The following is a 115,343-nucleotide window of genomic DNA, read 5'->3' as shown; positions in this document are numbered from 1 at the left end:
AGCAATTTGAAGCTTTTCTTCAAAATTCAAATTCACACCAGGAGATTGTTCTCCGTCACGAAGCGTCGTGTCAAAAACGTTAATTTTTCGCACTACCCACCACTCCTTTTGATTTGCCTTTAACAAACGGCATCATTTCACGCAATTCACGGCCGACTTCTTCAATCAAGTGATTATTTTCACGGTCATTTGTAGCATTAAATTCTGGACGGTTTGCTTGGTTTTCAAGAATCCAGCCTTTTGCAAAACGACCTGTTTGAATATCAGTAAGAATATCACGCATAGCATCTTTTGTATCCTCAGTAATCACACGAGGACCAGCTTGGAAGTCACCCCATTGCGCTGTATCAGAAATGGAGTAGCGCATACCTTCAAGACCGCCTTCATACATTAAGTCAACGATCAGTTTCATTTCGTGCAAGCACTCAAAGTAAGCAACTTCTGGCTGATATCCTGCTTCAACTAATGTTTCGAAGCCAGCTTTAACGAGTGCAGAAGTTCCGCCGCAAAGGACAGCCTGCTCACCAAACAAGTCTGTTTCTGTTTCTTCTTGGAAAGTCGTTTCCATAATTCCTGCACGGCCAGCTCCAATTTGTTTTGCATATGCAAGAGCAACATCTTTTGTTTGACCGCTTGCATCTTGGTAAACTGCGATAAGTGCAGGTACTCCAGCGCCTTCTTCAAAAGTGCGTCGAACGATATGTCCCGGCCCTTTTGGAGCTACCATGAATACATCCACATCGGATGGAGGAACGATTTGATTAAAATGAATGTTAAATCCGTGAGCGAAAACTAACGCTTTTCCTTCAGTTAATTCTGGTTCAATCTCATTTTTATAAGTAGTCGGCTGAAGTTCATCCGGAAGCAAAATCATGATAACGTCTGCTTTTGCAGAAGCTTCTCTTACAGTTAAAACTTCAAAGCCGTCTTCTTCTGCTTTTGTCCAAGATTTACCTTTACGCAAACCAATTACTACTTCCACTCCGCTTTCTCTTAGGTTTTGCGCGTGTGCGTGTCCCTGGGAACCATAACCTACAACAGCTACTGTTTTCCCTTGTAAGATTCCTTCATTTACATCTCCGTTATAAAATACTTGTGCCATAATTCTTCTCTCTCCTTTAAAATAATTTTTTAGTTGATAATAGAATATTTGGGGCTCTCAAAAACACTTTTCTTGGTTCCCCGTTTAAAGGCGGTAATGCCTGTACGGGCTAGTTCTTTTATCCCGTATGGTTTCAGTAGGTCAATCAATGCTTCAACCTTTTGCTGATCACCAGTGACCTGCAGAGTCACACTTTCTCTGCCGACATCAACGATAGATGCTCGGAAAGGTTCTGCAAGAGCGGATATTTCTCCGCGATGCTGCGGAGCAGCCACCACTTTAATAAGGGCAAGCTCTCTTGCAACAATCGCATCATCGGTAATATCCCGAACTTTTAATACATCTACTTGCTTATTTAACTGCTTAATAACTTGATCTAAGCCGCGCTGATCATCGACATTAACTACAAAAGTCATACGTGAAACAGCTGGGTTTTCCGTCATTCCAACCGTAATACTCTCAATGTTAAAGTGCCTGCGGGCAAACAGGCCGGTTATTCTGTTCATCACTCCGGATGTGTTGTTTACTGTCGCTATTATTGTTCGTTTCACGGCTTAATTCCCTCCATTTCATGGTGACCTTTTCCAGGAGCAATCATCGGATAAACATTCTCATCTTTATGAACACGACAGTCCATCAAAACAGGCCCTTCGTAGTTTAATGCTTCCTTTAATGCTCCTTGCATTTCATTTGGATCTTCAACCTTCCAACCCTTAATATTATAAGCTTCGGCCATTTTCACGAAATCCGGCTGAACCGGGAAGAGAGAGTTGGAATAGCGTTCTTCATAGAACAGCTGCTGCCATTGCCGCACCATGCCAAGAGAGGCGTTATTGACAAGAATAATTTTTACAGGAAGATTTAATTCTTGCAAAATCGACATTTCTTGTGCTGTCATTTGAAATCCTGCATCTCCAAGAACGGCTACGACTTGTTTATCCGGCTCAGCAAATTGTGCCCCAATCGCAGAAGGAAATCCAAATCCCATTGTGCCGAGACCTCCGGAAGTCACCCAGCAGTTCGGTTTGTCAAACTTGTAGTATTGAGCTGCCCACATTTGATGCTGCCCTACATCGGTAGTGACTACTGCTTCTCCCTTGGTTTCTTCGTAAATCATTTCGATAAGCCGCTGCGGCTTTAAAGAATTGTCTTCTTCTTTATACCAAAGCGGATATTCTTGTTTCCATTCATTAAGCTGCTCTTTCCATTGTGTACATTCACATGGCGTTCCCTTTGCTTCGAAAAGCATCCGGAGAGCTTCTTTTGCATCCCCTACTACTGGAATAGATGTTTCGATATTTTTTCCAATCTCTGCCGGGTCAATATCAATATGAGCTACTTTAGCCCCAGGTGCAAAATGTTTGAGGTTTCCTGTTACACGGTCATCAAACCTTGCTCCTATGCTGATTAATAGATCTGTCTCATGCAGGGCCATGTTTGATGTGTAGGTTCCATGCATTCCAGCCATCCCTAAAGAGAGCTTATGGTTTCCAGGGAACGCTCCTAGTCCAAGCAAAGTGCTTGAAACCGGAATTTGCTGCTGTTCTACATAGTCAAGCAATTCTTTGGCAGCGCCAGAATGAAGCACACCTGCTCCGGCTAATATTACAGGCTTTTCAGCTTTAGTGACAGCTTCAACTAATTTTTTAATTTGATGTTTATTCGGCGTTACTGTCGGTTGATAACCTGGGAGATCTACATCTTGGTCATAGTTAAAAAAGCCGCTTGCCGTAGAAACATCCTTAGGTAAATCAATCAAAACCGGACCCGGCCGCCCTGTCGTTGCAATATGAAAAGCTTCTTTTATAATCCTAGGAAGCTCTTCTACATCACGGACTTGGAAATTATGTTTTGTAATCGGCATCGTAACACCAACTACATCGGCTTCCTGAAAGGCATCGGTGCCAATCACTGAAGTTGCAACCTGGCCAGTAATGACGACCATTGGCAAGGAATCAATCATAGCATCAGCAATACCTGTTACTACGTTGGTTGCCCCAGGCCCAGAAGTAACTACACAAACTCCTGGTTTACCTGATACTCTGGCATACCCTTCCGCTGCATGAATGGCGCCTTGTTCATGACGCGCGAGAATATGGCGGATTCCGGTTCGATAAATTTCATCGTAGGTAGGAAGAATGGCTCCTCCTGGATAACCAAAGATGACATCCACTTTTTCCCTTGCCAATGCTTGTATGAGCATACTTGATCCTGTCATTTCTTGATTTTCGGTTTTCAATTCGCGTCCATCCGCCTCTTTTAATTTTGGACTCATCTCTGCTTCCTCCTTATTACCGGTTAAGGCTTTTCTATTTCTTGATCGTTAGAAAAACTCGACTTTGCCAGTACGTCCTGTACGTTGAATGCCGTAGCTTTTACTTATACTGTTAACCATCTCATTATTTAAATGCTTAACAGTGTAAAAAAAAAATCTTCCCACCCATTTCGACCAGGTATCACCTGACCGAAGGGGTGAAAAGATTTGCTTTTCACGGTACCACCCTTCTTCACGGCTAAACAGCCGCCTCGCAACAGAGTTCATTCTCTGTCTGTTTTGATAACGGGTGGGGAATGTACATCGACACCCGGCTTCTGCTAGTTGAAAGTTCGTTCACAAAAGCACTCCGAGGTGAGTTCATTTCCGGTAGTATCACCGCATCTCAGCTTTCACGGCTCTCTGTTGATACCTGAAACCGAAAATTACTTTTCCTCTTCTTCGTGTTTCTTATCATAACAAATAATTTTAAAAATTTCACGATTTTTTATGAATTTTCACCCGACTTCAACCTCCGAAGATGAAGGGTAAACTTTCACACCGTCTTCTACCACTTTCTGACGAAAAGCGTCAAGCAGACGTTGTGTTTCTTGTCCTGGCTTCCCATCACCAATGAGACGGCCATCTACCTTCACAACTGCAATGACTTCTGCCGCTGTTCCTGTTAAGAAGACTTCATCCGCTGTATAAACATCATGGCGGGTGAATGGTTCTTCTTTTAATGCATATCCCAAGTCTTCAGCAAGTTCAATAATAGCCTGCCGGGTAATACCTTCTAAAGCTCCGATATATCCAGGCGGTGTATAGAGAACTCCTTCACGAAGGATAAAAATATTGTCAGCTGATCCTTCAGCTACATAGCCTTCGTTATTCAGCATAAGAGCTTCACTAACACCCGCGAGGCTTGCTTCTAGCTTTACTAATATATTATTAAGATAATTTAATGATTTCACTTTTGGACTCAATACATCAGGCCTGTTTCGTCTTGTGGCCACCGTAACAATTTCAAGTCCGTGTTCATATAACTCCTTAGGATAAATGGCTAATTCCTCTGCTATTACGATTAGCTGGGGTGCTTTACAGGAAGCAGGGTCAAGTCCGAGATTGCCTACTCCGCGAGAAACAACTAAACGAATATATGCATCATTTAATTCGTTTTTTCTTAGCGTTTCAATAATGATCTCGGTTATTGCGTCCATAGTGTAAGGTATTTCAAGCATGATGGACTTGGCTGAATTGTAAAGACGTACAAGATGCTCTTCTAACTTATAAACATTTCCGTTATAGACACGAATGCCTTCAAAAACACCGTCTCCATATAAAAAACCGTGGTCATATACGGAAATTTTTGCATCTTCTTTCTTTACAAATTCCCCATTTAAATATATCCATTGCTCACCCACTTCTAATCACCCCTGATGTGCTCGGTAAAATAAATTACTATTTTGAATGCCCCACTATAAACTGTATTTTGTCAGGGAGGCAAATGTGTTTTTGTTAGCGACAAAAAACGTATTTGACGATTATAATACGCCGTTTGTCTTTTCTGGTCAACCACTTTTTAAAAATTATTAGACGATTCAAATTAATAAATGTATAATGTATGCGTTTACACTCAAATGCAATCGGGTATAGAGGAGTTTAAAAATTTTTTAAAAATATTTAGATAAAGAGCTCCGTTTACAGGTAATATTTGTGCAAGCTGGTTGAAAAAAGTATATTGAGGATGGAAAGAATTACTATTAAGGAGGACGTTCCTATGTGTGGAAGATTTACGCTGGTCGTTAACTTACATAATATACAACATCATTTCCAGGTGAATCATGCGGCAATAAAGGAACATGAGCCAGACTATAATATAGCACCTTCTCAAAACATTTTAGCCATCGTTAACGATGGACAGTTTAATCGTCTTGGTCCATTAAGATGGGGATTGATCCCATTTTGGGCCAAAAATGAAAAAATTGGATATAAAATGATTAACGCAAGAAAAGAAACACTGCATGAGAAAAGTAGTTTTAAACATGCACTTAAAAAGCGGCGCTGCATTGTACCAGCAGATGGTTTTTACGAATGGAAAACAGAGAACGGAAACAAACAGCCCTATCGTATTTATTTAAAAAACGAAGAAGTATTTGGATTTGCTGGTTTATGGGAAAAATGGAAAAATAAAAAGGGGGAGAATGTTTTTTCGTGCACCATTATCACTACAAAAGCAAATGATTTTATGAGAGATATACATGAACGTATGCCCGTCATCCTTACTAAAAGCAATGAAAAAGAATGGCTCAACCCTGATAATCAAGATCCATATGTTGCAGCTCAGCTGTTAAAACCCGTCGACTCCTCCTTCATGGCAGCATATAAAGTATCAACCGAAGTAAACAATCCTAAAAACAACTATGCAGGATTAGTCTGTCCTTTATAATTTGCTAACTCTGCTTCATATCATGTAGTGTTGGTCAATACGCTTAAAAAGAAAATTCGAATTTGGCTGATCCTTTCATAAAATTAAACATTCTTAAAGTAAAAATAAGAAAAGCGCAAGCGCCTTGCTCACGAGCGACAAGTCCTGGAGGATCTGCATATGGAAAGCTGATCTTTGCTTTCCAACCGAAGGAATCTCGAGCGAGTAGGCGCTTGCGCTAGACATGTGAAACGCCAAATATTTATGATTTCTTACCATTTAAAAAAGGACACCCCTAAGGTGAAATACTCTTAGAGACATCCTTTGCTTATGTAAGGTATGGCGTCCCAGGAGAGATTCGAACTCCCGACCAACGGCTTAGCTTACCACTTTAGCTTTCACTACCAACATGTGTTGTTTGTGGTCTGGACTATATCTTCACCATTTCAGGTGCGACACGTATAGTCTCTACGGAACCTCACGATAATCAGCTAGCTGCCTGATTATTCTTTGGGGATTTTACCATCAAGAAGCTTTTTTCTTTAAAAGTCGACTTGATCCTTCAAAACCCCTAAATCTCTTTTTAGAGATCGTAAGTTTCCTCGGTATTGCCATCAGCATGACCTGTTAAGGTTTCACCGATACAGTGTCGTCCACTCTATAAGTTGTTTTTTCCTTATAGAGGCTCCTATTGTTGAAGGCCGTTGCTCTATCCTACTGAGCTACTGGGACATATTTAATATTATGCTGTTTTCAGCGACACATATTATAATATTACATTATTGCACTTAAGTCAACCACTTATTTTAAATAAAATCATGTTTCCGCTTGACCATATCCAGCTAGGAATATCCTAGCTAGTAAGGTCTTCTCTCATAGGCTGAGAAGGTTTTGCGAAGCTCATTTATTTCCTCACCGCTTGACCGTTCAAAAAATTGTATTTCTGCTGCCCCTTTTATATCAAAAGCAGCCATCGCGTATGTTTGTTCCGGACGAACTCTAGGAAGTAATAAGCTGCCTGGATTTACAAATATAACGCCGTTTTCTTCAAACGCTGCAGCTATGTGGCTGTGTCCAAAACAAGCAAGCCGAGCAGCTTTTTCTTCTGCTCGATAAGAAAGAGGGACGTGCGTCATTTTCACATTGTACAGATGACCATGTGTAACATAGACGCGGACACCTTTTATATCTTCGGCTCGATCTTCAGGAAATTCACCGGGAATGTCACAATTCCCTTCGACGACATACGTATTCTGCAGCAGCGGAGAAGACTGTTGTAATTCCGAATCACCACAATGGATGACAGCGTCCACTTCTTCTTGGTGCCTTGAAATAACTTCTTCTAATTCTTTTTCACTTCCATGGCTGTCACTAATAATCAAGCATTTCATTATAGAAAGACTCTCCTTATCCTTTAACTAAAAATATGGCTCCATTCATTTTGAAGCTGCTGCAGAGCATGAAAGCGGTGGCTTATTTTATTTTTTTCCTCAAGAGAAAGTTCGGCCATCGTTGCACGTTTTTCCGGTACATAAAAAATAGGATCATATCCAAAACCCGCTTGACCTGTTTTTGAAAAAGCTATCCGGCCTTCACACGTGCCCCGGAATATATGCGTTTTTTCAGGCATTGCTACTGCAATCACACATACAAACCTTGCTGATCTTTTTTCTTCTGGGATGCCTGTAAGCTCTTCTAACACCTTTTCGATGTTTTTATCATCATCTTTATCAGGACCTGCGTAACGGGCTGAGTATATTCCAGGCCGGCCTTGTAAGGCATCTATTTCAAGTCCAGAATCATCTGCAATGGCTGCTGTATCAAGCTCTTTATAAACCGCTTCTGCTTTTAAGGCAGCATTTTCTTCAAACGTTGTGCCGGTTTCCGCAATATCTTGAAAAGGGATGTCTAACAGAGACTTTATTTTGATTTCAGGCCCTAATATATTCCGAAATTCTTTAACTTTTCCCTGGTTCTTTGAAGCAACAATCATTGTCTGCATCATTTAGCTTCCTTTTCTTCCGTAGTTGTTCCTATTTTTTCTGCTGTATCGCCTAGCACAGCTTTCTGAATGAGAAAAAGCTCCTTCATCCCTTTTTCTCCGATATCTAACAGGCGATTCAGCTGTTCTCTGGAATAGGATGCTTCTTCTCCAGTGCCTTGCAGCTCTACAAAATTTCCGTTTCCAGTCATCACAATGTTCATGTCCACTTCTGCCGAAGCATCTTCTGTATAGCATAAGTCTAGCAATTCTTTTTGCTCAGGGTCAACTCCGACCGACACGGCTGCAAGAAAATCAGTAATCGGCAGCGTTTTTATTTTTTCATCATTCTTATATTGCTGCAAAGCCATTGTCATAGCAACAAATGCTCCAGTTATAGAAGCTGTCCGCGTCCCTCCATCTGCTTGAATAACGTCACAGTCAAGCCAGATCGTCCGCTCTCCAATTTTCGTTAAATCTACGACCGATCGCAGTGAACGGCCGATAAGACGTTGTATTTCCATTGTTCGTCCGCTAAGTTTTCCTTTCGCTGCTTCTCTAATATTTCGTTGTTCTGTTGCTCTTGGAAGCATGGAATACTCAGCAGCTATCCAGCCCTTTTTACTCCCGCGCATAAAAGGCGGCACTCGGTCTTCTATGCTTGCTGTACATATTACTTTTGTTTCTCCAACAGTAATAAGCACTGATCCTTCGGGATGCTTTAAAAATTCCGTATCGATTGTTACCGGGCGTAATTCATCCAATTCTCTTCCATCTGCTCGTGTCATTTATATGTCCTCCTATTAGAAAAACTTGGCCTATCGCCAGATCAGTATGGCGGACTGCCTTAGTTTTAACAATTTAAGTAATATACATGGCCAAGATAAGCCGTGTAAAGGCAGGGGGCATTTTATGAGCCCATACAAGTAATTATTATATACCTATCGACCAACAATAAAAAGAAGGCAGCGGAGCCGCCTTAGGGAAGCGATATTGATTATAGCAAACTTTTCATTTCTCTGCTAAGAATGATTTGCGTTTACCGATGCAGGCCGGCTCACGGGTCCATTCAGCGATTCGCCTGAGACTTGAATAACTTCTTCTGCCCCTTCTACGTCTAACTCCACCTTCTCTACACCTGCTACTTCTGTAGCCGAAAGAGTTATAGCATGAAGAGCTTCATCGGATATAGCGGTACCTTCTTGTTCGGTTAAAAGACCTTCATTAAAGAAAAGAGAGGCTGTATCTCCATCAATAGAAGGAGTATCTTCTAGAGAAGCCCCTTCTCTAATAACTCCATGAAGTGAACTGGCCGAAGAAGGCCCTTTTATTAATTCTTCAATTGTTACATCTAACGTTTCAGCCTCATCAAAGCTTTCTACTCTTCGTGTGACAGGAACATAATAGGAACTATCCCCTGTTTGTGAAAGAAAATACACCGTAACACTATCACTATTTGTCATATCTGCCACACTTCCGCTGTCAAGATTAATGCCGTTCTCCCTGCTGTATGCATCGCCGATAGGAGTATTTTCTGCTGGCATTGTGTCCTGCTCATATCCATTGATTTGAAATTTCACCTGGTCTACGTTTTCAAACTGAGTTAAAGTCCAAGTGACAGCCTGCAATATAGCTTGTTCATTTTTTGGATCATAATCTCTGAACTCAGGAGAAAAGTCAGCTATTGCCGTTCCATCTTCTTTTAAATTTACATCCACTTCGGTACCTGGAGGAAGAACAGCTTGAAACCCATTTGGAATCATCGATGTTAAAGGTCCGTCCTGTACTAGATATTCTAGTGATTGTTTTAATGTTCCTTCTTGAACCGGAAGTTCAAAGGTATGCGGAACAACCATTCCTTCTTCATCAATCAAATACAGCTCCCGCTCCGCCGTTTCACCATTACCTTCTTCTTCATCAGCTTCCTTTTGCTCTTCGCTGCCTTCAGCTTCCTCTTCTTCATTTGCTTCCGTTTCATCTCCTGGTTCCATCTCGTCAAATTCTTGCCATTCTATTTCTTCTGTTTCTTCAGGAGGCTCATCCATATTTGTGGCCTCATTATTGCCAAAACCGCATCCTTGTAAAATAAAGGGTACGGTCAGGAATACCGCTGTCCCTATAAACCATTTTGTCTTCATCTTAGATTCCCTCCCAGAGCAGTTTGTACTATCATTTATACGAGCCATGGAAAGAAATAGACCTTCGATTATATCAAAAATGTTTATAGGGCACTATTTTTTCATTTTTAGTTTATGTTACTCGCTTTCACAGCAGTATATTATATCACTTGCCCCAAATGAATCGATTGTACATTAGCTGCTTTTCCATCAAGCCAGCGGTTTGCGACATTTCTAAACCGCTGTGCTGATCCTGTCGTGTAAAACGTGTGGTTTGGTATATTTTTTGTGGACAGCATCTCTTTATAATGGAGAATAGTACTAACTTCTCTTGCTGTCTCATCCCCTGAAGAGATTAACGAAATATGCTTCCCTACTGCTTTTTGAATGACTTCATGTAACAAAGGATAGTGTGTGCAGCCTAAAATTAAAGTATCAAAAGATTTTTTATGAAGCGGCTTTAATGTCTGTGTCACAATATTAAGTGCTTCTTCTCCCTCACAAAGTCCTTGTTCCACTAACGGGACAAATGGAGGGCATGCTAGACAGTCTACCGTTACATTTTCGTTGATAGTGTGCAGTGCTTTTACGTAAGCACCGCTTGCGATAGTACCTTCAGTTCCAATAACTGCTACATGGTCATTGGTAGTTATCTTTAATGCAGTGATAGCCCCCGGCTGTACAACTCCCACTACCGGAATGGAAAGCCATTCTCTTACTTCCTCTAACACAACAGCTGTGGCAGTATTACAAGCTATCACCAGCATTTTTATGTTTTCTTCTAAAAGGCGGTCAATCATTTCCCATGTGAACTGTTTTACCTCTGCCACCGGTCTCGGTCCATATGGACAGCGCGCCGTATCGCCTATATAAATCATTTCTTCTTTTGGAAGCTGGCGTGCAATTTCTCTTGCTACCGTTAATCCACCTACACCTGAGTCAATAATACCTATTGGTCGATTCACAAAGTGTCCCTCAATTTCATCTATGATTTCTTGGTGTTAAATGTTTTGTTCTTCTTTAGTCATTTTATTGTGCAGCACCATCATACTTTGTTCAATTGTTTTTATTTCTGCTTCGGAGAAACTATTTAAAACTTTTTCTAAATAATTCTGCCTTTCTTTTACTACTTCCCGTATGATACTTTCTCCTTTTTCAAGGAGATGAATTTGCACCACTCTCCGGTCTTTTTCATCTTTTATTCTTTCAACTAATTCATTTTTTTCCATTCGGTCAACTAAATCTGTTGTTGTACTGCAGGCAAGATACAGTTTATTAGACAATTCACCAATCGTCATATCTCCATCCTCCTGCAGCCATTGTAGTGCTACAAACTGAGGCGGGGTAATCGGAAATTTGTTTAAAATTTCCCGTCCTTTTTGTTTCACTATATAAGAAACATGCCTTAAAGATTTTTCAATCCCCGCTACCTGAGTTTGATCCGTCATGATTTTCCTCCCTGTCGTCCTTCATGCATCTATTTTCTCTTTTTTCCCGTCCCATTGCAAGGTACCTGCGAAGAAACGTCACAAGTTCTTCAAATGTCTTTTGTAATTATTTTATGGGTTTACATAATCGTCCGCTACCACCTATCCCAATTTTAGGCGCTTACATTAACCATCTTTGCATAATGTTAAAAAACTCGACTTACTGCCAAGTACAAATGGCGGAAGCCGGAGTTTAACTTACACATTAATCCTTTAATAAAATGAAACATTCTTATAGTAAGAAAAGCGCAAGCGCCTTGCTCACGAGCGACAAGTCCTGGAGGGTCGGCATATGGAAAGCTGATCTTTGCTTTCCATTGACGAACCGAAGGAATCTCGAGCGAGTAGGCGCGGAGCTAGACATGTAAAACGCCTAATATTTGTAATTTCTTACCTTTTAAAAAAACTGCCGGCCAAGATTATCTCAGCACGGCAGAACACATTTTGATTATGTTAAGAAACGATAAAGCCTTTTTTATTTACCAATGCAGCTACTTCATCGGCAGTTGATAGTTGAATGGCTTCTTCTGCTAACGTTTCAGCTTGTTTTTTAGACAATTGACGGATTTGACTTCTAGCTGGCAGTACAGATGTGGCGCTCATACTGAACTCGTCGAGCCCCAGCCCGAGAAGAAGCGGTACAGCCGTTTCTTCCCCTGCCATTTCTCCGCACATGCCGGCCCACTTTCCTTCTTTATGGGCTGCATCAATAACATTTTTAATGAGTCTTAAAATGGCTGGATGATATGGCTGATAAAGATGAGCCACTTTTTCACTCATACGGTCTGCAGCTAAAGTATATTGGATTAAATCATTAGTCCCGATGCTGAAAAAGTCTACTTCTTTTGCAAAAATATCAGCTGCCACAGCAGTAGAAGGAATTTCCACCATAATACCGACTTCCACTTCCTCAGAAACAACATGTCCTTCTTTAATAAGCTCTTGTTTTACATCTCCTAAAATAGCTTTTGCTTCTCTGACTTCTTCTACCGTCGCTACCATCGGGAACATAATTTTTAACGTACCGAAGGCGCTTGCGCGAAGCAGTGCACGAAGCTGCGTACGAAACATGTCCGTTTCTTCTAAACAGAGACGGATAGCGCGAAACCCGAGAAATGGATTAAGTTCTTTTGGAAGGTCTAAATACGGGAGTTCTTTGTCACCGCCGATATCAAGTGTTCGAATAACGACAGGCTTTCCTTCCATGCGCTCTAATACTTCTTTATAAGCTTCGAACTGCTCCTCTTCTTTTGGAAGCTCATTTCGTCCCATATAAAGAAACTCTGTACGGTACAGCCCGATGCCTTCTGCTCCATTTGAGAGCACACCATCCATGTCTTCAGGTGTTCCAATATTGGCAGCAAGCTCTACTCTATGATCATCTGTGGAAACGGACGGTTCATTTACAAGCTTAGCCCACTCTTCTTTTTGGCGGAGATAGTCATTTAACTTTTCCTTGTATGTTTCGATGACACTTTCCTCAGGATTGATAAGTACATTACCTTCCATGCCATCAACGATAATTGTATCTCCCGTAGAAATGGAAGCAGTGGCTTCTTTAGTACCAACAACCGCTGGGATCTCCATGGAACGAGCCATGATCGCTGAATGAGAAGTGCGTCCTCCGATATCAGCAGCAAAACCAAGCACGTAATCTAAATTCAATTGAGCTGTGTCTGATGGAGTCAGATCCTCGGCAATTACAACGGTTTCATCTTGAATCGAAGCCAAGCTTGTGTTTTCAATTCCTAGAAGATGCAATAACACCCGCTGTGAAACGTCACGAATATCTGCCGCACGTTCTTTCATGTACTCATTATCCATGCCTTCAAACATCGTAACGTACATGTCAGCCATTTCTTTCATGGCGTATTCAGCATTCAACTGCTCTTCTTTAATTTTTGCTGTAACACCGTCTAATATTTCCGGGTCGTCTAATACGAGAAGATGAGCAGAAAAAATCTCTGCTTGTTCTTCTCCCATTTCCTTCAGTGTTTTTTCTTTAATCAATTGCAGTTCATTTTTTGCTTTTTTTACCGCTTCATTAAAACGATTGATTTCTGCCTCAACATCATCTACTGCATTTTTTTCAATATCCATATCGGGCTGTTCAAGAACAAAAGCTTTTGCGATCGCAATTCCCTTTGAAGCGGCGATCCCCTTCAAAATGTTTGTCATTACTCTCCAAGCCCTTCTTTTACTACTTCTTCTACAGCTTGCATCGCTTCTTCTTCGTCGCCGCCTTCCGCTGTAATAGTAACTTCTGCACCTTTTCCTACACCAAGGGACATAACACCCATAATGGATTTCAAATTAACTGATTTTCCATTGTATTCCAGTGTGAGTTCGGAAGAAAATTGACCTGCTTTATTTACCAATTGTGTGGCTGGACGAGCGTGAATCCCTGTATCATTTGTGATTGTAAAAGTTTTTTGCTGCATGTTCATTACCCCTTTTCCAATATTTATATCGCTTTCATAAAGATACTAAGTAATGATACGCTAGGTCAAGCAAACGATTATTCTTACGTTTCCACTTTCCCTTATGTTTTAACCTTAAAAAATAAATTAGAAAAGCACCAGTACACGGGCAGCCGCGACAGAGTCTGCAAAGCATAGACCATATCGGCGGCAACTAGACTTCTGCCGGCGATGGCCGTCCGTTGTTGCCTTACTGTTTACAGCGTTTTAAACAGTATAAAAAAAGCATGAGCAAATGCAAAAAAGCAAGAAAAAACACTAAAAAGAAGGTAGTTTTTCCTCTTTATGCACTTACTCATGCCTGATCGTGTCAGTAACACGTAAATGTTCATTATCTTCATTTTTTAGTTAAAACAAAACCGCGTACATATTTACAAAAATCATTATAGCATTTACTAGTTGAAGCAGCAAGCTTATTTTTATTAACCTTTAATGCGAAAAAAAACCGGCCTTCCTGAAAATGAAAAGCCGGGTAAAACATTAAATAGTAAGTTCCCCCATCCTGATTAATTCAATCACGGCTTGAGAACGCCCCTTCACTCCCAGCTTTTGCATAGTATTTGATATATGGTTACGAACTGTTTTTTCACTAATAAATAACTGGGCAGCTATTTCTTTCGTGGTTTTATCTTGGACAAGCAATTCAAAGACTTCCCGTTCCCGTTTAGTAAGCAAGGTACGGTGGCCTCTGTCCATCTCCCTCAATGGCTTCACCCTTTCTTGACAAGGCTGTCCCCGTCCTTTACCTTCCGGCGAAAGGGGCGGAGTATGGAAAGAATATAGTCAGCATATTTTATGCTATCTTAAGACACTCTGTTACGGGCATCTGTTGCTGTATTAGGAAAAATATCCATAATAATTTGTTATTCGAATGAATTTCATCATTTTTTCATTTCATTATAAACAAACGTTATATAAAATTTCATCGTTATTGTTCGATTTTCGCTTCAGGCAGACGCTTTCACCCTCTCAGGGCACTAGCGCGCCATCTACTCCAACTCCCTTTGTTCGTTCTCGTAGTGTCTTCTTTGCCGCGGGTTCCGCTTAAACCTCCTCAGCAGCAAGCTGCCTGCGGGGTCTTCAGCTCAAGCTTATCCCACAGGAGTCGACGCCTTCCGCTATAATCAATCGAATGTTCGTTTTTGATATTAAAATAGTACTTATGAAATGGATTCAATTTAATTTTATATGAAAAACTGCCCCGCAAAAGTTACATTTTTGCGGGGCAGTGTAAGAGTTGTTTACATTTTGTCGCTTCCAAAGAAATTCTTGAATGATTGCAAAGCAGTGTCACGGTTTAAAGCTGCAATCGAAGTCGTAAGCGGAATCCCTTTCGGACAGGATTGCACACAGTTCTGCGAATTACCGCAGTTAGCAAGTCCTCCGTCGCCCATTAAACTTTCCAGACGTTCTGCTTTATTCATTTCGCCTGTTGGATGAGAGTTAAAGAGACGCACTTGCGACAATGGAGCTGGACCGATAAAGTCGGAATTATCGTTAACATTAGGGCAGGCTTCTAAACAAACACCACAGGTCATGCACTTAGATAGTTCATAAGCCCATTGACGTTTGTTTTCTGCCATCCGAGGTCCAGGTCCAAGATCATATGTCCCATCAATTGGAATCCATGCTTTTACTTTTTTCAACGAATCAAACATTCTGCTCCGATCCACCATGAGGTCTCTGATAACAGGGAATGTCTTCATTGGTTCGAGACGGATAGGATGTTCTAGCTGGTCTACTAGCGCCGTACAAGATTGGCGCGGCTTTCCGTTAATTACCATAGAACAGGCCCCGCAAACTTCTTCAAGACAGTTCATGTCCCAAATAACTGGAGCTGTTTCTTTTCCATTAGCGTCAACCGGATTACGGCGGATTTCCATTAAGGCAGAAATGACATTCATATTCGGACGATGAGAAAGCTCAAATTCCTGAACATAAGGTTCACTATCTGGACTTTCCTGACGTGTAATTATAAAACGGATTTTTTTATCTTCGCTCATTTGTTACCAGCTCCTTGCTTGGACCCTTCTTTACCTTTTGAGTAATCACGTTTACGAGGTTTAATCAATGATACGTCAACATCCTCATATTCGAAGTCAGGTCCATTTTTTGCAGGATTATATTTCGCTTTGGTTGTTTTCAAAAATTCTTCGTCATTACGCTCTGGAAATTCCGGTTTATAATGAGCACCGCGGCTCTCATTACGATGGTAAGCACCAAGTGTAATTACTCGAGCGAGATTAAGCATGCCTTTGAGCTGACGGGTGAAAGAAGCAGCCTGGTTGCTCCATTTTGATGTATCGGTCATATTAATATTTTCCCAGCGTTCCATAAGTTCTTGAATCTTTTCATCTGTTTTCAAAAGTTTTTCGTTATCACGAACCACTGTTACGTTATCGGTCATCCATTCGCCGAGTTCTCTATGAAGGGCATAAGCATTCTCAGTGCCTTCCATTTTCATTATATTATCGAACGTTTCTTGTTCTTTCTTCTTCTCATCATCATACAGGGAAGAAGGAAGATCTTCAGCTGACTTTTCTAAACCGCTCATATATTCCACAGCTTTCGGACCGGCAACCATACCGCCGTAAATAGCAGAAACGAGCGAGTTAGCCCCGAGTCTGTTACCACCGTGCTGGGAGTAATCACATTCTCCAGCTGCAAACAGACCAGGAATATTTGTCATTTGATCGTAGTCTATCCACATACCGCCCATAGAATAGTGAACAGCAGGAAAAATCTTCATTGGCACTTTTCGAGGATCATCGCCCATAAACTTCTCATAAATCTCCATAATTCCGCCGAGCTTAACGTCAAGCTCTTTTGGATCTTTATGGGATAAATCCAAGTACACCATATTTTCACCGTTGATACCAAGCTTTTGCTCTACGCATACATCAAAGATTTCACGTGTAGCAATATCACGCGGCACTAAGTTACCATAAGCCGGATATTTCTCTTCAAGGAAGTACCAAGGTTTACCATCTTTGTACGTCCACACTCGGCCGCCTTCCCCGCGTGCTGATTCACTCATGAGACGAAGTTTGTCATCTCCAGGGATAGCAGTCGGGTGAATTTGAATAAATTCCCCATTTGCATAATAAACGCCTTGTTCATAAAGTTTAGAAGCAGCAAACCCTGTATTAATAACGGAATTTGTTGATTTTCCAAAAATAATTCCAGGCCCGCCTGTTGCCATAATAACAGCATCACCACGGAACGTATCAATCTCCATGGAACGGAGGTTTTGTGCAGAAATTCCGCGGCAGCGGCCTTCTTCATCAATAACAGCTGATGTAAATTCCCAGCCTTCATATTTACTTACAAGTCCTGCCACTTCATACCGGCGTACTTGTTCATCTAGTGCATATAGAAGCTGCTGACCTGTTGTTGCTCCCGCAAATGCTGTCCGGTGATGCTGCGTGCCGCCGAAACGACGGAAGTCTAGCAGTCCTTCAGCTGTACGGTTGAACATAACTCCCATACGGTCCATCAAATGGATGATACCAGGAGCAGCTTCTGTCATAGCTTTAACTGGCGGCTGATTAGCCAGGAAGTCACCGCCATACACAGTATCATCAAAGTGTTCCCAAGGAGAGTCGCCTTCCCCTTTTGTATTTACCGCTCCGTTAATGCCGCCCTGGGCACAAACAGAGTGAGATCGTTTTACCGGGACGACAGAGAAAAGGTCTACCTGCTTGCCCGCCTCTGCTGCTTTTATCGTCGCCATAAGCCCCGCGAGGCCTCCGCCGACTACGATAATTTTACCATTGCTCATGTAAGACCCACTCCTTAAATATTGGCTAAATCAGGATTGATGAAAGCAAGCAATGCTCCCATCCCTACTAAAGACAGTGCTATAAAAATAGCGACCGTTGCGTAAGTGGCAATTTGCTGTGACCGCGGACTAACAGTAATACCCCACGACACAAGAAAAGACCAAAGACCGTTAGAAAAGTGGAAGGTTGCAGATAATACCCCAATAATATAAAAGATCAACATAAAATTACTGCTTAGTATATCTGCCATCATATCATAATTTACTGTTGCACCCATAGCAGCCTGTACACGCGTTTCCCAAACGTGCCACGCTATGAAAATAACTAAGTATACTCCTGTAATCCTTTGAACCAAAAACATCCAGTTACGAAAGTATCCGTACCTTTTTGTATTGCTTTTCCCTTGAAAAACAATATACAGTCCATAAATAGCATGAAACAAAATAGGAAGATAGATTACAACTATTTCTAGAAAAAGCCGAAACGGCAAAGTTTCCATAAAGTGAGCAGCTTCATTAAATGCTTCTGCTCCGCGAGTTGCAAAAAAGTTTACCGTTAAGTGCTGGACCAGATAAATCCCAATAGGAATAACACCCAGCAGGGAATGGAGCCTGCGATTCATAAATTCACGGTTTTCAGCCATGCTAATGTTCCTCCCAAAAGTTTTTTTCCTCATTTTTCTGCGCTGTAGTTATTTGTCTAACCCTCGTCCGATGAAACGACCTCCCGTTTTCCAAAGGTTTGGTTTTCGTTCCCGAAAATCATTCCATTATAAAAACCCGGCTTGCCCCCAAGTTTAAATGGCGGAAGCCTAAGTCTCTGCTTATACATTTCTTAACGTACAAGCAAAAACTTCTGTTTAAACAATAGACTGTTTTTTTAAATGTTCACATATGTATGGGAAACATACCGTGCCTTTGGAATTAATCCTAGTCTTTGTTTCTTCGCTCTTTCTGTATACAGAAAGAATATGAAAAAAAGAAAAGTGAATGAGACTGATTAGTCTGACGAATCAGCACTGTTCCCCTTTCTTTTCATAAATCCGACAAATTTATTGTACTCCCAGTTTCATGGCTAGTCAAGAAAACGGATACAGCTTTTTCAGTCCAAAAAGCCGGTCTCCTATGCATAAATCATAAGAAACCGGTTTTTTCCTTATTTTTGTATTATTAACCTATAATCATACGCTCCGTCGGATATTTATAATGAGATTTGGTTTCTTTTTTCTTAACAGAAAACAAGAAAACTAAAATGCCAACACGGCCGATAAACATTAATACCATTAACAATATGTGACTGCTGTGTGATAGATCAGGAGTCACACCAGTCGACAGCCCGCACGTACCAAAAGCAGAGCTCGCTTCAAATATAATGTCAATTAATTCTACATTTCTATTCCCTTGTTCAAATGCACTTATCAGCGTAACGGCTGCAAATAGTCCAAACAGAAAGAAAGATAGGACCATAAACGCTTTTTGCTTATCCTCTGGATGAATTTCACGTCCAAAAACTTTCACATCACTTTTCCCTAGCGCAAAACTTCGAATGGCAAGAAACATCACAGCAAGCGTCGTAGTTCGAATCCCTCCGCCTACACTTGAAGGGCTCGCCCCGATAATCATTAACGAGGAAATAAACAACATTGTCGGCATGGTATAATCTGCAATATCCATCGTTGATAAACCGGCACTTCTTGCAGTTGCCGAGTTAAAAATAGTATAAAAAAACTGCTGATGCCAAGCCATGTCTTCATAAAACATATCTTTTTCTAATATCCATATCCCTAGTGCACCAAAAATAAATACTAAAAAATAAGTCGTAACGGTTACTTTTGTAAATAAGCTGAATTTAAAATGATTCCCTTTTGTCATAAAATACTCTCTTACTTCCATCAATACTGGAAAGCCAATAGCACCAGCGAAAATAAGGAGCAGAACGATAAATTGAACGTAATAATCGTTGGCAAATGGAATTAATGACTCCCCTGTAACATCAAAACCAGCGTTAGTAAAGGCGCTTAATGCGCCAAAAGCACCTTGATAATAAGCTTGTGCCGGCGTATCAAAATACTGGAGGTAGTAAGTCCCCAATACAAGAGCACCTATCGTTTCTATAGCCAATGCAAGTAGTATTATCCCTCGCATCAGTTTAACCATGCCAGAAAACTGATACTGATTTTGGTCTACCATAATTAAAAGACGCTTAGATAAATTAATCTTTCTTCCAAACAACATCCACACAAAGGTACCAAGAGACATAATTCCAATTCCGCCCAGCTGCATAGCAAGAGCCAGGAAAAACACACCTGTATAGCTTAATGTTTCAGATACATTGATTACCGTTAGACCGGTAACGCTCACTGCTGATACAGATGTAAATAACGCTTCCATATAGTTCAAGTTTACTCCGCTCTGCTGTGAGAACGGAAGCCATAGAAGGAAGCTGATCAAAAACATAGATAGAATATAAGAAACAATGATCATCCTAAAAGGAGTCATAAAATGTTCTAAGCCCTTTTTCATATCGCTTACCTCCGAAAGAATTCGGGCTTTAGTATATCATTTCTAATATGCGGAAGCTATAGAGATTTTTAATTTTAAGCGGTATAATACTAGTGGGGAAAGGACGGTTAGAATGGAAGAAAACGAAAACAACTATGCGAGTTTCAGCTATACCCTGCTTCGAAATACGCTGATTCCTGAACTGTTAGGAAAAGAAGAAGCGGATATAATGTATTGGGGCGGTAAAACAATTGCAAGAAAATACCCTGCCGAAGACTTACAGGATATTGTGTCTTTTTTTAATCAAGCTGGATGGGGAGAGCTTAAAATAACAAAAGAAAAAAGAAGAGAATATCATTTTGATTTCATACTGCCTCCAACAACAGAACACCAATCCATAGACCGGCACCTTGAGGCAGGATTTCTTGCAGAACAAATCGAGAATTTAAAAGGAAAAACAGCAGAAACATACATAATAGAAAAACGTAAACATATTACCTTTGAAGTACATTGGGACCGTTAATAACCAAAACTTGCTCTGCGGCCGAGTACCATCGGCTAAAAAAGTAAAGAAAACTTGGCTGGCGTTAATCCTTTGGGCGAAGACGATTACCTCGTTGCACTTATACTGATTTCCGCAAAATGTTGACGACGTCGATCATTCATCCACGCTAAATTTTTATACATTTCTAGAGTGCAAAAAAGCATCCGCTTTGCGTATTCCATCTCAAAACGGATGCTTTATTCGGTTTCATGCAGCCTTCGTATAAGTTCTCTTGATACTTGGTCAGGCAGAGAAACCTTTCGAAAATCTTCTAATGATGCTTCTTTTATTTTTTTCATTGACCCAAAATGTTTAAGCAGCTGCCGTTTTCTTTTTTCGCCTATTCCTGGTACGTCATCAAGAATAGAAGTAAACATATTCTTCTTTCTAGTCTGGCGGTGAAATGTAATGGCAAAACGATGGACTTCATCTTGAATGCGCTGCAGCAAATAAAATGCATGGCTGTTACGTTTAAACGGCACTACTTGTGCTGGCTCTCCCATGATCAGTTCCGAGGTTTTGTGCTTTTCATCTTTGGCCATACCAGCTACTGGTACTGTTAACCCTAACTCGTCTTCTAACACGCTTTTTGCGGCACTTAACTGCCCTTTACCGCCATCAACCAAAATTAAATCTGGCAGCGGAGCATCTTCTTTGAGAAGCCGTACATAACGCCGGCGGATTACTTCCTTCATGGAGGCATAATCATCCGGACCATCTACGCTTTTCACTTTGTACTTACGGTAATCTTTTTTAAATGGCTTTCCGTCCATAAAGCTGACCATAGCTGCCACCGGATCGGTACCTTGAATATTTGAATTATCAAAGGCTTCAATACGATGAGGGACATCTATTTGAAGCGTTCGGCCAAGATCCTCTACCGCTTTGATTGTCCGTTCTTCATCTCTTTCAATCAACTCAAACCTTTCTTTTAGAGCTTGTACCGCATTTTTTTCAGCAAGCTGCAAAAGTTCCCTTTTTTTACCTCTTTTCGGCTGAACTACTTTCACTTCAAGTAATTGCTCTGCCATTTCTATATCCAATCGTTCAGGCAGCAGTACTTCTTTTGGTTTTAAATGTTCTTCTTTTAAATAAAATTGACCTAAAAACGTAAGAAAATCTTCTTCTGGAGCTTGATAAAAAGGAAAAATAGATACATCTCTTTCTATTAACTTGCCTTGCCGGACAAAAAATACTTGTACACACATCCAGCCCTTGTCGTAAGCGTATGCGAAAACATCCCTGTTTACTTGGTCATTAATAGTCATTTTTTGCTTTTCCATGACTGCATCAATGTCCTGCATTTGATCACGCATTTCTTTGGCTCGTTCAAAGTTTAATTCTTCTGCAGCTTTCTCCATTTTTTCCTGCAGCTCTTTTTTCACCTCTTGATGACCGTTGTTTAGAAAACGAACCATTTCGCCTACTAGTTTTTGATTGGTTTCTTGTGTCACTTCAAATTCGCATGGAGCAAGACATTGTCCAATGTGATAATAAAGACAGACACGATCTGGAAGCGTTCGGCACTTTCTTAGCGGGTACAGGCGGTCGAGAAGTTTTTTTGTTTCGTTGGCCGCCCCGGCATTCGGGTAAGGACCAAAATATTTCCCTCCATCTTTTTTCACTTTTCTCGTCGTTATGAGGCGGGGGTGGGTTTCATTTGTTATTTTTAAATAAGGGTACGATTTATCATCTTTTAAAATAACATTATACTTTGGCTCGTGCTTTTTAATAAGGTTCATCTCTAATATGAGAGCTTCTACGTTTGAAGAAGTAATAATATATTCAAAATCACGGATTTGACTGACAAGCTGCTGGGTTTTCCCATCGTGGGAGCCGGTGAAGTAAGAACGAACCCGGTTTTTTAACACTTTCGCTTTGCCGACATAAATAATCGTTCCGTGTTTATCTTTCATCAAATAACAACCAGGCTGTGCAGGCAGCACTGCCAGTTTTTCTTTTAGTTGGCTCAAACCTTACGCACCTCACGTTTTCATTCCGATATTGCTTATATCTTCCTTTATCCAGTCTTTAAGCAAAATTACATGGTTGTATTTCTCATTTTTCGCTGCATATAAAAGCGTCACTTTTTTAGAACTAGCTTGATAGACAAGTTCATCATAAGCTTCTTTCCTTTTTTTATTTGATTGTAATTCCTTTTTATATTTTTCTGCAAACATTTTAAATTTTTCTTCATCATGGTTAAACCATTTCCGCAACTCTGTACTTGGAGCCACGTCTTTTATCCATTCATCTAGTTCAGCTTCTGATTTGGACACTCCACGCGGCCAAATTCTGTCTACAAGCACCCTTTTACCGTCATCATCCGTTTTATTTTCATAAATTCGCTTGATTTTTATCGCCACAAAGAGCCTCCTTTTATTCCTTAAATGTAAACATTCTATTCTGAACATTCAATTCTTCATTCTCATGTTGGTCTTAGCGTTAAGAAAAGCGCAAGCGCCTTGCTCACGAGCGACAAGTCCTGGAGGGTCGGCATATGGAAAGCTGATCTTTGCTTTCCATTAACGAACCGAAGGAATCTCGAGCGAGTAGGCGCTTGCGCTAGACATCAAAAACGCCAAAATATTTATCATTTCTTACCTTTATAAAAAAACTGCTGAACTCACATAGTCAGCAGTTTTTTTATCGGGTTTTAAAGATGCTTATTCAAAAGCTCAACCAATTGTTCTTTTGGCTGGAATCCTACTACTTGCTCGACCACTTCGCCGTCTTTGAAAACAAGCAGGGTAGGGATACTCATTACCCCATATTTTCCAGCTGTTTCTTGGTTTTCATCTACATCAAGTTTTGCAATTTTAATTTCTTCTCCCATTTCAGAGTCAATTTCCTCCAGTACAGGAGCAATCATTTTACAAGGTCCGCACCATGGCGCCCAAAAGTCAGCCAGTACGACACCTTGGGATGTTTCATCAGCAAAATTTTGGTCCGATACATTTACAATGGCCATTTTCAAAAAGTCCTCCTTTAAGCATACATTCAATCATTCAATGCTATTATAGCACTATGATTTATTCGTTGCGAATAAATTGCTTTGATTAATGTACCCTCCTCTGTCTATGCATAAACATGTGGGAATAATTGATGAAGGGGCTTTTCTTTCAGTTATATGGAAAGCTGATTTTTGCTTTCCATTGACGAACAGAAGGAATCTCGAGCGAGTAGGCGCTTGCGCTAGACATATAAAACGCTAAAATGTATATTCTCTTATCCAATAACAAAAAGAGGGCTGCTGCCACCCTCTTATTAAAACAAAGAAATTGAGTTTTGTGCGTTTATATACCCGGATCCATATTTATTGGGGTCTCTATCATCCCAATAATCGGCTCCTTCTTTTAATAGTTCTTTCACGCGATCGGGTGTAAGTTGAGGTTCGTATTCCAACAATAAAGCAGCAATTCCTGCACAAATGGGCGCTGCCATAGATGTTCCGGAGAGTGTAAAATAATTCTCCCCTTCTCTATTTGCTTTTTGTGTTTTATCTATCAAGGAATTTGGGGCTCGTAATGAAGTAATATTAACACCCGGTGCTAAAATATCCGGCTTTGTTTTTCCGTATATCGTAGGCCCTCTGCTTGAAAAATCAGCTACCTCATCGTCCTCTCTTAATTCTGTTTCCTGATCATCCAAAGCTCCAACGGTTATAATCGTATCACTGATTCCAGGACTTGCAATGGTCTGTGGTTCAGGTCCTTCATTTCCTGCAGCAGCCACAACGACAATGCCATTTTCCCAAGCTTTATCTACTATTTTTACCATCGGATCCTCTTTTTCATTTTCATACCGCTGGGCGCTGCTTCCTAAAGACATACTAATAATATCAATGGAATTTTCTTGATTATTATTATAATCAATACACCATTGAACGCCTTGCATAATAGTTTCCAAGGTTCCCGATCCATTCTTATCAAGGACTTTTACTCCAACAACGTCTGCTTTAGGTGCTGGTCCCCTATATTGCCCGGAAGAAAGAGAGCCATCGCCTGCAGCACATCCTGCGCAGTGCGTTCCGTGTCCATTATCATCATACGGGTCGGTTTCGTTCCCAATAAAATCAGCAAAGTCTATAATGCGGCCTTCTAGATCAGCGTGCGGATGAATTCCCGTGTCAACTACTGCCAGGGTTGTTCCATTCCCTGTCAATTCTATTTCTTCTCCATTTCTTTCTATATTTCTAGCATTAGCAGCTGACACCGCCGTATCTAATAGGGCTGTCACTTTACGATTTAAATACACTCTTTTTATATGACTGCAAGTATGGAGTATTTGCTCAATGGCTGCAGGTGTTACATTAGCACTGCAGCATGACACGATAGGAAATTGTTTTCTTACTCCGCATTTTCTTTTGCCATTGATGAGGCGGCAAACTTCATCGTATCCTTTTTGATAATGATCATGATTAAATTCAATAACAACGGACATTTGTTTTGATTTATTTATAAAGAGTTCGGCAGCTTTGTGCAGAAAACACGGAATTCGTTTAAATGGTTCGTATAAATGCAAAATTTCTTCTTTTAACGGTTTATCTAATTGGTTACTGTAAGACCGTACCATTTTTGTCATTTTATATCCAAACATAATTATCCTTCCTTTCTGTGTTTGGCATGTCATAGATTATGAGAAAGGAAGGATAACAGAAACGGCAGTTTGTCTACCTTGTAAAAAATGAGAAACTTTTACTGCCGAATAACAAAAAGCTTAAGTACCCTGGTATGGAAGTTCTATTAAAAAACTATTTTTGCTCAAGCTAGCAGGAAAGATAAAAGCTATCCCTGACTTGGTTATGGGATAGCTTTTATTCGGTAAATATATTGTAATTATGTGGTTACTTTTTTAAATTCTTCGGTCAGTTTCGGAATTACATCAAAGAGGTCGCCAATAATGCCGTAGTCCGCTACTTCAAAGATTGGAGCGTCTGGATCTTTATTGATCGCAACAATTACTTTCGAATTGGACATCCCTGCAAGGTGCTGGATGGCTCCGGAGATACCTGCCGCAATATATAAATCCGGTGTAACCACTTTCCCTGTCTGGCCTATTTGTAAAGAATAATCGCAATATTCTGCATCGCAAGCGCCGCGGGAAGCCCCAACTGCAGCTCCTAATACTTCTGCCAGCTCTTCAAGCGGCTTAAATCCTTCTGCGCTTTTTACTCCACGTCCGCCTGCTACAATTATTTTCGCTTCTGACAAGTCGACACCGCCGCTTGTTTTCTTCACCACATCTTTAATTGTTGTACGAAGATCTTTAATATCTACATTTATCGAAGAAATATCCCCGCTTCTAGAAGAATTCTCATCAAGAGGAGCAATGTTGTTTGGACGAACGGTGGCGAATACGATGCCTTCTTCTATGGCTTTCTTTTCAAAAGCTTTTCCGGAATAAATCGGGCGGGTAAATACAGCTTTTCCGTTTTCCATTACTACATCAACCGCGTCAGATACAAGACCTGCATCGAGCTTAGCAGCTGCACGAGGAGCAAGGTCTTTCCCGCTTGATGTATGACCGATAATAATACTTTCCGGACTTTCCAGGTCACAAACTTGCAGCAGTGCTTGGGTATAAGCATCGGTTGTATATTGAGAAAGTTCTGGTTTTTCTGCTGTTACCACACGGTCTGCCCCGTAATGAATCATTTTTTCAGCGTGTGATTTCAGATTCTCCCCAAATAAAGCACCGACTACTTCTCCGCCATCAGCAATCTGCTTTCCAGCAGCAATCACTTCAAAAGAGACGTTTCGCAAATCACCATCTTTTACTTCCCCTAACACTAATACTTTTTTTGCCATGATAAATCCCCTCCGTTATATGACCTTTGCTTCATTTTTTAACAAGCTGACAAGCTCATTCACTTGATCATCTACTTCCCCTTCAAGTACTTTTCCTGCTTGTTTTTCAGGCGGAAGGAAACGATCGAGCGTTTTTGTTTTTGCTTTTACGTCTTCTTCCTCAAGATCTAAATCGTCCAGATCAATAGTATCCAGCGGTTTTTTCTTCGCTTTCATAATACCGGGAAGAGACGGATAACGCGGTTCATTTAAGCCTTGCTGACATGTCACGAGAACCGGAAGAGTGGTTTCAATTTGCTCCACATCCCCTTCAACATCGCGTTCGATTTTTGCTGTTTGGCCGTCTATTTCTAGATTTGTAATCGTGGTAACCTGGTTAATGCCAAGACCTTCTGCTACCCGGGGCGCCACTTGGCCGGCTCCATCATCAACAGCGACGTTGCCGCCGAGAATAATATCGTATTCCTGGTCTTTTAAATAAGATGTGAGCGCTTTACTAATAGAATAATGATCTATCTCTTCTTCGATATCTTCTACATCAATAAGCGCTGCTTTATCTGCGCCCATCGCAAGGGCTGTTCTTAATTCTTTTTCTGCTTCTTCATCACCAACTGTCACAACGGTTACTTCACCGCCGTGCTCGTCTCTAAGAACAATAGCTTCTTCAATCGCATACTCATCATATGGGTTAATAATAAATTCTGCGCCTTCTTCGTCAATCACTCCGTCATTAATGACGATTTTTTCTTCGGTATCAAACGTTCTTTTCATAATGACAAAAATATTCATTCCCTGGTCCCTCCTAAGCTTACGTTACTGATTTTTAAACGTCGGTTTTCTCTTCTCTAAAAAAGCATGAATTCCTTCTTTTCCATCATCAGACTCATATGCTTCACCAAAAAGTTCCGCTTCTTTTTGAACTCCGTCTGAAAAACGAGTTCGTTTAGAATACTGGAGCAGCTCCATGATCATTTTAATTGTCACGCCGCTTTTAGATGCAGCTTTTTCAGCTAATGCGGTCGCTTTTTCTAATACTTCTTCAGCTGGACATGCTGTATTAACTAATCCCCATTTTTCTGCTTCAGCACCTGTTATAGGTTCTCCAGTAAGAAGCATTTCTGCTGCTTTCGCTCTTCCAACCAAATCAGGCAACCTCTGACTTCCGGCAAATCCGGGTATCAATCCAAGATTTATCTCCGGCTGTCCTAACTTAGCATCCTCAGCAGCAATCCGAAGATGACATGCCATTGCAAGCTCTAAACCGCCGCCTAAAGCTGCTCCATGTATCGCAGCAATCACTGGTTTTGTAAGGGCTTCCAAACGATCGAATAATAATTGGCCTTTTCTAGCCAGCTCAGAAAACTCTTCCCCATTTTCAACTGTAGTAAATTCTTTAATGTCAGCTCCTGCCGCAAAAAATTTGCCATCCCCGTGCAATATGATCACTTTTACTTCGCCATCCGAATCTAACGTATCGAGAGCTTCATTTAATTCCGTAATCACAGCACGGGACAAGGCGTTTGCTGGAGGACGCTTAAATGTTAAAATGGCAATGCTGCCTTCTTTTTTTATCTGGAAACATTCCATGAAAAGGTAACCTCCTTGTTTGGCGTTACGTTTTAACACCAGCCTTAAATCCGTGTAGAAGCATTTCACAGATAGGTTCTGAGAACGCTTCTAAATCATATTTACAATCTTTCATTACCCAGTTTGTCGTTACTTCATCAAGTGTTCCAAAAATCATCTGACGGGCCAGTTTCTCATTGAGGTGAGGAGAAAAAGCCTCTTTTTCCTTACCTCTTATAATGATGCTTTCTATCAGCCGTAAATAATCTTTGAGCACTTCATTAATGCGCTGACGAAGTGCACTGCTGGATTGTCGAAGTTCAAGCTGTGTAACGACCGCATATTCTTGATTAGCAGCTAACTGCTTAAAATGCATAGTCACTAATGTTTTCATCTGCTCTTCTATCGTTTCAGCTTCCTTTAGCTGCACACGGATTTTTTCAACAAAATAACTCATTTTTTCCTCAAATAAGGAAATAAGAATATCTTCTTTATTATTAAAGTATAAATAAATGGTTCCATCTGCTACCCCGGCATCTTTAGCAATTTTAGAAACTTGAGCATGATGGTAGCCGTTCCTGGCAATTACCCGGACAGCTGCTTCTATAATTTGTTCGTATTTCGGGCCCCTTTTTTTTCCCATCTTTAACTTCCTTTCCTCACACATCTTCAAATCGGATCGGCCTCATGTGGTGAATGACCATTCATTCATAAACTTTGTTCTATTGTAGAAAAATTTTAACCAATTGTCAATAGGCCGAAACCTTTTCAAGAGTTACTAGGAAGGATGCCCAGATGTACGATTTTCTTTCTCCTCTTCTATTAACACTCTTTTTAATATTTTACCCACGTTCGTTTTTGGAAGCTGATTGCGAAACTCATATAAACGAGGCACTTTAAATGAGGCCAATTGACTGCGGCAATAATCGTCTAGCTGCTTTTCGTTTATTTCTGCCCCTTCCTTTTTCACAATAAATGCTTTAATCGTCTCTCCGCAGTATGGGTCAGGTACGCCTATGACTACTGCTTCCTGTATGGTTTCATGTTCATAAAGCACTTCTTCAATTTCTCTAGGATAAATGTTGAAGCCCCCGGCAATGATCATATCTTTTTTACGATCAGCAATATAAAAATATCCTTCTTCATCCATATATCCCATATCACCAGTCAAAAGCCAGTTATCTTTAAAAGCTGCTGATGTTTCTTCAGCGCGGTTCCAATACCCTTTCATTATCTGCGGTCCGCGTACAGCAATTTCGCCTATTTCTTTTTTCGGGGCAAATTTACCGTTCTGCGTGAGAATTGCTGCTTCTGTGTCCGGCCAAGGAAGTCCTATGCTTCCTTCTTTTCGCTGCTCCCAAATTAAATTACAATGGGTGACGGGTGAAGCTTCTGTAAGACCATACCCTTCAACCAGCTTTCCGCCTGTCACTTCTTCAAATTGCTGCTGGACTTCACGAGGAAGCGGAGCTGAACCGCTAATACAAGCTTCTATAGAGGAAAGATCAAAATCATGTATTTTTTCATTATTTAAAAGCCCGATATACATAGTTGGCGCCCCAGGAAAAAGCGTAATCTTCTGCTTTTCGATCGTCTTTAATACCTCCTCTGGATCAAACTTAGGGAGGATGACTAATTCAGCAGCATGCATAATCGATAGATTCATAGAAACGGTCATTCCATAAACGTGAAAGAAAGGAAGCACAGCTAGCGTTTTCTCTTTTCCTTGCTTCATTTTATACATCCAGCGTAAACATTGGGTTGTGTTTGCGACAAGATTATAATGAGTCAGCATTACCCCTTTAGCAGGCCCAGTTGTTCCTCCTGTGTATTGAAGTAAAGCAAGATCTGATTCTGGGTCTATATCTACTTCAGGAACTGCAGACTCTCCATCTTCGATAAGTTTGTGAAATTGATGAGTGGCTTCATTATAGTTAACGTGAATTTTCATTTCATTATTCTTCCGCTGAGTAAGCGGATACAAAATATTTTTTGGAAAAGCAAGAGCATCTTTTATGCCCGTCACAATGACATGCTCAAGGCTTGTGTTTTCCATTGCTTTCATTACACGCGGGTAAAACATATCAAGACAAACGATCGCTTTTGCTCCTGAGTCAATCAGTTGATGATTAAGCTCCCGTTCTACATACAATGGGTTTGTTTGCACAACAATAGCTCCAGCCATTAATACACCATAGTAACTAATTACTGATTGCGGCGTGTTAGGAAGCATTATTGCAACCCGGTCTCCTTTTTCTATTCCTAACTTGATTAATTGATTCGCAAAGGAAGAAGCCTCTGTTAATAACTGCTGATAAGACCATTGCTTCCCAAAAAAACTCATTGCATGGTGATCAGCATAATGTGATGCTGATTCTTTTAGAAAAGCAGGCAAAGGTTTCTTTTCATACGAAATTTCCAAGGGGATCTCTTCTGGATATTGCTCATACCATATGCTTTCTGTTTCTGTTTGCAACTGTTGAACCTCCTCTTTTTCACCTCTCCTTTCTTCAAGTCATTACTCCTCTCTCTTTCATTGTACTGATTAGTCGCTCATTTTGAAAGTATAAAATCTTCAAACAACTATATAAAACGCCAAAATTCACCAGGAATTTTCTTTTTATCAACGTTTTTTCCTGTCACAGCTCTCCCTCTATGGTGCGGTCCTTTCTCTTTCTACCTTCTCATTTGTATAAAAACTCGGTTTGCCGCCGATTCCTTATGTCAATATACTTTCATCCTTTTAACAAATTTTCAAAAAATATAAAGAAACAGCACCACAGGGCACCGTTTCTTTATGTGATTTACTGGTTTTTAGTTTTGAAGCTTTTCTTTTTCTTCTTCCATAAGTGTTCTTTTTAAAATTTTGCCAACCATTGTTTTTGGCAGTTCTGTTCGAAATTCATAAAGATGAGGTACTTTAAATGCTGCCAAGTAAGCACGGCAATGCTTTTCTAATTTTTCTGCTGTAACATTTTTTCCTTCTTTTAACACAATAAAAGCTTTTACGGTTTCGCCTCGATAAGGATCCGGAACCCCAATAACTGCTGCTTCCTTAACAGCAGTATGTTCATACAGCACTTCTTCAATCTCACGGGGATATATATTAAACCCTCCAGCTATAATCATATCTTTTTTTCTGTCTACGATATAAAAATAACCATCTTCATCCATATAACCCATATCCCCAGTTAGAAACCAGTCTTCTTTAAAAGCAGCTGCTGTTTCTTCGGGGCGGTTCCAATAGCCTTTCATTACTTGGGGGCCTTTCACTATGATTTCTCCAATCTCTCCTGCCTCAGCTATTTCCCCCGTTTCGGCTGATAAAATAGCAGCTTCGGTATCCGGCCATGGCACGCCAATACTTCCCATTTTACGTTTTCCCCAAATCGGTGTTGATATTGCTACGGGAGAGGTTTCTGTCAGTCCGTATCCCTCGACAAGCTTTCCATTCGTCAATTTTTCGAAACGTTCTTGTACTTCTTGCGGCAGCGGTGCCGACCCGCTTAAACAAGCTTCAATAGAAGACAAGTCGTATTTCTGAATTTTAGGTTCATTGATCAGTCCGACATACATCGTCGGTGCACCAGGAAAAAGAGACACCTTATGCTTTTGTATAGCTTTTAACACTTGCACCGGCTCAAATTTTGGCAAAATGATCATTTTAGAATGATACATAACAGCTAGGTTCATGACAACCGTCATACCATAGACATGAAAAAATGGAAGAGCAGCCAGGACAATTTCTTCTCCTTTTTTCATCTTGTACATCCACGTTCTGCATTGCAGCGTATTTGCAACTAGGTTGTAATGCGTTAACATCACGCCTTTTGCAGGACCCGTAGTCCCGCCTGTATATTGCAGCAAAGCGAGCTCTTTTTTAGGATAAATGGAGTATTCCGAGATTTTGCCTTTCTTATTCGCTAACAATTCTTTCAACGGATGCGTATTTTCACTATAAATTATGTTTACTTTTATACCGGTATTTTTCTTTTGAATAAAAGGATAAATAACGTTTTTCGGAAAAGGAAGATAATCTTTTATGCTCGTAACAATGACATGTTCAAGAAATGTTTCTGAGCGTACTTTTTCAACTTTCGGAAATAGAATATCGAGACAAATCATTACTTTCGCGCCTGAATCATTCATTTGATGCTGGATTTCTCGCTCTACGTATAGAGGGTTCGTCTGAACAACTACTGCTCCTGCCATCAATGCCCCATAGTAGCAGATAACAGATTGCGGTGTATTGGCAAGCATGATGGCAACTCTGTCTCCTTTTTCTACTTCCAGCAACTGCAGCTGATAGGCCAGCCTTTGAGCTTTGTCATACACTTCCTTATACGTCATATTCTTTCCCATGAAATGAAGAGCTTGTTTATCAGGCTCTGTTTCTGCAGCTTCTTTTAAATAGGATTGCAAAGACCTTTCCTCATATTCGATCGATGAAGGGATTTCGTTTGGATAATGTGCGAGCCAAACCTTTTCCTTTGTCATTGTTATTTCCCCCTAGAGAATTTTTCTTTACGATATTTTCCTATTCTACTTTATGAATCACTTACCAGTATCATCCCTCTCCTTTTCATGCTTTTATTTAGAATACTTGCTAGCACGCCTCAAATTTTAACGGCGTCGATAATCATCCATGCTAAAATTTTATGCTTTCCTATCAGTGTTAGAAAAACTCGACTTGCCCCGAGTCCTATGGCGGAAGATGTAGTTTTTCTTATACTTTGATCCTTTAACAAATTTAAACTTTTCTAAAGACAAAAAAAGAAGACGTGAGCTTTATTACAGCTCCGTCTCCTTTTGCTTTATTGAAAAAATAACAAATAAACAGCTCCTGAGAGTACAAACAATATACAGCATACGATTAATATTTTTGCTAACCTTTCCAAGCTTTTCTCTCCTTATGATAAAATCCCAGCTCCAATAACAAATGACAAACCGGTAGAAATAATAAAAGAAATGAATCCAACTGCCCTGTTATCGGCTGCAATTTCGTCATCTACTTTAAACATCGGTGTTAAAAACTCAAACATTAAATAACTAAAAACAAGCAGGAAGAAACCATATGCCCCCCATGTAACCATGGTCAGCACCGAATCATTATGTTCAATCGAAAATCGTAATATGTTGGCAACACCGAATAATTTTCCACCTGTAGCAAGAGCTACTGCTATATTGCCATTTTTAATTTCTTCCCAGTTTTTATATGGAGTGATGGTCTCAAAAACAGCCAAAAACACGATAAGAGACAAGACGGCAACACTAAAGTTTGCCGCTGTCTCTACAAACGTATTTTGCATAAATGCATCCATGATCTTCATCCCTTTCATAGCCGTTTTACCGGGCTCGGACCATTATTTTAATTGTACGACGGTGTTTCCTAGACCACCTTCATTCATACCGCCGTCTCTCGTTTGATTTACGCTCGGATGCTTTTTCAACAGTTCCTTAACCCCTTTTCGCAAGGCACCGGTACCTTTTCCGTGTATGATGTGCACTTGAGGATAACCGGCAAGAACAGCATCATCAAGATACTTTTCAACCTGCCGCATAGCATCTTCATAACGCATCCCTCTTAAATCAAGCTCTGGCTTTACGTTCGTGTTTCTAGAAACAGAAGTAACTGGACGCGTCGGCTGCTTGACGGGTTCCGCCTTGACTTTTTCCATATCTTCTGCTTTCACATTCACTTTCATAATCCCAACTTGTACCTGGTATTCTTTATTATTTGCTTTTTCAAGAACTTGTCCTTTCTGCCCAAAGCTTAAAACGCGAACCTCGTCCCCTGGTTTAAAGGATTGATCTTTTTTTGCTTGCTTTTTGATCTGTTTTTGCCTTTTTGTAAGTTCTGGAGCTGCATTTTCCATCCGCTTTTTCGCATCAATTAATTGGTGTTCTTTGACACTGTGTCCTTCCTTTTGCAGCTCACGCAAATCACCGATAATTTCTTCTGCTTTCGCACGCGCTTTTTTCACTTCTGCTTCTGCTTTTTCTTCCGCTTCTTTTAACAGAGCACTTTTCTGGTTATCTAATTCTTGCATGCGCTTATCAAGTTCTTGGTGAAGGGCTTCTGCTTCTGCACGGATTTGTTTGGCCTCTTCCATTTCTCCTTCAGCCTGACGCCGTTTTTCCTCTAAAGAAGTAATCATATTTTCTACTTGACGGTTTTCTGCATTAATTTCGGCTTCGGCTGCTTGAATGATTGATTCATCAAGACCAAGCCGCCGTGAAATAGCAAATGCATTACTTCGGCCCGGAACGCCAATTAACAAACGGTACGTTGGGCTAAGTGTATCAACGTTAAATTCAACACTTGCATTCATCACACCTTCTCGATTATAGGCGTAACCTTTTAATTCACTGTAGTGTGTCGTTGCCACTAATTTTGCTCCGGTTTGATATACATAATCAAGAATAGAAACAGCAAGAGCAGCACCTTCTGTTGGGTCTGTCCCTGCCCCGATTTCATCAAAAAGCACGAGACTTCGATGGTTTACCTTTTTTAATATATCTACAATATTAGTCATATGCGAAGAAAACGTACTTAAATTTTGTTCGATCGATTGTTCATCACCAATATCTGCAAACACATCTGTGAACACAGCTGCTTCAGAGTCCTCATCCACAGGCAGAAACAAACCAGATTGTGCCATTAGCGTTAAAAGTCCTGCTGTTTTTAAGGTAACCGTTTTCCCTCCAGTATTTGGACCGGTAATGACTAACGAAGAAAAACTTGTTCCAAGTTCCACATCAATAGGAACAACTTCTTCTTCAGAAAGAAGCGGGTGCCTTGCCTGTTTAAAATCTAAACGGCCCTCTTCATTTAAACGCGGCTGCACTGCTTTCATATCCTTTGCGTAATACGCTTTACAAAAGAGAAAATCCAGCTCCCCTAAATAAACAGAATTTTCGATAAGCTCCTCGGTATGTTCCTGCACGTGAGAAGAAAGCTCTTGTAAGATACGTTCTATTTCCTGGCGCTCTTTTACTCTCGCTTCACGAAGTTTATTGTTGATATTCACTACAGCCTGTGGTTCTATAAAAAGGGTTGCCCCAGAAGCAGACTGATCATGGACAATACCACCAAAAGAGGAACGGTACTCTTGTTTTACGGGTATAACGTAACGATCGTTTCGAATCGTTACAATCGAATCGGATAATTTTTTTTGCTGATCAGAAGAACGGGTCAACTGTTCGAGTTTAGAACGCACTTGTGATTCACTGCTTCGTATTTGCTGACGAATGCTGCGCAGTACAGAACTAGCCGCGTCCATTACTTCCCCATGATCATCGATGCATTGTTTAATTGCTCGTTCTAAATCAGTTAAAGGAACAATATTTTCTACTAATTCTAAAAGCAGCGGCAATTCGATTTCCTCTTCTATCATTGATTCAACAAATGATTTCAGGCGCCGTCCAGCATATATCGTGTCGGCGATCTCCATTAATTCACCTGCGTTTAACATGCCGCCTATTTGTGCACGTTTTACATGAGCATGGATACTCTGGATCCCGCCTAGTGGAACTTGTCCTTTTAAACGCAGCACCTTTGTGCCTTCATACGTTCGCTGCTGTTCTTTTTTGGCTGTTTGAAGATCAGTATGAGGCTCTAGTTCCTCAATTTTTCTTCGACCTAAAGAAGAAGCGGCATGTTCCTTTAACTGGTCTTTCATTTTGTCATATTCTAATACACGTCTTACTCGTGCATTCATTTCTTTCATCCTTTCAATAAGAAAAGCGCAAGCGCCTTGCTCACGAGCGACAAGTCCTGAAGGGCCGGCATGTGGAAAGCTGAACTTTGCTTTCCATTGACGAACTTAAGGAATCTTGAGCGAGTAGGCGCTGGAGCTAGACATTTAAAACGCCAAATATTTATTCTTTCTTATCTTAAGAAAAAGCGCTGCGGCTTTAGCGGATGGTTACTATCATCCTTTTTCTCCCGCTGTATTCTTTCTTTTATTATTGAAAAAAGAAACAAGTGAATCATAGTTCCTTGTATTTATAATTTGATCTTTTGTTAATAGAGCTTTTCTCGCGATACCTGTACCGATCTCCATATGATCAAGCATTTCAGGATGGTGGGCATCTGTATTAATAGAAATCATCGTATCGTACTCTTTTGCTTTTCTTAACCAATCAAAAGCAAGGTCAAGCCGGTTTGGGTTAGCGTTCAGCTCAACAGCTGTTCCTGTTTCTGCCGCACGTTTTAAAAGTTTTTCCACATTTACTTTATAACCTTTTCTTCGTCCAATCAATCTTCCGGTTGGATGAGCAATAATGTTAACATACGGACTGTTTAATGCTGCTTCTATGCGTTTCATAATTTCTTCTTCTGTTTGAGAAAAAGAAGAATGAATAGAAGCAATCACCACGTCAAGTTTCTGAAGAACTTTTTCTTCTAGGTCGAGCATTCCATTCGGACGAATATCCATTTCAATGCCAGCCAAAAGCTCGATATCATCAAATTTTGCGTTCACTCTTCTTATTTCATTTATTTGGCGCAGCACCCTTTCTTCATCAAGGCCATGAGCTATTTGCAAAAATTTAGAGTGATCGGTAATCGCCATCCATTCATACCCGCGTTTACGCCCTTCCTCAGCCATTTCTTCAATAGATACGGCTCCGTCACTCCAGGTTGTATGCATATGCAAATCACCGCGTATATCCGTTTTCAACACCGTTTCGTAAGGTTGTTGAAAAATGTCGGTTTCATCTCTGCCTAGCCTTGCTTCGGGCGGTATATAGTTTAAGCCGAAATGGCGGTAAAAATCTTCTTCTGTTTCAAATGTAAACAGTTCCTCTGTTTCTTGGTCTTCCACCCCATATTCACTTACTTTTTCCCCTTGCGCTTTCGCCAGCTGCCGCATCATAACATTATGTTCCTTTGATCCAGTAAAATGGTGCAGTGTCGTCGCAAATGCTTTTTCATCCACTAATCTAAAATCTGCTTGAATGGAATATTCAAAGTTAAGCTCTACAGATACTTTAGATTGACCATCAGCAATCACTTCAGAGACGATACCCATTTCGGTCAATTGTTTGCGAACAGCGTCAGAGTCCTCCACCGACATAATGTAATCAAGGTCCTTTATTGTTTCCTCCATGCGTCGTAAACTTCCAGCTCTTGCATACCGTTTTACTTTACTTAGGCTATTCAGCTCTGCTTCTAGTTTTTTGGCCGCATCGAGCATAAAACTAATCGGCAGACGCTCCGGACGAGTTCCCGCTTCATTTAATGCTTCTATTATTTTCTCTTCGGTTTTTGCCCCAAAACCAGCAAGCTTTTGTACTTGTTTTTCTTCACAGGCTTTTTTTAAAGCAACAGCATCGGTAACATTTAATTCTTGGTATAGTTTCGCTAGTTTCTTGCCTCCCAAACCTGGAAGTTTTAATAATGGAACCAAACCAGCAGGCACTTCCTTTTTCAACGTTTCCAATACTTCTGCTTTTCCTGTTTCACGTAACTCTTTAATGATGGCAGCCGTTCCTTTTCCAATTCCTGTTAATTCAGCCGGGTCCCCAATCTCCATTAAGGAACGTTCATCCTGCTCTAGCGCTTGTGCTGCTTTTCGATATGCAGATACTTTAAAGGAATTTTCTCCTTTTATTTCCAAGTAAACTGCAATTTGTTCTAATTCTTTAATAAGCTCCTTTTTATTCATACTTGCTGCTCCTTCCGTACACACCATTTATTTAGAGGAGGATGTCGTACGAAAAAACTTCTCCCATAGAGAAGTTTTCCCTTACACCCCTTGTTCCCAAAGTTCTTTTAACCAATCGGATAAAAATGGGGTGTGATTTATCATCAGGTTTGCTATCCAGGAATCACTGATTGCATTTTGTATAGCCTCAATAGGCATTAATGCAGCGGTAATTAATAAAATAAATAAAATTAAATAGGTCTCTATAAATCCAAGCAGGCCGCCAAGCCACCTGTTTATCGTTCTTAAAACCGGTAGATGTGTTACAAAATCAAGCATGGAACCTACGATTTGGAGTAATATTTTTGCAGCAATAAACAATAAGAAAAAGGAGATTCCAGCATAATATACCGTTTCCATATCAAAAGACTCTACCATCATATGAATTATACCGTCTCCATCATTCGACATCCTTGGGTAAGGAAGCCACAGCCGTAAATATTCGGCTAGGTCACGATAGAAATAAAACGCAATAAACAATGCTGCAAAAAAACTGATTAAATGTATTAATTGTAAAACAAAGCCTCTTCGAAGTCCTACGAAAAAGCTTCCGATTAAGATCAAAGCTAATAATAGACTAAGCATTTATCCCCGTTCCCCATCTTTTTCATTTCGTTCCTTTTTTTCGTACTGATCTATCTTTTCTTGAAGCTTCATATACTCATCCACAACGTTTAAAGCTGTTAAAACAGCAAGCCTGGTTGTGTCTAAGTAAGGGTTGTATTGTTTAAATTCCTTCATTTTTTGGTCAAGGTGTTCTGCAACACTTGTGACATGCTCTGGAGATTCATCCCCTTTTATGGTGTATTGCTGCCCATATATTGTAACGGTTGTTCGTTGTTTATCATTTTCTGCATCCACCAGATAAGCCCCTTTCCTCTCCAAAATACCTACCCATTATAATAACAGAATCAAAATAGAATGGAAAACTTTTTAGGACTTCTCTGTTTCATCAAAATTATATGCTTCTCTTTAAATATGACACAATTTCCTGCTTTTTTTCCTTGTTTTTTACAGCTTCCTGGCTTGCCGCTTATAATAGGAAGGAGCCATCCCAAGAATATTAGGATATGGCTCCACGGCAGTTTTTTATAATGGTTTTTCTCTTATTGACGCAGTACAGCTTGCACTTTTTCAGTGAGCTCAGATACCACATGATCATGTGTTTTCGTTACTTCTTCATCGGTAAGCGTTCGTTCCGGATCCAAATAAACGAGCGAAAATGCTAATGATTTTTTGCCAGCTTCTAAATTTTCTCCTTCGTATACGTCAAACAGTGTAACTTGTTTTAACAACGGACCTCCGGCTTCTTCGATGACCCGCTGCACATCTCCTGCCGGCACATTTTGGTCGACAACGAGAGCAATATCTCTTGAGATGGAAGGATATCGTGGAAGAACGGCATATGACAATTCTTCTGTTTCGGCTGCTAGTATTGCGTCTAAATCTAATTGAAAAATGTATGTTTCTTTAATGTCCCACTCTTTTTCGACTGACGGATGAACTTGCCCTGTAAACCCAACAGATCTGCCGTTTAAGACAATATCAGCACTTCGGCCGGGGTGAAGCTCTTTTCGAGAAGACGGCACAAATTGAATGTTGTCGAGCACTCCAAGCTCCTCAAAAAGACCTTCAAGAATACCTTTGACAACAAAGAAGTCTGTTTTTTTCTTCTCTCCCTGCCATAAATGAATTTCCCACGTACCTGTAACGGCAGCCGCAAGCACCTTTTTCTCCTCAGGCTGCTGCGTCAGCGTTTCTGATTCAACAATAAATACAGAACCAAGCTCAAACATAGAAGAATCATTTATCTGCCGGTTTCGATTATACTGTACGGTATCAAGTAAATGAGGAATTAAGCTTGTGCGCATTGTGCTTCGTTCTTCACTCATAGGCATGGAAACCATAACAGTTCCAGGTACCTCTTCAAGTAAAAAACGGCTCGCTTTTTCTGGACTGGTTAATGAATACGTGATTGCTTCATGCAGTCCGCTTGCTTCAAGATAACGGCGGATTTTTCTGCGCTTGTTTTGTTCTGGGCTAAGAGACCCTGGCGTTGTTACACCAGAAGGCAGGGTCGTTGGAATGTAATCATAGCCATACAGCCTTGCCACTTCTTCTGCCAGATCTTCTTCTATCCTTAGATCGGGACGGCGTGTCGGTACTTCTACAGAAATTCGATTCCCTTCTGTTTCAACCGTAAACTGAAGACGGCGGAAAATCGAAAGGATATCTTCTTGGCTTAAATCCATGCCTAATCGTTTATTTAATTGTTCCGGCTCGGTTTCAATAACTCTTTTTTCATCGGATCTAAAATCATCTTCCACTGTACCTTCTAGCACTGTCCCGCCGGCATAACGTTCAAGCAGGTGAGCTGCCCGGGCAGAAGCCTCTTCTACTCTTCCGGAATCAACCCCTTTTTCAAAACGTGTACTCGATTCACTGCGCACCCCCATGTCTTTTGATGCTTTGCGAACACGGGAAGAATTGAAATACGCTGCTTCAAGCAGAATCGTTGTTGTATCTTCCTGTACTTCAGAAAAGGCACCACCCATTACTCCGGCCAAAGCTGTCGGTTCTTTACCGTTTGTTATAACCATATGTTCTGCAGAAAGGGTGCGTACTTCTTCATCAAGTGTTGTGATGGTTTCCTCTTCGTTTGCCCGTCTTACTACTACTTCATTGGATCCAAACCGATCGAAATCAAAAGCGTGCAGCGGCTGTCCATATTCGAGCAGCACATAATTTGTAATATCGACGACATTATTTATCGGACGTATTCCTGCAGCTGTGAGGCGATTTTGCATCCATAATGGTGATGGTCCAATCGATATATCTTGAATAATTTTTGCCCCGTAGTACGGATTGTCTTCTGGTACATCCACCTGAACAGATACAGCTTCTGCTGCAGATTGGTCAGCCGCTGTGAACGTACAGTCCGGCTGATGTACTTCCCGATCTAAAAGAGCAGCCATTTCGTAAGCAATCCCTATCATGCTAAGACAATCTGCCCGGTTTGGGGTAAGGTCCAACTCTAATACGGTATCACGAAGACCCAGTTCTTCTACAGCATCCTCTCCTACTTTTGCACTTTCAGGAAAAACATATATGCCGTCTATAAATTCTTTGGCAACCAGCTTTTGCTCAATGCCAAGCTCTTGCAACGAGCAGATCATTCCTTCTGAAGGCTCTCCTCTTAATTTTGTTTTTTTAATTTTCATGCCTCCAGGAAGGACAGCTCCTGGCTTAGCTACGGCCACTTTTTGACCCGCTGCTACGTTGGGCGCACCGCATATAATTTGAGCTGTTTCTTCGCCAGTATTGACCTGGCAGACATTCAATTTATCTGCATTAGGATGCTGCTCACATGCCTCTACATAACCGACTTCCACCTGTTCTAATCCTTCACTTCTCGGGTGAAGTACGTCTACTTCCACCCCGCCCCGCGTTAATTTTTCTGCTGTTTCTTCTACTGTTAAATCATCTATATCAACATAATCTTTCAACCACTGATATGAAACAAGCATACCGAATGCCTCCTTAAGCCCGTTTAAATTGTTCTAAAAATCGGATGTCATTAGTGTAAAAGTGACGGATATCGTCAATTCCGTATTTCAGCAAAGCAAAACGCTCCACTCCCATTCCAAACGCAAAGCCGCTGTATTCATTAGAGTCAAAGCCGCTAAACTCTAAAACGTTCGGATGGACCATGCCGGCGCCTAATACTTCAATCCAGCCGGAATTTTTACATACCCGGCAGCCCGTTCCTCCGCAAATACCACAGGATACATCAACTTCTACGGAAGGTTCCGTAAAAGGAAAAAAGCTTGGACGAAGGCGGATGCTTCGTTCCGGGCCAAAATATTTTTTTACAAATGCTTCGAGAGTTCCTTTTAAGTCACTCATCCGTACATTTTTATCAACATATAATCCTTCTATCTGCATAAATTGATGGGAGTGGGTCGCATCATCATCATCGCGTCGGTACACTTTACCGGGACAAACAATCTTAACCGGCCCCTGTCCATGATGTTTTTGCATGGTTCTTGCTTGTACAGGTGAAGTCTGTGTTCGAAGAAGCATATCATGTGTCACATAAAAAGAATCTTGCATATCACGGGCCGGATGGTCAGGCGGAAGGTTCAGCGCTTCAAAATTGTAATAATCTGTTTCGACTTCAGGACCTTCGGTTACCTGAAATCCTAACCCGATAAAAATGTCTTCAATTTCTTCTACTACTGCTGTGAGAGGGTGACGCGCCCCCCGCTTTATTTCTTTTCCTGGAAGAGTAACATCAATGCTTTCTTCCTTCAGCTTTTCCTCGAGAGCTATTTCTTCGAGCTCTGTTGTTTTTGCTTCTAGACTGCTCTGAATTTCTTCGCGGATTTCATTTGCTTTCTGCCCTACTTTCGGGCGCTCTTCAGCAGACAATTTACCCATTCCGCGCAAAACCTCTGTAATTGGACCTTTTTTCCCTAAGTATTTCACACGGATATTGTCTAACGCTTTGACGGTGTCTGCTTCTTTAATTTCCTGCAGCGCTTCTTTTCCTAATTCCTGAAGCCGTTCTATCATATGAGATCCTCCTTGTCTATTTATAACAATCATTTTTTTAGCAAAAAATTTGGCTTTCTCTTTGTCTAAATGGTAGAAGCTTCGTCTTTTTAGACTTTCAAAGTATAAGAAAAGCGCAAGCGCCTTGCTCACGAGCGACAAGTCCTGGAGGGTCGGCATATGGAAAGCTGATCTTTGCTTTCCATTGACGAACCGAAGGAATCTCGAGCGAGTAGGCGCTTGTGCTAGACATGTAAACCGCCAACTATTTATAATTTCTTATCATTTAAAAAAACCCCCGTCCTCTTGTAAGGGACGAAGGTTCGCGGTACCACCCTTGTTAACTGCAAAACGAAATCAGCAGTTCACTTCATTTCAGATAACGGATTTTCCGGGACACCTTAACAGTAGATAATAAAGTTCTGCGTTCCAGTGCCGGCTCCAGAGTGAATTCGATCAGCCCTTCCATAGGAATGCTTTCAGTCAGCGGCATTCCATCCCTGCATGGCGGTCTCTGATTTACTACTCTCTTTCACAGCCTTTTTATTATGTTATGTTTTTTGAAAGTCTGTATGAGAAAACTCGTGCTGCCGCCTTTTAAAAACGGCCCCCCTGCGGCGGCAGGGGCCATCATATGTTCTGAACGTTAAAAGCCAGCGATTTTTTATTTATTCATTTTATACTATTTTACAGTTTAAAAAATTTTCGTTTCCTTTGCAAGGAAATTTCTTTGTCTTTTATGAGATTAATGAAAAAGTTTTAAATGATATAACAAGATGCCTGCTGCCACAGAAACATTTAAAGACTCAGCATTTCCATAAATCGGAACATAAATATTTTGATCCGTCTTCTCCAGCCATTTTTCCTGCACTCCTGCTCCTTCATTTCCGACAATAAGAGCGAAACCATTTTGAGCTTCTATTGCTGTATGAGTTGTTCCCTGATTTAAAGAAGTACCGAAAACAGGAATATTTTTCGTTTGGCATGCTTCTATCCATTTTTCAATATCACCTTTTATAACAGGAAGATGAAACAAAGAACCTTGTGTCGCTCGTATAACTTTATCATTATAAGGATCAACTGTTCCTTCTCCTAAAACAACGGCAGAAGCACCGACTGCATCTGCAGTTCGTATCATTGTTCCCAGATTGCCCGGGTCCTGAACACCGTCAATAAACAAATAACAGCCTAGCTCTTGTATGCTCAACGACTCTTCTTGTTTTGGAAGGCTGCAAACAGCCAATATCCCTTGAGGTGTTTCGGTACTGCTCATTTCTTTCATAACTTGCTCTGTGACAAGTGATATTCCCGCTCCTGAATGGTTGGATGGAATATTTTTATTATCCTCTGCAATGATTGCCTGTACTTTTATGTTATGACGAAGCGCTTCTTCCACAAGATGAAAGCCTTCTATAACAAACAAACCTTCTTTTTCTCTTTGTTTTCTTTTTTGAAGCCGTTTTATTCGTTTTACTAAAGGATTTTTCACTGATTCAATTTTCTTCACTAGCTTTCCCTTCCCTTACATGCTGCTCATCAACCAGCTGTCATAGCACATGTCCAAATATTAGACGTTAAGAGCCCGAAAAGTATATATTTTCTTCCAGCTTCTCATACTACAGATATCGACGTATGTTGATATTACTATTTTATCACAAATAGGAGGGAACAAGGATGTCCTTTAATCTGCGCGCAGCCATTTTACAAAATGTTTCAGGTCATAATGAAGAACAGGTCGAAGCCACCATTCAAGATGCCGTTCAAAGCGGAGAAGAAAAAATGCTTCCCGGCCTTGGGGTTTTGTTTGAAGTGTTTTGGAATCATGCGGATGAACAGGAAAAAGAGCAGGTTATTTCCCAAATTGCAGATGGATTGAAGTAACAACGAATCAAGAAAAGAGCCGTCCTGAGTCAAAGGACGGCTCTTTTCAGGGCGCTGCTCTCCTCGTGAGTCCTCCGCAAAATCATTCAAACAAACAGAAAGAGCCTTTGTTTTGCCCAATTTCATGCTTCGAATACTAGCGGAATAGGAGACTCTTTAATCCACAACTCTCTTCCTTAAACGGTTATTATGAATCGAATGTAATGGATCGAACAGTGTCTGCATCTAGTTTTTTCGTCACTTCTACAAGCAGCTGCACCGCATGTTCGAAATCATCACGATGTAAAATAGCAGCATGAGTGTGGATATAACGAGTTGGAACAGTTATAGCTAGGGAAGGCACCCCATCACCGGATAGATGGATAGATCCAGCATCTGTTCCGCCGCCGCTCATCGCTTCAAACTGGAATGGAATGTTATGTTCCTCAGCAATGTCTGTTACAAAGTCACGCAGCCCTTTGTGAGACACCATAGACCGATCAAATACTAATACTTGTGGTCCTTTACCGATTTCAGCTGTGGCATCATTATCCGAAACTCCCGGCGTATCACCAGCAATACCTACGTCAACGGCAAATCCAATATCGGGAGTAATCTTGTGAGAAGCTGTTTTGGCGCCGCGAAGTCCTACTTCTTCTTGTACAGCCCCTACACCATACACTTCATTAGCATGATCTTCATCCTTGAGACGCTTCAATACTTCAATTGCGATCGCACAGCCAATTCGGTTATCCCATGCTTTTGCCATCATCAGCTTTTCATTATTCATAACCGTAAAATCACAAATCGGCACTACTGAATCCCCAGGGCGAACCCCAAAACTTTCTGCTTCTTCCTTGCTAGAAGCACCGATATCGATAAACATATCTTTGATTTCAACTGCTTTTTTTCGTTGATCAGCTGGAAGAATATGCGGCGGCTTGGATCCAATTACACCGACAATATTTCCTTTTCTAGTCATTATGTTGACTCGTTGAGCAAGCATAACCTGGCTCCACCAGCCGCCCACTGTTTCGAATTTCAAAAAGCCTTTATCATCAATATGGGTAATCATAAAACCAATCTCGTCCAAGTGACCTGCAATCATAATACGCGGTCCGCCAGCTTTTCCAGTCTTTTTCGCAATGAGACTGCCAAGTTGATCATTCGTTATCTCATCTGCATAAGAAGAAATATGCTTTTTCATAACTTCGCGGGCTTCTTTTTCATTACCAGGAATTCCATTTGCATCCGTTAATTCTTTTAACATCTGTACCGTTTGATCCATTTCCGCCACTATTTATTCCTCCTTGGTTTATGTAATCATTTCATATTTTTTCCTTCTTTTAGTATATAAGTATCTTTTTTTATACTCAAACGTTTTGGATTATTTTTTCTCTGGATTAGTATCCTTCTGTTTGTCTTTTATGATTCATTTCATTTTTTTCTAGATAAGCTCGTTCTACTTCTTCATTGGAAAATCCAAGCAGCATACCAAGTTGAAGGTATTCCTGAAATAATTCGATGTACGTTTGTTTTTCCGTTTTTTTAGTAAGAGCAGCAGCTGCTTGAAATACTGCCTGAAACTGCCCGCTTAACGATCGTTCATTTTTTTCTGTCTGGAACGGAACTTCTTCCCACCCCTTATCAATACCGATAGAAAGAATAAAATGAAGCCCATCTACATACTCTTCGAGAATCACTGCTTGACTGGAAGCGGGCTTGTGACTCCAATACTTAAAGCAGCGGGTTTCATTAGCAAGCTCGGCCGCTTCTACTTGAAAAGCAAGCATTTTATCTATAAAAATGTCTTCTCTTTTCAAGTCATGCTCTTTTAATATTCGTTCATCTAATGTTCGCTGAATTGAAAATAATTGTTTCATTATATATCTTTTCCCTTCTGACGTATTTTCTATTAAAATGAAACTAAAATAGTTTTTTCTCGTAAATTAATGACAGGAAATTTGCAGGAATACACAAGGGGAGGAATTTATCGTGGCTCTTTTGATACGAGCACTTATTCTTATTGCATTAATCATATTAATTTATGCTGTTATTAAATACATTTTAAATCCAAAACGCAAGCTTGAATTAGCACATGAAAAGAGTAACTTTTACTTTTTAGACGAAATAAAAAATGTGCGGAAAAATTTTTTAATTACTTACAAAGGTGTCATGTTTGAAGGAGAAAAATATTTAGGAACGACCGAGCAGGCATTTGATATTGTCTCTGTATCCGTATGGGTAAAAAACAAAGACAAACTCCAAGGTCTCCAGCGCAAAGATTTTTCATTTCTAGAAAACGAAATCCGACAGCATTACCCCCATGCTCATATAGAATGGAAAAGCCCTATCAAAGAGTTTATCAAGCAAACAGAAAAAGATTAAGAGTCGTTTTTTAAATAAGCAAGAAAGCAGCAGTCTATGGTGTAAGAAAAGCGAAAAAAGTCTCACTCAGGAACGAGCCGACGCTAGAGAGACATTAAAAGGTTATATTTTTATGAAGAAAAGAACCAGTATTCCATGTAAAAACAGAAGAAAAGGAATACCTATAAAAAAACGTTTATGTTTTGTTTTGTGCCGAAACATATGCATCGCTGCAAACATTCCAGCGCTTCCACCAACTGCAGCTAAACACAAAAGTCTGTGCTCGCTGATACGATAAGTTCGTCGGCGGGCTTTTCGTTTGTCGGCACTCATCGTGATAAAAGCCGCCAAATTGATAGCTAGCATATAATATAATACTAAGATTTCCATTGCCTTTCCCCTCTCCCTCTTTTCTCTTTTTGCATATGGATAAAATTAATTTGCTGATTTATCTTATCTTGGCTTGCCGCCGGATTCTTAGGCCAAAAAGTAAAAAAGGGTCCAGGAAAATTGATAGATTCCCAGACCCCTTTTATTCTTTATTTCAAGTTTGCTTTTGCTTTTTCAGCAAGCTCTGTGAAACCTTTTTCATCGTTTACGGCAAGATCAGCGAGCATTTTGCGGTTCACATTAATGTCAGCTTGCTTCAATCCGTACATAAGACGGCTGTAAGAAAGACCGTTCATACGAGCAGCCGCATTGATACGTGTAATCCAAAGCTTACGGAAGTCACGCTTACGTTGACGGCGATCCCGGTATGCATATTGCAGGGATTTCATAACTTGCTGACGTGCTGTCTTAAACAAGCTGTGCTTTGAACCACGGTATCCTTTTGCTAGTTTTAATACTTTATTACGACGACGACGAGTCACATATCCGCCTTTTACTCTTGGCATCGTCTATCCCTCCTTCGATTTCATCAGTTGTTTTCGTTTTATTTGTCGTACGGCATTAGGTTTGCAATGCGCTTTTGATCAGATTTATCTACAATACCTTGTTTGCTGAGACGGCGCTTTTGCTTTTGGGATTTGTTACGGAACAAGTGGCTTGTGAATGCATGGCTGCGCTTCAACTTGCCAGTACCTGTTTTTCTAAAACGTTTTGCTGCACCGCTATGAGTCTTCATTTTAGGCATGAGTAATTTCCTCCTTGTCACTAGTTAAATTCTACTTGTTGTCTTTTTCCGACTTTGGCGCCAGCATCAAAAACATGCTCCGCCCTTCCATCTTCGGCTTCGTTTCTACCGTAGCCACGTCTTCACATTCTTGGGCCATGCGCTCTAATACTTTTTTGCCGATATCAGAGTGTGTGATCATACGTCCGCGGAAACGAATAGCCGCTTTCACTTTATCACCCTTGTTCAAGAACTTACGAGCATTGCGAAGCTTCGTGTTAAAATCATGTTCTTCAATATTAGGGCTTAGGCGTACTTCTTTCACGTTAATTACTTTTTGCTTCTTTCGAGCCTCTTTATCTTTCTTTTGCTGCTCGAAACGGTACTTTCCGTAATCCATAATACGGCAGACCGGCGGCTTCGCATTTGGAGCCACAAGTACTAAATCAAGGTTAGCTTTATCAGCCAAATCCAGCGCTTCGCTTTTCGATTTAACGCCAAGCTGGTCGCCGTTAGCATCGATCAGGCGTACCTCACGCGCACGGATTCCATCATTAACCTTCATATCATTACGAATAATGAGCCACCTCCAAAAATTTTACCAATAAAAAGCAGTTAACTGCGCATTAGAAAAACTCAGCTTTCCGCCAAGTTCAAATGACGGAAGCCTTAGTCTTTTCTTATACTTTATACTTTAAGTTAAAGTTTCTTTTTAAAGTATAAAAAAAGCAGGCACACATACTGCGCCCACACGATGATCGTTTCTCACTATTCATGGAAATCACCACAACCTGCCAACAGCCCGGGGCGTCAGTCAGGTGAGAAGCGGGCGCTTCTGCTTGTTTTGGTTTCGTTTTTCATTACTCATTAACGTTACCATACGCATTAGGTGCTGTCAAACACTGAAAACACCACTTGATTATCGTAACGAAAATTATTAAAACATGCAACCTTTATTTATGAAAAGCTCCTTGTATTTGCACCACCCACATATATCTCTTCCACTTGAAAGGGGGAACGCTGAAATAGTATCCCTGCATAGAAAAATTATATGAAAAAACTGCCTGCCAGATCCATACATGGCAAGCAGTTTCATCTATTAATCCAGGCTGCGTGTATCTATTTTTTCTTTTATTTCCTTTACAAAATCAGCTAATGCTGCGGATTTTGAATCATTTTGTCCGTAGCGGCGCACGTTGACAGCTTCTGCTTCGATTTCCTTGTCTCCGAGTACAAGCATATAAGGAACTTTTTTCATTTGTGCTTCCCGGATTTTATAGCCGATTTTTTCATCACGAGTATCGACTTCCACCCTTACACCTGCTTTACGCAGCTCATCTTCTACTTTGCGAGCATAATCGAGGTGGGCTTCAGCTGATACTGGAATCACTTTTGCTTGTACAGGAGCAAGCCAAGTCGGGAAAGCACCTTTGTATTCTTCTAATAAAAATGCGATAAAACGCTCCATCGTCGATACAATACCGCGGTGAATAACAACAGGCCGGTGTTCCTGCCCATCTTCTCCGATATAAGTAAGATCGAACCGCTCTGGGAGATGGAAGTCTAATTGAACAGTAGATAACGTTTCGTCTTTTCCAAGCGCTGTTTTCACTTGCACGTCAAGCTTTGGTCCATAAAAAGCTGCTTCGCCATCTGCTTCGACGTACTCGACTCCCATGTCATCCATTGCTTCTTTCAGCATGGCTTGTGCTTTTTCCCACATTTCGTCGTTGTCCACATACTTTTCTTTATCTTCTGGATCACGGTAAGAGAGACGGAAATAGTAATCGTCGAGTCCAAAATCTTGATATACATTCTTAATCAGCTCTACCACCCGGATAAATTCAGACTTCAGCTGATCCGGACGAGCAAAAATATGAGCATCATTTAATGTCATCGCACGTACACGTTGAAGTCCAGCCAGAGCACCTGACTTTTCATAACGGTGCATCATTCCAAGCTCGGCAATTCGAACGGGGAGATTTCGATAACTATGGAGCTGGTTTTTATACACCATCATATGGTGCGGACAGTTCATCGGCCGGATAACCAATGTTTCATTATCCATTTCCATTGGCGGGAACATATCATCTTGATAATGATCCCAGTGTCCGGATGTTTTATACAATTCAGAGCTTCCAAGTACAGGGGTATAGACATGATCATAACCGAGACGTTCTTCGATGTCTACGATATAGCGCTCAATAGTCCGGCGGATCGTTGCCCCTTTCGGAAGCCATAACGGCAGACCCTGTCCAACTTTTTGGTTTACAGAGAAAATCTCGAGTTCTTTGCCAAGTTTACGATGGTCACGTTCTTTTGCCTCTTCGAGCATTTTAAGGTGCTCTTCTAGTTCCGATTGTTTAAAGAAGGCTGTTCCGTAAATACGCTGCAGCATTTTATTATTGCTGTCTCCGCGCCAGTAAGCACCAGAAATGCTCATTAATTTAAATTTTTTCAATTTAGAAGTGCTTGGTACATGAACGCCGCGGCATAAATCGAAAAACTCTCCTTGCTCATATATGGTGAGTGTTTCTCCTTCAGGAATGTCGTCAATTAATTCTATTTTCAAGTCGTCCCCGATTTCTCTGTAAATCTCTTTAGCCTTTTCACGACTGACTTCTTTTCGAACCACTTCATGATTCTCATCGATGATTTTTTTCATTTCTTTTTCTATTTTCGGTAAGTCTTCTGGTGTTAATTGATGAGGCATATCAATATCATAATAAAAACCATGTTCGATAACCGGCCCTACGCCAAGTTTCACATCATCAAATAAACGTTTTACAGCCTGTGCCATCAAATGCGCTGTACTGTGACGCAGAATTTCAAGGCCTTCTTCATTTTTTGAGGTAATGATTTCAATGTTTCCGTCTTTATAAATAGCTGTTTTAAGATCGATCGGTTCACCATTTAATTTTCCAGCTAAAGCTTGCTTTTTAAGCCCCGGGCTGATGGAGGATGCGATTTCTTCTGTCGTAACACCCTCTTCAAATGACTTGACATTTCCATCTGGAAAAGTGATATTTACGTTATTTGCCACACTAAGTCCCTCCTATTTTTCGTTATGATGAGCGTTTTGAGCCAATGTAAATAAAAAAACCCCTTCTCTTAAGAAGGGGCGATGAAAGTCCGCGGTTCCACCCTTGTTACACATTAATGATAATTTTATATCTTACCGTGTGATCTCAAGACCGGGATAACGACCGGCAGACGTCAGTGCTTAATTAGAAGGCTCTATTATGTATGACGATCTGTCATCACTTTTGAACAAAGCTCACGGTTGGTGAGAATCTGTTCAGCACTGCTGCTCCAAGGCGGTAAGAAACAAGACCTTTACAGAAAGCTTTCAGCCAAGACTTCCTTCTCTGTTCTAAAGGAGAATTTGTTTCTCATGTCCTTTTCTAAGCATGTTTCATAACGATAACTTCTTTAGTCATTATAGAGAGACTTTCCAGGAAAATCAACCTCTCATTAAGAAAAGTTCAAGCACTCTGAAAGAAGAAAGGCCGATTTAGATTAAACAGTTCATGAAAGCAGCATCGGAGTTACAGATGCTGCCGTTGTTCATGGAAGTCTGTCTTTAAGTAAAAAGCTGTTTCAAAGGCTGGCAGTTCTGTCAGTCTTTGAAACAGCTGGAGTAGAGTTATTCAAGGATCTTTATATTTACTTTTTTGTTTCCCCATTGCAAGGCTTCGCTGCGATCGGAGAAAAATACATCGATTTTATTTCCTTTTATTGCACCGCCTGTGTCCCCTGCAACCGCTGTACCGTAACCTTCAACGTGTACCTCTGTCCCAAGTGGAATAACGTCCGGGTCAACAGAAATTACTTTTTTATCCGGATTTGCTTTCAAATTAATACCTGTGGCTGTAATTCCAGAACACCCACTGCAATTAGCTGTATACGCTGTAGAGGAAACCGTCATTTCACGAGCAGCTTTTTGTTCGGATTCCTTCTCTGACGTGCTTTCAGAAGAACTAGAAGACACAGAACCGTCTCTTGTAACATCAAGTTCCTGGTTTGGATATATCGTATTTGAAGAAAGATCGTTCCAGCTTTTCAGTTCAGAAACAGAGATATCATGATTTAATGCTATCCGATATAATGTGTCGCCGCTTTGAACTGTATATGTATTAGAAGCCTCAGCATCGTCGATTGATACACCAATAAGTAATGCAACCGCCATTGTCGTTACTGAAATTAATTTCTTCAAAAAAATCCACTCCCTTTTTTATCCTGCATTAGTAAATTTATCATAGTAATATTACAATAGTGTCTCAACCAATTTCCGTTTCGATTACACTATCATTACCATGACGAAATATATTACTTGGCCTAAGGTGTTACAATGATTAAAAGTGACTGTCAATGAAGGAGGTTCATCATGGAATATATTGCAGTATTTGACGTGGGCACATCAGCTATAAAAGGATTACTCATTCAAAAAGACGGCCGCATTTTCGAAGAGCGTTCTGCAGTCATTCATACATACAAAGGAAAACATGGGGAAAAAGAACAAAACCCCGAAGAATGGTGGACTGGCATGATGTCTATTACAAGAGGATGGTTCGAGGAAAAGAATATACCTCCAGAGTCAGTGAAAGCTGTCACATTCAGCGGTCAAATGGAAAATGTCATTTTAATTCGAGAAGGAGAAAACACAGAGCGAGCTATTTTATATTCTGATATGAGAGCTGAAGAAGAAGCCAGCTGGATTCAGAGAGAACGTTCAGATTTACCGGACATTACAGCTAATGCTGTATCGGCCTCGACTCCGCTGGCCAAATTGCTTTGGTTGAATAAAAGAGAGAAAAAACCCGCCTCTGTCGTTTTCAGTGCAAAAGATTATCTCATTTATAAACTTACCGGAGTTATCACAACAGACAGTGTAACCGGTGCAACGACAGGTATGATGGATATCCAAACGAGAACATGGCACCCTGGTATACTGGAATCTTTCGGGATTGATCATTTCACCCTTCCGGCATTATTGTCACCTAATGATGCGGCTGGAAACGTATTGCCCAGCGGGAATAGCGGTTTTCACGCAAACACTCCCGTTCTTTGCGGTGCAGGGGATGCAGGAGCAAGCACCATGGGGGCAGGAGCGATTCATGATGGTGACAGCTATTTTTACATTGGTACAACGGGCTGGGCTGCAGCTCCAACAAAAAGTCATTCCCCAAAAACCACTGGTGTTTTCACACTAGCCCATGTGATACAAAATATGAATATCTCAATAGCTCCTCTTTTGAATGCAGGCAATGTCTACGAGTGGACGAAAAACACATTTATGCCGGAGAGCTCGTATGAAACATTTGAAAATACTATTTCACAGTCTAAACCAGGTGCGGGCGGTCTTGTCTTTTTGCCTTATATTCATGGAGAAAGGTTCCCGGTTCAAGATAGCAATGCGAAAGGAATATATTTTGGTATCCAAGCGAATACAAGCCAAGCTGATTTTATGAGAGCTTCATTAGAAGGAATCTGTTATTCTTTACGGCATATTGCTGAAACAATCATAGAGGCAAAGGAAGGAAAAATCATTTTAATCGGCGGTGGAGCAAAAAGTAAATCATGGTGCCAAATACTTGCTGACATAACAAATAAAACAGTGAGTGTACCAGAAAATAGTGAATACCTGCCGGCTGTTGGCATAGCATCTACTGCTTTTCTCTATCTTGGCTGGGTGAAAGACGCTCGACAATTTGTTGACAGCTATATTACTTGTCTTCAAGCAGACATATACCGACCCAATCAAAAGAACACAAACGTATATGAAATACGTTATAAACAATATGTAAAACTTTACCCAAGAACGAGAGACATTTAACGAAAAGCTTTTCAACCCGTCTCTAGGTGACTGTTCATTATATTTAGCTGTACTAAAAGGTAGTGCTTCAGCTGAAGTTAATAAAATAATGCAGCCGCCCCGCCTCTGTTGTTATTATTACGATATATATTAGAAACATAAAAGCCTGGACTCGAACAGTTCCAGGCTCTTGCATATATTTATACTTTGCTCATCTATTCTCTGCTCTTATCTGCTTTAGTGTTAATCCTTCATTAAGCCATTGTCTGCTTATTCTTCGAGTACTCCTTCTTCTTCATAGTAACGTTTGGCTCCTTCATGAAGAGGTATGTCTGCTAGTTCTGTAGTAGCTTCTTCTAAATCCATCTGTTCCACAATAGTATGAGAATCTTCAAGTTGGTCTAGGTTTTCCCAAAATGTTTTTGTCATTTCATACACCATATCTTCATCAAGAGAAGCGTCTGTCATCAGCATCATTTTGATCCCTAACGTTTCTACGTCTTCTTCCTGGTTTTCATAAGTATCAGCAGGAATCGTAACTTCAGAGTACCAAGGGTATTCTTCCATCAATGATGAACGTACGTCTTCATCAATACCAATTAGTTTACCGCCAGCAGTAGAAGTCATTTCGGTGACTGCAGCGGTTGGCAGACCTGCCTGAATCAATGCTCCGTCAATTTGTTTATTTCGCATTAAGTCAATCGCTTCGTCAAAGCCGACAAAATTTTCTTCGATCCCACCAGGATAGTCAATACCATATTCAGGCAGAATAATACTTGATTCTACTTCAGGTGTGCTTCCCGAAGCACCCGGAGCAAACTTTTTGCCCTCAAGATCTGCAACGGAATCAATTCCAGCTTCTTCACGCACAACGAATTGGTTCGGGTTATAATATAGGCCAGCCATAATGCGGACATCATCATACTGACGATCGGTAAAACCTCTCTCTCCATTATATGCTTCCCAAATAATGCCTGAAGTAGCAAAAGATATATGGCCTTCTCCTTCTTTTAACATATTAAGATTTTCTACTCCGCCATTGGACCCTTGTGCATTAACCCGTACGTTGTCCATTTCATCGTTCCATAGATTAGCCATCGCAGAACCTAAAGGATATATAGTTCCTGTTGTACTTGCTGTGGGAAAGTTCAGATCTTGTACGTCAGAACCATTTTCGTCTCCACTTTCTGCATTTTCAGGGGATTCCTCATTCTCCCCGCCGCAAGCAGCCGCCATTACCGTTACTGCTGCAAGAGAGCCAGTCATCACCAATTTTTTAATAGAAAATTTCTCCATAGTAAACATCCTTTCTTCTGTCATTCTTCTATTAACTGTGTACTGCTGCGGATGATTCTTTTCGGTTATTTTTAGTTATTATTCCCTGCCAAACCAATATAAAAGTTATGATACAAACACCAGCACCATCTGTCCAAATACCAGGTGCGATCATGACCAGCCCTGCTAAAACTAGTAAGACGCGATGAAAGAGAGAAGTTCGTGTAAGCAGCCATCCTTGCAGTCCAGATGCTAAAGCCATGGCACCAATCACCGCTGTTATAACTGGAAAAATGCTCGCAGAAAATTCTGTTCCTCCACCGAGCAAAAGAGCAGGCTCGTAAATAAAGAAAAACGGAAGTAAAAATCCTGTCAAAGCGAGCTTAACAGCTGTTAAAGATACTTTGTTCTGGTCTATTTCGGCAATCCCCGCAGCAATATATGACGCAAGAGCTACCGGAGGTGTAATATTGGACAGGCATGCATAGATCAAAACAAACATGTGAGCGGCAAGCGGCTGTACACCAAGGTCTACTAAAACAGGTGCCGCTACTGTTGCAACAATAACGTAAGCAGCTACTCCAGGTACTCCCATGCCTAAGATGATGCTCATCAGCATGACTAAAACACCGGCAAGAAGCAAACTTTCATTTGTATATTCCATAATCGTGTATCCAAAGGTCAGTCCAAGACCAGTTAAAGATACGGTACCGATAATAATGCCAATGACAGCGCAAGCTACCCCTACACCGACTGCTCCCTTTGCTCCTTCCTCCAAAGCCTGAAGGGTTTTTTTCAGCCCCATTCTTGTTTCTTTTCGAAACCAGCTGGCCAAAACACAAGCAATAATAGAAAACACAGCAGTATACAGAGGCGTATAACCTAAAAATAACAATGTTACCAGCACAATGAGAGGTAAAGACAGATGCCCCTGCTTTTTTAAAACTTCCTTGATTTTCGGAATGTTTTCCCGGGAAATACCCTTTAATCCGAGCCGTTTCGCTTCAAAATGAACGACAAGAATCAACGTTAAATAGTATAAAAGAGCAGGAATGAATGCGGCGATAAGTACAGTAGTATAAGGAACACCAAGATATTCTGCCATAACAAAACCAGCGGCCCCCATTATCGGGGGAGCAAATTGACCGCCTGTAGAAGCCACTGCCTCCACAGCTGCTGCAAATCTTGATTTGTACCCGTTTCTTTTCATCATCGGAATAGTAATGGTTCCAGTGGTAGCCACATTTGCGAGAGCGCTTCCATTAATCATCCCCATTAAGCTGCTAGCAAGAACAGCAACTTTTGCAGGTCCCCCGGGTGATCGTCCTGCAATGGTTAAAGCCAGATCGTTAATAAAATGGCTGAAACCGCTGATACGCAAAAAAGCTCCAAACAAAATAAAAAGAAAAACGAAAGTAGCGGAAACACCTATCGCTATTCCAAATATACCTTGACTTCCCCAAAACATATGGTCGATAACTCTATTTATACTAAAACCGCTATGACTAAAATCCCCAGGAAAATAGTTGCCAAAGAAATTGTAAAGAAGAAAAATTAGTGCAAGAACAGCTAGATTTCCAACTACTCTGCGTGCAGCCTCAAATATCATGAGTATGCCTGCCGCACCAAATATGTAATCTTGCGGCAGTAAAAAACCGCCTCTTAAAACTACTGCTTCATAATTCCAAAGAAAATAACCAAATGATATTATCGTTAAGATAATGCATAATACATCAAATATTTTCGGAGATTTAAGTGCTGCTTCTTTTCTTTTTTTCCATGCCGGAAACAATAAGAAAGCCATAACTAACAAAAAAACAATGTGCCATGCGCGTAGTTTGATCGCATCAAACGTGCCCGTTCCGGCTGCATATAGTTGAAAAATCGACCATAGAATGGCAAAAGCAGACACAAAAAAAGCCGCTTTCCCTATGTATTCTCTTTTATTAGAATTTTCCCCTTTTTCAGCAGTCTTCTCCGCTTTTTCTGATGATTTTTTCATCGATGCCTCCCCCTTTTACACTGTTAGGAATATAAACATAACGTAGGTGAACAGTATAAGATAATTTTGACAAAATCAAAGTTTATCTAAAAAGTGGAAAACATAACAGCGGTATTTCCCTTTCACTTTAATACTGTAACTCTTCAGGGCTTTAATGCATTCAAGAATTTTTCCACAACTTCTTCTATCATATCATATCCGTAAAGGCATTTGTTCCACTTTTTTACGGAAGAATAAAAAACTCCAACAGATCAGGTTGGAGTTTTTTCCTGTAAGGATTTTACATTATTATTCTATAAATTTTTATCCTTTAATGGCCATTCAGACCGAGGGTGAGTTATCAATTTTTCTTGAAAAATCATTTCAAACGTTTGTACGGTCCCTTCCTCTCCATCAGCGTATATGTGAAGTTCTTTTGGGGCTAGGCTTACTGCAGGACTGACTGCCATATATTCAAAGGGCAGGCTTTTTTCAAACACTAGCGTTGGTTCTAAATGATGAAGCCTCGTCCATTGATCTACCGGTTTTAAGTGCTTATCGAGAAATACAGGTTTTTCTTTTAATAATACATGAAGCACGGAACATAACGAAGCAGTATACTTCAAATAATGACGGCAAGCTTCAATCATTGTTTGGTATTCTTGTTCCCATTTGTATTCATCAATAGCTGCTGACGCCGCTTTCATGAGCAGGTGATGATAATTACCAAGCCGAAATGTCAGCATTGGGTCCCATTGTATGACGTCATTGTTTTTTATTTCTTCTGTTAATTCATGATAAACAAAATGCTTTCGTTGTTGTAACAGATTGGTTTCTGGCACTTCTTCTCGTTCTCCTTCAAGGAGAGAGTGGGCAATTTCAGTGATTGCAGGGGCCTCTTCTCTATAAAAAAAGGTCCGTTCAATATGTTCTTTTACCCAATACAGTTCTTTCTCTTCAATCATATAATCACATAGAGAAGAAGCAAGGTAAGGTATTATGCTCTCCTGCCATTGGTCTTCTGTTCCATCAAACTCCCATAGAACCCTCTCTTTATGTTTGTAGAGTTCACCTGTATATATACCTTTTCGCTCCCATTCCTCCTTTTCCTTACTAAACCAATCAAAGATTACTTCACTATCTGTTTCACATGCAAAACCGATCGAGAACAATCCTTCATTCCCCCCTGCTCACAAGACATGTCTTAATCCGAATTTTCATATAGGAGAGCCCCAGCTTGTAAGGCTGGTCCAGTTTTATACCTTGTTTACCATTGCAATCGTCTGCTCTGTTTTTATACCTATGGAAGAAGAAAGATAAAAATGCCTAAAATCAACGCAGAAATAGGAAAACCTTCCAGATTTCTTTCCAGAAGGTCGTTTTAAATGGCATTTTAAACTGTGTATTCGTACTTCAAATGGGCAAACGTTTATAAGGGCTTTAATTTTTCGGCTGGAATTCTGCATGTTTAATAAAGGTTCTTTCGTCTTCAATTAATCCGCAAGCGCCGCATTGAATTTTTCGGGATGGACCATTGTAGCTGATATGAAACGAATCCATATTATCATTAGTGTATTGTTGAACCACTTCACCAGACTGCGGATCCAGTTTGACGGGCGTTGCCATTTGTTCAATAATGTTAAAACGCGACCGATTACTTTTACAATTTGGGCAAAGGTAAGGTTTTGTCAATTAGGACACCTCCAATGGTTATATTGCCCAATTTATTTCTGCTTATTACCATTTTTAATGAAAATACCATTTCAGGTTTATCCGCAAAAACAATAACTATAGGACTGCTCGAGTTCACAGGGAAAAAAGGACAGTCTTATTCTTATTCACAATGTACCCCCAGCCAATCGTTACCAGAAAAACTTTCCTCGTGTATAAAAAAACGCTTATCCTCATGAAAACTCTAAAAAGAGTCTTCATAGGACAAACGTTTTTTTATCTGTCTATTGTTTAGTTTTGCATCACAAAATCTTTATCTGCTTTAGATTGCCCGTCAAAGCGCCGAAGAATATTATATTTTGTATCACGCTGTGCTGGTATCTTACCGGCTTCGCGGATAAGCTGCAAAATTTGGTTCGTGTTTACTTTATGAGTCGTCCCTGCAGCAGATACTACATTTTCTTCCATCATTGTACTGCCAAAATCATTACAGCCAAATTCGAGAGAACGTTTACCGGTTTCTGGTCCCATCGTAACCCAAGATGATTGGAAGTTAGGAATATTGTCAAGGAATAACCGGGAAATCGCTACGTTTCTTAAGTATCCCTCAGGCGAAATAATTTCACCTTTCATGTTTGTATTGTCTGGCTGGAAGGTCCAGGAGATAAAAGCAAGGAAGCAATTGCTTTCATCCTGAGCATCACGTATTTTTTGCAGATGCAATGCCCGTTCTTCATTCGATTCCGTCAAACCAATTACCATCGTGGCTGTTCCATGCATACCGACCTTTTTTGCTGTTTTCATACAATCGATCCACTGTTCTCCCGTACATTTCAAGCGGCTTACTTTTTTGCGTGTTTCTTCTGTAAGAATTTCAGCGCCGCCTCCTGGAAGAGAATCCAAGCCAGCTTCATGCAGCTCCCTTAATACTTCTTCTAAAGAAAGGCCGGACACTTCTACCATCTTGTAAATTTCTGCAGGTGAAAAAGAGTGCATCGTAATCCCTGGAAAACGTTTTTTAATCTCTCGCAGCAAATCCGTATAATAGCTAAATGACAGATCAGGATTTGTGCCGCCTTGCATAAGTATTTCTGTCCCGTCTACGTCGGCTGTTTCCTGGATTTTCTCAAAAATTTCTTCATTAGAAAGAACATACCCTTCATCAGAACCAGGTCTTCTATAAAAAGCACAAAAACGACAATACGTATCACAGAAATTCGTGTAATTCACATTACGGCCGATTACAAAAGTGGTGACGGGGTCTGGATGCCATTTCTTTGTTATTTCATTTGCTGCCGCTCCCATTTTTTCGATTTCATCACTTTCGTATAAACGAACAGCATCTTCCATTGTTAAACGTTCACCATTTAAAGCTTTGGTAAGAATCGGATCTATACTCATTACAAAACCCCCATTAATAAAAAGTGGGAACCCTTTTAAGATTCATCTTGTCTATTACCAATCTATATCTTACACATGTGCCAAAAAGGCAAGAACTACGTTTATCCTATCATAGTTTTTAAAAGTATTCCCAGTGTAAAGCTCGATTTTTTACATTTCACGACGATTTTTGCCATCAATAAAAATAGATGTCGTTAAGTGCTTAATTCTTTCCATAATACGTTTGGCTTTTAACTGTTCAATCCCGCCTTTTTGGGAATAAGACAAATGCGTTTCTAGCTCATCATAATCATAATTTGAAGTATACAAAGTAGGCAGTTTTTCCATAAGACGATATTGCAAAATAACACCTAAAACGTCATCACGAACCCAGGCAGAAGTCGTCTCTGCCCCAATATCGTCCAGTATTAACACTTCTACGTTCTTGACGTTGTCTATTTTTTCCTGTACCGAACCATCTGATAAAGCTTGCTTCATTTCTCTAAAAAAGTCAGGTACATAAACGATCATTGAAGAAATATCACGTTCGGCCAATTCATTAGCAATCGCACCCATCATATATGTTTTCCCTACACCAAATTTGCCGTAAAGATATAAGCCGTTTGCATCTTCTCCAGGCTCGGCCTGCAAAGCGAATTTCAAGCATTGATTACTCGCTGACAGGCGGCTTGCATGGTCTTGTTCGATATCATCAAACGTTGCTTCCAATATTTCTTTTGGAATATAAAGGCTTTTAATGAGCGACTGTTGTCTTTTCCGTTCGTCAGCCTGCTTCTTTAAACGGCAGGGGTGATACGTAATGAGCGGCTGTTCTTTATCGGTTATTAGCTCAGGCTGATATCCCTGCATCATATTAGGACATTCTGCTAAACCAGGACAGGCGTCGCAATTTTGTCTTTCCCTTTTATATTCAAAAAACGTCATCATATGCGTTTCCATTTCTTTTGTTGTCCATTCCGGATGTTCTTTTAGAAATGTTTTAATTTGCGGATAGGATAATACTTCTTGTTTTAATTTTTCGTACCTGTTCCGCCAATTGTTGTTATCCATAAAACGCTCTAAAGACGACCGGATTGAGTCCATATTAGGTCACCTCATTTTTGCCGGCTGCTTTTACGCAGTCTCAGCATTTCCTCAAACTGCTGTTTTTGTTCTTTAAGATTGGAGTCATTTAATCCTTCTTTTTCAGGATTGTCTGCTGTTTGCGGCCCATTTTCGAGCCATTTTGGGAGCTTATCTTTTCGTACATACGGACGATAAGAGCGTGCTTGTCCTGCTGCATTCTTTTCTCCACCGCCTGCAGGCAGTCTCTGCTTTCTCGTCTGGTATTCTTTTTTAGCTAGATCCATGGCTTCTTTAACCGTTTGAATATGTTTTCGTGACCAATGCCCGGCTATTTTTTGAACAAGATTTTGATTGAGCTTCATGTTATTCGTTTTTAAAACATAGTCTAGTAATACATTTACTACACCAGGTTGAAGCTGATAATCAAATATCAATGACTCAACCAGCTTCACATCTGAAAGCGGTACCTTTGCTCCATCCGATATACTTTCTAAAAATGCTAATGGAGAAGTTTGTTCATAAAAAAGAATCATTTTCTCCTTTTCTGTAACAGGTTCTTTTTCTGACATTGTCCGGTGTTGGGCTGGCTGTGTACGCAAGCCCAATGCCGGCGGTTCACTGCCATATTCAAACCGATACCAGTCCTGCACTTTTCGGCGAAGCTCTGCTTCATCTATCGAGTCATCATTAGAAAGAGATTGCTGAACGATTCTGCTCATTTCTAAAGGGTCAAGCCTATATACAAAAGCTAGACGCCGGATAACTGATTTAATTGGTTCATTTAATAGTTTATCCCCATTAATAAACACGGGAAGATCAGCTTTTAATAGATCAAAGTCGAAGGCACTTTCATTAAAAAAGATGTGCTGCTCGTGATAGTCTCCTTCTAATTCTTTATCTTCTTCAACATTTGCTAGATTGCTGCGTGGATTTATTTCTGAGTATTGTAGTGATGAAAAAACATCGTTAAATGCAGCTGTCACTTCAGAATAAGCCCGCGTATCCACTGCTTCGATCAAAAACCGGCTGCGCAGTTGAATGTATCGATCTTTTCCAAGTTTATTATACAAAAAAACACTCAGTACATCATTTTGAAAAAATTGGGCAGGAGTCATTGGAGGCTGTAATTCATATATAAAAAATGTCGACTTTTCTTCCTGCCGGCGAAACGTCTTCATTAAGCCGATCCCTTCCAAAATACGTCTTGCATCATAAATATCATCCAGCGGCAGGTTCAGCATTGCCATTAATTCGTGATGTGTTGCTTCCCCGCTCCAAAAACAATCTTTTTCCAGCTTGCTCCATAACATATTATACAAAGAAATAGCTGTTGTTCCTGTTAAAGGCTGATACAACAGCTGCAGGGTTTTATGTTCTCTGTTTCCAAGCTGATCTGCCGTACGCACAGCATAACGATCAATTGGCAGCAGTTCCGTCCAATGAAGTGACATAGCGCCCCCCCTCTCCAAAATTACCTAAAGCTTTTCTTATAATAGTAAAAACGTGGAAAAAAGAGCTTAGGTTCTTTTCCATAAGCTCCTGCTACTTTTCATTATCCTTACTAATAAGATCTTTTAATTCATTGATAAATACATTTATATCTTTAAATTGGCGATATACAGAGGCAAATCGCACGTAAGCAACATCATCTACCGAAGCAAGCCGCTCCATCACCATTTCACCTATGTCTTCGCTTTTTATTTCTGATTTTCCGTCACTGCGCAGTTGTTGTTCAACGTCATTTACAATTTCTTCCAATTTTTCTAATGGTACTGGTCTTTTTTCGCATGCTCGAATTAAACCGCGCAATATTTTTTCTTTGCTGAACTCTTCTCTGGTTCCTTCTTTTTTTACGACAATCAGAGGAATCTCTTCTACGATCTCAAACGTAGTAAAACGATGGTGACAAGCATCACATTCCCGACGACGCCGAATAGATTTTCCTTCATTGCTTGGTCTTGAATCCAAAACTCTTGTTGCATCAGAGTGGCATGCAGGACAAAGCATTTTATATCATCTCCATTAGAAAACTCGGCTTGCCGCCTTTTAAAGGCCCCCCTGAAAACACCACGTATGGTGCAGCGGTGCAGCGTACGTCCTGTTTGTGAATGCCATCATTTTTCTTATCCTGTTTTATTATACCTTTCGTAACAGTATTAGAAAAACGTGGCTTGCTGCCATGAATAAAGGAAAAGCCCAGGTAAAGGAACTTTTACTAAAAGCCTTAGTTATTACTTATACTTTATTCCTTTAGCAAAGGTAACTTTCTTAACGTACAAAAAACCGCGACTTAGAAGCCGGCTTTTACGCTCTCATGTTATATATTTTCTATCATACCATTTTCGATAACCTCTTGGAAAGGTGGATATTTATCTCCTAAGAAAAGCACATGCATAAGCAGAATGTATAGCGTTGACTTAAACAAAACATCGTGATTTATTTTCTTTTCTCTCGAGCAGGTCAGTACTGTAAAATTACTCGTGTTCGCTGCCTAGTTCAAATTATGTAATTACTCTAGCCTTTAATAAGTTGAACGTTTCCTAAAGCATTAGAAAAACCCGGCTTATAATCGGCCGGGTTAAAAATATTACATCATCATATTGAATTACGCACTCACCATTGATTTTTTGTGTATTTGTTTCCCCACATAACGTACTAAATCAACTACTCGGCATGAATAACCCCACTCATTATCATACCAAGCAAGAATTTTCGCTTGTCGATCGTTCATTACCATGGTAGATAAGCCATCAATGATAGAAGAATTTTCGTTTCCGTTAAAGTCAACAGATACCAATGGATCGTCTGTGTATGCCAAAATTCCTTTTAAATCCGTTTGAGCTGCATTTTTCAATGCTTGGTTAATGCTTTCTGCCGTGACTTCTTTTTCCGTATCTATCACAAGGTCTACAAGTGATACATTTGGAGTAGGAACTCTTAATGCCATGCCGTTCATTTTACCATCGAGATTAGGAAGAACTTTTGAAATTGCTTTGGCTGCTCCAGTGGATGTCGGAATAATAGATTGACCGCATGCTCTTGCCCTCCTTAAATCTTTATGAGGGTTATCAATGTTTTTCTGGTCGTTCGTGTAAGAATGAACCGTTGTCATCAAACCGCTTTCAATTCCAAACGAACGATCGAGCACTTTTACTACTGGAGCAAGACAATTTGTTGTACATGAAGCGTTTGAAATAATATGGTGGTCGGACGGATTATAATCTTCCTCGTTAACCCCCATAACAATTGTAACGTCTTCATTTTTTCCCGGGGCAGTAATTACTACTTTTTTTGCTCCCGCTTCTATATGAAGAGATGCTTTTTCTTTTGTTTTAAATTTTCCGGTTGCCTCTATCACTACATCTACATCCAAATCTTTCCAGGGAAGGTTTTTTGGATCACGATCACTAAGCAGATGTATTTTTTTTCCGTCTACATAAAGGGCATCATCTTTTCCTTCCACTTCTTTATCAAATACACCATGAATGGAATCGTATTTTAAAAGATGAGCTAATGTTTCGGCAGGATAGCTGGCATTCACCGCAACAACATCCAAAGAATCATCCGTCAGCGCTTTTCGGAATACCATCCGGCCAATCCGCCCAAATCCGTTTACTGCTACTTTTGCTTTCATACAGAAGAGCCTCCCTGCAATTTATGATATACTAATTAATCCCTTTTATAAAATTAGTATATCACATTAATGCATTTTGGTACTATTTATTTTAAAATTTTTTTCGAAAACCTCAATCGCCCTAACACATTATTAATAAGAAAAGCGTAAGCGCCTTGCTCACGAGCGACAAGTCCTGGAGGGGCGGCATATGGAAAGCTGATCTTTGCTTTCCATTGACGAACCGAAGGAATCTCGAGCGAGTAGGTGCTTGCGCTAGACATGTAAAACGCCACATATTTATCATTTCTTACCTTTTAAAAAAAGGCTCCGGACGGTATGTAGACCGAACCAGAGCCTCATTTTTCATGTGATATTCCAATCTTGTAATATGTTTTCAAGCTGTGTAAGGGACGATTCTCTTGTATCATTATTATCAATAATTGCATCTGCGAATTGCTTTTTCTCCTTTAACGGCATTTGGGAAGCAATCCGGTTGTTCGCATCTTCTTCTCCCTCTTGATCTCTTTCCATTAATCTTTTCTTCTGTGTCGTGTCATCTACATATACAAGCAGTACTTTATCAACCATGAATTGAAGATTATTTTCAATCAGCAAAGGAAGATCAAACACAATGTTTTTACAGCCTTCTTCCTGATATCTTTTTTTCTTTTCAATCATACGCTGCCTAATCGCTGGATGCATAATCTGGTTTAATATCTGGCGCTTGGAGTCATCACCAAAAATGGCTTGACCTAATTTTTTTCTAGCAATCGTTCCATCATGCTCAAGGATCTGTGTTCCAAACTGTTCCAGCACCTTTTCATAGGCAGTTTCACCTGGTTCTACTACCTCTCTAGCAATTTCATCTGCATCTATGACAGGAATACTATGTTTTCGAAATTGATCAGCTATTAAACTTTTCCCACTGGCAATACCGCCTGTTAAACCAATAATCATTGCCATCTCTCCTCTTTGCACAGCTAATGAAGAAAGAAGAGCCTGTATGACAAGCTCTCTTCCATTCTCTCTAATGTAAGTTCCATAATCCCAGGCAAATAAGAAGTACGCCTGGTACAAACGATAATTTTTGTACTATTTCAAAGGCTGCCAGCTTCTTACCGCCTTTCATTCCGCCTGCTAAAAACAATGAACACATGAAAGCGACAGCTCCAGCTAATAAAAAAGGGGACAAACCAAGCAGTGATGCTCCGATTCCAGCGCCAAAGGCATCTAATGACAGCGCTGTCCCGAGAAACAGAGCTTCTCTTGTACTGATGCTTCCTGAACGGTCCATATCTGCTTGATCCGGCTGTTTTATAATACTCACTATTTGAGACAACATTCCTCTTTTTTTCTCCGCTTCATCCGATGGTTTTTCTTTCTCTAACGGAGAAGCTTTGTTATCCTTTATAACCTGAATCAGTGCCCAAACACCGATGAGAATTAATATGCCGCCTCCAATCGTTTCTGTTACAGCCGGAGGCACATACGCTGATAACAATGAGGCAGCTGTTCCTCCTATTAGTACGGACAGCCCCGAGCATAAACCAATAAATAAAAGAGATTTTACTGGCAGCTCCAAGCCGCGTAATCCATAAGCCAAGCCTGCTCCAAAACTATCTACACTAACTGCAAATGCCAACAAACTTAAAGAAATGAATTCTGTCATAGGAGATGGGCTCCTCCCTGTCTGCGTCTACGACAGTATATGGAAAGGGCCCATTCAGTGTTACTTTCCTTTTAGAGCAACAATTTCCGGCTGACAAGAAGAGCAATAATGCGTTCCCCTGCCGGCCACGACTGTTTTTATAATTTCACTTCCGCAAACCGTACACCCTTCTCCTTGCCGGCCATAAACATGTAACTCCAATTGAAACAGTCCCATTTCTCCATTCCCATTTACATAAGATCGAACAGAACTACCACCTTTAAGAACTGCGTTACGAATTGTTTCTACTACTTTGTCGTGTAATGCTGCAATTTTACTGTTAGACAAAAGGGCTGCTTTTGTGTCAGGACGTATACCTGCTTTAAACAGAGCTTCATCCACATAAATATTACCCAGCCCGGCAACCGCCCGCTGATCTAATAGGACCGTTTTCACATCCCGGCTCGTAGATTGGAATGTTTCTTTTAAATAGTCAGAGGTGAACGTTGGATCCTCAAAAGGCTCAGGACCTAACTGGCTTAATGGCTGAGCACTCGTCTCTTCTCCTTTTGGAAATAAATGCATGGTACCAAATTTCCTTACATCTTTATATCGTAATTCCGTTCCGTCTGAAAAGAAAAAACGAACATGGGTATGTTTATCAGGGGCACTTCCATCTCCCATCTCATACTTTCCTTCCATTCTCAAATGGGAAACTAACACATAATCATTAAGCTGAAACGTCAAAAATTTTCCGCGGCGACCAATATGCTGAATTTCCTGACCATGCAGCAGCATACCAAACGCTTCTGTGTCATCTGGCTTTTTTATAATTTTAGGCCATGTTACCTCTACTTGTTCTACTTTTTTCCCTTTAACTAGTTTTGTTAATGTTCGTCTGACAGTCTCCACTTCCGGAAGTTCCGGCATCGTCACTTTCTCTCCTTACTTTGCATCATACCAAGTTGGCCCGTAAGAAACCTCAGCTTTAAGAGGAACATCAAGCTGCATGGTTTGTTCCATCACTTTCGGTACGAGCTCTCTCATTTTTTTTACTTCTTCTTCGGGCACTTCAAAAATTAATTCGTCGTGAACTTGAAGCAGTAAACGACTGTGTAAGTTTTCCTTTTCTAATGTGGCGCTGACATCTACCATCGCCTGCTTAATAATATCAGCTGCTGTTCCCTGAATCGGAGTGTTCATTGCCGTACGTTCTGCAAATGAACGGCGGTTAAAATTTCTGCTTGTAATTTCCGGCAGATAGCGGCGGCGGTTTAACAAGGTCGTCACATAGCCTTTTTCCCGAGCTTCTTCTTTTATCTCTTCCATATATTCTTTGACATTAGGGTAACTGGATAGATACCGGTCAATGAATTCTTGTGCTTCTTTTCTCGTTATACTAAGACTTTGCGATAACCCATAATCTGATATACCGTAAACGATTCCAAAATTTACCGCTTTAGCTGTTCGTCTCATATTGGCTGTAACGTCTTCTTCCTTCACATGAAAAACGTCCATTGCCGTTTTTGTGTGAACGTCCATGTTTTTCTGGAAGGCTTCTAACAGTCCTTTGTCTCCAGCAATATGAGCTAAAACGCGAAGTTCAATTTGAGAATAATCGGCCGCTAAAATGGACCACCCTTTTTTCGACGGGACAAATGCTTTGCGAATCCGGCGTCCTTCTTCAAGCCTAATGGGGATATTCTGCAAGTTCGGCTCGGTAGAACTGAGCCGGCCTGTTTGTGTTAGGGCTTGATTAAATATCGTATGAATCTTGCTTGTGTCAGGATGAATTACTTTCAACAGTCCTTCAATGTAAGTAGATTTCAACTTTGCAACTTGCCTGTACAACAAAAGCTTTGGAATAATTTCATGCTGGTCTTCAAGTTTTTCAAGCACATCTGCCGAAGTAGAATAGCCTGTTTTTGTTTTTTTGATAACAGGCAGATTCAGCTTTTCAAACAGTACAGGACCTAACTGTTTTGGAGAATTAATATTAAATTCTGTTCCTGCCAGCTCATGAATTTCTTTTTGTAATTCCTCAAGCTTTGCATCCAATTCTTCTCCCATCTTCTCCAATTGCTCTTTATCTACTAGTACACCGGACGTTTCCATTTTGCCAAGAATAAGAGAAAGCGGCATTTCTAATTTTGTAAAAAGGTCATATTGTTCGTTTTTCTTCAACTCTTCTTCTAATGTGCTTTTTAAAGAAAAAACTGCCTCTCCTTTTCGAGCCAAGTGATCGGCAAGGACACTTTCTTCTGGAATTGCTCGTTTTGCTCCTTTTCCATATACAGCATCATCCGAATGAACGATATGTTTGTTTTTTCTGGCTGCAATGTCGGCAACATTGTGAGAAGAGACAGAAGGATCAATTAAGTAAGAAGCAATGAGCGTATCATGTGTCACACCAGCAAGTGTAATACCTTTCCAGCCTAAAGCGACAACGCCGCGTTTCGTATCAAACATGTATTTTTCTTTTGAGTCATCTGCTGCCCATTTATGAAAGCTTTCTGATGATAATGCCGAATCAAGCGGGATATAATATCTGCCTGTTTTGTTAACGACTGCAATTCCCCAAATATCGGCATGGTGGTAATTTTCACTTGGAACTTCCACTATTAAAGCAGAAGGGCTAGCAAATATTTCTTCGGTGATATTTTCAACTTTTTCGAAAGGCACATCTTCTAGCTCCTGCTTTTCTTCTTCTACATCATCAAATTTGCTCAGCAGAGATTGAAACTCCAATTCTTTAAACAGATCTATTACTTTCTTTGTGTCTAAGGCTTGACGCTTTAATGTATCAATCTCCAGATGTATTGGTACGTCTCTAAAAATGACGGCTAATTCCTTACTCATTAGAGCTTGCTCTTTATTTTCTTCAAGCCGTTCTTTCATCTTTTTCCCTGAAATCTGATCAATGGATTCCAGCACAGCTTCTACCGATCCGTGTTCTTTTAATAATTTTAAAGCGGTCTTTTCACCAATTCCAGGCACTCCAGGAATATTATCAGAGCTGTCACCCATGAGCCCTTTCATGTCCACTATTTGTTTTGGGTTTATTCCATATCTTTCATCTATAGCTTGAATATCATATGTTTCTACGTTTGTTATCCCTTTTTTTGTAAGACTTACCTTGGTTTTATCTGAAACCAGCTGCAGCAAATCTTTATCACCTGAATACACTTTTATATCCCAAGCTTTTTCTTCTGCTTGTTTTGACAACGTTCCTATAATGTCATCTGCTTCATAATTGGCTAATTCTGTATGAGAAATATTAAAAGCATCAAGCATTTCCCGAATCAATGGAAGCTGTTCGGATAACTCAGAAGGAGTCTTCTGTCGTCCAGATTTATATTCATCATATGTTTCATGACGAAAGGTCGTTTTACCTGCGTCAAATGCAACAAGCAGATGGGTTGGCTCCTCTTCTTCAAGCACTTTTAATAACATTGTTGTAAACCCATATACAGCATTTGTGTAAACGCCTTTGTCATTATTTAAAAGCGGCAGGGCAAAAAAAGCCCGATACGCAATACTATTACCATCAATTAATACCAGCTTGCTCAATGGGAAAGCCCCTCTCTATCTAAAATAGTTCGTTATTGAATTCTTCCAAATATATTTTATCACAGACACGCATTTATTACTTCCACAGGATTCACAGCGCTCAACTGGTTGCCGCCGGGTGTTTAAACAAACGCATTTCTTTGTATGGTTTACCAGTTATTTCCACATACGCAAAGAAAAAGCAGTCCTTAATTAAGGACTGCTTGCTGCTTTTTAGTCTACATACCCCATTAGGATACGAGCATATGGTGAATCAGAGGGAAGAACAATGACCGTTTCATCATCGATTGTCGTTTCGTAGGTTTGCAGTGTCTTATAAAGCTCATAGAATTCTGGATCGCGACTGAATGCGTCATTGTATATTTCAGCAGCTTCCCCTTCGCCTTCACCGATTATTTCTTCAGCATCAGCTTCTGCGGTTGAGATCATTTCCGTTACTTCCTTGTCTGTATTAGCTCGAATACGATTTGCTTCTGCATCCCCTTCTGATAAGTATTCTTGTGCTGTCGATTCCCTTTCTGAAATCATGCGGCGGTACACAGCTTTTTCATTATCTTCGGGCAGGTCGGTTCTTTTCATTCGAACATCGGTTAAAGCGATGCCGTAATTTCCTTCTTCAAGCAGTTCGTTCACACGGCTGCTTACCATTTCATTAACATCGCCTCTTGCTGAGTCATCTTCATTAATAATTTGTTCAAATTCTAATTGACCCAGCTCTGAGCGGATGACGGAATTAATATAATTGGCCATTATTGATTCGGCATTTTCGATCGTTTTGGCATTCGCAATCATAGCTTGAGGATTTTCTACTCTCCAAACTGCATAGTTATCAACGAGCACTCTTTTTTTATCGAGTGTATTAATTTCAGCGGAAGTGATATCGTAGTTCATTTGATATTTTGGCAGCGAGGCTACTTGTTGAATAAATGGGATCTTTGCACTTATACCTGGTTGTTCTTCGATCCGGACTACTTCCCCAAATTGAGTAACTACTTTATATTCTCCTTGCTCTACAATGAATACATTCATTAATCCTACAATAAGAAGAAACAATAACACAATGATGATAACCGCTGTGCGAACCCACTTTGTCCAGGAGCCGCCGGATTGTTTTTCACTCATATCAAATACATTATTATCATCTGCCATCCGACTCGCCTCCTTGATCGGTGTTTTCTTCTCCAGATTGGTTGTTTTGGCTGTTTTCATCTGCCACAGCTGCTTCTCCGCTATTTTTATCTAATGGGCGGATTGGAAGATAATTTACTGTATCTTGCTGACTATCAATGATATACATTTCTGTATCAGGCAGCACATCTTCTATCGTTTCTAATACCAGACGTTGTCTAGTGACTTCTGGATCATTGATATACTCGTCATATAAGGCATTAAATCGAGACGTTTCCCCGCGCGCTTGTTCTAAACGTTCTGCTTTTCTACCTTCTGCTCTCGAAATGACAGCATCTTTTTCCCCTTCTGCTTCATTAATTTCTTGGTTACGGTACTTTTGAGCTTCATTAATCTTAGTAAGCCGTTCTTCACGAGCGTCCGTTACAGCAGTGAAAGCTTGACGGACATCTTCTGTCGGAAGTTCTACATCTTGCAGCTTCACATCCATAACAGTAATACCAATTTGGTATCTCTCTACAAGTTCCGTTAAAGATTCTAACACGGTTCCTTCAATTTCTGCTCTTTGATCGGTGAGCACATCATCTACTTCGGAGCTTCCGATTACACCGCGCAAGGACGCAGAGGAAGCTTGGTATAATATGTTATCAGGCTCATTCGCATTAAATAAGTATTCTTCCGGCTCTGTAATTCGCCATTGGACTACGAGATCTACGAATAATATGTTTTCATCACCGGTTATCATCTTAGCTTCGTCATTATAATCAGTCACTTCCCCATCATCGGATGCTTCATACCCAACTCTTAAACTATTAGTAGAAACAGACAGAATCTCTGCTTTTTGAATCGGCCACGGCAGTTTAAATTTAAGGCCGGGCTCCGTAACTGTCTCATCTACCTTTCCAAACGTAATAAGGGCCGCTTGTTCTGATTCATCTACCGTATACCAGCCTGTAAATAGAAATAAAGCTAATATCACGATTCCTAGTAGTGAAAAAAAGCCCAATATAATTTGTTTTATGTTTAACAAATACTTAACCCCCTTTTTTTGTCTAGCAATCTTTTACGAAAGAAGCCCCCAATAGGTTTCAATGGATCCAAAGAAAGAATAATCTTCCTTGTTTATCCATCGTCTTGTACTATTGATGCAGTAAGTACCTTTTTCATTATATTACAAATGAAACGACTTTCCATCCATTATTCGAAAAAGATTTTCATAAGAATAATACAAACATCTCGAGCGAGTAGACGCTTGTGCTAGACATTTAAAACGCTAAATATTTTTACTTTCTATCAGTGCTAAGAAAAGTGCAAGCGACCTGGTCAGCCGCGACAGGTTCTGGAGCTTTCGCGCAGGGTAAGCAAAAGTTCCTTTTTATCGTGTGCGCCTGAGCGGCTGGGCGCTGGAGCTAGACATCAAAAACGCCAAATATTTATAATTTCTTATCTTTTAAAAAAGAACGGAGCTTGGAAAACTAAACCAAACTCCGTTCTTTATTGCAGCTCTATTCAATCTCGCAATAAATAAGACGAAAGCCAAGGGGAGGCTTTCGTCTTTCAAAGGGGATGTTTCAGTCTGTCAGCTGATTGAAGGGATGAATCAAAGATCAGCAAAACAGATAATGAAACCGTTCCCTTTAAATAATAATCCCATAAAGTTAAGTAGTCATTTAGTAGTTGTTAAGGTTTTGTAAAGATTGTTTTATTTTGTTCATTCTCTTGAATCAATTTCATAAGTCGCTCTTAAAAAAAAAGCAGGTTCTCTTGTCGAAAATACGTAGACAAAGAGAGTTTCCCTCCGATCTCTTAGAATTGTGTGGTAACTATTCTAAAAGATTTGGAGAGGTACTCCCTTTTTTTCGTTTTGAAAACCCTGTCGCCGTGGGACTAAAAATGATGAAATTCATTCTCTTGTTTCCGGGAACCGAATAATAAAAGTAGTTCCTTTATTTTTCTCGCTATACACGTTGATTGAAGCATGGTGAGCCTCAACCAGATGCTTTACTATTGCTAACCCAAGACCGGTACCGCCAGAATTTCTGCTTCTGTCTTTATTTACACGGTAAAACCGCTCGAAAATCCGAGGCAGTTCTTCCTCACTAATACCAATGCCTGTATCTTTAACGGAGACGACAACAGACTCTTCTTCTTTTTTAACATACACGTGGATACTTCCCTCTTCTGGAGTATAAACGATAGCATTCGTAACAAGGTTAATAATTATTTGTTTAAACCTTGAAGTATCTCCTTCCATATAGATATCATCTGGAACATCAACCAATAGATCTAGCTTTTTATTCTTTGCTTTAGGCCGTAATAATTCTACAACTTCTTCTACCGATTCCGTCACGTTCACCTTTTGCCAGTTTAATTCAAAGTATTCTTTTTCAATTTTCGAGAGCTCTAATAGGTCACTAATAAGATCTTGGAGACGGTCGCTTTCCTTCCAGATAATATCTAGAAACTGCTTTCTAGCTCGTTCATCTTCCATCGCTCCGTCAAGCAGCGTTTCCGTAAACCCTTTTAAAGAAGTCACCGGTGTTTTTAATTCATGAGAAACATTAGCAACAAAATCTTTGCGTATTTGCTCGAGTTTTTTTAATTCCGTTATGTCATGTAAAACGAGCACGATTCCTCGCAGCCTGTCCTTTTCTCCTACAATAGGAGCACCATACACATCATAATGGCTTACATTTAAGCGTGTATTTAGTTGTACTTGACTTCGGACTTTCACTTCTGTCAAAAATATTTGCTGAATAAGCTGAATCAGTTTCTTGTCTTCAATCACTTGATAATACAATTGCTGCAGCCATTGATCTGTATCTGCATCAAATATGTCTTTACAGTATTGGTTAATTAATGATATATCTCCGCGGTCATTAATGAATATGAGCCCGCTGCCCATATGGTCAATTAAAGCTTCTAATCTTTCCTGCTGTGTCTGGTACTGTCTCGTAATTTGATCAAGATTATAAGCAAGAATATTAATGGATCTAGTTAACTGACCTATTTCATCTTTTGTACCTTCATAAGTTCTTGCTTTAAAGTTTCCTTTGGCTAATTGTTTGGCCACATCGGTAACTTGTCCAATTGGACGTGTCAGCTGGTTAGCAATACGATAGCTTAATGACAAAATAATAATAAAAGCTATCGAAAAACTAACTGCTAGAAAGATCCATAGCTTCTGATTCACTTCACCTATTCGCTCCACTGGCATAGCTAAACGTACATATCCATTTTCCTCTTCTCCATATTGAAAAGGATAGGCATAATAAAGAAGTTCTTCCTCCGCCGTAGAGCTGTAACGTATAGTGGTGCCTCCATCTTCATCAGCCTGTTCGATTTCAGGTCTTTCTAAATTATTTTCTGCAGCTTGTGGTCCTTCTGCAGTTTCTCCAGCAACGTCCCCGTCATCTTCTATAATTGTTACCCTAACATCCAGCCTTTTAGCTAATTCTTCCGCATATTCCTGCCACTCTGTTTTTTCTATATCTTCCATTGCTAAAGCAGCCATAGATGCTTCTTTTCCAAGTCTTTCTTCTAATTGATCCACATAAAAACCTTTCAACAACTGGCCGAGAAGGATTCCTAAGGCAGCTAAAACAAATAATATGGCAATCATTAATCCAAAAACAAGTCTTGTCCGAAATTTCATCATGCAGAAGGCGGCTCCTCAAATTTGTAACCCAGTCCTCTTACCGTTTTAATGTATACTGGTTTTTTTGTATTAGGTTCAATTTTTTCACGCAGATGGCTTATATGTACATCAACTATCCTTGTATCCCCCACAAATTCGTAATTCCATACCGCATTTAAAAGCTGGTCTCTTGTCATTACCCTTCCTTTATTATTCGATAAATATAAAAGCAATTCAAATTCTTTTGGGGTAAGTTCTAATTGCTCCTCTTTCACATATACTTCATAGTTATCCGGAAAAATGGTCAAATGTCCAATAACTATTTTTTTATCTGTGTTGATTTCTTCTTTTTGTTGCACAGCAGGAACATACTCAACTCGTCTTAAAATGGCTTTCACTCTTGCCACTAATTCCCTTGGGCTGAACGGTTTTGTCATATAGTCATCGGCTCCAAGCTCAAGGCCCAGCACTTTATCAAATTCATCATCTTTTGCTGTCAGCATCAAAATAGGTATACTTAATTTTTCCTGACGTATTTGTCTGCACACTTCTAGACCATCTATTTCAGGAAGCATGAGATCAAGCACTACCAAATCATAAGCTGTCCCCTTGACTTTTTCCATTGCTTCTTTCCCGTCCATGGCCGTATCTACTTGAAACCCTGACTGTTCCAAATTGTAGGAAAGGAGTGTAATAATTGATTCTTCGTCATCAACAACAAGCAATCTTTGCGGCATAATTTTCCTCCATCTGCCACTGTCCCCCTTCAGTCAGTGACTAAAATTATTCCGGTTTCATTGTTATCCCCTGTTCCTCTTTTTCATCATACTATAACCTTCCATATTCCCTCAAATACCAATGCCGTTTTACCATTTTAAGTTGGGCATTGACTGAATAACAGGATTCATCTGCTGCGGACTTGCTAGCAGCAAGCTTTTAGGCGAAGGCGATTGCCTAGTTGCACTTATACTGATTTCCTCATGATTCATCCACGCTAAAATTTTATGCTTTCCTATTAGTGCAAAAAAGGCCAGCTGTTTTTTACCTATCACAGCTGACCCTTTATTGTTTATTCTTTTGGAAGAGCTTCCATTACACTGCGAACAGACTTTACTGATTTAGCAAATTCAGCTTTTTCTTCGTCAGTCAAATCCAGCTCGATGATTTTCTCTATACCGTCTCCACCTAACACAGTAGGAACACCGACATAAAGATCTTCATAACCGTATTCCCCTTCTAAATAAGCAATCGTTGGAAGAACACGCTTTTTATCTTTCAGAATGGCTTCTACCATTTGTGTAAGAGAAGCAGCCGGAGCATAATAAGCGCTGCCGTTCCCTAGCAGTCCTACGATTTCACCGCCGCCTTTTCTCGTACGTTCGACAATCGAATCAATGCGGTCTTGAGAGATAAGTTTGGTTAAAGGTACACCGCCTGCATTCGAATAACGGATAAGCGGTACCATATCATCACCGTGACCGCCAAGTACAAATCCTTGAATATCTTCTACTGAAAAACCTAACTCTTGCGCGACAAACGTACGGAAACGTGCAGTATCTAATACACCTGACTGTCCAATTACGCGGTTTTTCGGAAAGCCGGATTCTTTATAAACCGTATAAGTCATCGCATCTGCAGGGTTAGTGAGTACAATAATATAGCAATCCGGAGAATGTTTCACAATCTCATTTGTTACGGACTTCATGATTTTAGCGTTTGTATTAACGAGGTCATCACGGCTCATACCAGGTTTTCTAGCGATTCCAGCAGTAATAACAACGACATCAGAACCCGCGGTATCTTCGTAATTAGAAGTTCCTCTAACGTTTACATCGGCCCCTTCAACCGGAGTTGCTTCGAGCATATCGAGCGCTTTCCCTTTTGTTGGGTCTTCCATGTCAGGAATATCAACTAAAACAACATCGCCAAGTTCTTTTTGTGCGGTCATTAATGCTGTTGTCGCACCGGTAAAACCAGCTCCTATAACAGAGACTTTTCTACGTTTAATTGCCATGATTATTTTTCCTCCTCCGTTATATTACATGTTTTTAATGAGCTCATCACCAAACTCAGAACATTTTACTTCTGTTGCTCCATCCATTAAACGGGCAAAGTCATAAGTAACTACTTTGCTTCCAATCGTTTTATCCATGGATTGAAGAACAAGCTCAGCAGCTTCATTCCAGCCTAGGTGGCGAAGCAGTAGTTCTCCGGATAGGATGACAGAGGAAGGATTAACTTTGTCCAATCCAGCATATTTTGGTGCTGTCCCATGCGTAGCTTCAAAAATAGCGTGGCCGGATTCATAGTTAATGTTTGCTCCCGGTGCAATACCAATTCCGCCGACTTGAGCTGCAAGCGCATCGGAAACATAGTCACCGTTCAGGTTCATAGTAGCTACTACATCAAACTCTTTCGGACGAGTAAGAATTTGCTGCAAGAAAATGTCTGCAATCGCATCTTTAATGATAATTTTGCCTTCGTCTTCTGCTTTTTGCTGTGCTGCATTTGCTGCGTCTTTACCTTCTTTTTCTACGATTTCATCGTATTGGTTCCAAGTAAAGACTTTATCACCATATTCGCGTTCTGCAAGCTCATAACCCCAAGCTTTAAAAGCACCTTCTGTAAACTTCATGATGTTTCCTTTATGAACCAATGTTACACTCTTACGGCCTTCTTGAAGGGCAAAATCGATAGCGGCACGTACTAGACGTTCTGTACCTTCTTTAGATATAGGCTTAATGCCGATACCAGAAGTTTCAGGGAAACGGATATTTGTTGCTCCCATTTCGTTTTGAAGGAATTCCACTACTTTCTTTGCTTCATCCGTTCCTTCTTTGTATTCAATTCCTGCATAAATGTCTTCTGTGTTTTCACGGAAAATAGCCATGTTAACATCTTCTGGACGTTTAACAGGGGAAGGTACGCCTGTAAAATGACGAACCGGACGAAGGCATGTAAATAAATCGAGTTTTTGACGAAGAGCAACATTCAAAGAACGAATACCTCCGCCAATTGGGGTAGTCAAAGGTCCTTTAATAGCGATTAAGTATTCACGAATGGTTTGAAGAGATTCTTCAGGAAGCCATTCTCCCGTGTTGTTGTAAGCTTTTTCCCCTACGAGGATTTCTTTCCAATGAATTTTCTTTTTCCCGTTGTAGGCTTTCTCCACAGCAGCATCTAAAACTTTATTGGCTGCAGCCCAAATGTCAGGTCCGATTCCATCTCCTTCAATATAAGGAATCACTGGTTCATCTGGTACATTTAATACTCCATTATTTGTTGTAATCTTTTCTCCATTAGCCATTTACAAAAACCTCCTGCTAAGTGATTTAAAAAAGGGTGCATACGCTGTTTCTGGCTAAAGACGGACACTGCCAAAAGACAACGAGTGAATACAGACGTGTTCTGGCAAACCTATGCTGGCTGGTTGATCGATTTATCTTTCATCCACTGGTATATATTTTTGCTTATCTGGTCCAACATATTCTGCCCGCGGACGAATCAAACGATTATCACTGTATTGCTCAAGAATGTGGGCGAGCCATCCTGATACACGGCTGGTAGCGAAAATCGGCGTGAAAAGATCATGATCAATGCCGAGACTGTGGTATACAGAAGCAGAATAAAAATCTACATTTGGCAGCAGTCCTTTTTCCCCAACTACCATCTCTTCTACTTTTATTGACATATCGTACCATTTTGATTCACCGGTGATCTTCGTAAGTTTCTCCGACATGTCTCGTAAATGTTTGGCGCGCGGATCACCTTGTTTGTATACCCGGTGACCGAATCCCATAATCTTTTCTTTATTGTCTAGAGCTTTTCTAATGTATGGTTCCACATTCTCTACTTCCCCGATATCAGACAATGTTGCCATAACTCTTTCATTTGCACCGCCGTGTAATGGACCTTTTAGAGCGCCAATCGCAGCAGTAATACCAGAATAAATATCAGATAACGTTGCTACACAGACGCGTGCCGTAAAAGTCGAGGCGTTGAGCTCATGGTCTGCGTGCAGAACGAGAGCTTTATTAAAAGCCATTTCTGACGTTTCATCCGGTTCTTCTCCATTTAGCATGTACAAAAAGTTCGCAGCAAAACTTAATTCTTTTTTTGGAGCAACAGGTTCTTTTCCTTCACGAATCCGGCTGAATCCTGTTACAATGGCAGGAACTTTAGCTTGCAGGCGAACTGCTTTTTGTTTGTTCACTTCTTCGTTCATTTCATCAGCTTGGTCATCGTATAATGCCAGTTGTGATACAGCAGTTCTGAGGGCTGCCATAGGGTGAACATTTTCAATTGGGTATGTTTTCATGTAATCAAAAATTTCCTTAGGCACTTCCATATTCGCTGCTAAATCTTTTGTTAGTTCATCAAGTTCACTTCTGTTTGGCAGACGTCCATTCCACAGTAAATAAATGACTTCCTCAAACGATGCATTTTCGGCTAAATCATCGATGTTATAGCCTTGATACGTTAAAACGTCATCAATAATGGAACTCACACTAGAGGATGTTGCCACTACACCTTCAAGACCACGAGTTGTGCTCATACCAACCTCTCCTTTTACCAGAAAATATGATTTTCAAAATGTCCGAAAATCGAAAATGCTTACATTTTCGCGTCAAAACAGCCCGCATAAAGAAAACTGCATGATAATTAAGTAGAACGCTCAGTCTGTTACATGCATACTTCTCTGCAGCATTTATCCTGTCAGAAGTGGGTAAAGCGGTGCTGTTAACACGTATTTCTTCCGTAAGCTATGTAGGAAGGAATTTTGAAGCCCTTTTCATTATAAACACTTTTTACATTTTTGTGAACTTAGAAATATGATATTATACTTATTCACAAAAATTATATTACTTCTATTATTCAGATAAAATCCTATAGGCTAGAGGAAGAATATACTTCATTCCTCATCCGCCGGCGGATGAAAACATTTCTGCTGCTTTCATTGCCGCATAAGCAATACCCGCTCCAATTAAAGGTCCGACAGCGACTCCATTAAACAGCGCTACTGCAAGAATGGTCCCAATAACAAGCGCAGCGGTAATATGCGGATCATTTTGAAGCAGTACTACACCGCCTTTTGCAATCAGAGCCACAAATATTCCCGAAGCAAGAGCAATCCAAGCATAATAAGATTTCACTGCTTCACCGAGTTGTTTGAAACCAATCTCACCTGTTACTATCGGCACTAAAACAGATATAGTAAGAATCGTGACGGCAATTGGTATTCCTTTCATTTGCAAAAACGGAAATACTTTGTCGCCAAGTCCCACCCATTTAATGAATAATAGAATGAGAACTGCGATTACCAACGACTGGTTTTTACCCAGGACTCCGACCGCAAGCAAAATAAGCATGAAAATGGATGCCTGCGATATCAATTATAGTCCATCCTTCCACATAGTCTTCGTTAACATCCTACCATATATCAACACAGTCTGTCATGTAACAACAGACTTACCAGTTTACTTCTTCTGGAAATAAATAATGCTGCCGTTTTGAATCAGTTTAGCAAAAATCCTTTCTAACAGTGCTTTTATCAGCGCTCTCGTATAAGGGATCAAAAGAAAAAAACCAACAGCATCTGTAATAAATCCTGGTGTCAATAAAACAGCCCCTCCAACCAGAATACAAATGCCGTCTAAAACAAGCCCGCCTGGAACTTCCCCGTTTTGCATTTGCAGCTGAGCAGTTCTAATTGTATTCAATCCTTCTTTTTTCGCAAGCCATGCCCCTAATATTCCAGTTAAAATTATAAGAAGTATCGTCGGCCAAACCCCTATCATATTTCCAGAAAGTACCAACAAACCAATTTCTAAAGCAGGCACTATTATCAAAAGTAGCACGAACCATTTACCCACAAATTGTTCCTCCCTTTTGAATCGGTTAGACAAAAGCTGCTCCGACCAAATCGGAACAGCTCTTTCATCTTTTTATAGTACGCTGGCGTGTCCTCGGTAAAGATCGCCGCGAGAACCATCCACCGTTATCTCTTCTCCATCTTCAAACAAATCTATCGCTTCTTTCACTCCTACTATTACTGGAATACCCAAATTCAACCCTACAACGGCTGCATGAGAGGTTAATCCACCTTCTTCTGTAATGACAGCAGCTGCTTTTTCAAAGGCTGGAATCATATCTTTATCCGTACTGTAAGTAACTAAAATGTTGCCTTCTTCCATTTTTTCATTTGCTTCATTTGCAGAACGAGCAATAACCACTCTGCCAGATGCTGTTTTGCGGCCAATTCCCTGCCCTTTACCAATGATTTCACCGATGACATGTACTTTCATAATATTAGTAGTTCCTGTTTCCCCAACAGGTACACCTGCAGTAATCACCACTAGATCGCCGTGGCTGACCAGTCCTGCTTTTAATGATTCTCTAACCGTGCTGTCAAGCATTTCATCAGTAGTCTTTGCTGGATTCCCAAGAAGCGGCGTTACCCCCCAAACGAGAGAAAGCTTGCGCAATACTTTCTCATTGCTCGTAACAGCAACAATTGGAGATTCTGGACGGTATTTAGATACAATTTTTGCAGTGTAGCCGCTTTCTGTTGCAGTTAGAATAGCTGCCGCATTTAAGTTATAAGCAGTATGAGAAACAGATTGACTAATAGAATTTGTAATGGATCTGCTGCTTTCCTTTGTGCGCTGGCTTAAAATGTTTTCATATTTTAAGGCAGACTCCGCTTTCATAGCAATATTACTCATTGTCTGCACCGCTTCAACTGGATAATCCCCAGCAGCTGTTTCTCCTGAAAGCATAATGGCATCCGTACCATCAAAAATCGCATTAGCTACATCACTTGCTTCTGCTCTTGTCGGACGCGGATTGCGCTGCATCGAATCAAGCATTTGTGTCGCTGTGATAACCGGTTTTGCTAATGTGTTGCATTTCTTTATCAAGTTTTTCTGAGCGAGCGGAACTTCTTCGGGCGGAATTTCTACACCGAGATCTCCTCGTGCTACCATTAAGCCGTCTGATACTTCTAAAATTTCATCTATGTTCTCAATGCCTTCCTGGTTTTCTATTTTTGGTATGATTTGAATGTCTTCTGCCTGGTGCTTTTCAAGAAGTTCTCTAATTTCTAAAACATCAGAGGTACGTCTCACAAAAGAAGCCGCAATAAAGTCCACTTCCTGCTCAATACCAAACTCAATATCTGCCGCATCTTTTTCCGTAATACCTGGAAGATTTACTTTGACGTTGGGCAGGTTAACTCCTTTTTTATTTTTAAGCTCTCCGCTGTTCAATACCTTCGTTTTCACGTCTTTACCAGAAATCTCAAGAACTTCTAGTTCAATTAAACCATCATCTAAAAGAACTTTTTTCCCCGCTTCTAAATCATCGGCAAGACCTGGATACGTCACAGATATTTTTTCAGGGGTCCCTTCTACTTCTTCAGCAGATATAATTAATTCCTGGCCTCTTTCAAGGTTAATAGCTCCGTTTTTCATCGTTTGGGTTCTTATTTCCGGGCCTTTTGTATCAAGAAGGATAGCAACGTTTTTCCCTAATTCTTTTGCCGTTTCTCGTATGGTATCAATACGCGCTTTGTGTTCATCAAAATCTCCATGCGAAAAATTAAGACGAGCAACATTCATACCAGCTTTCATTAAACTTTTTAACATTGCAGGAGATTCACTTGCTGGGCCGATCGTACATACAATTTTTGTTTTTCTCATCATTGTCCTCCTCTTCAGTTTTCCCTAGATTATTGTATCATAGCTTGTATTTCGTACTAGGATTAGATAGAAAGTTCTTGAGAGAGACGATACATATCTCTATCAATTTCATGCGTTTCAGAAAGTGCCTCTGAAATGTTTTTATGAACAACTTTATTGTTTCTAATACCAACCATACAACCTTGTTCTCCATTTAATAAAAGTTCAACCGCATTTGCTCCAAGACGGCTGGCAAGTACGCGGTCATAAGCAGTAGGAGATCCGCCGCGCTGAATGTGACCGAGCACGGTGACCCGTGTTTCTAGATTGGTTTCTTCTTTAATTTTCTGCCCAAATTCAGGGCCGCTGCCAACCCCTTCTGCCACAATGATAATACTGTGCTTTTTCCCCCGTTCATGCCCTCTTCTTAACCTGCCAACAATATCTTCCATATGATAATCTTCTTCAGGAATAATGATTGTTTCTGCACCGTCTGCTAAACCTGCCCAAAGTGCAAGATCTCCAGCGTTTCTTCCCATGACTTCAATCACATAAGTCCGCTCATGGGAGGTGGCAGTATCACGTATTTTGTCAATTGCGTTAATTACTGTATTAAGTGCGGTATCAAAACCTATAGTATAGTCCGTTCCTGGGATATCATTATCGATAGTTCCTGGAATACCAATGGTAGGGTAACCAAGCTCTGTCAGTTTTTCTGCTCCCCTAAAAGAGCCGTCTCCTCCTATTACTACGAGCCCTTCAATGCCTAGGGCCTTTAAATTTTCTATTGCTTTCTGCCTTCCTTCCGGTGTTTTAAACTCCTCACAGCGAGCTGTATATAATTTCGTGCCGCCCCTGTGAATAATGTCACCAACATCTCCAATTTCCAGCTTATCAATTTCGTTATTGATTAAACCTGCATAGCCGTATTTCACACCATATACTTCCACTCCATGATAGATAGCTTTACGGACTACCGCCCGGATTGCTGCATTCATTCCTGGAGAGTCGCCTCCGCTTGTCAGTACTCCGATTTTTTTCATACTATATTCACTCCTTATTTCATAGTAAAGCTCTATTTCATTTACTCATTTCATTAAATCATTTTCAAAATTAGGTTTGCAAAAAATATTAAAAGTTGAATGAATGAATTTCATCATTCATTTCTATATCATTATAAACGAACATTATATAAAATTTCCTCGTTATCGTTCAATTTTGCTTCAGGCGGACGCTTTCCGCTACAATTGATATAATGTTCGTTTTTGCTAATTAAAATAGCGCTTATAAAATTGATTTTCAAAAAACAAACCTTATGTAAGAAAATTTCTCTATCTTGTTTCCGTTCACTGTTAAATTGGGATGTAAAAAAACTAGTTTGTTGCCATATTAATTTCCTATACTCAAAGAAAAAATGCTTTCCGACACTCAGAAAGCACTAATTCTCTCGTTCACCAGTGACAACGCTTTCACCGGTTACTTCGCCGATCTGTTTGTATTTTTCGTAACGTTCTGTGATTAATTCCTCAGCAGTTCTTTGCCAAAGCGTATGTAAGGAACGCTCCAAAACGTCATCCATATAGGAAGCTTGTTTTTCCAAATTTTTATGAGCCCCGCCCTTAACCTCTTTTATCATTTCATCAATAATACCTAATTCTTTTAAGTCAGGGGCCGTGATACGCATTGTTTGTGCTGCTTGTTTGGCATAACTTGCATCTTTCCATAGCAATGCAGCTGCACCTTCAGGTGATATAACGGAATAGGTTGAGTTTTCAAGCATATGAATTTGGTTGCCGACTCCTAGCGCCAGAGCACCTCCGCTTCCGCCTTCTCCGATCACAATGCTTATAATAGGCACACGCAGCCCGGCCATTTCTAACAAATTACGTGCAATTGCTTCGCTTTGTCCGCGTTCTTCTGCTGCTTTTCCTGGGTACGCTCCCTTTGTATCAATAAAACATATAACGGGCCTGGAAAACTTCTCCGCTTGTTTCATCAACCGCAATGCTTTTCTGTACCCTTCTGGATGCGGCATGCCGAAATTGCGGCGGATGTTTTCCTTTGTATCTTTTCCGCGCTGGTGACCGATCACGGTGACTGGCTGTCCTTTATATTTCGCGATGCCGCCGACAATCGCTTCGTCATCTCCGTAAAGCCTGTCCCCATGAAGTTCTAGAAAGTCGGTGAACAGTTGATTAATATAGTCATATGTTGTGGGCCGCTCTCCATGTCTGGCAATTTGAACACGCTGCCAGGGTGTGAGATTCCCGTATATATCGTCTTCTAGCTGCTTAAGACGATCTTCTAAATTAGTGATTTCACCGCTCAAGTCTATGTCTTTTTCTTCTGTAAAAGATTTTAATTCATTTATCTTTTCACGAAGTTCTATTACTGGCTTTTCAAAAGGTAAATAACTATGCAAAGCTTGTCACCTCCTTACTTCTCTTTGTAACCATGTATATCTAAAATCGAGGCTAACGTTTCTTTCATCTCTTGTCTAGGTACAACCTTATCAAGCTGTCCATGCTTTAATAAAAATTCGGCTGTTTGAAAATCTTCCGGTAATTCTTGACGAATGGTCTGTTCGATGATTCTGCGTCCTGCAAAACCGATCAGTGCTGCCGGTTCAGCCAAATTGTAATCACCAAGAGAAGCAAAACTTGCTGATACTCCCCCTGTTGTAGGATGTGTCATTACAGATACAAATAATAAACCTGCCTCATCAAGCCTTTTTAGTGCAGCACTTGTTTTTGCCATTTGCATTAGGCTGAGGACGCCCTCTTGCATTCGCGCTCCTCCTGAAGCAGAAAACATAATAAAAGGACGTTGTTTTAATAACGCATGTTCGATGGCACGGGTGATTTTTTCTCCTACAGCAGAACCCATACTGCCCATGCGAAACCTTTGATCCATCACACCAATAACAACAGGACATCCTTCTATATATCCTTCACCTGTTACCACCGCCTCATTCAATTTCGTTTTTTGACGGTCTTTTTCAAGTTTTTGTTCATACTCAGGAAATGATAAAGGATCTCTAGAAGTAATTTCCGCATTGAATTCAACGAACGTCCCCTCTTCAATTAAGGAGTTGATTCGTTCATAAGCAGTCATAGGCAGATGATGACCGCAGCTGATGCAAACCATATCATGTTTTTTTAGTTCTTTCGTATAAACAATGGATTTGCATTCTGGACATTTAGTCATGACGCCGTCATTCATTTTGACTGGCTGCTGGCGTTCTGATGGAATCTTCGCGTATTTTCTTTTTTTATTGAAAAAATCCTTTAACACGAGGACACCTTCTTTACTATCTGTACTATGTGTAAATTAGAAAAACTCGGCTAATTACCTTGTAATGGAAACAATACCACGGCATTCATAATCCTTACGTGGAGTGCCGTTATTTTGCTTATGCGCTTTATCGATAAAAGTATACTTTCGAATAGTGATAGAATGCTGACAGTACAAATTTCGGAAGCCTTAATCTTTACCAATACTTTTCTTAAAGTTTAAAGAAAAACACATCCTCTTTGTAAGATAACCGTTTATTGGAAGCTGCATCAGTCCTAATTGCAGTATTTCCTCTTTACTATTACGTATACAAGCAAGCGAACAGCTTTTTGTACATATATGCATTCTTGTTTGTGCGAATCATCCGGACTTTTTTCTCTTTAAAGATGTTTCTCTTAGATAGAAAAAAGAGCAATGATTTCAACAAGCAGGCATCCGCCTGCTTGTTAAACAAAAATGCCTTCTTCAAATAGGGCCGCACTTTCAACTTTTCGAACAGAGGAGCGACCGACTCAAAGACGATCGCTCTATTCCGTCCAGACGCGCTTGCTTCAACTATCAACCTGCCATTTTACATTCCCTTACTTTTAGGCAGCATTTTCTTTACGTTTCACCATGATTGTTCCTTGTTATGCTTTGTCAATAATAGAAAGCCTTCTTGTCTTTTCCGCTACTTCGTCGGGATTAACCTCTTTACGTGCTACCCCGGTTTCCATGGCTGTGCGGGCTACGGCTGCGGCCACAGCTGGCGCAACTCGCCCATCAAACGGAGCCGGTATAACATAGTCTGGTGTTAGTTCTTTTTTTTCAATTAAATCTGCGATAGCATAAACGGCTGCTTTTTTCATTTCTTCATTAATAATTGTAGCATTAACATCTAATGCCCCGCGGAAGATCCCAGGAAAAGCAAGGACATTATTTACTTGATTCGGAAAGTCCGAACGGCCTGTTCCTATTACTTTTGCTCCGGCTTCCTTTGCATCGTCAGGCATTATTTCCGGATCAGGATTTGCCATAGCAAAAATGATAGGATCATCGTTCATCGATTGAATCATTTCTTTCGTTAATGCACCTGCTACGGATACCCCAATAAACACATCAGTGTTTTTCATTACATCAGCAAGTTTACCTTCAGCTCTGTCTTTATTCGTTACTTTTGCAATCTCAGCTTTCACATCATTCATGCCGTATGTTCGACCGTCATAAATAGCGCCTTTAGAGTCACATAAAATGACATCACGCACGCCTAGACGCTGCAATAACTTAATAATAGCTATTCCTGCTGAACCAGCCCCATTGACCACAACTCGAATTTCAGATAAAGATTTTCCGTTTACTTTTAATGCGTTAATTAAACCTGCAGCGGTTACGATAGCTGTACCATGCTGATCATCATGGAAGACCGGAATATTCGTTTCTTTTTTTAATCTTTCTTCAATAATAAAGCAATTTGGAGCAGCAATATCTTCTAGGTTAACCCCGCCAAAAGTTGGCTGCATCAACTTTACTGTTTCCACAATTCGATCAACATCTGTAGTATCTAAACAAACAGGAAATGCATCCACTCCGGCAAAAGATTTAAATAAAACCGCTTTACCTTCCATGACAGGAAGCGCTGCTTCAGGGCCGATATTTCCTAGACCCAATACTGCTGTACCATCGGAAACAACCGCTACCATGTTTCCTTTCATTGTATACTCAAAAACTTTCTGTTTGTCATCGAAAATAGCTTTACAAGGCTCAGCCACTCCCGGGGAATAAGCAAGACTTAAGTCCTTAGCGTTTCTTACTGGAACTTTTGATTTGGATTCCAGCTTCCCTTGGTTCTCCCGGTGAATATGCAAAGCTTCTTCTCTTGTCGTTGACAAAATCTCCACTCTCCTTCTTCCATAATCCGTGCGGCCTTATCTTAATATATGGTTAAAACGAATAGACCACTGCAAAACTTATCTTATTATAACAGATGAGATAGACATGTTCACCCTATATGTTTTTTTAACACAACAAATTCTTCTCCCAATATTTGTTTTAATTCCTCTAAGCACGGGGTTGAGCCATCTGTACGAAATCTATCTGCTAATTTAATCACTTTGTTTTCTTGATCATAAACAAGGCATACTTGTACACCGCCTGGATATTTGCCCAGTATCTGTTTTATTTTTTCTGCCGCTGTTTTCTTATTTTTTTGTTTTTCTATTTTTAAAAACAAAAGATCACCTGACTGTTTTCGTAAATCTTCTAAATAAAGCACATGATCAGCGAGCAGTTTTTGTTTATTGCTCTTTCTGTCCTGCCTGCCGCCGATTAAGATAGGAATCTGCTCTGTGAGCGTTTTTCTTATTTTTCGATAAATGTTTGGAAAAATGACAATCTCCATGTCTCCGGTTCCGTCTGTAATAGTGAGAAACGCCATACTCTGGCCGTTTTTTGTCCTTACCTGCTTCATTTCTTCTACCATTCCTGCAGCCCATATTTTTTGTTTAGAAGCAGGAAGTCTACCAAATAAAGATACCGGCTGAAATCGTGCTAGTATTTTTTGATAACGGTCGAGCGGATGACCGCTTAAATAAAAGCCAGTAGCTTCTTTTTCAGCTTCAAAGCATTCATTTTCAGAGAATGGTTCTGTCTGTACGAAACGGAAGTCATATTCTCCTTCAGAAATGAGCCCGCCAAGATCTTTTTGAAATTCAGCAAATTCGATCGCTCTTTCAATAGATGCCAGCATTACAGCACGATTATTAGCAAAATCATCAAAGGCTCCAGCTTTTATTAAAGATTCCAGCGCCCCCCTGTTTACATTTTTTGTGTCCATCCTAACAATAAAATCAATCATACCTTGAAACTCTCCATGTTTTCTCTCTTCTAGGATAGAACGTACGAGATTCGTATTTACTTGTTTAATAGCAAGCAGCCCAAAATATATATGATTTCTTACCGCATGAAACCCGGCTTCGCTTCGGTGAATAGAAGGTGGGTTAACAGTTAATCCCTTTTGTTTCGCTTCTCTTAAATAGGCAGCCGTTTTTGATGGATTGTTCATATTCATTGTTAATAAAGCAGCATAAAAATAAGCAGGATAGTGAGCCTTTAAATAAGCAAGCTGATAGGCAATAAAGCTGTATGCTACTGCATGAGAACGATTAAACCCATAATCGGCAAACCGCACGATCAAATCATAAACTTTAGAAGCTTCGGCTTGCGTACATCCCGTCTTTTTTGCGCCAGCTACAAATCGGTCACGCTCTGTTTCTAAAATAGTTCTATCCTTTTTACTAACAGCACGGCGAAGTAAATCGGCTTCACCAAAAGAATAGCCTGCCATTTCAGAAGCAATTTGCATGATTTGCTCTTGATAGACAATCACCCCAAACGTTGGAGCTAATATGTGTTTTATTCTGTTATGAGGATAGTCCGGAGCAGAATGACCATGTTTTCTTTTGGCATAGACAGGAATATTTTCCATTGGTCCCGGTCTGTAAAGGGCATTTACAGCAGCAATATCTTCAAATGTTGTTGGTTTAATCTGCTGAAGAGCCTGTCTCATGCCTGGGGATTCCAATTGAAACACGCCAGTCGTATCTCCATTTGACAGCATAGCATACGTTTTAGAATCATCAGCAGGAAGATCTCGTAAATAAATGGTTGTTCCTTCTTGCTTTTTAATAGTCCGCGTAATTCGTTCAAGCAAACTTAAATTTTTTAAACCGAGAAAATCCATCTTTAACAATCCTATTTCTTCTAGATGATCCATCGGATATTGGGTGAGCAGAAGATCATCGCCTTTATGCATAAGCGGAACATGCTCTGTTAAAAGGTCTTCACTCATCACTACACCAGCGGCATGAACCGATGTATGCCGAGGAAGGCCTTCTATTTTTGAAGCCAGCTTAAGTATCGATGCGGCCTGCGGTTCCCGCTGAATTAATTCTTGTAACGACACATCTGCTTTGTACGCTTTTTTTAATGTCATCCCCGGCTCCTGCGGGATAAAAGAAGCCATCCGATCAATCAAGGCTTGAGGAGCTTCCATGATTCTGCCAGCATCTCTTAACGATGCCCGCGCCCCAAAAGTACCGAATGTGATGATTTGAGCAACCCGCTCTTTTCCATACTTTTCTGCTACATATTTAATGACTTCATCGCGCCGGTAATCTGGAAAATCAATATCAATATCAGGCATTGTTACCCGCTCAGGATTTAAAAATCGCTCAAATAATAAATCATGTTCTAAAGGATCTACATCCGTAATTTCCAGCACATAAGATACTAATGATCCTGCAGCAGATCCCCTTCCTGGTCCAACCAACATTCCTTGTTTGCGGGCATACCTTACAAAATCAGCAACAATTAAAAAATAATCATTGAATCCCATCCCATCAATTACTTGCAGCTCATAATCCAAACGTTCTTTTACTTTGTCTGTGATTTCATCATAGCGATACGCTGCTCCTTCATCACAAAGCCTTCTTAACTCTTCTTTTGCCGATTGGCCGGCAGGAAGTGGGAATTTAGGCAGCAATGTTTGTTCAAAATTTATCTTCACATTGCATTTGTCTGCAATTTCAGCCGTTTTTAATAAGGAACCTGTTTCACCGTCAAAGGCTTCTTTTATTTCATCCGTATATAGGAAATGGCCAGACAGATAGTCCGGACGGGCTTTTATGTTTTTTATAGCTGCCCCTTCTGCAATAGCTTTCAGTGCATAGAGCCCTTCTTTTTCTTCTTCATCCGCCATGTGAATATTATTTCCCGCAGCTAACGGAACGTTTGATTGTAAGGATAATTGTTCCCATGCGTTCCATACATCACTTTCGCCATGGACAGGCTGTTTCTCCAAATATACTCGTTCTTCATCAAGAGCATTGATGTAACACTCTAATACCTCTGCTGCCTTATTTTGCTCGTTTTGACGAATCAGCTCTGCGACTTCACTATCTGCGTACGGAAGCAGAATAAAACAGTCTTTTATCCGTTCTGCAGCCGTTTGGAAAGGGATATAGCCCTCTGTTTGTTTGATGGTAGAGAGATTCAGCAAAGCACGGTACCCTTCATTATTTTCAGCAAGGAGAATGAGTGGATAATCCCCCTCTAATTCTAAACCAGCTATCCATAATTCCAGCCCGATAATTGGTTTTATTTCTTTTTCTATACATTGTTTATAAAAAGGAATAACACCGTGCATATTATTTTTATCTGTAATAGCAAGAGCAGACATGTTATCATCAGCTGCTTTGTTAACAAGTGTACGAATTCTCGCTGTACTTTCAAGCAAGCTGTATTCCGTATGTGTATGTAAATGAACAAACTCCATAGCAGGCTCTCCTTTTTGTACTTCTCGGTACTTTATCCGGTTTTACGCCTTTCTTATAAGTATGAATAGCTTTTCCAAGGAAAACAAGCATATAACACCCCTTCTTTTCTTATATTTAATAAGAGAAAAAGTTGTCCTTGTTCACAAATGATAAAGGGGGGAACCTCAGTGATCAGTCGAGAATTCGCAGGAACACTGATTATGGACTTTTTTGTAGCATTTGGTGTCATTATAGGCGGCTCCATTATAGGCGGCATGGGCGCCTTATTAATTGGAAAACCCCCATTGTCTACCATTCACGACCTGGCTGCCAGTTTAAAAATTTGGGCGCTCGTTGCGGCTATTGGAGGAACCTTTGATGCCATCACTTCACTTGAACGCGGTCTTTTATCCGGTACTCATGCAGATATTTTCAAAACACTTGCCATGATTTGTGCTGCATTGGGAGGAGCCAATACAGGAACACTTCTTATACAATGGATCACCCAGGAGCAAATCACTCCATGAGAATACCGCCTTATTACCGACGTCCAGGCTGGCAGCGTTTTTTTGCCGGCATCATGATGGGAGCACTCGGCGGCTGGGCTTTTTTTCTTTTTCAATTTGGTGCCGTCCATGAAGAACTTGTGATCGAAATCAATAAACAACGCATTCAAATCGAAAACCAAAAAGAACAGATAGACATATTACGAAGCGAGGAAAAAAAACGAAATGAAGAAAATGAAAAAAAGCTAACCATTCAAGAAACAAACATCAATTTTACAAATGAACAAAAACTCCGCTTAAACGAATTAGCCCTATATGAATTAAAACAACAAGTAGACGATGAAGTGAAATTTCTTAAAAATAAAAACATTGAAAGCGTCGTAGAAGGAAAAGAACTTATTAAAAAAGCGATAGAAAATAAAACATATAAGGTTGGAGACAATGAATACCGGCTTCATATAGAAGAAATGTATATCTATACGAGCTTAGAGCTTCATATAAAAATCAACCTGAGAGACTCTTAATCAAATGAATGAAATTTCATCATTCATTTCTATATCATTACAAACGACCATTATATAACCCCCCTCGTCATCGTTCGAATTTCGCTTCAGGCGGATGTTCTTACTCTATGGGCACAAGCGCGAAACTCCCTTTGTTCGTTATCGTAGTGTCTTCTTTGCACGGGCTTGGCTTCAGCCTCTGCGGTGTCTTCAGCTCAAGCTTATCCCGCAGGATTCGCCGCCTGCCGCTGCAATCGATATAATGTTTGTTTTTCAAAATAGCACTTATGAATTTAATCTAAATAACCAATTTTTGAATTTTTTTATAATCAATCAATACAAAGCGAAAAAAATTCGGTATAATATTAGAAAAGTATACCGCTTTTTATATTAAGGTAATCCTTCTTCATACAAGCCATTTACTTTTGAGGAGGTGCTCGTGATGGATTTGACAGGAAAAGAGATGATAATGAACCGGAAAGAAATGGCTCTTCAAAAAGTAGAAAAAATTAAGGCAGGATACTCTGCTTTCGCTGAGTCGCATGAAGTAACCGCTATGATTAGAAAAGAACTCGAAAAGCAGGACATTGATGTGTATGAAGACAAGACAGACCTCGGTTCCTGGTTTATTCCAACCAATAAAAAAGAGTAGAGTAAGTAAGTCTCTCGATTCGACCAAACAAGCTCCGGACTGTGTTTATACATTCCGGAGCTTCTTTCACTATTAAGAAAAGCCGATTCATCTAGTAACTCTTACAAAGGGCTTCAAGCTCCTCGATAATATCTTCTGTTTCTTTTTTATTTTGGGCTTTTGCTCCGGCTGCCATAGGATGACCGCCGCCATTATGATTGGCTGCTACTTCATTAATAACTGGACCTTTTGAACGAAGTCTTACCCTGTAATTGTTATTTTCTTCATCTTCTACAAAAAATACCCACGCTTTTAACCCTGCTGTATCGGAAAAAGAATTAATCACAGCAGAAGATTCATTGACGGTAATCTCATATTCATCTAGCATCTTTTTCGTTATATACATAATGCCCAGACCGTTTTCGGTCATCTCAAAATCTTGCAGCACGCTGCCCTTGAAACGAACAAGCTTTTCATGATTCTCATAGAAACGGGTAAACAGTTCTGTTGTATCAAAATCATACTCTAGTGCTTCTGCAGCAAGCCGTAATGTCTGCGGTGTTGTATTAGAGAATTGAAATCGTCCTGTATCGCCGACTATTCCGGCATACAAAAGTCTGGCTGCATCTTTTGGCAGCTCCCAGTTATGTGATTTTTTCCCTTCTAATACTAATTCTATCATCATTTCACACGTAGAACTGGCTTCGGTTTTTACCCACATCAGATCCCCATACGATTCTACCTCTGGATGATGATCAATTTTGATTGTTGTTTTTCCCCGCTCCCAGCCTTCTCCGTCGATACGTTCGGTATTGGCTGTGTCACATATAATGACTAGACTGCTTTCTATGTCGTTTTGCTTTTCTCCATTTGCAGACATTCGGGCCAAAAAAGAAAGAGACTCCTCTTCCTCTCCCATTAATACAACTTTTTTATTTGGATAATTAGTTTGAATCAAAGTCCCAAGACCAGCCTGGGAACCAATGGCGTCAGGATCAGGTTTTTCATGACGGTATATATAAATGGTTGGAAAAGCTTCGATCGCTTCAATAATTTTTTGTTTCATCTTACCTTCCTTTCTAATATTGTTCATAAACTAAAGTTTTTATTGTGTTTGCTTCTATATTCTTTTCCAAGTACAATAAAATAAGCATTTTTATTAATACACTTCCCAGGAGGAAAACATGACGCAAATTTTTATTATCATACTTGTTGTAGGACTTGCCATGTATGCTTTTTACAAAATAAAATCAATTCGTTCACAGGCTCCCGCTGAAAAAAAATGGATTCAAACAAAAGCTAACATAAGTCTCGGTGCTTTTATGGCAGGGTTTGGAGCTAACTTGTTATATACAAGCCGCGGTACCGTGGATACGATTATAGGCTCTATCTTTTTAGTGCTTGGTGCAGCTAATATTGTTCTTGGATACCGTGCTTACAAATTGTACTTGCCTTATGCCATAAAGGAAGCAGAAGAACAGCGTATAAATGCATAAAGTGCGAAGACGCCGTCCCAAAAAACAAGTCAAGGGATGGCTTTTTCTTTAAGTATCATAAAACCTTCCATCACATTCCGACTCTTAAATTAAGCTCTCTAGTATTCTTTTTAGCGATCAAGCAGCTGGGCCATGAGTAATGCTTTTCCGACAATTTCTCCTTCGTGATACAGCTCCACGTCCACTTTTCCATGTTTACGGCCTACTTCAAGCAGTTTTCCTTTCATATCTATCGTACTTTCTATTTGAACTGGTTTTATGAAATAAAGCGTGATGTTTTCGACGACAAGGTCGCCTCGTTTGTATTGTTTCAACAACCTGCTTCCGGTTTCAGTCACTAACGTAGTGAGAACACCATATGAAATCATTCCAAGTTGATTTGTCATTTGCGGAGTCACTTCACATTGATAATTGTATTCCGACCCTGCTCCCATTTCATGAAAACGGCCTGTAACCAAATCATCAAGCGTTTCCCCGACATGAGGCTGGCGCTGTGTCATTTGCAATGCTTTTAATACATCCTGTCTGCTTATTACACCGAGAAGATGGCGCTGCTCGTCAATAACAGGAAGTAATTCTATTCCTTCCCATACCATGACGTGGGCTACCGAAGCAACCGATGTTCGTTCGTTCACCGTAATAGGATTTTTAGTCATTACTTTTTCTATTGGTGTTTGCATTTGCGCTCCCAGCACGTCTTTTGCAGCTACCATTCCCTGCACTTTCATTTCCGGATCTATTACCGGATAGCGGCTGTGGCCCGTACGCTGATTCATTTGGTGCCACTTGTCAACTGTGTTGTCTGTCGTCATAAAATACGTATCCTGTAGAGGAATTAAAATATCATTAACGAGTACGATTTCTTTTTTAATCAACTGGTCATAAATAGCTCTGTTTATCATAGTGGCGACCGTAAACGTGTCATAACTTGTTGTGATAACAGGAAGGTCTAGTTCATCAGCTAAAGCAATAACATTTTCATTTGTATCAAAACCGCCGGTAATGAGAACAGCAGCCCCTGCTTCCAATGCAAGCTTGTGTACTTGGTAGCGGTTGCCGACAATTAATAGATTTCCTGCTTCTACATAACGCATCATCGCTTCTAGTTTCATTGCTCCGATAACAAAGCGGTTTAATGTTTTATGCAGTCCGTTCCTGCCCCCAAGAACTTGTCCTTCTACGATGTTAACCACTTCAGCATATGTTAGCTTTTCAATGTTATCTTTTTGCTTCTTTTCTATACGAATCGTTCCTACACGTTCTATCGTACTAACTAGTCCCTGATTTTCGGCTTCTTTTATGGCACGATAAGCTGTTCCTTCACTGACTTGCAGTGCTTTTGCAATTCGCCGTACCGAAATTTTTTCTCCGACTCCAAGTTCTGTAATGTATTGAAGAATTTGTTCATGTTTTGTTGCCATGCCTTTCACCTCACTTTATACGACCTGTACCATTACAATTAAATATCTGTATTATTCCCATTATACGTTCCCGTCTGTACCATAGCAAGAATGAATATTTGTTCAACTATATTTTTTTCCTGGGAAACCAATATTGTAAGCGCTATTACCATGCTAAACGGATGCACTAGAAAAAATACAATAAAAAAAGCTGTTCCAAGTCATAGTTAATAACCTTGGAACAGCACTCTATGATTATTTATTGTTATAAGTCGATGGATTCTCCTGCTTTCAGTGCTTTCCCTTTAATAGGCGATATTGCTTCTACAAACGCCTCTGCATCCTGCTTAATCGGCGGGAAAGTGTTGTAATGTATCGGTACGGCATAGCCCGGATCAACCCATTGAACAGCTTGCTTGGCATCTTCTGGTCCCATCGTAAAGTTATCTCCAATAGGAACGAACAATAAGTCAACATTGTTGCGTTCGCCAATTAACTTTATATCGGAAAACAAACCGGTATCACCCATGTGGTATACCGTCTTGCCTTCTGCTTCTAAGATTATCCCTGCAGGCATTCCAGTATAGACAATTTTTTCATTCTCTTCTTCTGTGTAAGAAGAGCCGTGAAAAGCCTGTGTTAATTTCACACGGCCAAAATCAAAGGTATATCCTCCGCCAATGTGCAGCGGATGGGTTTCTACCCCTTTCCACCCTAAATACGTAGCAAGTTCAAACGGTGCTACTACGAGCGAACGATTGCGTTTGGCAATTTCGACAGTATCTCCCACGTGGTCATTATGGCCGTGTGTCAATAAAATAACATCCGGCTTCACCTTGTCCGCATTGAGGTCACACAATTCGTTACCTGTGATAAATGGGTCAATTAAAATGTTTTTTCCATTAGTTTCAATGTTAACAACGGAATGTCCGTGATAACTTACTTTCATTCTGTGCCCTCCCTTAGTTTTCTTTTATCGGGAAATGTTTTTTCTGTCCCTTTACTACTTTTCGATCCATATCTTCTTTTTCCTTTTCTTACGTTATAATAAACTTAAAAATTTGTAAAACAACAGCAATACTCAATTAAGATATTATATTTTGTAAGTTAGTATAAGGGATATCCTGGGCATCAGCTATAGCTTTATACACAAGGGAGCCATGAATGGTGTTTACCCCCATAAATAAGGCGTTATCTTCTCTACATGCTGTTTCAGCTCCTTTGTTGGCTAACGCAATCGCATATGGCACGGTAACATTCGTTAAAGCTAAAGTGGAGGTGCGCGGAACAGCACCTGGCATGTTTGCAACGGCGTAATGAATAACATCATGTCTTGTATAAACAGGATTATCATGCGTGGTAATGTGATCGGTTGTTTCAAATATACCACCCTGGTCTATCGCCACATCTACAAGTACCGAGCCCGGATCCATGCTCTTCACCATTTCTTCTGTTACGAGCTTTGGGGCTTTTGCGCCTGGAATAAGGACGGCCCCTATGACAAGATCTGACTCCTTTACAGCCTCTGCAACCGTCACTGGATTTGAAATCATAGTATGAATATCTTTTCCGAATATATCATCCAGTTCTCTTAGCCGCGCTGGATTTATATCAAGAATCGTCACCTCTGCTCCCAGTCCTGAAGCAATTTTAGCTGCATTCGTTCCAGCCGTTCCTCCTCCAATGACTGCAGTTTTTCCCCGTTTCACCCCCGGCACCCCTGATAATAGAATGCCTTTGCCGCCTTTCGTTTTTTCTAAAAACTGAGCTCCCATTTGCGCAGCCATTCTCCCGGCTACTTCACTCATGGGAGTTAACAAGGGCAGCGAACCATCTGGGAGCTGTACCGTTTCATAAGCAATCGCGGTCACCTTATTATCGACAAGGGCTTTTGTCAGTTCGGGAAGAGGAGCAAGGTGCAAGTACGTAAACAATATCAACCCTTCCCTAAAATAAACATACTCCTCAGGCACGGGCTCCTTAACTTTAACAACCATATCTTGGGCCCATGCTTCCTGGGGGGTATCAACCATTATCGCTCCCGCCGATTCAAATTCTATATCAGTAAAGCCAGATCCTGATCCTGCTCCTTTTTCAACATATACCTCATGATGCTGCTCTTTGAACTGCAGAACGCCTCCTGGTGTAAGTGCTACTCGGTTTTCGTTGTTTTTGACCTCCTTTGGCACTCCAATCTTCATATCTCATTCTCCTTCCCTCTTCTATTCTTATTCCTTTTATACCCTTTCCTATCCATTTTCATGTAGATTTTACAACAGAAAGAAAAAGCCCAGAAGTATTAGTACTCCTGCGGCTTCATCATCTTGTTATTCTGTTTCCTCCTGCCATAACCATGTATATAAATCCCCGTTCTCATCCTGCCATCTTACATCTAAACGAGTCAATCCTTCACATCCGTTGTTTTTAAATGCTTCAGCTAACTCCTCATCCGTAACATCTTTGTTTACGTTTGCATTCTGATAAACAGATTCCACTTTATCTTTTGCCTCTTCTCCGTGAAAAGCCTGCCCTTCCATATGGTATTCAAAATCATTTGGACTATTATATTCCCAATGATAAACACCGTCTTCTGTTTCGGCTGTAGCTTTAAAGAGAAAAATTTCACTTAGCGCTTGTGCTTCAGCCATCTGAACGGAAAAAGGAAGGCTTAGCATTACAACGAAAAAAGTAAGAGATATCTTCACCGTCATCACCTCATATGTAAGGTGCCAATTATTAGGATATTTTATTCATGATTCAGCGTCGTTTATGCAATACGTCTACACCGCCAGTAACTTCAATAATAGAGCCCGTAATCATATCAGAATCTTCTTCACATAAAAAAGTAATCGTTCTTGCAATATCTTCTCCGGCTGCCGGACGTCCTACGGGTGTATTTTTATCCTGTACGGACTTGGCAGTTTTGATAGAAGATTCTTTATAGTCTTCTGTAATTACCCCCGGGCATACCATGTTAACAGTTATTCCATGTTCTGCTTCTTCAATGGAAACCGTTTTTGTTAAAGACACCAATCCTGTTTTAGCTGCAGCATAGGCGGAGCGGTAAATCCATGCCGGAGCTTCCTGTGCGCCTTGAAAACCATACGTAACAATTCTGCCAAAATGCTGCGCTCTCATTAGTGGAATGACTTCCTGAAACAAATAAAACATCGATGATAAATTACCATTCACCATTTCATTCCATTCACTTGCGGTGTAATCCATTAGCTTTTTTCTTTCAAAAATATAAGGTCCGGCATTATTAACAAGAATATCGATTCTCCCAAATGCGCCATAGGCTTTTTCTGTCAGGTTTTTTAAATCTTCTGGCTTAGTGACATCAGCTTGCACAAACTGAATACGATCTTCAGCGTCACTCCATTCTTCTTTCATTTTATTCATTGCCGCAAGATCGTTTCGATAACTTACTGTAATGGAATACCCTTTATGTAAAAAACGTTCGGAAACTTTTTTCCCTAATCCTTTTGTTCCTGCTGTAACAAGTGCATGACGCATGAAAAGCTCCTCCTTCAACAATAAGAAAGAAATATACAGCTCTATTTATTTTGAAAATGTATAAGATAAACAATAAGTCGGTACAGTATTAACAAATTTCGATAGTCATGTGTGTATTTAGTAGAAGTCTTTATCTTAGGTTGTTCAGGGCTCTTTCGCTTTCTTAAGGCGGCCAGCCGAGTTTTTCTGTTACTTCCATCTTACTACGAAAAGCTGCTCTCGTAAAAAATATTAAATGTTTGTCCAAGCACACATTAGGGAAAAATATAAGAAAAGCGCAAGCGCCTTAAGAAAAGCGCAAGCGCCTTAAAAGAAGGAAGTTCGGCTACGAGCGTCACGTCCTGTGACAACGCCGAACTGACTCCCATCCTGGGAGCCCGCGACAGGGTCTGGAGCTTTCGTGCAGGGTCGCCTGCGGCTCGGAGTCACAAGGGAAGACATAAGACGTTCAGCTAATTTAAATGAACTTCTACTAAGATCGCACACGTCCAGTGTGCAACGTAGAAGTCACCACATCGTGTGGAAGTACGTCCTGTGACAATGCTGAACTGGCTTGCACAGGAGGTGTTGACTTTTGCGTTGCGACAGGACGTTCGCGGTTTTAGCAAAAGTTCCTCTTTATCGTGTGTGCCTGAGCGGCTGGGCGGCTGAAGCTAGACATCAAAAACGCCAACTATTTATAGTTTCTTACCTTTTAAAAAAGAACATGTCGCAATCGCTCATTTTTTACACCTATTTTGTGACGTACAATACATCTAATGTATACCTTTACATGATATAATAATAATGGAAAGAGCAGTATTTTACAGGGGGGTATGGAAAATGCCAAAGTATCACAATATTCTTGTTGCAGTAGATGGATCGAATGAGGCAAAGCGTGCTTTCAAAAAAGCGGCCGACATTGCTGGTGAAAATAATGCCAAATTGGTAATTGCTCACATCATCGATACCCGTACATTTGCTACAATTGAACAATACGACAGAACGATTGTGTCTCGAGCAGAAAAATACGGGCAGGAACTTCTCGATCAATACAAGGGGGAAGCTAATCAAGCTGGGGTTGAAGAAGTTACTACTGTTATAGATTTTGGTTCACCTAAAGTTAAAATTCCTAAAGATATTGCTAAGCGTTATGAAACCGATTTGATCATTACAGGGGCTACTGGGTTAAATGCAGTAGAACGTATGTTGATTGGAAGTGTTTCCGAAGCTATTGCAAGACAAGCTAAATGTGACGTTATGATTGTGCGTTCTTAACGATAAGACGAAGAAATATTAGAACTTTACGGCTTATGCTTATATGACTATTTCCAATAAAAAAAGAGCAGACATGGAAGCGATAGCTTCTTGCTGCTCTTTTTTTATATTTTGTTTAACTTTTTTAAAGGATCAAAGATTTAAGTAAAACTACACTTCCGCTATTTGGACTTGGAAGTTTTGCTAATCTCTTACTTTTGTTTTACTTTTTCCTGTCCTAACTCAATGGCTTTTTTCACTTGTTCAAATCCGGTTCCGCCGGCACTGTTTCTTCTTTTCACTACGGTGGAAGGCTTAAGCACTTCATAGATATCTTCTTCAAATAGATCGCTTGCTTGTTTGTAGTCTTTCATAGATAAATCAAGCAAATAAATATCCTTTTGTATACACAACAGTACCAACTTACCTACTACTTCATGTGCTTCTCTAAACGGCATACCTTTTGATGCTAAATAATCAGCAAGTTCTGTTGCATTGGAGAAATCGGAGTGGGTTTCCTTTTCCATGACACCTGTATTCACCTTCATCGTTTCAATCATACCGGTAAATATTTTCACAGACCCTTTTACGGTTGTGACGGTATCAAACATACCCTCTTTGTCTTCTTGCATATCCTTGTTGTAAGCTAAAGGCAGCCCTTTTAGCAATGTTAAAAGAGAAAACAAATTACCATAAACCCTTCCCGTTTTTCCGCGAATTAATTCAGCCATATCAGGGTTTTTCTTTTGCGGCATAATGCTGCTTCCGGTCGCAAATGTGTCGTCTAGCTCGATAAATTGAAACTCCTGGCTCGACCATAGAATAAATTCTTCCGCAAGACGAGAAAGATGCATCATGATCATAGAAGATGCACTCATAAATTCGAGAATAAAATCACGGTCACTTACTGCATCAAGACTGTTTTCATAAATGCCGTCAAATTCCAACAGCTCTGCTGTATAATGACGGTCTATTGGAAAAGTTGTCCCAGCAAGTGCGCCGGCACCTAGCGGGGAAATATTCAGCCGTTTCAAGCTATCTTCAAGCCTAGTGTAATCACGTTCTAGCATCCAGAAATACGCCATTAAGTGATGAGCAAATGAAACAGGCTGGGCCCGCTGCAAGTGCGTGTAGCCAGGAATAATCGTTTCAACATGTTGTTCTGCTTGTCCAAGCAGCGCTTCTTGCATTTGTTTAACAAGCTCCATTATTTCATTCGTATGCTTTCTTAAATAAAGATGCATATCAGTAGCAACTTGATCATTTCTGCTGCGGCCTGTGTGCAGCTTTCCTCCAACCGGACCGATTTCATCCGTTAAAAACTTTTCGATATTTAAATGAATATCTTCATTTTGAACAGAGTATTCCAATTCGTTCTTGTCCGCTTTTTGTAAAAGTGTTTTTAACCCTTGTGTAATTGTTTTTGCTTCTTCATCTGTAATAATATCGCAGGCAGCTAGCATTTTTACATGTGCCAGGCTTCCTGTAATATCTTCTTCTACAAGCTCTTTATCAAAAGGGATGGATGCCCCAAAGGCATCCACCCATTCTTCCGCGCTTTTAGTAAATCTTCCGCCCCATAGCTTTGTCATACATTTACACCTTTCTTGTTTACCATGCTGTGTACTTTTGTCGGCAGTCCCCATAGTTCGATAAAGCCAACTGCTGCATTTTGATTGAATTCGTCCTCAGGTGTATACGTTGCAAGCTTTTCATTGTATAGAGAAAGGTCTGATTTTCTTCCTTCTACAATGGCATTTCCTTTAAACAGCTTCACTCTAACAAGACCAGTTACATTTTGCTGTGTTTCTTGTAAAAACGCTTCGAGTGCGTTTCTAATTTGGGAGAACCATAGCCCTTCATAGATCACTTCAGATAGCTTTTTCTCTACTACTGGTTTGAAATGAGCTACCTCTTTTGGAAGAGTGAGGTCTTCTAGTTCTTTATGTGCTTTAATTAATGTCATAGCACCCGGGCACTCGTATACTTCTCTTGATTTAATACCTACCATTCTATTTTCCACATGATCGATTCTGCCAATTCCGTGCTTTCCGGCAACAGCATTAAGCTCCAAAATTAATTCATCCAGTTCGTAAGCCGTACCGTTTAATGCAACAGGTTTTCCTTGATTAAATTCAATTTCGATAATATCTGCCGCGTCCGGAGTTTTTTCAATCGGATTAGTAAGCTCATATGCTCCTTCAGGAGGAGTAGCCCATGGATCTTCAAGAACACCGCATTCATTACTTCTGCCCCAGAGGTTTTGGTCTACGGAATAAGGATTGTCAAGATCAATCGGAATTGGAATCTCATGCTTTTTCGCATATTCAATCTCTTCATCTCTGGACCAGCCCCACTCTCTTACTGGTGCAAGCACTTCGAGATCAGGATTTAAAGCTTGAATGGATACTTCAAAACGAACTTGGTCATTCCCTTTACCCGTGCAGCCATGTGCAACAGCATCCGCGTTTGTTTGTTCCGCAATTTCCACAAGTTTTTTCGAAATGAGCGGTCTTGAAAGAGCCGATACGAGCGGGTATTTTTGTTCATAAAGTGTATGAGCCTGCATAGCCGGCAGAACAAACTCTTCTGCAAACTCTTTTTTAGCATCAATCGTGTATGATTGAACTGCACCAACTTGCAGTGCTTTTTCTTTTACAAATTCAAGGTCTTTGCCTTCTCCTACGTCTAACCCTACAGCTACCACGTCGTAACCATTATCGCTAAGCCACTGAATTGCAACGGAAGTATCAAGCCCTCCGGAATATGCAAGTACTACTTTTTTATTCGCCATTTATAAATTCCCTCCACCTTCATGCATTGAATATTCATACTGAAGTTATTATTTTTATACATTGTTTTGCAAAAATATGAGAGGCCTTTGCCTCACCCTCAAAACAGTAGGTAATGTATGTTTCGTTGTTATTAATTACTTTAACAAGGGTTATGACATTTTGCAATACTTATTCATAAAAAAGCATAAAAATTTATTTTTTGTCATTAAACATGATAGTATCGTGAGCGGTTTCTAACGTTGATATGAACGGACGAATTCACAGCATTTTAATTTATTCATTCCTGGAAAAGTACTGAAAACACCAGCCTTCAATGTTATACTGTATTCATTCCACCAACAAAAATCGAGGCTGTTTTTGATATTATTATGGTATGAATGAGGAAGGGAAGTGATGCATATGTCTTGCAAATTTTTAAAAGATCCCCGCCTTGGAATAGAGCTTCCCATTCTCGAAAAAGAATGGGAAGCGTATGAACCAGAAATGCAAAACATTATTATAGGAAAATGGGAAGAAATCCGCGGTCAGATTCCAGAACGAATTGCAGAGATTGAAGAAGACATTAATTCCAAACAAGCATGGCTTGATATAGAAGAAAATTTTGAAAAGTGCTGTCAGCTCAATAAGGAGATCGCAGAGCTAGCCTCCAAAATTAATGATCTCTGGCTTTGGTATCGGACGCATCCGACGGTGTCACATTACATGTTCAGCTAAATAGCGTTTTTCATAGAAAAAACCAGCCCATTCGGAAACTTGCTTTGTTAATTGATAATTACAAGCTGCGCCTGTCGCTATCCCAATGACAGGCACGCCGTACATCAGTTTTTTACGGAAAGCCTTTAATAAAAACAGCTTGCAAGTTTGACGAAGCGGCTGCTGCAGCCAGTCTGCATCCACAATTTTTTCTTCTCCTTCATAAAACCAAGGGAATTCACTTTCTTTTTCAGCTTCTTGTTCTAACTCTTCCCATGCTTGTTTCTGCATGTTTTGAGGAAGAGAAGCTCCATGAAATACTTTCAAAGCTATCATCATCTCAAATGGATTCCTCAGATCATACCCGTAACAAAGTGCACTAAGCTGGACTGTTCGTAAGTTGATAAGGAAAACGGCAGGAAGATCACTCATATTAAGAATAACTCCTCCCATTCCTGTCATTCCTCCTTGCCCGAGTGAGAAAAGGCGTTGTTTTGCCATAAGCTGATAATGAATAAAGTGAAGCTGGTTTATAGTCAGCCTTTTTAAATCCTGAATATCTTTTACATCTTCATCAAAAATACGAGCCTCTAAAATAATACGTTTTTCTGCTTCTTCATGAAAGCGTGAATGAAGAATGAAAGACTGAGCATAAAATAAAAAACGATCTGTCATATTAAGCAAGTATTTTTTTTGTTTTCGCGGCAATGTATTAATTAATTTTTCTAAGGTTTTATCAAACAGGCGTGTATACATATTATGGCTCTTAGACAACTGGTTCTCCCAATGAATGATTTCTTTATATCGTTGTTCTGCCCTGCTTTCCTGGGGCAAAGTCGCCATCTTTATATGTTTCCTCCTTATCTTCTTGGGATTTATCTTCCAAAAACTTTTGTTGAGACAACGTATGAAGCATTTTCAATATTCTTCTCTGTACTGTACCGTATACAGTCTCTTCCGGATACTTACCATCCTCATCTTTTTCGCCAGCTGGCATACCCGTTAAAATTTCGATCCCATCTTTTATCGTTGAAACCGCCCATACATGAAAAAGGTTGTTTTCTATTGCTTCAATTACTTCATTACGCAGCATCAAATGCTTTACATTCTGGTGAGGAATGATAACGCCCTGTGTGCCGGTCAGACCTTTTTTACGGCAGACATAGAAAAATCCTTCTATCTTTTCATTCACTCCGCCAATAGACTGCACTTCTCCAAATTGATTTACCGAACCAGTGACAGCAATGTCCTGGCGAAGCGGGATTTGACCTAAAGAAGATAATAATGCATAAAGCTCCGTGCTTGAAGCACTGTCGCCATCAACCATGAAATAAGATTGTTCAAACGTTATACTAGCAGCTAACGGTAAAGGATAGTCTTGAGCAAATTCAGCCTGTAAATAGCCGGATAATATATGAAGGCCTTTTGTATGTATGGAGCCTGTTAATAATGATTCCCTATCAATATTTACGATCCCTTTCCGCCCCACATAGGTTCTTGCTGTAACTCTAGTCGGATGGCCAAATGAATATTCCCCGGTATGAGATACGACCAGGGCATTTAGCTGGCCAATTGCCCTGCCATCTGTTGAAATCATGATCGTTCCGTCATCTATTGCTTCATAAAGCCGCTGTTCGCTGCGATTAGATCTAAAAAACCTTTCTTTTAATGCTTCGCTTATATGCCGATCTTTTATAAAAGATTCATTTTCTTTTTCCGCCCAATAGTTTGCTTCAATTAATATTTCGGTGACTTCATGAAAACGTGTGGACAGTTTCCCTCTATTATTAGCTAATCTTGTACTGTAATCGATCACTTTTGCCAATGCTTCTTTCGTTAAGTGGTGCAGCTTTTCTTTTCTGCAAAAGGATGCTACAAATGAAGCGTAATCTAGTTGATGTTTAATATTTCTTTCCATGTCAGTATCAAAATCAACTTTCACTTTAAACAGTTTTTTGAAATCTTCATCTGCTCGATATAAAAGCTGATATAAAGAAGGAGTACCGATTAATATTACTTTTATTTTAAGTGGTATTGCTTCAGGTTTGATAACACTTTTTGTAAATACTTCCGTATCTTCATAGGAATTTTCCATACGCAGTTCGCCAGTTCTTAAGACTTGCTTTAATGCTTTCCAAGAATAAGGGTGGGATAATACATCAGCAGCATTGAGAATAAGATAGCCCCCGTTTGTCAGATGCAGACTCCCCGCTCTCATCATAGAAAAATCAGTTGAGACAGAGCCAAACGTATTTTTGTAGTCGACTTTTCCAAAGAGATTGGCATATGAAGGATGTATTTCATATATTACTGGTGCTCCTTTGGTTTGACTATGATCAACTAGAACATTCACTTTATATCTTTGCTTTACGTCCTTGGACACTTGAAGAATGGTGTTCAATTCTTCTTCATCGCTTTCTTTTTTCGGTAAAAATTGTTTCCAATGCTGGATGACGTCCTGTTCTAATTCATTTAAATAATTAAGCACACTAGAAAATTCTTGATAATCTTCTTTTACAGATGAAATAAAACCGTGAATCGATTGATGAACTAATTGTTCTTCCGCTTTTCTTAACTGTTTACGAAGTTTTCTTTTTGCAATCTGCTGGTAACGCAGAACTTCATTTACGTTTCTCGTTAATTGCTTGCTTTTTTTCATAACTTTTTCTCTAATATCATCTGGGAGCTGGTTAAATGACTCATCACTATGGGCTTCTCCGTTTTCATCTAAAGGAATTGCAACGACCCCTTGCTGACTTCTTTCAATGGTAAACTCCTGCTCCCTTGCCTGCTTTTCAAGATCGCTCCATTTTTTGTTCATTAATTCTTCATGCTGCTGCGCCATTTCCACTTTCTTGCGTTCGAATGGTTTCCCTGTTAGAACTTTCTCAATTTCATCCTCAATGTCCTGCATAAGTTCTTCTACGTCCTGAGCAAACACACTTCCTGTTCCTGCAGGCATAGCAATCGCTTTTGGTTTATCCGGATTTTGAAAATTGTATGTATAAACCCAATCAGGCGGTGTTTCTTTCGCCATTGCTGTTTCTTTTGTTTTTCTTTTTGCATATGTAGTTTTCCCTGTTCCACTCGGGCCCGTTAAAAACAAATGATGCCCTTCGTTTCTTACATTCAGTCCAAAATCCATCGCTTTAACAGCACGATGCTGTCCAATGATTCCTTTGTTTTCTTGTTCAATCTCAGCCGTTGTTTCAAACGAAAACATCTCTGGATCACATCGTTCTGCAAGATTGTTTATATTTACTTTTAAATCGGTCCGCATTCCATACCTCCATTCATTATTATTTATGGTTGTTACTAAGTATTCGAGAATAAAGACTAATTTCCTTTTAAAGCAGTCAGAAATCTTGGCCCTGTTCGATTAAATCTGGTTATGGGAAAAACTTGGCTTGTTATAATGTCCATTTTTTACATGTTGAAAAAGCCTTTCCTTCTAGCATATTTAGCGTTAGAAGAAAAGGCTTTTTTTATTTTATTGGCCGAGACGAAGCGTGTCCCGAGCAATCATTACTTCTTCATTTGTAGGAACGATAAGAACGTTAACCGGAGAACCTTCTTTATTAATAAAAGCTTCTTCTCCGCGAATATCGTTTTTCTTTTCATCAAATTGTACACCCATAAATTCTAGGCCTTTGCATACTTTTTCCCGAATGGTCACACTGTTTTCGCCTACACCTGCAGTAAACACTATTGCGTCTAGGCCATTCATGCTTGCTGCATATGCACCTATATACTTATGAATTCTTGTAGTATAAATGTCTAAAGCCGTTTGAGCTTTTTCATCGCCCTCTTTTGCATGTTCTTCAATGTCACGAAGGTCGCTTGAAAACTCACTTAACCCTAACATTCCGCTTTCTTTATTGAATACGGAAATAATTTCTTCGGCAGTTTGACCGGTTTTTTCCATTAAAAATGGAATCAGCGCCGGGTCCAGATTTCCAGTACGAGTGCCCATCGTCACTCCTGCAAGCGGTGTAAAGCCCATAGACGTATCGACAGATTTGCCGCCGTCGATCGCTGTAATACTAGCTCCGTTTCCTATGTGACAGGAAATAATCTTTAGATCCTTTTGCGGCTGCTCCATTAGTTCTGCTGCACGCTGGCCGACATATTTATGAGAAGTACCATGAAAACCATATTTTCGAATACCATATTTCTCATAATACTCATAAGGTACACTGTATAAGTACTTTTCTTTTGGCATCGTTTGATGAAATGCCGTGTCAAATACGGCTACAGCTGAGACATCTGGGAGAATTTCTTTGAATGCTTTAATGCCGACAATATTGGCAGGGTTATGAAGCGGGGCAAGTTCACTTACTTCTTCAATCCCTTTTACAACTTTTTCATCTATTAAAACAGAATCAGAGAATTTTTCTCCTCCATGAACCACCCGGTGTCCAATTCCGTTGATCTCGTCTAATGAATCGATAATACGGTGTGCAGTGAGACCTTCTAATAATTTTTTAACTGCTATGGAGTGATCTGGAATCGGCGTTGTTTCACTAACTTTCTCTCCATCCACTTCTATCGTAATTTTAGGACCGTCAAGCCCGATTCTTTCTACGAGACCTTTTGTTATCACTTCTTCTTCAGGCATATTTAGCAGCTGAAATTTTAAAGACGAGCTGCCTGCATTAATAGCCATGATTTTAGCCATGAAAAAATGCTCCTTTTCTATAAATTAACGCTTTTCTCGTTATGTTGTGATTTACCTTCTCTATTTAAACACCCGGCCTTGCCAATTGCAAGCGAACCCTTGGTATATCAGTGAAATTCAATACATTCATTAAATTCAGATATGTAGGCGTTTCCGTGTTTTTTCACTTATACTTTACTTCTTTAATAAAATAAAACATTCTTAAATATAAAAAACAGCGACCTTTTCTAAGGTACGCTGCTTTATATATTAAGAAGTAAAGCCTTGTTCTTGAAACCATTTATCCATTTGCTGCACCATATCTAAAAGAGCGTCTTGTTTAGAAAAAGATGGGAGCTCAGCAAGTAAAGCCTGTCCTGGCTGAACTACGTTCGGTCCTTTTTTCTGGAGCAGCCAAATGCTTTTTCCGAATTGATCCGTTTTAAACATAGAGGAAGGCAGCTGCAAAAGACCAAGTATAACAGCTTCATCTTTAATATACTGATGCAATGCAGGTGCTTGTTCACTCTCAAACAAAAAGTTAGGGATGAGCAGTACTAAAAATCCGCCTTCTTTTAAATGGTTTATACTCTTTTCAATCAATAAATGATGAACATAGGAATGGCCGCTTTTAGCCTTTAACGTGAAGGACTCAGCTACTTCGTCTTTTGGATAATAGCCTGCTGGAAGATCAGAGACGACCACATCGACTGGCGGAGAGGCGAGCTGCTCAATGCTGTCTTGGTGGAATAGTTCTACGTCATGCTCTTGCAAGTTAGAGAGAACATAGGCAATGTTCAGTAAGGTCTCATCCACTTCTGCACCATAAGCTAGACTTTCTTTTGAAAGTTGATTTAATACAGCACTCAAAAGGTTGGCAGTTCCGGCAGCAGGGTCTAGCAGTGCCAATGATTCTTTTTTAGAAGTTAGTTTATTAACGAGATACCCCATAAACATTGCAACCGCATCAGGCGTCATAGCATGGTGAGGCTGAACCGCTTCTTTCATTCCTTTTATGACGGCAAGCTGAAATGCTTTACGGATTTCTTCTTTTTTCATTTCTTTCGGTAATTCTTCTGTTATTTTCTTTTCCAGCCGCTTTTTTTCTTTTTCAGGCAGCGATTGTATGACGGCCTGTTGAAAAATATTTTCTCCGCTCTCAGCTAATGCTTCTAAGTATGTCATCTCTGAATGACTTTGAATAGAAACAGCCATGTCATCAATCAAGGCATGCAGCTTTTCTACTTCGGTTACCGGTTGCATGGTATATCGCCCTTTCCACGAAATTCTATCTCTTATATTATTCGAGTTTTCATGTCTTTTCCCTTCGAAAGTATAGCAAAAATAAAAGGACAAGGACAATAAAAACCCCATTCCTATTAAATAAGGAACAGGGCTGACATGTCTCTATTTATAAATGCTTGATTTATTTAGCCTCTTTCGCTGCATTTACAGCCGCTTCATAGTCCGGATGATTGGTAGCTTCCGACACATACTCGGTGTACGTTACTTCATCATTGCTGTCTATCACAAAAATGGAACGTGCTAACAAACGAAGCTCTTCGATTGCTACTCCGTAATTTTTACCAAAGGAAAGGTCGCGGTGATCGGATAACACTTGAAGGTTTTCGATGCCTGCTGCTGCACACCATCTTTTTTGCGCGAATGGAAGGTCTGCACTGATAGTAATAACTTCTACACCATCGAGGCTTGCTGCTTCTTCATTAAAGCGGCGGGTCTGCTGGTCACATACACCAGTGTCTACAGATGGCACCACACTGATCAGGCGTACTTTTCCTTTCGTGTCTGCTAATGTTACTTCTGATAAATCATTAGCAAGCACTTTAAAATCCGGTGCTTTGTCTCCCGGTTTTACTTCCTCTCCTAACAACGTAACAGGGTTCTCTTTAAAAGTAATTTCGGCCATGTTTGTTCCTCCTCATTTTTTAAGTATGTACACTTTCAATAGTACGCTTCTATTTCTCACTTTTCAAACAACATCAATTATTGTACTTACCCTTTTTAGACAAAAATAAAACCCGGCAGAAATACATGTTTTCTGCACGGGTAAAAGATAAACCCAGATATACCGCTGAACCCAGGGTTATTGCTGTATTACAGTACAGGGGTATCCGCTGCAAGGAATAGAAGTTTACCAAAACGAAATATATTCTTACTAAATAGGTGGCGTTTGCCCTGGCGGATTTTGACCGTTGTTTTGATTATTTTGATTTCCGTTTCCTTTAAGCATATCTTGTATTTTTTCTACCACTTGCGGCGTAAATTCAAGCAATTTTTCGTAAAGATGTGTGCTTTCATCCATGTGTACCATTTTTACGCCTTTCGAATTAACGATAAGAAAAGCAATAGGAGTAATCGATACACCACCACCGCTTCCTCCTCCAAACGGGTGGTCCATCGCTGCATCACTGCTGCCGTTTTTCATAAATTCACTTCCACCGGCGGCAAAACCGAAACCTACTTTGGTTACCGGCATAATCACACTGCCATCCGGCGTTTCTACCGGATCACCCACTATGGTGTTTACGTCCACCATTTCTTTCAAGTTTTCCATCGCTGTGCGCATCAAGCCCTCAATAGGATGGTCAGTCATCAAGACGCCTCCTTGTTTTTAGTTTCTTCTTTCGTTTTTTGCCATAACTTAAATACGTTACCATTCATATGCTTCATCACACGAATTCCGGCAATGATAGCATGCCCCAGCCGCATAAAAAACATACATGAGAACGTCGTATCAGCTGCCGCTTTTTGAAAATTTGGCTTAATATCTATATTTGGAGTGCATTTCCTCTTAAATACTGCTGAAGCAATGCCAGCTGCCATGCTTTTCACAGACCAAAGCATTCCAGTAAGAAACCCTGTCCAGGCAGCATCGCCTATACCGATTTCACTTTTCCAGTCAAATTCAATCATTTTTATTTTTCCTAGAAAAGAAGTTAATATAGAGCGGAGTCCATCTATGTGTTTAAGCCATAATTGGAGCATTTCCATTTGATTTTTTAATTCTTCCGGTGTTTCTTTTATATCCTTTTCTTTGTTGTTTCCTGCCGTACTTTTTGATTTTTCTTTAAATACGACCGAATACGTTTCTTCATCAAAAGACATCACCGGTATTTCAAAGTTTTTGTAAAAAAAATACCACACCGTAATTTTTGCTCGAATATCTTGTTTCTTGCTTTTTCGCTCAAACTGAACTGATATTTCTATTGGTGTTATTATGATAAAAACAGCCAGTAATAGCAGCCCACTTGCAATAATGATAAACCAAAACATACATCATCCATCCGTCTATTATAAGTTAATTACCATTATAACCAATAATTAACATTACCAAACAGAAAGATGCTTCCTTCTTGAAGCAGACCAACATTTGTTTCCATTGATACCTATTGTCTGGCTCCATCAATGTTTCCAAAATTAGAAAAACTCGGCTTATCGCCGAGTCATTATGACGGAAGTCGCAATTTTACTTATGCTGATATGAACAGTATAAAGAAGCCCTCCCCATAACTTCCTTGTGGGAAAGGCTTCTTTGGATTATTTTTCGACATGAATTACTCTCGTATCTCCAAACATATCATGTATACCTTGTTTTTCATTTGTAAATCCAACAACGATATAAATAATGTTCGTAATCACAAGGCTTCGATGTATAAAACGGCCTACTACTTCTCGAAATATTAGGTCGGGCCACGTTAGAGGTGCTGCATTCTTACGCACTACTTTCAATCCGAAAATTATTTTTCCAAGCGTTTGACCTAACCATTTTGTCATCAATAGAAAATAAACATAAGATGTGATCGCACTAAGAACGCCTTGCAGCGTAAAAAAGCCGAGTATGTTTACCGGTTGGCTATCGAGAAACATTAATGGACTTAGAAGCAGACCGTTTATACTGAATACGATAAGCAAATCAAATAGATACGCCCAAAATCTCATCCAAAAACCGGCGTACCGTCTAGGAGGAGTACATTCTTTTTCTTCATCTGCTAAAGAAGGTGCCGGGGTTTCCTCGTAATCGTTAGAAAATTCCTCTCTTTGCTGCGCATTATATTCCGAGTACTTCTTATCGTTTTGATCTACATTTTGATTATTATTTTCCATTCCGTGCACCTCCTTAATCTGTGTATAAATACATGGCGCGCGGCGTTTCTGAGTCCATTAGCAGTTCTTTTATTCCTAACAGCTCAGCATCATTTACAATCAAGCTGCGAGCGGAAGTTCCGATAAATTGATTCAATGTAAACGCACCATGATATCGTACGACTTGCGGATTGTTTAGCCCCTGGTCTTCTTCCATCAATGTTATAGTGTCTTCAAGCGAACCTAATTCATCGACTAAATCTAGTTCCTCTGCCTGCTTTCCGGAATACACGCGGCCATCACCTATTTCACGAACTTCTTCTTCAGACATCCCGCGTCCATTTGCAATCACATTTACAAAATCACTGTAAAAGTCGTCTACCAGCGATTGAAGTATGTCTTCTTCTTCCTCTGTCATTTCACGATTTCCAGACATAATGTCTTTAAACGGGCCACTTTTAATTGTAGTAAATTCTATCCCTAACTCATCCGCTAATTCTGCAAAATTAATACTTTGCATTATAACGCCAATAGACCCGGTTACAGTCGCAGGGTGAGCAACAATTTTATCGGCCGGAGCTGCTACATAATATCCGCCTGATGCAGCCGTGTTTCCCATCGATACATAAACAGGTTTCCCATTTTCTTCTTGTATCTCTTGCACTTTGTCATGTATCTCTGCACTTTCAACGACACCGCCTCCAGGTGTATTTACGCGCAGGATAATTCCGTTTATATTAGGATTTTCCCCAGCGCTTTCAAGCATTTTCATAAATTGGCGGTGATTATACATGCTTTGATTCATAAAAGAAGGAGTATTACCTGTATCTTGAATGACTCCTTCAATATCAATTACTGCTATTTTTTCTTGCGGCTGTCCTTCTTGCATGATTTCTTCTTCAATGCCATCATCGCTTCCGCCAAACATGTTCTCGAAATTAGCAGATGCCATGGTCGTTACAAATTGGAACCCTATTGATACTGCGAGCAGCAGTGCTGCGATTCCAAGAGCAAGCCACCTTTTCCCGCTCATTTAAAGTCCTCCTCTATTCTTCGTTTTTATCCAAGTTATTGTATTGAAATTCTTCGGCAACCACTGTTCCTTTAACAGTGGTTTTCATAATATCCTCTGCGCATATATTCAAAATGTCTTGATCTAAAATAGTAAAGTCGGCGGCATAACCCGGGGCTATTTTTCCCAGTTCTTTTTCTTTCCCAATTGCTTTCGCACTTCCTGTCGTATAAAGAGATACCGCTTCATAAGGACTTAGCTTTTGTTCAGGAAGATAGCCGCTGTGGGTTTCGTATTGATTTTTTCTAGTAATGGCTGCTTGAATTCCTTCTAACGGATCAACTGGTTCAATTGGGGCATCTGAACTTCCGGCACATTCCACTCCTCTGTCGAGCAGAGTCTTCCAAGCGAATGAATAAGACAATCTGGCTGCACCAAGTCTTTCTTCTACCCAAGGAAAGTCGGACAACACGAAACGCGGCTGTAGGTCCAAGACGACATCTAATGCTTTTAATCTTTCTATTAAGTCAGGAGGCGTAATTTGAGCATGTATAATTCGATCCTTTTTGCCCATAGGAACTGGATGTGCTTCAAGGGCTTCCACCGCATATTCTAATGCTAAATCACCTATTGTGTGGATAGCAGCCGGCATGTTTATATCGCGCGCTTTTTTAACCAGTTCTTTTAAATGTTCTTTGGAATGGATAGCTACACCATAAGTGTCTGGAGAATCATTATAGGGATGGCGTAAAAGCGCTGTCCTTCCTCCAAGCGCCCCATCAGCGAAAATTTTCACGGCTCCAAATGATAGAAAGTCGTTTACAGGGCCATATTCATATCCAAGCTGCCTGAAGTCATCCAATACTTCATGATGGACAAGCAGATTGGCTCTAAACTTCCACTGCTTATCATTGATAACATCTTGAAAGGCTTGAAAGGTTCGTTGAAAACCACCGTAATAATTTAAATCCTCTGTGTGTCCGCCGGTTAGACCTTTTGCCACCATATGCGAAACGGCCGAATCTAATGCTTTTTTTAACTCTTTATCACTTACGGGCGGCTGTACTGCTTTCACTAAATCTGCAGCTTGATCCAGCAAGTATCCGGTTTCTTCGCCATTGGCATCTCTGACGATGATGCCCCCTGATGGGTCAGGTGTCTCTTTATGAATCCTCGCTTTATCCAATGCAATGGAATTTGCAAGAGCAGCATGCCGGCAAATTCTCGTCAGCAAAATAGGATTTTTCGGAGCGATTTCATCTAATTCTGCTTTGTGAAATATTTTTCTATCTGCAAAATTATTTTCGTTCCACCCTTCTCCAATCAGCCATTGCCCTTCTTTTAGCATGCCGGCTTTTTCTGCTAAAGCGTTTTTCATGGCACCAGCGTCCTTGAATGAAGACAGATCTAATCGCAGCATAGTTTCCCCTAGTCCAATCATATGTAAATGACTATCGGTAAAACCAGGAAACATGACTGCATTTTTTAAGTCAATGCGGCGGTCAATAGTGGAATATTTTCGCTCTAACATCTGTTTTTGTCCTATGGCCACTATTTTCCCTTTATCAGTATAGACAGCTTCAGTACTTTCTTTTTCATGTTCCATCGTATATATTTTTCCATTAAACCATAGCGTTCCCACCTGTTATAACACCAACTTTCCATAACTGTTTACGAATATCATCCATAAAAGTTTCACCTTTATTAACGTACAATAATTATATTGATGTGTCATCTGTTGCAATAATAATAGAAAAACTGGACTTGATGCCGGGTCCTTATGAAATACTTTAACCCTTAAAAAAGTAACCTTCCCTAAAATATACAAAAAGTCTCCCGCCATTTACATGATTGGGGGAGACAGTGACGTATTATAAGAGATCATCCATTTGTTGATCGGCGCTTTCTTCTTCGCTTCCAATGTTTAATGTTTCGACTTTTTTCACGGTCTCTTCAATAAACGGCTCAAAATCAAAGGCTTCCTCGAACCTGGCTGCTTTATCTCGACGCGGTTTTGTCACTGAATCAGAAGGCAGAAAGATCGTACAGCAATCTTCATATGGCAG

At 40.2% G+C, this 115,343-nt stretch carries 105 protein-coding genes and 3 other annotated features (2 of these 108 cut by a window edge); of the genes, 11 read left to right on the top strand and 94 right to left on the bottom strand.

Going from position 1 to position 115,343, the window contains the following annotated elements:
• The 5 genes from FZF09_RS11120 to ilvE form a co-directional block, all read right to left on the bottom strand.
• Positions 1–93 carry the 5' portion of a 2-isopropylmalate synthase gene (locus FZF09_RS11120; RefSeq protein ID WP_233269474.1) on the bottom strand. The gene continues 1,455 nt to the left of window position 1, outside the view, so 93 of the gene's 1,548 nt are visible here — the first part of the coding sequence; its start codon is at positions 91–93; its stop codon lies off the left edge, out of view.
• Positions 80–1,150, bottom strand: a complete 1,071-nt coding sequence (ilvC, locus tag FZF09_RS11115) for a ketol-acid reductoisomerase (RefSeq protein ID WP_255450510.1) — start codon at positions 1,148–1,150, stop codon at positions 80–82. Before ilvC ends, FZF09_RS11120 begins: the two co-directional genes overlap by 14 nt.
• Positions 1,132–1,653 carry an acetolactate synthase small subunit gene (gene ilvN / locus FZF09_RS11110; RefSeq protein ID WP_158736661.1) on the bottom strand — a complete coding sequence of 174 codons (522 nt, stop codon included), beginning with the start codon at positions 1,651–1,653 and terminating at the stop codon, positions 1,132–1,134. Before ilvN ends, ilvC begins: the two co-directional genes overlap by 19 nt.
• Complete coding sequence (gene ilvB / locus FZF09_RS11105) at positions 1,650–3,377, bottom strand: acetolactate synthase large subunit (RefSeq protein WP_158736660.1); 1,728 nt, start codon at positions 3,375–3,377, stop codon at positions 1,650–1,652. Before ilvB ends, ilvN begins: the two co-directional genes overlap by 4 nt.
• Positions 3,378–3,567: 190 nt before the next feature.
• Positions 3,568–3,828: a binding site (T-box leader), on the bottom strand.
• A 46-nt stretch (positions 3,829–3,874) separates the two neighbouring features.
• A complete protein-coding gene (gene ilvE, locus FZF09_RS11100; protein WP_158736659.1) occupies positions 3,875–4,780 on the bottom strand; it encodes a branched-chain-amino-acid transaminase in 906 nt (301 codons plus the stop codon).
• 356 nt (positions 4,781–5,136) lie between these two features.
• Here ilvE and FZF09_RS11095 point away from each other — a divergent pair, with 356 nt between their 5' ends.
• Positions 5,137–5,805 (top strand): SOS response-associated peptidase, encoded by a 669-nt coding sequence (locus tag FZF09_RS11095; RefSeq protein WP_158736658.1) that lies wholly within the window; start codon positions 5,137–5,139, stop codon positions 5,803–5,805.
• Between the two features lie 93 nt (positions 5,806–5,898).
• Here the strand turns inward: FZF09_RS11095 and FZF09_RS23055 are convergent, their stop codons facing one another.
• The 14 genes from FZF09_RS23055 to FZF09_RS11030 all read right to left on the bottom strand — a co-directional run bounded on the left by FZF09_RS23055 (position 5,899) and on the right by FZF09_RS11030 (position 20,153).
• Positions 5,899–6,030 (bottom strand): hypothetical protein, encoded by a 132-nt coding sequence (locus tag FZF09_RS23055; protein WP_255450506.1) that lies wholly within the window; start codon positions 6,028–6,030, stop codon positions 5,899–5,901.
• 611 nt (positions 6,031–6,641) lie between these two features.
• Positions 6,642–7,175, bottom strand: coding sequence for a metallophosphoesterase family protein (locus FZF09_RS11090; RefSeq protein ID WP_158736657.1), 534 nt, complete (start codon positions 7,173–7,175; stop codon positions 6,642–6,644).
• 23 nt (positions 7,176–7,198) lie between these two features.
• Positions 7,199–7,786, bottom strand: a complete 588-nt coding sequence (locus FZF09_RS11085; protein WP_158736693.1) for an XTP/dITP diphosphatase — start codon at positions 7,784–7,786, stop codon at positions 7,199–7,201.
• On the bottom strand, positions 7,786–8,553 hold the full coding sequence (gene rph, locus FZF09_RS11080) for a ribonuclease PH (protein ID WP_158736656.1): 768 nt from the start codon (positions 8,551–8,553) through the stop codon (positions 7,786–7,788). The genes FZF09_RS11085 and rph overlap by 1 nt, the downstream gene beginning before the upstream one ends.
• Positions 8,554–8,787: 234 nt before the next feature.
• Positions 8,788–9,903: a GerMN domain-containing protein gene (locus tag FZF09_RS11075; protein ID WP_158736655.1), complete on the bottom strand. Its 1,116-nt coding sequence runs from the start codon at positions 9,901–9,903 to the stop codon at positions 8,788–8,790.
• A gap of 140 nt (positions 9,904–10,043) precedes the next feature.
• The gene (gene racE, locus FZF09_RS11070; protein ID WP_158736654.1) at positions 10,044–10,847 is read right to left on the bottom strand and encodes a glutamate racemase; all 804 of its coding nucleotides are present in this window, start codon (positions 10,845–10,847) and stop codon (positions 10,044–10,046) included.
• A gap of 36 nt (positions 10,848–10,883) precedes the next feature.
• Positions 10,884–11,330 carry a MarR family winged helix-turn-helix transcriptional regulator gene (locus tag FZF09_RS11065; RefSeq protein WP_158736653.1) on the bottom strand — a complete coding sequence of 149 codons (447 nt, stop codon included), beginning with the start codon at positions 11,328–11,330 and terminating at the stop codon, positions 10,884–10,886.
• A 492-nt stretch (positions 11,331–11,822) separates the two neighbouring features.
• Complete coding sequence (gene ptsP / locus FZF09_RS11060; RefSeq protein WP_158736652.1) at positions 11,823–13,547, bottom strand: phosphoenolpyruvate--protein phosphotransferase; 1,725 nt, start codon at positions 13,545–13,547, stop codon at positions 11,823–11,825.
• Entirely contained in the window at positions 13,547–13,810 is a 264-nt protein-coding gene (locus FZF09_RS11055; RefSeq protein ID WP_158736651.1) for a phosphocarrier protein HPr, read from the bottom strand. The genes ptsP and FZF09_RS11055 overlap by 1 nt, the downstream gene beginning before the upstream one ends.
• A gap of 519 nt (positions 13,811–14,329) precedes the next feature.
• Positions 14,330–14,545 carry a helix-turn-helix domain-containing protein gene (locus tag FZF09_RS11050; RefSeq protein WP_370514452.1) on the bottom strand — a complete coding sequence of 72 codons (216 nt, stop codon included), beginning with the start codon at positions 14,543–14,545 and terminating at the stop codon, positions 14,330–14,332.
• A 545-nt stretch (positions 14,546–15,090) separates the two neighbouring features.
• Positions 15,091–15,852 (bottom strand): succinate dehydrogenase iron-sulfur subunit, encoded by a 762-nt coding sequence (gene sdhB, locus FZF09_RS11045; protein WP_091581939.1) that lies wholly within the window; start codon positions 15,850–15,852, stop codon positions 15,091–15,093.
• Positions 15,849–17,630 (bottom strand): succinate dehydrogenase flavoprotein subunit, encoded by a 1,782-nt coding sequence (sdhA, locus tag FZF09_RS11040; RefSeq protein WP_158736650.1) that lies wholly within the window; start codon positions 17,628–17,630, stop codon positions 15,849–15,851. The genes sdhB and sdhA overlap by 4 nt, the downstream gene beginning before the upstream one ends.
• A 14-nt stretch (positions 17,631–17,644) precedes the next feature.
• Entirely contained in the window at positions 17,645–18,274 is a 630-nt protein-coding gene (locus FZF09_RS11035; protein ID WP_091581935.1) for a succinate dehydrogenase cytochrome b558 subunit, read from the bottom strand.
• Between the two features lie 526 nt (positions 18,275–18,800).
• A complete protein-coding gene (locus FZF09_RS11030; RefSeq protein WP_158736649.1) occupies positions 18,801–20,153 on the bottom strand; it encodes a TrkH family potassium uptake protein in 1,353 nt (450 codons plus the stop codon).
• Positions 20,154–20,265: 112 nt separating this feature from the next.
• Between FZF09_RS11030 and FZF09_RS11025 the strand changes: the two genes are divergently transcribed.
• Complete coding sequence (locus FZF09_RS11025) at positions 20,266–20,655, top strand: YslB family protein (RefSeq protein ID WP_158736648.1); 390 nt, start codon at positions 20,266–20,268, stop codon at positions 20,653–20,655.
• Between the two features lie 218 nt (positions 20,656–20,873).
• Here the strand turns inward: FZF09_RS11025 and uvrC are convergent, their stop codons facing one another.
• From uvrC to FZF09_RS10935, 19 genes are all read right to left on the bottom strand, one after another.
• The gene (gene uvrC, locus FZF09_RS11020; protein WP_233269476.1) at positions 20,874–22,592 is read right to left on the bottom strand and encodes an excinuclease ABC subunit UvrC; all 1,719 of its coding nucleotides are present in this window, start codon (positions 22,590–22,592) and stop codon (positions 20,874–20,876) included.
• A gap of 69 nt (positions 22,593–22,661) precedes the next feature.
• Entirely contained in the window at positions 22,662–23,042 is a 381-nt protein-coding gene (locus FZF09_RS11015) for a DUF488 domain-containing protein (protein WP_158736646.1), read from the bottom strand.
• A gap of 290 nt (positions 23,043–23,332) precedes the next feature.
• The gene (gene trxA / locus FZF09_RS11010; RefSeq protein ID WP_158736645.1) at positions 23,333–23,647 is read right to left on the bottom strand and encodes a thioredoxin; all 315 of its coding nucleotides are present in this window, start codon (positions 23,645–23,647) and stop codon (positions 23,333–23,335) included.
• Between the two features lie 296 nt (positions 23,648–23,943).
• Positions 23,944–25,275, bottom strand: a complete 1,332-nt coding sequence (locus tag FZF09_RS11005; RefSeq protein ID WP_158736644.1) for a S8 family peptidase — start codon at positions 25,273–25,275, stop codon at positions 23,944–23,946.
• Positions 25,276–25,514: 239 nt separating this feature from the next.
• Positions 25,515–26,486: an electron transfer flavoprotein subunit alpha/FixB family protein gene (locus FZF09_RS11000; RefSeq protein ID WP_158736643.1), complete on the bottom strand. Its 972-nt coding sequence runs from the start codon at positions 26,484–26,486 to the stop codon at positions 25,515–25,517.
• 15 nt (positions 26,487–26,501) lie between these two features.
• The gene (locus tag FZF09_RS10995; RefSeq protein ID WP_158736642.1) at positions 26,502–27,275 is read right to left on the bottom strand and encodes an electron transfer flavoprotein subunit beta/FixA family protein; all 774 of its coding nucleotides are present in this window, start codon (positions 27,273–27,275) and stop codon (positions 26,502–26,504) included.
• Between the two features lie 24 nt (positions 27,276–27,299).
• On the bottom strand, positions 27,300–28,073 hold the full coding sequence (locus FZF09_RS10990) for an enoyl-CoA hydratase (RefSeq protein ID WP_158736641.1): 774 nt from the start codon (positions 28,071–28,073) through the stop codon (positions 27,300–27,302).
• Positions 28,074–28,098: 25 nt separating this feature from the next.
• Complete coding sequence (locus FZF09_RS10985; RefSeq protein ID WP_158736640.1) at positions 28,099–28,695, bottom strand: fatty acid metabolism transcriptional regulator FadR; 597 nt, start codon at positions 28,693–28,695, stop codon at positions 28,099–28,101.
• Between the two features lie 135 nt (positions 28,696–28,830).
• On the bottom strand, positions 28,831–30,528 hold the full coding sequence (locus tag FZF09_RS10980) for a long-chain-fatty-acid--CoA ligase (RefSeq protein ID WP_158736639.1): 1,698 nt from the start codon (positions 30,526–30,528) through the stop codon (positions 28,831–28,833).
• A 338-nt stretch (positions 30,529–30,866) separates the two neighbouring features.
• Positions 30,867–32,549 (bottom strand): long-chain-fatty-acid--CoA ligase, encoded by a 1,683-nt coding sequence (locus FZF09_RS10975; RefSeq protein ID WP_158736638.1) that lies wholly within the window; start codon positions 32,547–32,549, stop codon positions 30,867–30,869.
• Positions 32,550–32,962: 413 nt separating this feature from the next.
• The gene (locus FZF09_RS10970; RefSeq protein WP_158736637.1) at positions 32,963–33,373 is read right to left on the bottom strand and encodes a DUF350 domain-containing protein; all 411 of its coding nucleotides are present in this window, start codon (positions 33,371–33,373) and stop codon (positions 32,963–32,965) included.
• 42 nt (positions 33,374–33,415) lie between these two features.
• On the bottom strand, positions 33,416–35,773 hold the full coding sequence (locus FZF09_RS10965) for an endonuclease MutS2 (protein ID WP_158736636.1): 2,358 nt from the start codon (positions 35,771–35,773) through the stop codon (positions 33,416–33,418).
• 213 nt (positions 35,774–35,986) lie between these two features.
• A complete protein-coding gene (polX, locus tag FZF09_RS10960; protein WP_158736635.1) occupies positions 35,987–37,723 on the bottom strand; it encodes a DNA polymerase/3'-5' exonuclease PolX in 1,737 nt (578 codons plus the stop codon).
• A gap of 81 nt (positions 37,724–37,804) precedes the next feature.
• Entirely contained in the window at positions 37,805–38,347 is a 543-nt protein-coding gene (locus tag FZF09_RS10955) for a CvpA family protein (RefSeq protein ID WP_158736634.1), read from the bottom strand.
• Positions 38,348–38,623: a cell division protein ZapA gene (gene zapA / locus FZF09_RS10950; RefSeq protein WP_370514449.1), complete on the bottom strand. Its 276-nt coding sequence runs from the start codon at positions 38,621–38,623 to the stop codon at positions 38,348–38,350.
• A gap of 245 nt (positions 38,624–38,868) precedes the next feature.
• Complete coding sequence (gene pheT / locus FZF09_RS10945; protein ID WP_158736633.1) at positions 38,869–41,289, bottom strand: phenylalanine--tRNA ligase subunit beta; 2,421 nt, start codon at positions 41,287–41,289, stop codon at positions 38,869–38,871.
• Positions 41,290–41,302: 13 nt separating this feature from the next.
• Positions 41,303–42,337: a phenylalanine--tRNA ligase subunit alpha gene (pheS, locus tag FZF09_RS10940; protein ID WP_158736632.1), complete on the bottom strand. Its 1,035-nt coding sequence runs from the start codon at positions 42,335–42,337 to the stop codon at positions 41,303–41,305.
• Between the two features lie 97 nt (positions 42,338–42,434).
• Positions 42,435–42,569: a hypothetical protein gene (locus FZF09_RS23050; RefSeq protein WP_255450501.1), complete on the bottom strand. Its 135-nt coding sequence runs from the start codon at positions 42,567–42,569 to the stop codon at positions 42,435–42,437.
• A 55-nt stretch (positions 42,570–42,624) separates the two neighbouring features.
• Positions 42,625–42,861 (bottom strand) — a binding site (T-box leader).
• 200 nt (positions 42,862–43,061) lie between these two features.
• Positions 43,062–43,823: a TrmH family RNA methyltransferase gene (locus FZF09_RS10935; protein WP_158736631.1), complete on the bottom strand. Its 762-nt coding sequence runs from the start codon at positions 43,821–43,823 to the stop codon at positions 43,062–43,064.
• A gap of 167 nt (positions 43,824–43,990) precedes the next feature.
• Here FZF09_RS10935 and sspI point away from each other — a divergent pair, with 167 nt between their 5' ends.
• Complete coding sequence (gene sspI / locus FZF09_RS10930; protein WP_158736630.1) at positions 43,991–44,197, top strand: small acid-soluble spore protein SspI; 207 nt, start codon at positions 43,991–43,993, stop codon at positions 44,195–44,197.
• Between the two features lie 187 nt (positions 44,198–44,384).
• Here sspI and FZF09_RS10925 read toward each other — a convergent pair whose 3' ends face one another.
• Both FZF09_RS10925 and FZF09_RS10920 read right to left on the bottom strand, forming a co-directional pair.
• Complete coding sequence (locus FZF09_RS10925; RefSeq protein WP_158736629.1) at positions 44,385–45,473, bottom strand: M42 family metallopeptidase; 1,089 nt, start codon at positions 45,471–45,473, stop codon at positions 44,385–44,387.
• A gap of 106 nt (positions 45,474–45,579) precedes the next feature.
• Positions 45,580–46,059, bottom strand: a complete 480-nt coding sequence (locus FZF09_RS10920) for a dUTP diphosphatase (RefSeq protein ID WP_158736628.1) — start codon at positions 46,057–46,059, stop codon at positions 45,580–45,582.
• Positions 46,060–46,171: 112 nt separating this feature from the next.
• On the opposite strand from FZF09_RS10920, the gene FZF09_RS10915 reads away from it, so the two are divergent.
• Positions 46,172–46,564, top strand: coding sequence for a sigma-w pathway protein ysdB (locus FZF09_RS10915; protein ID WP_158736627.1), 393 nt, complete (start codon positions 46,172–46,174; stop codon positions 46,562–46,564).
• Between the two features lie 102 nt (positions 46,565–46,666).
• On the opposite strand, the gene FZF09_RS10910 is transcribed toward FZF09_RS10915, so the two are convergent.
• The 6 genes from FZF09_RS10910 to FZF09_RS10885 form a co-directional block, all read right to left on the bottom strand.
• Positions 46,667–46,933, bottom strand: coding sequence for a DUF1294 domain-containing protein (locus FZF09_RS10910; protein ID WP_158736626.1), 267 nt, complete (start codon positions 46,931–46,933; stop codon positions 46,667–46,669).
• A gap of 149 nt (positions 46,934–47,082) precedes the next feature.
• On the bottom strand, positions 47,083–47,439 hold the full coding sequence (gene rplT, locus FZF09_RS10905; protein WP_091581860.1) for a 50S ribosomal protein L20: 357 nt from the start codon (positions 47,437–47,439) through the stop codon (positions 47,083–47,085).
• Between the two features lie 38 nt (positions 47,440–47,477).
• A complete protein-coding gene (gene rpmI, locus FZF09_RS10900) occupies positions 47,478–47,678 on the bottom strand; it encodes a 50S ribosomal protein L35 (RefSeq protein ID WP_091581858.1) in 201 nt (66 codons plus the stop codon).
• Positions 47,679–47,709: 31 nt separating this feature from the next.
• The gene (gene infC / locus FZF09_RS10895; protein ID WP_158736625.1) at positions 47,710–48,222 is read right to left on the bottom strand and encodes a translation initiation factor IF-3; all 513 of its coding nucleotides are present in this window, start codon (positions 48,220–48,222) and stop codon (positions 47,710–47,712) included.
• A 149-nt stretch (positions 48,223–48,371) separates the two neighbouring features.
• Positions 48,372–48,504 (bottom strand) — a sequence feature (ribosomal protein L20 leader region).
• A gap of 252 nt (positions 48,505–48,756) precedes the next feature.
• Positions 48,757–50,700, bottom strand: coding sequence for a threonine--tRNA ligase (gene thrS, locus FZF09_RS10890; protein WP_158736624.1), 1,944 nt, complete (start codon positions 50,698–50,700; stop codon positions 48,757–48,759).
• A 603-nt stretch (positions 50,701–51,303) separates the two neighbouring features.
• On the bottom strand, positions 51,304–51,873 hold the full coding sequence (locus FZF09_RS10885; RefSeq protein ID WP_233269473.1) for a 3D domain-containing protein: 570 nt from the start codon (positions 51,871–51,873) through the stop codon (positions 51,304–51,306).
• A 171-nt stretch (positions 51,874–52,044) separates the two neighbouring features.
• Between FZF09_RS10885 and FZF09_RS10880 the strand changes: the two genes are divergently transcribed.
• Positions 52,045–53,493, top strand: a complete 1,449-nt coding sequence (locus tag FZF09_RS10880; protein WP_158736623.1) for a xylulokinase — start codon at positions 52,045–52,047, stop codon at positions 53,491–53,493.
• 249 nt (positions 53,494–53,742) lie between these two features.
• Here FZF09_RS10880 and FZF09_RS10875 read toward each other — a convergent pair whose 3' ends face one another.
• The 29 genes from FZF09_RS10875 to dnaE all read right to left on the bottom strand — a co-directional run bounded on the left by FZF09_RS10875 (position 53,743) and on the right by dnaE (position 90,748).
• Positions 53,743–54,768, bottom strand: coding sequence for a TAXI family TRAP transporter solute-binding subunit (locus tag FZF09_RS10875; protein ID WP_158736622.1), 1,026 nt, complete (start codon positions 54,766–54,768; stop codon positions 53,743–53,745).
• Positions 54,769–54,799: 31 nt separating this feature from the next.
• The gene (locus FZF09_RS10870; protein ID WP_158736621.1) at positions 54,800–56,749 is read right to left on the bottom strand and encodes a TRAP transporter permease; all 1,950 of its coding nucleotides are present in this window, start codon (positions 56,747–56,749) and stop codon (positions 54,800–54,802) included.
• 293 nt (positions 56,750–57,042) lie between these two features.
• Positions 57,043–57,900 carry a sporulation protein YtxC gene (ytxC, locus tag FZF09_RS10865; RefSeq protein WP_158736620.1) on the bottom strand — a complete coding sequence of 286 codons (858 nt, stop codon included), beginning with the start codon at positions 57,898–57,900 and terminating at the stop codon, positions 57,043–57,045.
• Between the two features lie 268 nt (positions 57,901–58,168).
• Positions 58,169–58,420, bottom strand: a complete 252-nt coding sequence (locus FZF09_RS10860) for a DNA alkylation repair protein (RefSeq protein ID WP_158736619.1) — start codon at positions 58,418–58,420, stop codon at positions 58,169–58,171.
• Positions 58,421–58,690: 270 nt separating this feature from the next.
• The gene (gene mqnC, locus FZF09_RS10855; RefSeq protein WP_158736618.1) at positions 58,691–59,800 is read right to left on the bottom strand and encodes a cyclic dehypoxanthinyl futalosine synthase; all 1,110 of its coding nucleotides are present in this window, start codon (positions 59,798–59,800) and stop codon (positions 58,691–58,693) included.
• Between the two features lie 150 nt (positions 59,801–59,950).
• Positions 59,951–60,883, bottom strand: coding sequence for a primosomal protein DnaI (dnaI, locus tag FZF09_RS10850; RefSeq protein ID WP_158736617.1), 933 nt, complete (start codon positions 60,881–60,883; stop codon positions 59,951–59,953).
• Positions 60,884–60,894: 11 nt separating this feature from the next.
• Positions 60,895–62,316 (bottom strand): replication initiation and membrane attachment family protein, encoded by a 1,422-nt coding sequence (locus tag FZF09_RS10845; protein ID WP_158736616.1) that lies wholly within the window; start codon positions 62,314–62,316, stop codon positions 60,895–60,897.
• Between the two features lie 91 nt (positions 62,317–62,407).
• Complete coding sequence (nrdR, locus tag FZF09_RS10840) at positions 62,408–62,872, bottom strand: transcriptional regulator NrdR (protein ID WP_158736615.1); 465 nt, start codon at positions 62,870–62,872, stop codon at positions 62,408–62,410.
• A 598-nt stretch (positions 62,873–63,470) separates the two neighbouring features.
• On the bottom strand, positions 63,471–64,499 hold the full coding sequence (locus FZF09_RS10835) for a glyceraldehyde-3-phosphate dehydrogenase (RefSeq protein ID WP_158736614.1): 1,029 nt from the start codon (positions 64,497–64,499) through the stop codon (positions 63,471–63,473).
• An 86-nt stretch (positions 64,500–64,585) separates the two neighbouring features.
• Complete coding sequence (locus FZF09_RS10830) at positions 64,586–64,762, bottom strand: hypothetical protein (protein WP_158736613.1); 177 nt, start codon at positions 64,760–64,762, stop codon at positions 64,586–64,588.
• A gap of 82 nt (positions 64,763–64,844) precedes the next feature.
• On the bottom strand, positions 64,845–65,438 hold the full coding sequence (gene coaE / locus FZF09_RS10825; RefSeq protein WP_304503062.1) for a dephospho-CoA kinase: 594 nt from the start codon (positions 65,436–65,438) through the stop codon (positions 64,845–64,847).
• A gap of 70 nt (positions 65,439–65,508) precedes the next feature.
• The gene (gene ytaF / locus FZF09_RS10820; RefSeq protein WP_158736611.1) at positions 65,509–66,150 is read right to left on the bottom strand and encodes a sporulation membrane protein YtaF; all 642 of its coding nucleotides are present in this window, start codon (positions 66,148–66,150) and stop codon (positions 65,509–65,511) included.
• 60 nt (positions 66,151–66,210) lie between these two features.
• Positions 66,211–67,059: a DNA-formamidopyrimidine glycosylase gene (mutM, locus tag FZF09_RS10815; protein WP_158736610.1), complete on the bottom strand. Its 849-nt coding sequence runs from the start codon at positions 67,057–67,059 to the stop codon at positions 66,211–66,213.
• A gap of 15 nt (positions 67,060–67,074) precedes the next feature.
• The gene (gene polA, locus FZF09_RS10810) at positions 67,075–69,699 is read right to left on the bottom strand and encodes a DNA polymerase I (protein ID WP_158736609.1); all 2,625 of its coding nucleotides are present in this window, start codon (positions 69,697–69,699) and stop codon (positions 67,075–67,077) included.
• Between the two features lie 213 nt (positions 69,700–69,912).
• Positions 69,913–70,848, bottom strand: coding sequence for a protease modulator HflC (hflC, locus tag FZF09_RS10805; protein WP_158736608.1), 936 nt, complete (start codon positions 70,846–70,848; stop codon positions 69,913–69,915).
• Positions 70,838–71,857 carry an FtsH protease activity modulator HflK gene (hflK, locus tag FZF09_RS10800; RefSeq protein WP_158736607.1) on the bottom strand — a complete coding sequence of 340 codons (1,020 nt, stop codon included), beginning with the start codon at positions 71,855–71,857 and terminating at the stop codon, positions 70,838–70,840. The genes hflC and hflK overlap by 11 nt, the downstream gene beginning before the upstream one ends.
• An 873-nt stretch (positions 71,858–72,730) precedes the next feature.
• Positions 72,731–74,485, bottom strand: coding sequence for a two-component system histidine kinase PnpS (gene pnpS, locus FZF09_RS10795; protein ID WP_158736606.1), 1,755 nt, complete (start codon positions 74,483–74,485; stop codon positions 72,731–72,733).
• Positions 74,482–75,201, bottom strand: a complete 720-nt coding sequence (locus FZF09_RS10790) for a response regulator transcription factor (RefSeq protein ID WP_158736605.1) — start codon at positions 75,199–75,201, stop codon at positions 74,482–74,484. The genes pnpS and FZF09_RS10790 overlap by 4 nt, the downstream gene beginning before the upstream one ends.
• A 332-nt stretch (positions 75,202–75,533) precedes the next feature.
• Positions 75,534–76,478, bottom strand: a complete 945-nt coding sequence (gene mdh, locus FZF09_RS10785) for a malate dehydrogenase (protein ID WP_158736604.1) — start codon at positions 76,476–76,478, stop codon at positions 75,534–75,536.
• Between the two features lie 24 nt (positions 76,479–76,502).
• Positions 76,503–77,771, bottom strand: coding sequence for an NADP-dependent isocitrate dehydrogenase (gene icd / locus FZF09_RS10780; RefSeq protein ID WP_158736603.1), 1,269 nt, complete (start codon positions 77,769–77,771; stop codon positions 76,503–76,505).
• Positions 77,772–77,903: 132 nt separating this feature from the next.
• A complete protein-coding gene (gene citZ, locus FZF09_RS10775) occupies positions 77,904–79,019 on the bottom strand; it encodes a citrate synthase (protein WP_158736602.1) in 1,116 nt (371 codons plus the stop codon).
• A 364-nt stretch (positions 79,020–79,383) separates the two neighbouring features.
• Positions 79,384–79,857: a DUF441 domain-containing protein gene (locus tag FZF09_RS10770; protein ID WP_091582119.1), complete on the bottom strand. Its 474-nt coding sequence runs from the start codon at positions 79,855–79,857 to the stop codon at positions 79,384–79,386.
• 84 nt (positions 79,858–79,941) lie between these two features.
• Entirely contained in the window at positions 79,942–80,337 is a 396-nt protein-coding gene (locus FZF09_RS10765; RefSeq protein WP_158736601.1) for an FxsA family protein, read from the bottom strand.
• A gap of 72 nt (positions 80,338–80,409) precedes the next feature.
• Positions 80,410–82,164 carry a pyruvate kinase gene (gene pyk / locus FZF09_RS10760; protein ID WP_158736690.1) on the bottom strand — a complete coding sequence of 585 codons (1,755 nt, stop codon included), beginning with the start codon at positions 82,162–82,164 and terminating at the stop codon, positions 80,410–80,412.
• Between the two features lie 62 nt (positions 82,165–82,226).
• Positions 82,227–83,186 (bottom strand): 6-phosphofructokinase, encoded by a 960-nt coding sequence (pfkA, locus tag FZF09_RS10755; protein ID WP_158736600.1) that lies wholly within the window; start codon positions 83,184–83,186, stop codon positions 82,227–82,229.
• A gap of 395 nt (positions 83,187–83,581) precedes the next feature.
• Positions 83,582–84,565, bottom strand: coding sequence for an acetyl-CoA carboxylase carboxyl transferase subunit alpha (gene accA / locus FZF09_RS10750; RefSeq protein ID WP_158736599.1), 984 nt, complete (start codon positions 84,563–84,565; stop codon positions 83,582–83,584).
• A gap of 14 nt (positions 84,566–84,579) precedes the next feature.
• Positions 84,580–85,437: an acetyl-CoA carboxylase, carboxyltransferase subunit beta gene (accD, locus tag FZF09_RS10745; RefSeq protein ID WP_158736598.1), complete on the bottom strand. Its 858-nt coding sequence runs from the start codon at positions 85,435–85,437 to the stop codon at positions 84,580–84,582.
• A gap of 629 nt (positions 85,438–86,066) precedes the next feature.
• Entirely contained in the window at positions 86,067–87,305 is a 1,239-nt protein-coding gene (gene ystJ, locus FZF09_RS10740; RefSeq protein WP_158736597.1) for an NADP-dependent malic enzyme, read from the bottom strand.
• Between the two features lie 110 nt (positions 87,306–87,415).
• Entirely contained in the window at positions 87,416–90,748 is a 3,333-nt protein-coding gene (gene dnaE, locus FZF09_RS10735; RefSeq protein WP_158736596.1) for a DNA polymerase III subunit alpha, read from the bottom strand.
• Positions 90,749–90,895: 147 nt separating this feature from the next.
• Between dnaE and ytrH the strand changes: the two genes are divergently transcribed.
• The 3 genes from ytrH (at position 90,896) to FZF09_RS10720 (ending at position 92,389) form a co-directional block, all read left to right on the top strand.
• Complete coding sequence (gene ytrH, locus FZF09_RS10730; protein WP_091581774.1) at positions 90,896–91,255, top strand: sporulation membrane protein YtrH; 360 nt, start codon at positions 90,896–90,898, stop codon at positions 91,253–91,255.
• Entirely contained in the window at positions 91,252–91,758 is a 507-nt protein-coding gene (gene ytrI / locus FZF09_RS10725) for a sporulation membrane protein YtrI (protein ID WP_158736595.1), read from the top strand. The genes ytrH and ytrI overlap by 4 nt, the downstream gene beginning before the upstream one ends.
• Before the next feature lie 421 nt (positions 91,759–92,179).
• Positions 92,180–92,389 (top strand): YtzJ family protein, encoded by a 210-nt coding sequence (locus FZF09_RS10720; RefSeq protein ID WP_158736594.1) that lies wholly within the window; start codon positions 92,180–92,182, stop codon positions 92,387–92,389.
• A gap of 91 nt (positions 92,390–92,480) precedes the next feature.
• Here the strand turns inward: FZF09_RS10720 and FZF09_RS10715 are convergent, their stop codons facing one another.
• The gene (locus FZF09_RS10715) at positions 92,481–93,434 is read right to left on the bottom strand and encodes a DHH family phosphoesterase (RefSeq protein WP_158736593.1); all 954 of its coding nucleotides are present in this window, start codon (positions 93,432–93,434) and stop codon (positions 92,481–92,483) included.
• A 118-nt stretch (positions 93,435–93,552) separates the two neighbouring features.
• On the opposite strand from FZF09_RS10715, the gene FZF09_RS10710 reads away from it, so the two are divergent.
• Positions 93,553–93,864, top strand: a complete 312-nt coding sequence (locus FZF09_RS10710) for a YtpI family protein (protein WP_158736592.1) — start codon at positions 93,553–93,555, stop codon at positions 93,862–93,864.
• Positions 93,865–93,974: 110 nt separating this feature from the next.
• On the opposite strand, the gene FZF09_RS10705 is transcribed toward FZF09_RS10710, so the two are convergent.
• The 5 genes from FZF09_RS10705 to FZF09_RS10685 form a co-directional block, all read right to left on the bottom strand.
• A complete protein-coding gene (locus tag FZF09_RS10705; protein WP_158736591.1) occupies positions 93,975–95,285 on the bottom strand; it encodes a CBS domain-containing protein in 1,311 nt (436 codons plus the stop codon).
• Positions 95,286–95,529: 244 nt separating this feature from the next.
• Positions 95,530–96,213 (bottom strand): metal-dependent hydrolase, encoded by a 684-nt coding sequence (locus tag FZF09_RS10700; RefSeq protein ID WP_158736590.1) that lies wholly within the window; start codon positions 96,211–96,213, stop codon positions 95,530–95,532.
• Between the two features lie 136 nt (positions 96,214–96,349).
• Entirely contained in the window at positions 96,350–97,465 is a 1,116-nt protein-coding gene (gene ald / locus FZF09_RS10695) for an alanine dehydrogenase (RefSeq protein WP_158736589.1), read from the bottom strand.
• 126 nt (positions 97,466–97,591) lie between these two features.
• Positions 97,592–97,969: a hypothetical protein gene (locus FZF09_RS10690; protein WP_158736588.1), complete on the bottom strand. Its 378-nt coding sequence runs from the start codon at positions 97,967–97,969 to the stop codon at positions 97,592–97,594.
• A 52-nt stretch (positions 97,970–98,021) separates the two neighbouring features.
• Entirely contained in the window at positions 98,022–98,780 is a 759-nt protein-coding gene (locus FZF09_RS10685; RefSeq protein ID WP_158736587.1) for an SDR family oxidoreductase, read from the bottom strand.
• An 822-nt stretch (positions 98,781–99,602) separates the two neighbouring features.
• On the opposite strand from FZF09_RS10685, the gene FZF09_RS10680 reads away from it, so the two are divergent.
• On the top strand, positions 99,603–100,037 hold the full coding sequence (locus tag FZF09_RS10680; protein WP_091581747.1) for a universal stress protein: 435 nt from the start codon (positions 99,603–99,605) through the stop codon (positions 100,035–100,037).
• A gap of 191 nt (positions 100,038–100,228) precedes the next feature.
• Here the strand turns inward: FZF09_RS10680 and argH are convergent, their stop codons facing one another.
• Positions 100,229–101,608, bottom strand: a complete 1,380-nt coding sequence (gene argH, locus FZF09_RS10675; RefSeq protein WP_158736586.1) for an argininosuccinate lyase — start codon at positions 101,606–101,608, stop codon at positions 100,229–100,231.
• Positions 101,605–102,810, bottom strand: coding sequence for an argininosuccinate synthase (locus FZF09_RS10670; RefSeq protein WP_158736585.1), 1,206 nt, complete (start codon positions 102,808–102,810; stop codon positions 101,605–101,607). The genes argH and FZF09_RS10670 overlap by 4 nt, the downstream gene beginning before the upstream one ends.
• A 400-nt stretch (positions 102,811–103,210) precedes the next feature.
• Here FZF09_RS10670 and FZF09_RS10665 point away from each other — a divergent pair, with 400 nt between their 5' ends.
• Positions 103,211–103,525 (top strand): hypothetical protein, encoded by a 315-nt coding sequence (locus FZF09_RS10665; protein ID WP_158736584.1) that lies wholly within the window; start codon positions 103,211–103,213, stop codon positions 103,523–103,525.
• On the opposite strand, the gene FZF09_RS10660 is transcribed toward FZF09_RS10665, so the two are convergent.
• From FZF09_RS10660 to thiI, 11 genes are all read right to left on the bottom strand, one after another.
• Positions 103,505–104,347, bottom strand: a complete 843-nt coding sequence (locus FZF09_RS10660; protein WP_158736583.1) for an EcsC family protein — start codon at positions 104,345–104,347, stop codon at positions 103,505–103,507. The genes FZF09_RS10665 and FZF09_RS10660 overlap by 21 nt on opposite strands.
• Positions 104,304–106,784 (bottom strand): Lon protease family protein, encoded by a 2,481-nt coding sequence (locus FZF09_RS10655; protein ID WP_158736582.1) that lies wholly within the window; start codon positions 106,782–106,784, stop codon positions 104,304–104,306. The genes FZF09_RS10660 and FZF09_RS10655 overlap by 44 nt, the downstream gene beginning before the upstream one ends.
• A 210-nt stretch (positions 106,785–106,994) precedes the next feature.
• On the bottom strand, positions 106,995–108,182 hold the full coding sequence (locus FZF09_RS10650; protein ID WP_158736581.1) for an acetate/propionate family kinase: 1,188 nt from the start codon (positions 108,180–108,182) through the stop codon (positions 106,995–106,997).
• A gap of 249 nt (positions 108,183–108,431) precedes the next feature.
• Positions 108,432–109,424: a class I SAM-dependent methyltransferase gene (locus FZF09_RS10645; RefSeq protein ID WP_158736580.1), complete on the bottom strand. Its 993-nt coding sequence runs from the start codon at positions 109,422–109,424 to the stop codon at positions 108,432–108,434.
• 163 nt (positions 109,425–109,587) lie between these two features.
• Positions 109,588–110,088 (bottom strand): thiol peroxidase, encoded by a 501-nt coding sequence (tpx, locus tag FZF09_RS10640; protein ID WP_158736579.1) that lies wholly within the window; start codon positions 110,086–110,088, stop codon positions 109,588–109,590.
• A 249-nt stretch (positions 110,089–110,337) separates the two neighbouring features.
• On the bottom strand, positions 110,338–110,775 hold the full coding sequence (gene ytfJ, locus FZF09_RS10635; protein WP_158736578.1) for a GerW family sporulation protein: 438 nt from the start codon (positions 110,773–110,775) through the stop codon (positions 110,338–110,340).
• Positions 110,775–111,455 carry a DUF2953 domain-containing protein gene (locus FZF09_RS10630; protein WP_158736577.1) on the bottom strand — a complete coding sequence of 227 codons (681 nt, stop codon included), beginning with the start codon at positions 111,453–111,455 and terminating at the stop codon, positions 110,775–110,777. Before FZF09_RS10630 ends, ytfJ begins: the two co-directional genes overlap by 1 nt.
• 264 nt (positions 111,456–111,719) lie before the next feature.
• The gene (locus tag FZF09_RS10625) at positions 111,720–112,286 is read right to left on the bottom strand and encodes an RDD family protein (RefSeq protein WP_158736576.1); all 567 of its coding nucleotides are present in this window, start codon (positions 112,284–112,286) and stop codon (positions 111,720–111,722) included.
• A 13-nt stretch (positions 112,287–112,299) separates the two neighbouring features.
• Positions 112,300–113,298, bottom strand: a complete 999-nt coding sequence (sppA, locus tag FZF09_RS10620; RefSeq protein WP_158736575.1) for a signal peptide peptidase SppA — start codon at positions 113,296–113,298, stop codon at positions 112,300–112,302.
• Between the two features lie 13 nt (positions 113,299–113,311).
• Positions 113,312–114,919, bottom strand: coding sequence for an amidohydrolase (locus tag FZF09_RS10615; protein ID WP_158736574.1), 1,608 nt, complete (start codon positions 114,917–114,919; stop codon positions 113,312–113,314).
• A gap of 229 nt (positions 114,920–115,148) precedes the next feature.
• On the bottom strand, positions 115,149–115,343 hold the 3' portion of the coding sequence (gene thiI, locus FZF09_RS10610; protein ID WP_158736573.1) for a tRNA uracil 4-sulfurtransferase ThiI. 1,014 nt of this gene lie beyond the right edge of the window; the window shows 195 of its 1,209 coding nt (coding positions 1,015–1,209); its start codon lies beyond the right edge, outside the window — the gene reads right to left on this strand; it ends in the stop codon at positions 115,149–115,151.

The organism is Alteribacillus sp. YIM 98480 (genome assembly GCF_009765375.1).
Lineage (GTDB): Bacteria > Bacillota > Bacilli > Bacillales > Marinococcaceae > Alteribacillus.
Note: the sequence above shows the minus strand (reverse complement) of the source record. Positions and strands in the feature narration are given on the sequence as shown.

Coding starts and splice junctions, on each gene's coding strand:
- FZF09_RS10705 (WP_158736591.1), bottom strand. CDS start 95,285: ATGGCAACAAAACATGAACAAATTCTTCAATACATTACAGAACTTGGA.
- FZF09_RS10710 (WP_158736592.1), top strand. CDS start 93,553: ATGACGCAAATTTTTATTATCATACTTGTTGTAGGACTTGCCATGTAT.
- FZF09_RS10660 (WP_158736583.1), bottom strand. CDS start 104,347: ATGGCGACTTTGCCCCAGGAAAGCAGGGCAGAACAACGATATAAAGAA.
- FZF09_RS10630 (WP_158736577.1), bottom strand. CDS start 111,455: ATGTTTTGGTTTATCATTATTGCAAGTGGGCTGCTATTACTGGCTGTT.
- FZF09_RS10625 (WP_158736576.1), bottom strand. CDS start 112,286: ATGGAAAATAATAATCAAAATGTAGATCAAAACGATAAGAAGTACTCG.
- ytaF (WP_158736611.1), bottom strand. CDS start 66,150: ATGACAGAATTCATTTCTTTAAGTTTGTTGGCATTTGCAGTTAGTGTA.
- FZF09_RS10670 (WP_158736585.1), bottom strand. CDS start 102,810: ATGGCGAATAAAAAAGTAGTACTTGCATATTCCGGAGGGCTTGATACT.
- FZF09_RS23050 (WP_255450501.1), bottom strand. CDS start 42,569: ATGTCTAGCACAAGCGCCTACTCGCTCGAGATTCCTTCGGTTCGTCAA.
- tpx (WP_158736579.1), bottom strand. CDS start 110,088: ATGGCCGAAATTACTTTTAAAGAGAACCCTGTTACGTTGTTAGGAGAG.
- FZF09_RS10720 (WP_158736594.1), top strand. CDS start 92,180: ATGGATTTGACAGGAAAAGAGATGATAATGAACCGGAAAGAAATGGCT.
- pyk (WP_158736690.1), bottom strand. CDS start 82,164: ATGAGAAAAACAAAAATTGTATGTACGATCGGCCCAGCAAGTGAATCT.
- FZF09_RS11090 (WP_158736657.1), bottom strand. CDS start 7,175: ATGAAATGCTTGATTATTAGTGACAGCCATGGAAGTGAAAAAGAATTA.
- rplT (WP_091581860.1), bottom strand. CDS start 47,439: ATGCCAAGAGTAAAAGGCGGATATGTGACTCGTCGTCGTCGTAATAAA.
- FZF09_RS10845 (WP_158736616.1), bottom strand. CDS start 62,316: ATGTCACTTCATTGGACGGAACTGCTGCCAATTGATCGTTATGCTGTG.
- FZF09_RS10955 (WP_158736634.1), bottom strand. CDS start 38,347: ATGCTTAGTCTATTATTAGCTTTGATCTTAATCGGAAGCTTTTTCGTA.
- FZF09_RS10875 (WP_158736622.1), bottom strand. CDS start 54,768: ATGGAGAAATTTTCTATTAAAAAATTGGTGATGACTGGCTCTCTTGCA.
- FZF09_RS23055 (WP_255450506.1), bottom strand. CDS start 6,030: ATGTCTAGCGCAAGCGCCTACTCGCTCGAGATTCCTTCGGTTGGAAAG.
- sdhB (WP_091581939.1), bottom strand. CDS start 15,852: ATGAGCGAAGATAAAAAAATCCGTTTTATAATTACACGTCAGGAAAGT.
- coaE (WP_304503062.1), bottom strand. CDS start 65,438: ATGATTATTGGTTTAACAGGCGGTATTGCCAGTGGGAAAAGTTTAATA.
- nrdR (WP_158736615.1), bottom strand. CDS start 62,872: ATGCTTTGTCCTGCATGCCACTCTGATGCAACAAGAGTTTTGGATTCA.
- FZF09_RS11030 (WP_158736649.1), bottom strand. CDS start 20,153: ATGAAAAAGGGCTTAGAACATTTTATGACTCCTTTTAGGATGATCATT.
- FZF09_RS10995 (WP_158736642.1), bottom strand. CDS start 27,275: ATGAATATTTTTGTCATTATGAAAAGAACGTTTGATACCGAAGAAAAA.
- FZF09_RS10650 (WP_158736581.1), bottom strand. CDS start 108,182: ATGGCTAAAATCATGGCTATTAATGCAGGCAGCTCGTCTTTAAAATTT.
- mqnC (WP_158736618.1), bottom strand. CDS start 59,800: ATGAGTATAGATCCGATTCTTACCAAAGCTTTAAATGGTGAACGTTTA.
- ilvB (WP_158736660.1), bottom strand. CDS start 3,377: ATGAGTCCAAAATTAAAAGAGGCGGATGGACGCGAATTGAAAACCGAA.
- FZF09_RS11095 (WP_158736658.1), top strand. CDS start 5,137: ATGTGTGGAAGATTTACGCTGGTCGTTAACTTACATAATATACAACAT.
- trxA (WP_158736645.1), bottom strand. CDS start 23,647: ATGGCCATTGTAAATGTATCGGACCAAAATTTTGCTGATGAAACATCC.
- FZF09_RS11055 (WP_158736651.1), bottom strand. CDS start 13,810: ATGCAGCAAAAAACTTTTACAATCACAAATGATACAGGGATTCACGCT.
- FZF09_RS10870 (WP_158736621.1), bottom strand. CDS start 56,749: ATGAAAAAATCATCAGAAAAAGCGGAGAAGACTGCTGAAAAAGGGGAA.
- FZF09_RS11075 (WP_158736655.1), bottom strand. CDS start 9,903: ATGAAGACAAAATGGTTTATAGGGACAGCGGTATTCCTGACCGTACCC.
- FZF09_RS11025 (WP_158736648.1), top strand. CDS start 20,266: ATGGAAGAAAACGAAAACAACTATGCGAGTTTCAGCTATACCCTGCTT.
- FZF09_RS11000 (WP_158736643.1), bottom strand. CDS start 26,486: ATGGCAAAAAAAGTATTAGTGTTAGGGGAAGTAAAAGATGGTGATTTG.
- FZF09_RS10665 (WP_158736584.1), top strand. CDS start 103,211: ATGTCTTGCAAATTTTTAAAAGATCCCCGCCTTGGAATAGAGCTTCCC.
- citZ (WP_158736602.1), bottom strand. CDS start 79,019: ATGAGCACAACTCGTGGTCTTGAAGGTGTAGTGGCAACATCCTCTAGT.
- ytfJ (WP_158736578.1), bottom strand. CDS start 110,775: ATGACTGACCATCCTATTGAGGGCTTGATGCGCACAGCGATGGAAAAC.
- rpmI (WP_091581858.1), bottom strand. CDS start 47,678: ATGCCTAAAATGAAGACTCATAGCGGTGCAGCAAAACGTTTTAGAAAA.
- ytrI (WP_158736595.1), top strand. CDS start 91,252: ATGAGAATACCGCCTTATTACCGACGTCCAGGCTGGCAGCGTTTTTTT.
- FZF09_RS11065 (WP_158736653.1), bottom strand. CDS start 11,330: ATGACGGATCAAACTCAGGTAGCGGGGATTGAAAAATCTTTAAGGCAT.
- dnaI (WP_158736617.1), bottom strand. CDS start 60,883: ATGGACTCAATCCGGTCGTCTTTAGAGCGTTTTATGGATAACAACAAT.
- FZF09_RS11050 (WP_370514452.1), bottom strand. CDS start 14,545: ATGGACAGAGGCCACCGTACCTTGCTTACTAAACGGGAACGGGAAGTC.
- polX (WP_158736635.1), bottom strand. CDS start 37,723: ATGAATAAAAAGGAGCTTATTAAAGAATTAGAACAAATTGCAGTTTAC.
- FZF09_RS10975 (WP_158736638.1), bottom strand. CDS start 32,549: ATGACAAAGGAAAAGGTTTGGCTCGCACATTATCCAAACGAAATCCCT.
- pheS (WP_158736632.1), bottom strand. CDS start 42,337: ATGATAGAACGGCTTCAGGAATTAGGAAAAGAAGCGCTGCAGGAAATT.
- FZF09_RS10990 (WP_158736641.1), bottom strand. CDS start 28,073: ATGGAATGTTTCCAGATAAAAAAAGAAGGCAGCATTGCCATTTTAACA.
- sspI (WP_158736630.1), top strand. CDS start 43,991: ATGTCCTTTAATCTGCGCGCAGCCATTTTACAAAATGTTTCAGGTCAT.
- FZF09_RS10685 (WP_158736587.1), bottom strand. CDS start 98,780: ATGCGTCATGCACTTGTTACAGCAGGAACAAAAGGATTAGGGAAAAAA.
- ald (WP_158736589.1), bottom strand. CDS start 97,465: ATGAAGATTGGAGTGCCAAAGGAGGTCAAAAACAACGAAAACCGAGTA.
- FZF09_RS10835 (WP_158736614.1), bottom strand. CDS start 64,499: ATGAAAGCAAAAGTAGCAGTAAACGGATTTGGGCGGATTGGCCGGATG.
- FZF09_RS10830 (WP_158736613.1), bottom strand. CDS start 64,762: ATGTCTAGCGCAAGCACCTACTCGCTCGAGATTCCTTCGGTTCGTCAA.
- FZF09_RS10965 (WP_158736636.1), bottom strand. CDS start 35,773: ATGAATGCACGAGTAAGACGTGTATTAGAATATGACAAAATGAAAGAC.
- rph (WP_158736656.1), bottom strand. CDS start 8,553: ATGACACGAGCAGATGGAAGAGAATTGGATGAATTACGCCCGGTAACA.
- FZF09_RS10680 (WP_091581747.1), top strand. CDS start 99,603: ATGCCAAAGTATCACAATATTCTTGTTGCAGTAGATGGATCGAATGAG.
- uvrC (WP_233269476.1), bottom strand. CDS start 22,592: ATGAAAGATAAACACGGAACGATTATTTATGTCGGCAAAGCGAAAGTG.
- FZF09_RS10655 (WP_158736582.1), bottom strand. CDS start 106,784: ATGCGGACCGATTTAAAAGTAAATATAAACAATCTTGCAGAACGATGT.
- FZF09_RS10700 (WP_158736590.1), bottom strand. CDS start 96,213: ATGAAAGTAAGTTATCACGGACATTCCGTTGTTAACATTGAAACTAAT.
- sppA (WP_158736575.1), bottom strand. CDS start 113,298: ATGAGCGGGAAAAGGTGGCTTGCTCTTGGAATCGCAGCACTGCTGCTC.
- FZF09_RS10790 (WP_158736605.1), bottom strand. CDS start 75,201: ATGCCGCAAAGATTGCTTGTTGTTGATGACGAAGAATCAATTATTACA.
- icd (WP_158736603.1), bottom strand. CDS start 77,771: ATGGCTAATGGAGAAAAGATTACAACAAATAATGGAGTATTAAATGTA.
- dnaE (WP_158736596.1), bottom strand. CDS start 90,748: ATGGAGTTTGTTCATTTACATACACATACGGAATACAGCTTGCTTGAA.
- sdhA (WP_158736650.1), bottom strand. CDS start 17,630: ATGAGCAATGGTAAAATTATCGTAGTCGGCGGAGGCCTCGCGGGGCTT.
- FZF09_RS10920 (WP_158736628.1), bottom strand. CDS start 46,059: ATGAAACAATTATTTTCAATTCAGCGAACATTAGATGAACGAATATTA.
- FZF09_RS10715 (WP_158736593.1), bottom strand. CDS start 93,434: ATGAAACAAAAAATTATTGAAGCGATCGAAGCTTTTCCAACCATTTAT.
- FZF09_RS10985 (WP_158736640.1), bottom strand. CDS start 28,695: ATGGGAAAAAAAAGGGGCCCGAAATACGAACAAATTATAGAAGCAGCT.
- ptsP (WP_158736652.1), bottom strand. CDS start 13,547: ATGACAAACATTTTGAAGGGGATCGCCGCTTCAAAGGGAATTGCGATC.
- ytrH (WP_091581774.1), top strand. CDS start 90,896: ATGATAAAGGGGGGAACCTCAGTGATCAGTCGAGAATTCGCAGGAACA.
- FZF09_RS10645 (WP_158736580.1), bottom strand. CDS start 109,424: ATGCAACCGGTAACCGAAGTAGAAAAGCTGCATGCCTTGATTGATGAC.
- pnpS (WP_158736606.1), bottom strand. CDS start 74,485: ATGATGAAATTTCGGACAAGACTTGTTTTTGGATTAATGATTGCCATA.
- FZF09_RS11005 (WP_158736644.1), bottom strand. CDS start 25,275: ATGTTTGGATATAAAATGACAAAAATGGTACGGTCTTACAGTAACCAA.
- mdh (WP_158736604.1), bottom strand. CDS start 76,478: ATGGCAATTAAACGTAGAAAAGTCTCTGTTATAGGAGCTGGTTTTACC.
- mutM (WP_158736610.1), bottom strand. CDS start 67,059: ATGCCGGAACTTCCGGAAGTGGAGACTGTCAGACGAACATTAACAAAA.
- infC (WP_158736625.1), bottom strand. CDS start 48,222: ATGAAGGTTAATGATGGAATCCGTGCGCGTGAGGTACGCCTGATCGAT.
- hflC (WP_158736608.1), bottom strand. CDS start 70,848: ATGGCAGATGATAATAATGTATTTGATATGAGTGAAAAACAATCCGGC.
- FZF09_RS10910 (WP_158736626.1), bottom strand. CDS start 46,933: ATGGAAATCTTAGTATTATATTATATGCTAGCTATCAATTTGGCGGCT.
- FZF09_RS11035 (WP_091581935.1), bottom strand. CDS start 18,274: ATGGCTGAAAACCGTGAATTTATGAATCGCAGGCTCCATTCCCTGCTG.
- argH (WP_158736586.1), bottom strand. CDS start 101,608: ATGACAAAGCTATGGGGCGGAAGATTTACTAAAAGCGCGGAAGAATGG.
- pheT (WP_158736633.1), bottom strand. CDS start 41,289: ATGCTTGTTTCATATCAGTGGTTGAAAGATTATGTTGATATAGATGAT.
- pfkA (WP_158736600.1), bottom strand. CDS start 83,186: ATGAAAAAAATCGGAGTACTGACAAGCGGAGGCGACTCTCCAGGAATG.
- FZF09_RS10970 (WP_158736637.1), bottom strand. CDS start 33,373: ATGGATGCATTTATGCAAAATACGTTTGTAGAGACAGCGGCAAACTTT.
- FZF09_RS10880 (WP_158736623.1), top strand. CDS start 52,045: ATGGAATATATTGCAGTATTTGACGTGGGCACATCAGCTATAAAAGGA.
- FZF09_RS11085 (WP_158736693.1), bottom strand. CDS start 7,786: ATGCAGACAATGATTGTTGCTTCAAAGAACCAGGGAAAAGTTAAAGAA.